130 protein-coding genes, 1 pseudogene, 2 riboswitches and 1 other annotated feature (3 of these 134 cut by a window edge) are annotated in these 114,326 nt (G+C 41.5%); of the genes and pseudogenes, 21 read left to right on the top strand and 110 right to left on the bottom strand.

Annotated elements, in window-relative coordinates:
- Window positions 1-18: the start of a tryptophan synthase subunit beta gene (gene trpB / locus QRN39_RS09885; RefSeq protein ID WP_226803633.1), read on the bottom strand. Its footprint begins 1,182 nt before the window's first position; the window shows 18 of its 1,200 coding nt (coding positions 1-18); its start codon is at window positions 16-18; its stop codon lies beyond the left edge, outside the window.
- A protein-coding gene (locus tag QRN39_RS09880; RefSeq protein WP_284907138.1) for a phosphoribosylanthranilate isomerase crosses the window boundary here: on the bottom strand, window positions 1-658 show its 5' portion. 2 nt of this gene lie to the left of the window's left edge; 658 of the gene's 660 nt are visible here — the first part of the coding sequence; the start codon lies at window positions 656-658; its stop codon straddles the left edge of the window (only 1 of its three bases is visible, at window position 1). Before QRN39_RS09880 ends, trpB begins: the two co-directional genes overlap by 20 nt.
- Window positions 659-663: 5 nt before the next feature.
- Window positions 664-1,416 (bottom strand): indole-3-glycerol phosphate synthase TrpC, encoded by a 753-nt coding sequence (trpC, locus tag QRN39_RS09875; protein ID WP_050943846.1) that lies wholly within the window; start codon window positions 1,414-1,416, stop codon window positions 664-666.
- Window positions 1,409-2,431 (bottom strand): anthranilate phosphoribosyltransferase, encoded by a 1,023-nt coding sequence (trpD, locus tag QRN39_RS09870; protein ID WP_003215742.1) that lies wholly within the window; start codon window positions 2,429-2,431, stop codon window positions 1,409-1,411. The genes trpC and trpD overlap by 8 nt, the downstream gene beginning before the upstream one ends.
- Window positions 2,403-3,950, bottom strand: coding sequence for an anthranilate synthase component I (gene trpE / locus QRN39_RS09865; RefSeq protein ID WP_137055037.1), 1,548 nt, complete (start codon window positions 3,948-3,950; stop codon window positions 2,403-2,405). The genes trpD and trpE overlap by 29 nt, the downstream gene beginning before the upstream one ends.
- 231 nt (window positions 3,951-4,181) lie before the next feature.
- Window positions 4,182-4,565 (bottom strand): chorismate mutase, encoded by a 384-nt coding sequence (aroH, locus tag QRN39_RS09860; RefSeq protein ID WP_144493435.1) that lies wholly within the window; start codon window positions 4,563-4,565, stop codon window positions 4,182-4,184.
- Window positions 4,562-5,653 (bottom strand): 3-dehydroquinate synthase, encoded by a 1,092-nt coding sequence (gene aroB / locus QRN39_RS09855; RefSeq protein WP_284907132.1) that lies wholly within the window; start codon window positions 5,651-5,653, stop codon window positions 4,562-4,564. Before aroB ends, aroH begins: the two co-directional genes overlap by 4 nt.
- Complete coding sequence (gene aroC, locus QRN39_RS09850; RefSeq protein WP_050943842.1) at window positions 5,653-6,825, bottom strand: chorismate synthase; 1,173 nt, start codon at window positions 6,823-6,825, stop codon at window positions 5,653-5,655. Before aroC ends, aroB begins: the two co-directional genes overlap by 1 nt.
- Window positions 6,826-6,898: 73 nt before the next feature.
- Entirely contained in the window at window positions 6,899-7,678 is a 780-nt protein-coding gene (locus QRN39_RS09845) for a CheR family methyltransferase (RefSeq protein ID WP_050943841.1), read from the bottom strand.
- Window positions 7,679-7,822: 144 nt separating this feature from the next.
- The gene (gene ndk, locus QRN39_RS09840) at window positions 7,823-8,269 is read right to left on the bottom strand and encodes a nucleoside-diphosphate kinase (RefSeq protein WP_003216015.1); all 447 of its coding nucleotides are present in this window, start codon (window positions 8,267-8,269) and stop codon (window positions 7,823-7,825) included.
- Window positions 8,270-8,399: 130 nt separating this feature from the next.
- On the bottom strand, window positions 8,400-9,362 hold the full coding sequence (hepT, locus tag QRN39_RS09835) for a heptaprenyl diphosphate synthase component II (RefSeq protein ID WP_003215649.1): 963 nt from the start codon (window positions 9,360-9,362) through the stop codon (window positions 8,400-8,402).
- A gap of 24 nt (window positions 9,363-9,386) precedes the next feature.
- Complete coding sequence (locus QRN39_RS09830; RefSeq protein ID WP_003215527.1) at window positions 9,387-10,091, bottom strand: demethylmenaquinone methyltransferase; 705 nt, start codon at window positions 10,089-10,091, stop codon at window positions 9,387-9,389.
- Window positions 10,092-10,094: 3 nt separating this feature from the next.
- Window positions 10,095-10,862, bottom strand: a complete 768-nt coding sequence (locus tag QRN39_RS09825; RefSeq protein WP_003215666.1) for a heptaprenyl diphosphate synthase component 1 — start codon at window positions 10,860-10,862, stop codon at window positions 10,095-10,097.
- 114 nt (window positions 10,863-10,976) lie between these two features.
- Window positions 10,977-11,207, bottom strand: a complete 231-nt coding sequence (gene mtrB, locus QRN39_RS09820; RefSeq protein ID WP_003216082.1) for a trp RNA-binding attenuation protein MtrB — start codon at window positions 11,205-11,207, stop codon at window positions 10,977-10,979.
- A 28-nt stretch (window positions 11,208-11,235) separates the two neighbouring features.
- Complete coding sequence (gene folE / locus QRN39_RS09815; RefSeq protein ID WP_003215789.1) at window positions 11,236-11,805, bottom strand: GTP cyclohydrolase I FolE; 570 nt, start codon at window positions 11,803-11,805, stop codon at window positions 11,236-11,238.
- 190 nt (window positions 11,806-11,995) lie between these two features.
- Window positions 11,996-12,274 carry a non-specific DNA-binding protein Hbs gene (hbs, locus tag QRN39_RS09810; RefSeq protein WP_003215863.1) on the bottom strand — a complete coding sequence of 93 codons (279 nt, stop codon included), beginning with the start codon at window positions 12,272-12,274 and terminating at the stop codon, window positions 11,996-11,998.
- 374 nt (window positions 12,275-12,648) lie between these two features.
- Window positions 12,649-14,127: a stage IV sporulation protein A gene (gene spoIVA, locus QRN39_RS09805; RefSeq protein WP_003215616.1), complete on the bottom strand. Its 1,479-nt coding sequence runs from the start codon at window positions 14,125-14,127 to the stop codon at window positions 12,649-12,651.
- Between the two features lie 205 nt (window positions 14,128-14,332).
- Complete coding sequence (locus QRN39_RS09800) at window positions 14,333-15,058, bottom strand: hypothetical protein (protein WP_003215852.1); 726 nt, start codon at window positions 15,056-15,058, stop codon at window positions 14,333-14,335.
- Window positions 15,059-15,076: 18 nt separating this feature from the next.
- Window positions 15,077-15,280 carry a DUF2768 domain-containing protein gene (locus QRN39_RS09795; protein WP_034318888.1) on the bottom strand — a complete coding sequence of 68 codons (204 nt, stop codon included), beginning with the start codon at window positions 15,278-15,280 and terminating at the stop codon, window positions 15,077-15,079.
- 266 nt (window positions 15,281-15,546) lie between these two features.
- Window positions 15,547-16,584 carry an NAD(P)H-dependent glycerol-3-phosphate dehydrogenase gene (locus tag QRN39_RS09790; RefSeq protein ID WP_253622465.1) on the bottom strand — a complete coding sequence of 346 codons (1,038 nt, stop codon included), beginning with the start codon at window positions 16,582-16,584 and terminating at the stop codon, window positions 15,547-15,549.
- 14 nt (window positions 16,585-16,598) lie between these two features.
- On the bottom strand, window positions 16,599-17,909 hold the full coding sequence (gene der / locus QRN39_RS09785) for a ribosome biogenesis GTPase Der (RefSeq protein WP_003215663.1): 1,311 nt from the start codon (window positions 17,907-17,909) through the stop codon (window positions 16,599-16,601).
- 159 nt (window positions 17,910-18,068) lie between these two features.
- Window positions 18,069-18,263 carry a capping complex subunit for YIEGIA gene (locus tag QRN39_RS09780; RefSeq protein WP_003215794.1) on the bottom strand — a complete coding sequence of 65 codons (195 nt, stop codon included), beginning with the start codon at window positions 18,261-18,263 and terminating at the stop codon, window positions 18,069-18,071.
- A 6-nt stretch (window positions 18,264-18,269) separates the two neighbouring features.
- Complete coding sequence (locus tag QRN39_RS09775; protein WP_003215905.1) at window positions 18,270-19,154, bottom strand: YIEGIA family protein; 885 nt, start codon at window positions 19,152-19,154, stop codon at window positions 18,270-18,272.
- Window positions 19,151-19,744, bottom strand: a complete 594-nt coding sequence (locus QRN39_RS18475) for a YphA family membrane protein (protein WP_438824834.1) — start codon at window positions 19,742-19,744, stop codon at window positions 19,151-19,153. The genes QRN39_RS09775 and QRN39_RS18475 overlap by 4 nt, the downstream gene beginning before the upstream one ends.
- 129 nt (window positions 19,745-19,873) lie before the next feature.
- Between QRN39_RS18475 and QRN39_RS09765 the strand changes: the two genes are divergently transcribed.
- Complete coding sequence (locus QRN39_RS09765; protein WP_003215762.1) at window positions 19,874-20,005, top strand: YpzI family protein; 132 nt, start codon at window positions 19,874-19,876, stop codon at window positions 20,003-20,005.
- Between the two features lie 53 nt (window positions 20,006-20,058).
- On the opposite strand, the gene fni is transcribed toward QRN39_RS09765, so the two are convergent.
- The 17 genes from fni to QRN39_RS09680 all read right to left on the bottom strand — a co-directional run bounded on the left by fni (window position 20,059) and on the right by QRN39_RS09680 (window position 36,086).
- On the bottom strand, window positions 20,059-21,126 hold the full coding sequence (fni, locus tag QRN39_RS09760; protein ID WP_284907116.1) for a type 2 isopentenyl-diphosphate Delta-isomerase: 1,068 nt from the start codon (window positions 21,124-21,126) through the stop codon (window positions 20,059-20,061).
- A gap of 14 nt (window positions 21,127-21,140) precedes the next feature.
- Window positions 21,141-22,292: a 30S ribosomal protein S1 gene (rpsA, locus tag QRN39_RS09755; RefSeq protein ID WP_003215529.1), complete on the bottom strand. Its 1,152-nt coding sequence runs from the start codon at window positions 22,290-22,292 to the stop codon at window positions 21,141-21,143.
- A gap of 223 nt (window positions 22,293-22,515) precedes the next feature.
- Window positions 22,516-23,193, bottom strand: a complete 678-nt coding sequence (cmk, locus tag QRN39_RS09750) for a (d)CMP kinase (protein ID WP_003216003.1) — start codon at window positions 23,191-23,193, stop codon at window positions 22,516-22,518.
- Window positions 23,194-23,264: 71 nt separating this feature from the next.
- Entirely contained in the window at window positions 23,265-23,447 is a 183-nt protein-coding gene (locus QRN39_RS09745) for a DUF5359 family protein (protein WP_003215744.1), read from the bottom strand.
- 63 nt (window positions 23,448-23,510) lie between these two features.
- On the bottom strand, window positions 23,511-24,158 hold the full coding sequence (locus QRN39_RS09740) for a flagellar brake protein (RefSeq protein WP_268458326.1): 648 nt from the start codon (window positions 24,156-24,158) through the stop codon (window positions 23,511-23,513).
- A gap of 102 nt (window positions 24,159-24,260) precedes the next feature.
- Entirely contained in the window at window positions 24,261-25,610 is a 1,350-nt protein-coding gene (gene ypeB, locus QRN39_RS09735) for a germination protein YpeB (RefSeq protein ID WP_003215550.1), read from the bottom strand.
- A 16-nt stretch (window positions 25,611-25,626) separates the two neighbouring features.
- Complete coding sequence (sleB, locus tag QRN39_RS09730; RefSeq protein ID WP_106028756.1) at window positions 25,627-26,538, bottom strand: spore cortex-lytic enzyme; 912 nt, start codon at window positions 26,536-26,538, stop codon at window positions 25,627-25,629.
- Window positions 26,539-26,665: 127 nt separating this feature from the next.
- Window positions 26,666-27,328 carry a glutamic-type intramembrane protease PrsW gene (gene prsW / locus QRN39_RS09725; protein ID WP_003215795.1) on the bottom strand — a complete coding sequence of 221 codons (663 nt, stop codon included), beginning with the start codon at window positions 27,326-27,328 and terminating at the stop codon, window positions 26,666-26,668.
- A 155-nt stretch (window positions 27,329-27,483) separates the two neighbouring features.
- Window positions 27,484-28,455: a YpdA family putative bacillithiol disulfide reductase gene (locus QRN39_RS09720; protein ID WP_003215846.1), complete on the bottom strand. Its 972-nt coding sequence runs from the start codon at window positions 28,453-28,455 to the stop codon at window positions 27,484-27,486.
- A gap of 123 nt (window positions 28,456-28,578) precedes the next feature.
- Window positions 28,579-29,853: a Glu/Leu/Phe/Val family dehydrogenase gene (locus QRN39_RS09715; RefSeq protein ID WP_012010406.1), complete on the bottom strand. Its 1,275-nt coding sequence runs from the start codon at window positions 29,851-29,853 to the stop codon at window positions 28,579-28,581.
- A 195-nt stretch (window positions 29,854-30,048) separates the two neighbouring features.
- Window positions 30,049-30,630 (bottom strand): genetic competence negative regulator, encoded by a 582-nt coding sequence (locus tag QRN39_RS09710; protein WP_003215601.1) that lies wholly within the window; start codon window positions 30,628-30,630, stop codon window positions 30,049-30,051.
- 165 nt (window positions 30,631-30,795) lie between these two features.
- Window positions 30,796-31,584 carry a metallophosphoesterase gene (locus QRN39_RS09705; protein ID WP_050943977.1) on the bottom strand — a complete coding sequence of 263 codons (789 nt, stop codon included), beginning with the start codon at window positions 31,582-31,584 and terminating at the stop codon, window positions 30,796-30,798.
- Between the two features lie 87 nt (window positions 31,585-31,671).
- A complete protein-coding gene (locus tag QRN39_RS09700) occupies window positions 31,672-32,124 on the bottom strand; it encodes a DUF2663 family protein (RefSeq protein WP_106065512.1) in 453 nt (150 codons plus the stop codon).
- A gap of 64 nt (window positions 32,125-32,188) precedes the next feature.
- The gene (locus tag QRN39_RS09695; protein ID WP_034620417.1) at window positions 32,189-32,950 is read right to left on the bottom strand and encodes a LysM peptidoglycan-binding domain-containing protein; all 762 of its coding nucleotides are present in this window, start codon (window positions 32,948-32,950) and stop codon (window positions 32,189-32,191) included.
- On the bottom strand, window positions 32,895-33,536 hold the full coding sequence (locus QRN39_RS09690) for a CPBP family intramembrane glutamic endopeptidase (protein WP_137055032.1): 642 nt from the start codon (window positions 33,534-33,536) through the stop codon (window positions 32,895-32,897). Before QRN39_RS09690 ends, QRN39_RS09695 begins: the two co-directional genes overlap by 56 nt.
- The gene (locus QRN39_RS09685) at window positions 33,533-35,041 is read right to left on the bottom strand and encodes a RecQ family ATP-dependent DNA helicase (RefSeq protein WP_106028752.1); all 1,509 of its coding nucleotides are present in this window, start codon (window positions 35,039-35,041) and stop codon (window positions 33,533-33,535) included. Before QRN39_RS09685 ends, QRN39_RS09690 begins: the two co-directional genes overlap by 4 nt.
- Window positions 35,034-36,086 carry a YpbB family protein gene (locus QRN39_RS09680; RefSeq protein WP_212045947.1) on the bottom strand — a complete coding sequence of 351 codons (1,053 nt, stop codon included), beginning with the start codon at window positions 36,084-36,086 and terminating at the stop codon, window positions 35,034-35,036. Before QRN39_RS09680 ends, QRN39_RS09685 begins: the two co-directional genes overlap by 8 nt.
- A 267-nt stretch (window positions 36,087-36,353) precedes the next feature.
- Here QRN39_RS09680 and QRN39_RS09675 point away from each other — a divergent pair, with 267 nt between their 5' ends.
- Window positions 36,354-36,602, top strand: coding sequence for a ferredoxin (locus QRN39_RS09675; protein WP_003215700.1), 249 nt, complete (start codon window positions 36,354-36,356; stop codon window positions 36,600-36,602).
- Between the two features lie 34 nt (window positions 36,603-36,636).
- Here QRN39_RS09675 and QRN39_RS09670 read toward each other — a convergent pair whose 3' ends face one another.
- Window positions 36,637-37,218: an ECF transporter S component gene (locus tag QRN39_RS09670; protein WP_012010414.1), complete on the bottom strand. Its 582-nt coding sequence runs from the start codon at window positions 37,216-37,218 to the stop codon at window positions 36,637-36,639.
- 144 nt (window positions 37,219-37,362) lie between these two features.
- Window positions 37,363-37,494: riboswitch (FMN riboswitch) on the bottom strand.
- A 287-nt stretch (window positions 37,495-37,781) separates the two neighbouring features.
- Here QRN39_RS09670 and serA point away from each other — a divergent pair.
- Entirely contained in the window at window positions 37,782-39,356 is a 1,575-nt protein-coding gene (serA, locus tag QRN39_RS09665) for a phosphoglycerate dehydrogenase (RefSeq protein WP_012010415.1), read from the top strand.
- Between the two features lie 35 nt (window positions 39,357-39,391).
- Here serA and QRN39_RS09660 read toward each other — a convergent pair whose 3' ends face one another.
- The 15 genes from QRN39_RS09660 to QRN39_RS09590 all read right to left on the bottom strand — a co-directional run bounded on the left by QRN39_RS09660 (window position 39,392) and on the right by QRN39_RS09590 (window position 53,207).
- Entirely contained in the window at window positions 39,392-40,036 is a 645-nt protein-coding gene (locus QRN39_RS09660; protein ID WP_284907096.1) for a M23 family metallopeptidase, read from the bottom strand.
- Window positions 40,037-40,136: 100 nt separating this feature from the next.
- Window positions 40,137-41,246, bottom strand: coding sequence for a sigma X negative regulator (locus tag QRN39_RS09655; protein ID WP_212045946.1), 1,110 nt, complete (start codon window positions 41,244-41,246; stop codon window positions 40,137-40,139).
- Window positions 41,158-41,766, bottom strand: a complete 609-nt coding sequence (gene sigX / locus QRN39_RS09650) for an RNA polymerase sigma factor SigX (protein ID WP_003215976.1) — start codon at window positions 41,764-41,766, stop codon at window positions 41,158-41,160. Before sigX ends, QRN39_RS09655 begins: the two co-directional genes overlap by 89 nt.
- A 201-nt stretch (window positions 41,767-41,967) precedes the next feature.
- Window positions 41,968-43,749 (bottom strand): ATP-binding protein, encoded by a 1,782-nt coding sequence (locus QRN39_RS09645; protein ID WP_003216141.1) that lies wholly within the window; start codon window positions 43,747-43,749, stop codon window positions 41,968-41,970.
- Window positions 43,746-44,468 carry a response regulator transcription factor gene (locus tag QRN39_RS09640; RefSeq protein ID WP_003215596.1) on the bottom strand — a complete coding sequence of 241 codons (723 nt, stop codon included), beginning with the start codon at window positions 44,466-44,468 and terminating at the stop codon, window positions 43,746-43,748. Before QRN39_RS09640 ends, QRN39_RS09645 begins: the two co-directional genes overlap by 4 nt.
- A gap of 87 nt (window positions 44,469-44,555) precedes the next feature.
- Complete coding sequence (ccsB, locus tag QRN39_RS09635) at window positions 44,556-45,734, bottom strand: c-type cytochrome biogenesis protein CcsB (RefSeq protein ID WP_050943828.1); 1,179 nt, start codon at window positions 45,732-45,734, stop codon at window positions 44,556-44,558.
- Complete coding sequence (gene resB, locus QRN39_RS09630) at window positions 45,718-47,397, bottom strand: cytochrome c biogenesis protein ResB (RefSeq protein WP_003215850.1); 1,680 nt, start codon at window positions 47,395-47,397, stop codon at window positions 45,718-45,720. Before resB ends, ccsB begins: the two co-directional genes overlap by 17 nt.
- A 1-nt stretch (window position 47,398) precedes the next feature.
- On the bottom strand, window positions 47,399-47,929 hold the full coding sequence (gene resA, locus QRN39_RS09625; RefSeq protein ID WP_284907089.1) for a thiol-disulfide oxidoreductase ResA: 531 nt from the start codon (window positions 47,927-47,929) through the stop codon (window positions 47,399-47,401).
- A gap of 90 nt (window positions 47,930-48,019) precedes the next feature.
- The gene (rluB, locus tag QRN39_RS09620) at window positions 48,020-48,754 is read right to left on the bottom strand and encodes a 23S rRNA pseudouridine(2605) synthase RluB (RefSeq protein ID WP_034620508.1); all 735 of its coding nucleotides are present in this window, start codon (window positions 48,752-48,754) and stop codon (window positions 48,020-48,022) included.
- A gap of 137 nt (window positions 48,755-48,891) precedes the next feature.
- Complete coding sequence (locus QRN39_RS09615) at window positions 48,892-49,428, bottom strand: spore maturation protein (RefSeq protein ID WP_003216139.1); 537 nt, start codon at window positions 49,426-49,428, stop codon at window positions 48,892-48,894.
- A 4-nt stretch (window positions 49,429-49,432) separates the two neighbouring features.
- Window positions 49,433-50,020, bottom strand: a complete 588-nt coding sequence (locus QRN39_RS09610) for a nucleoside recognition domain-containing protein (RefSeq protein ID WP_003215919.1) — start codon at window positions 50,018-50,020, stop codon at window positions 49,433-49,435.
- Window positions 50,008-51,159, bottom strand: coding sequence for a D-alanyl-D-alanine carboxypeptidase family protein (locus tag QRN39_RS09605; RefSeq protein WP_106028747.1), 1,152 nt, complete (start codon window positions 51,157-51,159; stop codon window positions 50,008-50,010). The genes QRN39_RS09610 and QRN39_RS09605 overlap by 13 nt, the downstream gene beginning before the upstream one ends.
- A gap of 113 nt (window positions 51,160-51,272) precedes the next feature.
- Window positions 51,273-51,752 (bottom strand): YpuI family protein, encoded by a 480-nt coding sequence (locus QRN39_RS09600; protein ID WP_003215803.1) that lies wholly within the window; start codon window positions 51,750-51,752, stop codon window positions 51,273-51,275.
- Window positions 51,753-51,865: 113 nt separating this feature from the next.
- Complete coding sequence (gene scpB / locus QRN39_RS09595; protein ID WP_034661126.1) at window positions 51,866-52,459, bottom strand: SMC-Scp complex subunit ScpB; 594 nt, start codon at window positions 52,457-52,459, stop codon at window positions 51,866-51,868.
- Window positions 52,449-53,207 (bottom strand): segregation/condensation protein A, encoded by a 759-nt coding sequence (locus QRN39_RS09590; protein WP_050943826.1) that lies wholly within the window; start codon window positions 53,205-53,207, stop codon window positions 52,449-52,451. Before QRN39_RS09590 ends, scpB begins: the two co-directional genes overlap by 11 nt.
- A 208-nt stretch (window positions 53,208-53,415) precedes the next feature.
- Here QRN39_RS09590 and QRN39_RS09585 point away from each other — a divergent pair, with 208 nt between their 5' ends.
- Both QRN39_RS09585 and QRN39_RS09580 read left to right on the top strand, forming a co-directional pair.
- Entirely contained in the window at window positions 53,416-53,508 is a 93-nt protein-coding gene (locus QRN39_RS09585) for a YjcZ family sporulation protein (protein ID WP_012010430.1), read from the top strand.
- An 87-nt stretch (window positions 53,509-53,595) separates the two neighbouring features.
- Window positions 53,596-54,120 (top strand): DUF309 domain-containing protein, encoded by a 525-nt coding sequence (locus tag QRN39_RS09580; RefSeq protein ID WP_212045943.1) that lies wholly within the window; start codon window positions 53,596-53,598, stop codon window positions 54,118-54,120.
- A 24-nt stretch (window positions 54,121-54,144) separates the two neighbouring features.
- Here the strand turns inward: QRN39_RS09580 and QRN39_RS09575 are convergent, their stop codons facing one another.
- From QRN39_RS09575 to QRN39_RS09545, 7 genes and pseudogenes are all read right to left on the bottom strand, one after another.
- Entirely contained in the window at window positions 54,145-54,498 is a 354-nt protein-coding gene (locus QRN39_RS09575) for a GNAT family N-acetyltransferase (RefSeq protein WP_106028745.1), read from the bottom strand.
- Window positions 54,499-54,611: 113 nt separating this feature from the next.
- Window positions 54,612-55,076, bottom strand: coding sequence for a 6,7-dimethyl-8-ribityllumazine synthase (ribH, locus tag QRN39_RS09570; protein WP_012010433.1), 465 nt, complete (start codon window positions 55,074-55,076; stop codon window positions 54,612-54,614).
- Window positions 55,077-55,124: 48 nt separating this feature from the next.
- Window positions 55,125-55,730, bottom strand: a pseudogene (ribB, locus tag QRN39_RS09565) (3,4-dihydroxy-2-butanone-4-phosphate synthase); the annotation flags it as partial.
- Between the two features lie 11 nt (window positions 55,731-55,741).
- Window positions 55,742-56,392, bottom strand: coding sequence for a riboflavin synthase (gene ribE / locus QRN39_RS09560; RefSeq protein WP_137055024.1), 651 nt, complete (start codon window positions 56,390-56,392; stop codon window positions 55,742-55,744).
- A 254-nt stretch (window positions 56,393-56,646) separates the two neighbouring features.
- A riboswitch (FMN riboswitch) is annotated at window positions 56,647-56,788 on the bottom strand.
- A 105-nt stretch (window positions 56,789-56,893) separates the two neighbouring features.
- Window positions 56,894-57,238: a hypothetical protein gene (locus QRN39_RS09555; RefSeq protein ID WP_003215701.1), complete on the bottom strand. Its 345-nt coding sequence runs from the start codon at window positions 57,236-57,238 to the stop codon at window positions 56,894-56,896.
- Window positions 57,239-57,462: 224 nt separating this feature from the next.
- Window positions 57,463-57,696, bottom strand: coding sequence for a DUF2164 domain-containing protein (locus tag QRN39_RS09550; protein ID WP_003215556.1), 234 nt, complete (start codon window positions 57,694-57,696; stop codon window positions 57,463-57,465).
- Between the two features lie 211 nt (window positions 57,697-57,907).
- Window positions 57,908-58,489: a TetR/AcrR family transcriptional regulator gene (locus QRN39_RS09545; RefSeq protein ID WP_284907078.1), complete on the bottom strand. Its 582-nt coding sequence runs from the start codon at window positions 58,487-58,489 to the stop codon at window positions 57,908-57,910.
- 250 nt (window positions 58,490-58,739) lie between these two features.
- Here QRN39_RS09545 and QRN39_RS09540 point away from each other — a divergent pair, with 250 nt between their 5' ends.
- Window positions 58,740-59,996, top strand: coding sequence for an MFS transporter (locus QRN39_RS09540; protein ID WP_284907076.1), 1,257 nt, complete (start codon window positions 58,740-58,742; stop codon window positions 59,994-59,996).
- Window positions 59,997-60,032: 36 nt separating this feature from the next.
- Here the strand turns inward: QRN39_RS09540 and QRN39_RS09535 are convergent, their stop codons facing one another.
- Window positions 60,033-60,470 (bottom strand): peptidylprolyl isomerase, encoded by a 438-nt coding sequence (locus tag QRN39_RS09535; protein ID WP_284907074.1) that lies wholly within the window; start codon window positions 60,468-60,470, stop codon window positions 60,033-60,035.
- A gap of 321 nt (window positions 60,471-60,791) precedes the next feature.
- Between QRN39_RS09535 and QRN39_RS09530 the strand changes: the two genes are divergently transcribed.
- Complete coding sequence (locus QRN39_RS09530) at window positions 60,792-61,676, top strand: DUF1002 domain-containing protein (protein ID WP_003215933.1); 885 nt, start codon at window positions 60,792-60,794, stop codon at window positions 61,674-61,676.
- A gap of 38 nt (window positions 61,677-61,714) precedes the next feature.
- Here the strand turns inward: QRN39_RS09530 and lysA are convergent, their stop codons facing one another.
- From lysA to QRN39_RS09415, 23 genes are all read right to left on the bottom strand, one after another.
- A complete protein-coding gene (gene lysA / locus QRN39_RS09525; protein ID WP_284907258.1) occupies window positions 61,715-63,040 on the bottom strand; it encodes a diaminopimelate decarboxylase in 1,326 nt (441 codons plus the stop codon).
- 116 nt (window positions 63,041-63,156) lie between these two features.
- The gene (locus QRN39_RS09520) at window positions 63,157-64,629 is read right to left on the bottom strand and encodes a spore germination protein (protein WP_050943818.1); all 1,473 of its coding nucleotides are present in this window, start codon (window positions 64,627-64,629) and stop codon (window positions 63,157-63,159) included.
- A complete protein-coding gene (gene spoVAEA, locus QRN39_RS09515) occupies window positions 64,583-65,191 on the bottom strand; it encodes a stage V sporulation protein SpoVABEA (protein WP_003216039.1) in 609 nt (202 codons plus the stop codon). Before spoVAEA ends, QRN39_RS09520 begins: the two co-directional genes overlap by 47 nt.
- Window positions 65,192-65,197: 6 nt before the next feature.
- A complete protein-coding gene (gene spoVAE, locus QRN39_RS09510) occupies window positions 65,198-65,548 on the bottom strand; it encodes a stage V sporulation protein AE (RefSeq protein ID WP_003215479.1) in 351 nt (116 codons plus the stop codon).
- A complete protein-coding gene (gene spoVAD / locus QRN39_RS09505; protein ID WP_003215736.1) occupies window positions 65,548-66,564 on the bottom strand; it encodes a stage V sporulation protein AD in 1,017 nt (338 codons plus the stop codon). Before spoVAD ends, spoVAE begins: the two co-directional genes overlap by 1 nt.
- A 12-nt stretch (window positions 66,565-66,576) precedes the next feature.
- Window positions 66,577-67,029 carry a stage V sporulation protein AC gene (gene spoVAC / locus QRN39_RS09500; protein WP_003215687.1) on the bottom strand — a complete coding sequence of 151 codons (453 nt, stop codon included), beginning with the start codon at window positions 67,027-67,029 and terminating at the stop codon, window positions 66,577-66,579.
- A gap of 19 nt (window positions 67,030-67,048) precedes the next feature.
- Entirely contained in the window at window positions 67,049-67,465 is a 417-nt protein-coding gene (locus tag QRN39_RS09495) for a stage V sporulation protein AB (protein WP_044141069.1), read from the bottom strand.
- Window positions 67,455-68,075 (bottom strand): stage V sporulation protein AA, encoded by a 621-nt coding sequence (locus QRN39_RS09490; RefSeq protein ID WP_034661143.1) that lies wholly within the window; start codon window positions 68,073-68,075, stop codon window positions 67,455-67,457. Before QRN39_RS09490 ends, QRN39_RS09495 begins: the two co-directional genes overlap by 11 nt.
- 114 nt (window positions 68,076-68,189) lie before the next feature.
- A complete protein-coding gene (gene sigF / locus QRN39_RS09485) occupies window positions 68,190-68,957 on the bottom strand; it encodes an RNA polymerase sporulation sigma factor SigF (protein ID WP_003215778.1) in 768 nt (255 codons plus the stop codon).
- A gap of 13 nt (window positions 68,958-68,970) precedes the next feature.
- Complete coding sequence (gene spoIIAB / locus QRN39_RS09480; RefSeq protein ID WP_012010447.1) at window positions 68,971-69,411, bottom strand: anti-sigma F factor; 441 nt, start codon at window positions 69,409-69,411, stop codon at window positions 68,971-68,973.
- The gene (gene spoIIAA / locus QRN39_RS09475) at window positions 69,408-69,761 is read right to left on the bottom strand and encodes an anti-sigma F factor antagonist (RefSeq protein WP_044141066.1); all 354 of its coding nucleotides are present in this window, start codon (window positions 69,759-69,761) and stop codon (window positions 69,408-69,410) included. The genes spoIIAB and spoIIAA overlap by 4 nt, the downstream gene beginning before the upstream one ends.
- A 163-nt stretch (window positions 69,762-69,924) precedes the next feature.
- Window positions 69,925-71,079, bottom strand: a complete 1,155-nt coding sequence (locus QRN39_RS09470) for a D-alanyl-D-alanine carboxypeptidase family protein (RefSeq protein WP_371475137.1) — start codon at window positions 71,077-71,079, stop codon at window positions 69,925-69,927.
- A gap of 157 nt (window positions 71,080-71,236) precedes the next feature.
- Window positions 71,237-72,049 carry a purine-nucleoside phosphorylase gene (locus QRN39_RS09465; RefSeq protein ID WP_003216045.1) on the bottom strand — a complete coding sequence of 271 codons (813 nt, stop codon included), beginning with the start codon at window positions 72,047-72,049 and terminating at the stop codon, window positions 71,237-71,239.
- A gap of 12 nt (window positions 72,050-72,061) precedes the next feature.
- Entirely contained in the window at window positions 72,062-73,246 is a 1,185-nt protein-coding gene (gene deoB / locus QRN39_RS09460; RefSeq protein WP_003215717.1) for a phosphopentomutase, read from the bottom strand.
- A gap of 151 nt (window positions 73,247-73,397) precedes the next feature.
- The gene (gene xerD, locus QRN39_RS09455) at window positions 73,398-74,288 is read right to left on the bottom strand and encodes a site-specific tyrosine recombinase XerD (protein WP_003215982.1); all 891 of its coding nucleotides are present in this window, start codon (window positions 74,286-74,288) and stop codon (window positions 73,398-73,400) included.
- Between the two features lie 6 nt (window positions 74,289-74,294).
- Window positions 74,295-74,522 carry a YqzK family protein gene (locus QRN39_RS09450; protein WP_003215798.1) on the bottom strand — a complete coding sequence of 76 codons (228 nt, stop codon included), beginning with the start codon at window positions 74,520-74,522 and terminating at the stop codon, window positions 74,295-74,297.
- A gap of 118 nt (window positions 74,523-74,640) precedes the next feature.
- Window positions 74,641-75,093, bottom strand: coding sequence for a ferric iron uptake transcriptional regulator (gene fur / locus QRN39_RS09445; protein ID WP_003215577.1), 453 nt, complete (start codon window positions 75,091-75,093; stop codon window positions 74,641-74,643).
- 118 nt (window positions 75,094-75,211) lie between these two features.
- Window positions 75,212-75,859 carry a stage II sporulation protein M gene (spoIIM, locus tag QRN39_RS09440; protein WP_034661156.1) on the bottom strand — a complete coding sequence of 216 codons (648 nt, stop codon included), beginning with the start codon at window positions 75,857-75,859 and terminating at the stop codon, window positions 75,212-75,214.
- A 116-nt stretch (window positions 75,860-75,975) separates the two neighbouring features.
- Complete coding sequence (locus QRN39_RS09435; protein WP_106028738.1) at window positions 75,976-77,106, bottom strand: S8 family peptidase; 1,131 nt, start codon at window positions 77,104-77,106, stop codon at window positions 75,976-75,978.
- A 109-nt stretch (window positions 77,107-77,215) separates the two neighbouring features.
- Window positions 77,216-77,437 (bottom strand): hypothetical protein, encoded by a 222-nt coding sequence (locus QRN39_RS09430; protein ID WP_003215884.1) that lies wholly within the window; start codon window positions 77,435-77,437, stop codon window positions 77,216-77,218.
- Between the two features lie 68 nt (window positions 77,438-77,505).
- Window positions 77,506-77,958: a GNAT family N-acetyltransferase gene (locus QRN39_RS09425; protein ID WP_137055019.1), complete on the bottom strand. Its 453-nt coding sequence runs from the start codon at window positions 77,956-77,958 to the stop codon at window positions 77,506-77,508.
- Window positions 77,945-79,126, bottom strand: a complete 1,182-nt coding sequence (locus QRN39_RS09420) for a TIGR00375 family protein (protein ID WP_284907056.1) — start codon at window positions 79,124-79,126, stop codon at window positions 77,945-77,947. Before QRN39_RS09420 ends, QRN39_RS09425 begins: the two co-directional genes overlap by 14 nt.
- Window positions 79,123-79,680: an NUDIX hydrolase gene (locus QRN39_RS09415; RefSeq protein WP_003215785.1), complete on the bottom strand. Its 558-nt coding sequence runs from the start codon at window positions 79,678-79,680 to the stop codon at window positions 79,123-79,125. Before QRN39_RS09415 ends, QRN39_RS09420 begins: the two co-directional genes overlap by 4 nt.
- A gap of 167 nt (window positions 79,681-79,847) precedes the next feature.
- On the opposite strand from QRN39_RS09415, the gene QRN39_RS09410 reads away from it, so the two are divergent.
- On the top strand, window positions 79,848-80,771 hold the full coding sequence (locus tag QRN39_RS09410) for an aldo/keto reductase (protein WP_034620399.1): 924 nt from the start codon (window positions 79,848-79,850) through the stop codon (window positions 80,769-80,771).
- Between the two features lie 80 nt (window positions 80,772-80,851).
- Here QRN39_RS09410 and QRN39_RS09405 read toward each other — a convergent pair whose 3' ends face one another.
- Window positions 80,852-81,367: an antimicrobial peptide LCI gene (locus QRN39_RS09405; RefSeq protein ID WP_240792659.1), complete on the bottom strand. Its 516-nt coding sequence runs from the start codon at window positions 81,365-81,367 to the stop codon at window positions 80,852-80,854.
- Window positions 81,330-81,551, bottom strand: coding sequence for a YqkE family protein (locus tag QRN39_RS09400; RefSeq protein ID WP_003215614.1), 222 nt, complete (start codon window positions 81,549-81,551; stop codon window positions 81,330-81,332). Before QRN39_RS09400 ends, QRN39_RS09405 begins: the two co-directional genes overlap by 38 nt.
- A 125-nt stretch (window positions 81,552-81,676) precedes the next feature.
- Between QRN39_RS09400 and QRN39_RS09395 the strand changes: the two genes are divergently transcribed.
- On the top strand, window positions 81,677-82,609 hold the full coding sequence (locus QRN39_RS09395) for an alpha/beta hydrolase (RefSeq protein WP_284907053.1): 933 nt from the start codon (window positions 81,677-81,679) through the stop codon (window positions 82,607-82,609).
- 26 nt (window positions 82,610-82,635) lie between these two features.
- Here the strand turns inward: QRN39_RS09395 and QRN39_RS09390 are convergent, their stop codons facing one another.
- From QRN39_RS09390 to QRN39_RS09380, 3 genes are all read right to left on the bottom strand, one after another.
- On the bottom strand, window positions 82,636-83,898 hold the full coding sequence (locus tag QRN39_RS09390; RefSeq protein ID WP_003215654.1) for a response regulator aspartate phosphatase: 1,263 nt from the start codon (window positions 83,896-83,898) through the stop codon (window positions 82,636-82,638).
- Window positions 83,899-84,203: 305 nt separating this feature from the next.
- Complete coding sequence (locus tag QRN39_RS09385) at window positions 84,204-84,443, bottom strand: YqkC family protein (protein WP_003215790.1); 240 nt, start codon at window positions 84,441-84,443, stop codon at window positions 84,204-84,206.
- A gap of 12 nt (window positions 84,444-84,455) precedes the next feature.
- On the bottom strand, window positions 84,456-84,782 hold the full coding sequence (locus QRN39_RS09380; protein WP_044141053.1) for an iron-sulfur cluster biosynthesis family protein: 327 nt from the start codon (window positions 84,780-84,782) through the stop codon (window positions 84,456-84,458).
- A 212-nt stretch (window positions 84,783-84,994) separates the two neighbouring features.
- Between QRN39_RS09380 and QRN39_RS09375 the strand changes: the two genes are divergently transcribed.
- Complete coding sequence (locus QRN39_RS09375) at window positions 84,995-85,702, top strand: expansin EXLX1 family cellulose-binding protein (RefSeq protein ID WP_284907047.1); 708 nt, start codon at window positions 84,995-84,997, stop codon at window positions 85,700-85,702.
- 17 nt (window positions 85,703-85,719) lie between these two features.
- On the opposite strand, the gene QRN39_RS09370 is transcribed toward QRN39_RS09375, so the two are convergent.
- Complete coding sequence (locus QRN39_RS09370) at window positions 85,720-86,694, bottom strand: GNAT family N-acetyltransferase (protein WP_284907045.1); 975 nt, start codon at window positions 86,692-86,694, stop codon at window positions 85,720-85,722.
- A complete protein-coding gene (locus tag QRN39_RS09365) occupies window positions 86,691-87,170 on the bottom strand; it encodes a GNAT family N-acetyltransferase (RefSeq protein WP_034620502.1) in 480 nt (159 codons plus the stop codon). The genes QRN39_RS09370 and QRN39_RS09365 overlap by 4 nt, the downstream gene beginning before the upstream one ends.
- Window positions 87,171-87,446: 276 nt before the next feature.
- Between QRN39_RS09365 and QRN39_RS09360 the strand changes: the two genes are divergently transcribed.
- From QRN39_RS09360 to QRN39_RS09345, 4 genes are all read left to right on the top strand, one after another.
- Complete coding sequence (locus tag QRN39_RS09360; protein ID WP_050943810.1) at window positions 87,447-87,896, top strand: YfmQ family protein; 450 nt, start codon at window positions 87,447-87,449, stop codon at window positions 87,894-87,896.
- Window positions 87,897-88,047: 151 nt separating this feature from the next.
- Window positions 88,048-89,280 carry a DNA polymerase IV gene (locus QRN39_RS09355; protein WP_050943809.1) on the top strand — a complete coding sequence of 411 codons (1,233 nt, stop codon included), beginning with the start codon at window positions 88,048-88,050 and terminating at the stop codon, window positions 89,278-89,280.
- Window positions 89,281-89,295: 15 nt separating this feature from the next.
- A complete protein-coding gene (locus QRN39_RS09350; RefSeq protein WP_268458366.1) occupies window positions 89,296-89,640 on the top strand; it encodes a YolD-like family protein in 345 nt (114 codons plus the stop codon).
- 188 nt (window positions 89,641-89,828) lie between these two features.
- Window positions 89,829-91,064, top strand: a complete 1,236-nt coding sequence (locus QRN39_RS09345) for an MDR family MFS transporter (RefSeq protein WP_003215590.1) — start codon at window positions 89,829-89,831, stop codon at window positions 91,062-91,064.
- A gap of 30 nt (window positions 91,065-91,094) precedes the next feature.
- Here QRN39_RS09345 and coaA read toward each other — a convergent pair whose 3' ends face one another.
- Window positions 91,095-92,054, bottom strand: a complete 960-nt coding sequence (coaA, locus tag QRN39_RS09340; protein ID WP_034620396.1) for a type I pantothenate kinase — start codon at window positions 92,052-92,054, stop codon at window positions 91,095-91,097.
- Window positions 92,055-92,241: 187 nt separating this feature from the next.
- On the opposite strand from coaA, the gene QRN39_RS09335 reads away from it, so the two are divergent.
- On the top strand, window positions 92,242-93,570 hold the full coding sequence (locus QRN39_RS09335; RefSeq protein ID WP_284907034.1) for a CoA-disulfide reductase: 1,329 nt from the start codon (window positions 92,242-92,244) through the stop codon (window positions 93,568-93,570).
- 67 nt (window positions 93,571-93,637) lie between these two features.
- Here QRN39_RS09335 and QRN39_RS09330 read toward each other — a convergent pair whose 3' ends face one another.
- Both QRN39_RS09330 and QRN39_RS09325 read right to left on the bottom strand, forming a co-directional pair.
- Window positions 93,638-94,414 (bottom strand): SDR family NAD(P)-dependent oxidoreductase, encoded by a 777-nt coding sequence (locus tag QRN39_RS09330; RefSeq protein WP_137055009.1) that lies wholly within the window; start codon window positions 94,412-94,414, stop codon window positions 93,638-93,640.
- A 12-nt stretch (window positions 94,415-94,426) separates the two neighbouring features.
- Window positions 94,427-95,377, bottom strand: a complete 951-nt coding sequence (locus tag QRN39_RS09325) for an MBL fold metallo-hydrolase (protein WP_137055008.1) — start codon at window positions 95,375-95,377, stop codon at window positions 94,427-94,429.
- Window positions 95,378-95,546: 169 nt separating this feature from the next.
- Window positions 95,547-95,758 (top strand) — a binding site (T-box leader).
- A 41-nt stretch (window positions 95,759-95,799) separates the two neighbouring features.
- Between QRN39_RS09325 and proC the strand changes: the two genes are divergently transcribed.
- Window positions 95,800-96,627 (top strand): pyrroline-5-carboxylate reductase, encoded by an 828-nt coding sequence (gene proC, locus QRN39_RS09320; RefSeq protein WP_137055007.1) that lies wholly within the window; start codon window positions 95,800-95,802, stop codon window positions 96,625-96,627.
- A 153-nt stretch (window positions 96,628-96,780) separates the two neighbouring features.
- Complete coding sequence (locus QRN39_RS09315) at window positions 96,781-97,053, top strand: antimicrobial peptide LCI (RefSeq protein WP_137055006.1); 273 nt, start codon at window positions 96,781-96,783, stop codon at window positions 97,051-97,053.
- 157 nt (window positions 97,054-97,210) lie between these two features.
- Here the strand turns inward: QRN39_RS09315 and QRN39_RS09310 are convergent, their stop codons facing one another.
- Window positions 97,211-98,824 (bottom strand): M20/M25/M40 family metallo-hydrolase, encoded by a 1,614-nt coding sequence (locus QRN39_RS09310; RefSeq protein WP_253622452.1) that lies wholly within the window; start codon window positions 98,822-98,824, stop codon window positions 97,211-97,213.
- Window positions 98,825-98,965: 141 nt separating this feature from the next.
- On the opposite strand from QRN39_RS09310, the gene namA reads away from it, so the two are divergent.
- Window positions 98,966-99,982 carry an NADPH dehydrogenase NamA gene (namA, locus tag QRN39_RS09305; RefSeq protein ID WP_284907029.1) on the top strand — a complete coding sequence of 339 codons (1,017 nt, stop codon included), beginning with the start codon at window positions 98,966-98,968 and terminating at the stop codon, window positions 99,980-99,982.
- A 119-nt stretch (window positions 99,983-100,101) separates the two neighbouring features.
- Window positions 100,102-100,866, top strand: coding sequence for an alpha/beta fold hydrolase (locus QRN39_RS09300; protein ID WP_284907026.1), 765 nt, complete (start codon window positions 100,102-100,104; stop codon window positions 100,864-100,866).
- Window positions 100,867-100,910: 44 nt separating this feature from the next.
- On the opposite strand, the gene QRN39_RS09295 is transcribed toward QRN39_RS09300, so the two are convergent.
- A complete protein-coding gene (locus QRN39_RS09295) occupies window positions 100,911-102,218 on the bottom strand; it encodes an aspartate aminotransferase type Ic (protein ID WP_050943801.1) in 1,308 nt (435 codons plus the stop codon).
- 139 nt (window positions 102,219-102,357) lie between these two features.
- Entirely contained in the window at window positions 102,358-103,287 is a 930-nt protein-coding gene (rnz, locus tag QRN39_RS09290; protein ID WP_113387123.1) for a ribonuclease Z, read from the bottom strand.
- Between the two features lie 221 nt (window positions 103,288-103,508).
- Between rnz and zwf the strand changes: the two genes are divergently transcribed.
- The gene (gene zwf / locus QRN39_RS09285) at window positions 103,509-104,984 is read left to right on the top strand and encodes a glucose-6-phosphate dehydrogenase (protein ID WP_003216112.1); all 1,476 of its coding nucleotides are present in this window, start codon (window positions 103,509-103,511) and stop codon (window positions 104,982-104,984) included.
- Window positions 104,985-105,030: 46 nt separating this feature from the next.
- On the opposite strand, the gene QRN39_RS09280 is transcribed toward zwf, so the two are convergent.
- From QRN39_RS09280 to QRN39_RS09240, 9 genes are all read right to left on the bottom strand, one after another.
- Complete coding sequence (locus tag QRN39_RS09280) at window positions 105,031-105,753, bottom strand: GntR family transcriptional regulator (RefSeq protein ID WP_137055001.1); 723 nt, start codon at window positions 105,751-105,753, stop codon at window positions 105,031-105,033.
- Window positions 105,754-105,906: 153 nt separating this feature from the next.
- Window positions 105,907-107,313, bottom strand: a complete 1,407-nt coding sequence (locus QRN39_RS09275) for a glycoside hydrolase family 1 protein (protein ID WP_284907023.1) — start codon at window positions 107,311-107,313, stop codon at window positions 105,907-105,909.
- Window positions 107,297-108,643, bottom strand: a complete 1,347-nt coding sequence (gene celB, locus QRN39_RS09270; protein ID WP_050943798.1) for a PTS cellobiose transporter subunit IIC — start codon at window positions 108,641-108,643, stop codon at window positions 107,297-107,299. The genes QRN39_RS09275 and celB overlap by 17 nt, the downstream gene beginning before the upstream one ends.
- A 25-nt stretch (window positions 108,644-108,668) precedes the next feature.
- The gene (locus QRN39_RS09265; protein WP_012010488.1) at window positions 108,669-109,001 is read right to left on the bottom strand and encodes a PTS sugar transporter subunit IIA; all 333 of its coding nucleotides are present in this window, start codon (window positions 108,999-109,001) and stop codon (window positions 108,669-108,671) included.
- A gap of 3 nt (window positions 109,002-109,004) precedes the next feature.
- Entirely contained in the window at window positions 109,005-109,316 is a 312-nt protein-coding gene (locus QRN39_RS09260; RefSeq protein WP_044141029.1) for a PTS sugar transporter subunit IIB, read from the bottom strand.
- Between the two features lie 144 nt (window positions 109,317-109,460).
- A complete protein-coding gene (locus QRN39_RS09255; RefSeq protein ID WP_003215568.1) occupies window positions 109,461-110,246 on the bottom strand; it encodes a glucose 1-dehydrogenase in 786 nt (261 codons plus the stop codon).
- A gap of 12 nt (window positions 110,247-110,258) precedes the next feature.
- On the bottom strand, window positions 110,259-111,107 hold the full coding sequence (locus QRN39_RS09250; RefSeq protein WP_170966017.1) for a GRP family sugar transporter: 849 nt from the start codon (window positions 111,105-111,107) through the stop codon (window positions 110,259-110,261).
- 119 nt (window positions 111,108-111,226) lie between these two features.
- Window positions 111,227-112,636: an NADP-dependent phosphogluconate dehydrogenase gene (gndA, locus tag QRN39_RS09245; RefSeq protein ID WP_284907021.1), complete on the bottom strand. Its 1,410-nt coding sequence runs from the start codon at window positions 112,634-112,636 to the stop codon at window positions 111,227-111,229.
- Between the two features lie 98 nt (window positions 112,637-112,734).
- Complete coding sequence (locus QRN39_RS09240) at window positions 112,735-113,991, bottom strand: DNA polymerase IV (RefSeq protein WP_137054998.1); 1,257 nt, start codon at window positions 113,989-113,991, stop codon at window positions 112,735-112,737.
- A gap of 97 nt (window positions 113,992-114,088) precedes the next feature.
- On the opposite strand from QRN39_RS09240, the gene QRN39_RS09235 reads away from it, so the two are divergent.
- On the top strand, window positions 114,089-114,326 hold the 5' portion of the coding sequence (locus QRN39_RS09235) for a hypothetical protein (RefSeq protein WP_003215677.1). The gene runs 44 nt beyond the window's last position; 238 of the gene's 282 nt are visible here — the first part of the coding sequence; it begins with the start codon at window positions 114,089-114,091; the stop codon falls past the right edge of the window.

The following is a 114,326-nucleotide window of genomic DNA, read 5'->3' as shown; positions in this document are numbered from 1 at the left end:
ATTTGGATATGCGTACATCGTTTAACATCCTTTCTTCGAGCGCTTTGATCTTAGCGCTGCTTTTCTTCCCGTTTTCTTCTATGCCGCTTGAAAGATCAATCGCTTTTGGGCTATAGGCAAGAAGCTCTGGCAGTGTTTCTGGTGTTATTCCGCCGGCAATGATGCATGCTTTCTCCAGTCGTTTTGCTTGCTGAATGTATACAGGTACCGCTTCCCATGTAAAAGCTGTGCCAGAACCGCCTCTCATCCCTTTTACTTTCGCATCAATGAGAAAACCATCGACAAACGGCGCAAATGCCGTCATCTGATCAAGTGTTTCTTTTATATCGGGATCGTGATGAAAGACTTTCCACACTACCGCCCCTGTTTGTTGTTTTATTTCTTTTGCATCCTCTCTTGTTTCATCTCCATGTAGCTGCACGATATCTAAAGGAATATGCTTTGTGATGTCACACACTTTTTGGATTTTTTCATTTACAAATACACCAGTAATCTTTTTCCTGCACTGCGAATCGGTGAGCCATTGTTTCACTTGATCTGGATCGACTTGCCTTTTACTTGGAGCAAAAATAAATCCGATCGCATCTGCTTGAGATTGCGCAATGCATTCTACATCTTCTAGTGAGACCGCCCCGCAATATTTTAAAAAAGGCTTCATCGTGGTCATTCTCCAAATAACGTCTGAACGGCTTTTTCTTGTGAGGGTTCTCTCATTAATGATTCACCTACAAGGACAGCACTCGCTCCATGTTTTTTGACAAAGGTCAGATCATCAAATGTTTGAATACCGCTTTCACTTACTAGCAAGACATCCTTTGGAACAAGTGGTGCAATCTCTTTTGTTTGCTCAACTGTTGTTTTAAATGTCTTTAAATTTCGGTTATTCACGCCAATGATTTCGGGGGTGAATAGGTTTAAGATATGTTCCAGTGTATCTGCTGCATGAACTTCGACAAGAATATCTAGTCCTTTTTCCTTCGCTTCAGCATAGAATTCATGCAGCTGTTGCGGTTCAAGTACTTCCCCAATTAATAAAATGGCATCTGCACCGATACGTCTTGACTCTTCTATTTGTATGGAATCGATGATAAAGTCTTTTCTTAAAATTGGACGTGCGACGTGTTCTTTAATTAAGGAAAGATACTCGTTCTTCCCTTGAAAAAATGGTTCATCTGTTAAGACTGATAAGCAATCAGCATTCGATTTTTCGTAGGCTTTTGCTGTTTGCAGAGGATCAAAATTTGGCTGAATGATTCCTTTGGAAGGAGATGCCTTTTTCACCTCAGCAATCAGCCCAATCGAGCGGTGAGGGTTCATGAGTGCTTCTTTAAATGATCGTCTTTCAAAGTGTCCATCCACAGGTAACTGCAACGTTTGGATATGTTCTTTTTTGCGTGCAATGATTTGATTAAGCATAGATCTCTTCCTCTTTCGTTTTTTGTTTTAAACGAGCCAATTGTTCTTTGGCTGCTCCGTTTTTAATCGTTTCTAATGCTTTTAATGTTCCTGCCATGAGGCTTTCTGACTTGCCCGCGACATATAAAGCCGCCCCGGCATTCAGAGCTGTAATATGAAGCGGCGCCCCTCCTGTTTGATGATTCAATATATTCTGAATCAATTTCGCACTCTCTTCCGGTGATTGGACCTGAATATCTGATAAGTATCCTTTTTCCAGTCCAAAGTCTTCTGGGTTTAGCGTATATTCTGTCATGGCACCTTTTTTGAGTTCAATCACATATGAATTGGCTGTAATCGTTAGTTCATCCAGCCCGTCTTCCCCGCATACAAACAGGACATGCTCTGGCTCTAATGGGGCAAGGGCTTCTGCCATTAATTTTGCCTTTTCCTTTGCATACACACCGATGATTTGCTTTTTGGCTTGCATCGGGTGGCAAAGCGGTCCTAATAGATTAAATACCGTCCGGAAGCCAAGCTGCTTGCGGACTGCTGCTACTTGTTTCATAGATGAATGGTACAGTGGTGCAAATAAAAAGCCCATGTTTTTCTCTTGTATTTGCCTTCTTGTTTCTTCTGGAGTGGATTGAATGTGAATCCCAAGACACTCTAGCACGTCGGCACTTCCGCTTTTTGAAGAGACTGAACGATTTCCGTGTTTTGCGATTTTAGCACCAGCGGCGGAAGCTACAATAGCAGCTGCAGTTGATATATTAAATGTGGAGAGTCCATCGCCTCCTGTGCCGCATGTGTCAACGACATCAAGCGATCTTTCCGCTGGTTCTGCTTTTTGCCGCATGGCCCTCACGAAGCCTGTCATTTCTTCAGCTGTTTCTCCTCTATGCGCTAAAATCGATAGACTTGCAGCGACTTCAGCATCTGTTAAAGAGCCGCTCATCATATCATGCATTAGTCTATGTGCTTCATTTTCTGATAGGAAGCCTCCGTTAACAAGAGCTGATAGTCGCTGATTCATCCTGCACACTCTCCTTTTCTGAAAAAATATGTTCAGCAAGCTGAATGGCCCTCAGAAGCGCTCCTGCCTTGTTACATGTCTCTTCCCATTCATTTTCTGGCACAGAATCTGCGACAATGCCAGCACCTGCTTGTATGGAAGCGATCTGATTTTTGACGCTCATGGTACGAATGGTAATACAAGAATCGATATTACCGTCGAACCCAATATAGGCAATACAGCCGCCATACGTTTCCCTTGGCTCAGGCTCCATTTCATTTAATAATTGCATCGCTCTTATTTTCGGTGCCCCTGTTAATGTGCCTGCTGGAAATGCGGACATGAGTGCATCAACTGGGTGTGTATCCTGCTTTAGCTTCCCTGTCACAATGGAGATGATGTGCATGACATGTGAAAAGTTCACAACTTTTGTAAAGGTCGGTACGGACACGCTGCCGTATTCTGCTACGCGGCCGACATCATTTCTGGCTAGATCTACTAACATGTAATGTTCTGCTTTTTCTTTCTCATCTTCTAGCAGCTCTCTTGCCAGTGCGGCGTCCTCTTCTTTTGTTGCTCCTCTTTTTCTAGTGCCTGCAATAGGATGAATTTCTAGGTGCCTATTTTTGGCATGAATTAATCGTTCTGGTGAGCTTCCGACTAAATCACGGTCTTTTAATTTCATAAAATACATGTATGGAGATGGATTCACAATGCGAAGCACACGGTATAATTCAAATGAACTCACTGACACTGGGATATCAAAGCGCTGTGAGAGTACGCCTTGAAAAATATCACCCGCTCGAATGTATTCTTTGATTTTTTCTACGTCCTTTAGAAATTGTGTTTTTTCATAGGTTGATGTCACATGTTCAAAGGACGGTGATTCGTTCATATTCCCTGATAAAATCAGTTCTTTCATATCGACCTTTGTATGGAGCTTGTGAATCATCTGTTCAAGCCGCTTTTGATTTTCTTTGTAAGCTCGTATTTTTTCGTCTTCTGTTTCATTTCCGGTTAGCTGGGTGTATTGGATAAAATGAACATGATTCGTTTCATGATCAAAGGCAATCATCGTTTGGCAGACAAATAGAGTACAATTGTCTGTCGTTGGTGCGCTTAGATGCGGTCTGACAGATGGTTCAATGCTTGGAATAAGATCGTAACTTAAGTACCCAACTGCCCCGCCTGTAAACGGGATGTCAACGTCTGGTGTCTTGATTTGATATTGCTCTTTCATCCAGTCTAATAAGTCTTTCAGTTCTTGCTTTTTCATGACCTCTTGCCCTGCCGCGTCACGTGCAATATATTCGTTTTGATCATCATGTAAGGTTAAAAAAGGATGTAATCCGATGAAGGAATATCTCGACCAGCTAGAAGACTCATCTTTGCTTTCTAGTAGATACACAATATCTGCCTTGAGTTTTTCGACAATTTGAATCGGTGAGAGCGTATCAACTGTAATGGTTTCAACAATCGGGATCGTTTTGTGGGACTCGCTGTCCCTTAAAAATCGGGTCAAATTTGATTGGGAATTCATAAGCACACTCCTTAAATGGGATTAAGGAGAATGAGGGGACATATAGAGGGTTTGTATGAGTATACGAAATAAGCCTAAAAGAGGGGTGCTCTTTTAGGCAGTATGATGAAATAGACGTATCGTATCTCTGCTCAACTCTACTCATCTCAACTACCCTAGTCTCATTCTCATCTTCTCTAAACTTGCAATGCCGTTTACACCTGTGTGTAAACTTCGGCTGTTCATATCGTATTATAATTCCTTGTTTTTTGTCAACTGTAAATCAGGGCGAAGCGTCACAGCTTCTTCCAAGTACACATGCTGCACATCTTCCTGCTTTGTGTCTGTTTGGACCGTCATTAAAACGCGAATACAATGCTTTAGACCGCCATGAATGTCCAGCTCCTGCATACAAGTAACAGGCACATACGTCCACCCTTCAAACTGACGAAGGGCTTTTGCCGGAAAAACGGAGTGAATATCTTGTGTAGCTGAAATTAAGATCTGCACGACACGTTCTGGATCTACTTGATTTCTTGAAATAATCGCTTCTAGCAGCTGTTTCGTTTTGTTTAACACTTCTGTTTCTGTATCTTCTGTCACAGTTGTAGCCCCACGTATCCCGCGAAACATCATAGACATCCCTCCTCCCGTTTCCATTCTTCGAGCCATTGATGCAGATCATCTTTTGTGAAAGACTGCAAGACAGCATCTCCAACCTGTTTTAATAAAACAAATTGAACGGTTCCACCTCTTGCCTTTTTATCACCAATCATCCGGTCAACAAATGTTTTCGTGGAAATATCTTGAGTGACTTGTACCGGAAATCCGAGTTCTTTCATCCACTCTTTTAGTTTCGTACGATTGAGACTGAGTCCCAGCTTCTTTTCGCTCACATATAGCGCAAACTGCATGCCGATTGCAATAGCATCTCCGTGCGTAATAACGCCGTATCCATACTCTGCTTCAATGGCATGCCCAAGTGTATGACCTAAATTCAAAAATGCACGCACGCCTTGTTCTCTTTCGTCTTTTTGAACAATCGACGTTTTGACCTTAATCCCTTGATACAGTATATGTGCCAGCTCGCTCTTTGAACATTCCGCCAAAGAACGAATAGACATCAGCTCTGATAAAAAGTCTTCACTTGAAATGAGGGCATGTTTGATGACCTCAGCAAAGCCTGACCTCATTTCAGTTTGAGATAGTGTCTCAAGCATGCTTGTATCATAGATCACGGCTTTCGGCTGATGAAAGGCACCAATTAAATTTTTACCGAGCGGGTGGTTAATCCCCGTTTTCCCGCCAACTGCACTGTCATGTGCCAGTAGTGTCGTCGGAACTTGAATAAAATCAATGCCTCTCATATAACTAGCAGCAACAAAGCCAGCCAAATCGCCAATTACGCCGCCTCCAAGCGCAATGATGCACGAGGAGCGATCCAGCTGAAACTGAATGGCCTTCGTATGAATATGCTCAAACTCAGCAAAAGATTTCGACTGCTCTCCGCTTGGCACAACCACTTTATGCACAGACCACTTCTGCTTAAGTAATCGAACCATTTCATCACCGTAAATGGCATCAACCGCTGTATCTGTCACGATTAAGAGCTTCGTATAGGAATGCCCCGTGGAAGTCATCAAGTCGACGATATTGCGTTTAATCCCATCACCGATGTATACAGGATAAGTGGCTGAAGACGTCTTAACTTCCAGTGTTTTCATTAAAATTCCCTCTGAAGCTGGCGCATTTTGTCAACATTTTCTTTAATGCGGTCAATTTGATCAAGGCCAAACTGCTCCACTACAGCATTGGCGATTTCCCAAGCCACGACTGCTTCTGCGACAACACTTGCGGCAGGAACAGCACAGCTGTCAGAACGCTCAATGCTTGCAGAGAAAGGTTCTTTTGTTTCAATGTCAACGCTTTGAAGCGGTTTGTAAAGCGTTGGGATTGGTTTCATGACCCCTCTTACGACAATTGGCATACCAGTTGACATTCCGCCTTCAAGACCACCTAAGCGATTTGTTTTTCTCGTATAGCCCTTTTCTTCATCCCAGATGATTTCATCATGGACCTCACTACCATTTTTAGAAGCCGCCTCGAAGCCGATACCAAATTCGACCCCTTTAAAAGCATTGATACTCAGAACAGCACCTGCAAGCTTGCTGTCTAATTTGCGGTCATAGTGAACATAGCTTCCGACTCCAACCGGCATTCCTTCAACGATGACTTCCACAATTCCGCCAATTGAATCACCGTTTTTCTTCGCTTCATCAATGGCATCCATCATTTTTTGACCTGCTTCACTGTCGTAGCAGCGAACAGGTGACTCTTCCGTTACCTTTTGCAAATCTTCAATTGATTCATATGCCGTTTGAGCTGCTTTCACTCCGCCAATTTCAAGAACGTGGCCAGCTACCTTGATTCCTAAATGAGCCAAGATTTGTTTAGCGACTGCGCCTGCTGCTACGCGCACGGTTGTCTCACGGGCTGATGAACGCTCTAATACGTTTCGCATATCACGATGTCCATATTTAATCGCACCATTTAAATCCGCATGTCCTGGTCTAGGGCGTGAAATTTGACGCTTCATTTCACTCTCTTCTTCTTCTGTGATCGGCTCTGCCCCCATCACTTTTGTCCAATGCTTCCAGTCGTTGTTTTCAACGACAAGTGCAATAGGAGAACCTAATGTTTTCCCGTGACGAACACCACTTAACACTTTCGCTTGGTCTTTTTCAATCTGCATTCTTCTGCCGCGGCCGTGACCTTTTTGTCTTCTAGCCAATTCATAGTTGATGTCATCCTGCTCTATGTAAAGTCCCGCTGGAACGCCTTCAATAATTGTGGTCAATTGTGGACCATGTGATTCACCTGCTGTTAAGTATCTCATGACTTGATCTCCCTTCATCGCATTAACGCTTTTAAGTAAAACTATGATAACACACTTACTACTAAAAAGTCAGCTACAACCCCTTCTTTTGATAAAAGAAAGTATCAGCTGATGTGAGTCCAAACTTTTCTGGATGAAAAATTTGTTCAGTTGAACCAACAAATAATACGCCATTTGGTTTTAAACTGCTGCTCATTTTCCTGTAAATCTCTTCTTTTGCCTCTTCTGTAAAGTAGATAAGGACATTTCGGCACACGATAAGATCAAGCTGTTTTTCATAAGGATCTGCTAAAAGGTTGTGTTTTTTAAATTGAATGTGCTTTCGCACCTCATCCTTCACAGTGTAAAATGATGAATCTTCTTTTGTGAAATATTTTTGCTTGATTTGATCTGGTACCTCTTGCAGTGATCGTTCATGATATTTTCCTTTTTGAGCTGATTGCAGCACTTTATCATCAATATCAGTTGCAATAATTTGGAAGTCCTTCACAAGCGGATGGCTTGATAGCAGCATTGAGAGTGTATACGGCTCCTCTCCTGTCGAACATGCTGCACTCCATATTTTTAGGGTCCCGCTGTTTTTCAAAAGCAGCGGAAGAATTTTTTGATCAAGCACTTCCCAGCGTTGATAGTTTCGGTAAAATTCTGACACATTGATCGTCATTCGATCCATCGTCTCGTCTAATAGTGCTCTATCCTTTTCAAGGGCAGACGCGAACGCTTCAAAATCTCTATATCCTTTTTTATCATATAGTGACGTTAATCTTCGTTTCATTTGTGCTTCTTTATATAAATTCAGATCCACCCCGGTTAGCTTTTTCCATTTTCCGACAAACACTTGATATTGATCCATCAAAGTCCTCTCCTGTCTCATCTATCTTTGTCCTAGTATAGCTGTTTTTATCGAAAATTTGTATCTTCTCATGCGAAATTTCGTGTAGAAATATTCATATAAAAAAGCCAAGGTGCTCATTTGATGAACACCTTGGCTTGAATTTTAATAAATCCAGCTTGAGATGGTTTGATCCCAGTTTGTGAGTTCTTCTTGTTTGAAGAATAAGTTGATTTCTCTTTCAGCACTTTCTGGTGAGTCTGAGCCATGGATAATGTTTTTTCCAACCGTCAATCCATAGTCTCCTCTTATTGTGCCCGGAAGCGCTTCCTTCGGGTTTGTTTTGCCGATAATCTGTCTTGTGACATCTACTACCTGCTCACCTTGCCATACCATTGCAAATACTGGTCCTGACGTAATAAAGTCAACCAATTCCCCGAAGAATGGTTTTTCTTTATGCTCTCCGTAATGTGTTTCTGCTACTTCTTTTGGAATGCTCATTAGTTTTGCACCAACAAGCTGAAGCCCTTTTTTTTCGAATCTTGACACAATTTCACCGATTAATTGTCTTTCCACACCATCAGGTTTGACCATAAGAAATGTTTTGTCCATATACGTTCTCCACCCCGTCGTTTATGTATGTATAGGCTTACATTGTTACAAAGTGATCGTATCATTTTTTTATATAATAATCAATTTTTGACAAAAAATTTCACAAAAAAACCAATCAACAATATGTTGATTAGAATTTTCGTTTTCCAATATATTTGGCAATGGAAGCGAGTGACGTTTTCGCTCGTCCTCGAGGAAGTTTGTCTAGCTGTTCGAATGCCTTTTTCAAATACATTTCACTCACTCGAATCGAGCGGTCGATCGCATCTGTTTGTTTGAGGTGTTCAATCACAGGTTTTAGCTGGGTTTCCGTTGTTTCACTATTAATCAGCTTTAATTGTCCTTCGAGTGTAGGATTCTTCAGTGCATATAAGACCGGGAGTGTGACATTTCCTTGTAAAAGGTCTCCTCCAACAGGCTTACCAAGCTCTTCTTCAGTTGATGTGAAATCAAGCACATCATCAATGATCTGATAGGACATCCCGACATAGTAGCCAAACCAGTAAAGGGCTTTATGTGTTTTCTCATCTGTACCTGCTGCTATCGCACCTAACTGACAGCTGCCTGCAATGAGCAAGGCTGTTTTTCGTTTGATTCTTCTTAAATATGTACGTAGGTTTTGATCCATATTGTATTTGTCTTTCACTTGCTCGATTTCACCAAGACAGAGCTCGACGACCATCTTTGACAAAATTTCATGCGCCATTGGGTGATTGATCTTTGTCATATACTCAAGAGATCTTGCAAACATATAATCTCCTGTGTACATGGCAATTCGATTGTCCCATTTTGCCTTAATCGTTGGCTTGCCTCTTCTCAGCTCTGCATCATCAATAACATCATCGTGAACGAGCGATGCCATATGAATGAGCTCAAGCGCAACGGCAACATATTTAATTTTATTAATGTCATAGTCGCCAAACATGCCTGAAAGGAGAACAAAAACGGGGCGGATTCGTTTTCCGCCCGCTTGCAGCAAATGAAGACCCGCTTCACTTAATAATGCATAATCAGAGCGAACTGTTTGTTCAAGCTCTTTTTCAATAATATCGATATCATGATTTAAAAAAGAGATCATTGCTTTTAGTTTCATTATTTTCACCCAAATATCGTTTATTCAAAGCTTCTTTCCGATATGTGTTGCTGCTACACCGCCTGTAAATGGATGATACGAGACATCAGACAGACCCGCCTCTTCGAAAAGAGCCGCCAGTTCTTTCATGCCAGGGAACGCTTTGGCTGATTCTTGAAGCCATGAATACTCCTGATAGCTTTTGGCAAACAGTTTACCAAAGAGCGGCATGATGTATTTGAAATAGACATAGTAGCCTTGTTTAAACCCAATCATTTCAGGTTGCGATGTCTCTAGACAGACAACCATTCCACCAGGCTTCACGACTCTTGTCATTTCTTTTAGCACTGTTAAGTAATCAGGGACGTTCCGTAGGCCAAAACCGATCGTGACATAATCAAATGTGTTGTCCTCAAAAGGAAGCTCCATCGCATTGCCGTGAAGCAATTCAATTTGATTATAGCCCCCAGTCTTCACCTTCGTTTCTCCAACACTCAGCATATTTTTACTAAAATCAAGGCCTTTGACTTCGCCTTTGTCTCCAACAGCATCAGCAAGCGCAATGGTCCAATCGGCTGTTCCGCAGCATACGTCTAATGCTTTGGCTCCTTTTTGAACATTCATCAGTTTCATTGTTTTATCGCGCCACTTTTTATGCTGCTTAAAGCTGATGACGGAGTTCATTTGATCATAGTTTTTATAAATTTTTTCAAATACACCGTGTACTCGCTGTTCTTTTGATTGCTGCATGACTTACCCTTCTTCCACTTTCTGATGATACGCAGGTTCATTTTTCATATGATCCAGGCGATTTAATAGCTCTTTTTGAACGACCGGAGATGAAACAAGATGCTCCTTGATGGATCGTTTGGCCTTTTCATAGCCTTCATTCTCAAAGTTGTCAAAACATGTATAGGCGTCCGTATAGCTATCGTTCAAAAAAAGTTTTAAATGTTTGTCATCTTCTGCTTGTTTCATGAAACGCTTATAAACAAGGAAACGACTTGCAATTTCATTCCAATGCGTTAATTGAAAATGCTCAGAAACCCTTTGGAATAACGCAGACTCAACCGTTGCTACACTTTTGTAAAAGTGCGCCGCATCTTGTATGGATCGATCATACAGTCTAATTTTATGTTCATTGATTTCTTTGATCGCCGTTGCGAGCGTGCGAATCATGTAGATGTCTTTCATGTCAGAGAGAAGAGAATAATAGAGACCGCTGAAATAGTCTCCTGCCAGGATCGTCAGCTGACGATTTTTGAATTCGTCTTGTTTGATCGCTGCAGCAGTTGTGACTTCATCATGGGTATCAAGGGCAATTTGCACAAGCATCGCCGTTAAAATATAATTTTCTTTTTTCTCTGCATCAATTTGAGCTTCATCAAACATTGCATGAAAAAGAAGGAGCTTATCTTCATCGATGAGTGGCGCACGTAAATGTTTCGCCAAATAAGGATGAGAAAGCTTTTTATTTAATTTTATATTTAGATTAGATAAAATTCCGTAGATGTCTTGCAAAGATATCACCCTTGTCCCAAAAATTACAGTTTCATATGTAGCCCTGCACATTGTATAGAGATTTATTATACCATATCAGCTCTCACTTTTATGCTATCAAGTGCACTCAAGTATTTATTTCTTTGCTTCGCTTTGAATTTCCCCGAAGCTTGTTTGAATGACAGCATCGCCTCTTACTTTGATCGCTGACGTATGCTCAGTAAATTGTGCAATGATGACTTCACCTTTATCGAGCTTTTCGGAATGGTGAAATCTTGTATCAGAGCCTCTAGTTAGGCCGATGACATTTACACCATTTTCATTGGCTTTAATCACTACAAAATCAGATGCTTTATTTTCACTCAATCTGTTCACCTTCCATCTATCTATTGAATTAGTCGTTTTTAATAAAGGAAAGTACTTCTGCTCTTGCCGCTGCATCATTTGCAAATGTACCGCGTACTGCTGAAGTCACTGTTTTTGCGCCTGGCTTTTTCACTCCGCGCATCGTCATACACATATGCTCTGCTTCAACGACAATCATCACGCCATGCGGATTGAGTGTTTCCACCATACTATCTGCAATGGTTGATGTGATGCGTTCCTGAAGCTGCGGGCGTTTGGCAACAGCCTCTACAGCTCTTGCAAGTTTGCTAAGTCCTGTCACTTTTCCGCCGCGCGGAATATAAGCGACATGCGCTTTTCCGTAAAAAGGGACAAGGTGGTGTTCACACATTGAATGGAAAGCAATATCTTTTACAAGAACGAGTTCTTCGTGGTCTTCACCAAAAATGGTTTTAAAATGTTCTTTTGGATCTTCATTTAATCCCGAGAACACTTCTTCATACATTTTTGCTACTCGTTTAGGGGTATCAAGAAGTCCTTCACGATCTGGATCTTCTCCGATGGCTTTTAATATATCGCGTACTGCGTGTTCGATTAGTTCTTTATTTATTTCACTCATGTATTATATCCTCCAAAGGCGATTACATTTCAATCAGATTCTAGCACACTTCAGATCCTAAAAGCAAAGGAGAGCGTTCTAAACGAACCTTTTGATTCAAAAGGAAAAGCCCCTTATGAAAGGGGCTTTTCTAGACCAGTGTGAAACTGTATATGTATAACTCCTGCAATAGGATCATTACACATAACGATTATTTACCTGCCACCGCGTCTTTAAGTGCTTTACCTGGTTTGAAAGCAGGTACTTTGCTTGCAGGGATTTCGATCTCTGCACCAGTTTGTGGGTTACGTCCTTTACGAGCTGAACGCTCACGTACTTCAAAGTTACCAAAACCGATAAGTTGGATTTTGTCACCATTTTTAAGTGCATCTAAAATTGTATCAAAAACAGAATCAACTGCTTTTGTCGCGTCTTTTTTAGATAACTCGCTTGCTTCAGCAACCGCGTTAATAAGTTCTGTCTTGTTCATGCCTTTCACCTCCTCCCAAAAATATGCATTCAGTAGATTGTTATCATTTCTTCACAATTCATCTTCTTTCTATACACTTTTTTCGAAAAAAAGAGCGTCTAGAAAGCGGTATACATGGCTTTTCATTAGAAAACAACTCTTTGAAGGAATGTTTGTCCAGCAAAGTGAAGATTTTCTGTAAGTAGATTAACACATATGAAATACCATATCAAGCATTTTAAAGGGAAGAATCCTTATTCGTCAAGGATTAAGGGCACTTTTACGAACGAATATTCCTAATTTCAGCCTGAATCTGACTAATCTTTATACAATTGTCTTTTTATGACTCATTCCTTACGCAAAAAAAGACCCCTGTCAATGAGAGGTCTCACATGCTATAGAATAATCGCGATCAAACCGCCTGATCCTTCGTTGATGATTCTTTCAAGTGTTTCTTTCAGTTTATATCTTGCATTTTCTGGCATCAGTGACAGCTTTGCTTGAATGCCTTCTCTGACAAGGGAGCTGAGTGAGCGCCCAAATATATCTGAATTCCAAATCGAAAGCGGATCATCTTCAAAGTCTTGCATTAAGTAGCGGACGAGCTCTTCACTTTGTTTCTCTGTTCCGATAATCGGTGCAAATTCACTTTCTACATCTACCTTAATCATATGAATAGATGGCGCAACCGCCTTTAGTCTTACGCCGAATCTCGAGCCCTGTCTAATGATTTCTGGCTCATCTAAACTCATATCTGACAAGGCCGGGGCCGCAATTCCGTATCCCGTCTGCTTCACCATTTTTAAGGCATCTGATACTTGATCATATTCTGTCTTCGCATGCGCAAAATCTTGCATGAGCTCTAGAAGATGGTCTTTCCCTCTAATTTCTACACCAACCACTTCTTTTAGAATATGATCATATAGATCATCTGGGGCGTACAGGTCAATCTCCGCAATCCCTTGACCCATTTCAATCCCTGCTAAGCCCGCTCTTTCAATAAAGTCAAATTCACTGAACTGGCCAACAACACGGTCAACATCTCTTAATCTTTTAATATCCTTTACGGTTTCCTTCACTGAGTCCTGATAGCTTTCTCTCAGCCAATGATCTTCTTTCAGCACCATGACCCAGCTTGGCAGGTTCACATTCACCTCTAGGACTGGGAATTCATATAATGCTTCACGAAGCACACTAAGGACGTCTTGCTCTCTCATACTTTCTACACTCATGGAAAGTACTGGAATATCATATTTTTGGCTCAGTTCCTGCCGCAGCGCTTCTGTTTCAGGATGATAGGGTCTCACAGAGTTGATCACCATAATAAACGGCTTTCCTACCTCTTTGAGTTCATCAATCACACGTTCTTCAGATTCAATATAATCATGTCTTGGAATTTCTCCAATAGAACCATCCGTTGTAATCACAACACCGATGGTTGAATGCTCTTGAATGACCTTGCGTGTGCCAATTTCCGCTGCTTCATGGAACGGAATTGGCTCTTCATACCACGGCGTGTTGATCATTCTTGGACCATTTTCATCTTCATACCCGCGCGCACCAGGGACTGTGTATCCTACACAATCGACAAGCCTGATGTTGACATCAAGACCGTCACTCACATGAATCGATGCCGCTTGATTCGGTACAAATTTTGGCTCAGTGGTCATAATGGTTTTTCCTGCTGCGCTTTGCGGCAATTCATCCTGTGCTCTTGCACGATCTGCCTCATTATTGATATTCGGGAGCACCACGAGCTCCATAAACTTTTTAATAAACGTAGATTTCCCTGTACGAACAGCGCCAACGACTCCTAAATATATATCGCCTCCTGTTCGTTCAGCGATATCCTTGAAAATATCGACTTTTTCCAAGTGATCCCCTCCCGGACTTGCTATCCTCGTTTTCAAATAAAATACTCTATTCTTCAATCAAACTTGCTTGAAAGGTGTCTGGACAATATATGTGTATGACGTTGTCCTATTTGAATATGACACCTTTTTTTGTTTTGAGAGTATGTTTAGCCATAAAAAAACCTTTCTCCTCATTTATATGCAGAGGAAAAAGGTTCATTCTTGTTTATGACGTCTTTTTTTCTAAAAAGTCAGGCTCACCTTTTTTGTTGATGGTATATGGGACAGAAAACGCGGGTACAAACGGGGTTTCCTGCCAATAGACATCTTGAATGTTTTCACCTGGTTTCAGCTTTCGTTTCGTATTCTTCAAAATATGAGCAAAATCACTGCGGTAATCCACATAGATTTCGCCATTTGATGAAATCAGTAATGGGAGGGAATTCCCTGTCACCGGGCTCATGACCGTAGGCGGCGATTTTAAGCCTAGCTTTTTTTCATTTAACGTATATAAATTGTTTGATACTACTTTGCCGTATGGCGGATATGTATGTTCATCTTGATATATCTTGATTCTAAGCCGTAATTCACTGATAGTTTGCGTCATTTTGACATCAAGCAGTTTCACAGTTGGGTTTTTTTCGACGTCTGTGAGGACATACATATATTCCCCTCCGCCTTCAAAGGATGTAGACGGTACATCGTGTAAATATCTTGGTGACAAGCGCTTAAAGTCGATGACGTACTTTTGATAAACCGGCGTGTCTGCTTCTTTCGTTTCAATCGGCAAAAGACCATTTGTTGCTTTTTGAAATTCCTCAATCGCTGTCTGAACGCTTTGCAGCTGCTCTTCGTACGGCACACGGTTTTCAGTTTTGCGATTTTCTGGATACAGACATCCTGTTAGTAAAATAAGTGCTAACAACGTGACACTGACTTTTGCTTTGATCATCACATTCTTCCTTTTTCTTTATTCATTGACCGGCCCGCTAAATACAACTAAAAACACAATGATACCTGATATCAGCATCAAGCTGTATGCGACGGTCGAGGCTGTTATTTTAAGAAACCGGCTCTTCAGCTTAAATCGACTGAAATAAATGGTTACTACAGCTAAAAACATGAGCCCCATTGAACCAAGTGCAAACCACATCTTGATTAAAGCAAAACTCATCGTGCCTGTCCCCCTTTAAAACGAACAAATTGTAAGCGTTTATATTTCATTCTAAACCAAAAATAAGGTAAATATCAATCATTTTTCCAATCATTCAGAAAAAAGCGCATAAAAAAACTGAAGCAAAGAGGGGGACTCCGCTTCAGTCATTAGGTCGACTATTTTTCCTCATTCTGTAGAGGCAAAGCTCTATTCAAACTTCATTGCTATGTTATGCAAGTCTTCCCCTTCTTGCATCCTCTACATGCCTAAGTTCAGTCTTCCATTTATTTTGTTTGGTTTTCAAACATGTTCACAAGGTCTTCCATTTCATGTGTTTTCACACGTGCCATCAATGATTCGACCGCATCGTCGACCTTTTTCCCTTCAAACAGGACGTGGTAAAGCGCCTCTGTGATCGGCATGCTGACCTTGTATTCTTTGGAGAGCTGATAAGCGCCTTTTGTTGTACGGACGCCTTCGACGACCATCCCCATTTTTTCAAGCACTTCTTCAAGCTTATACCCTTTACCAAGCAGATTTCCGCAGCGCCAGTTACGTGAATGAACACTTGTACATGTCACGATCAAATCTCCAACGCCCGTTAAACCGGCAAATGTCAGAGGATTCCCTCCCATTTTTGTACCGAGACGTGCGATTTCAGCGAGTCCTCTAGTGATGAGCGCCGCTTTTGCATTGTCACCATATCCAAGCCCGTCTGTGATCCCTGCTGCAAGAGCAATGATATTTTTCAGTGCGCCGCCAATTTCTACACCAATCACATCAGGGTTTGTATAAACTCTAAAGTTGTTGTTCATGAACAAATCTTGAACAAATTGAGCCGCTTCAATATTTTCTGATGAGACAGTGACAGTTGTCGGGTGACGCAAGCCTACTTCCTCGGCGTGGCTCGGTCCTGATAAGACGACAACAGCTTCTCTTTTCTCATCCGGGACTTCTTGTTCAATCATTTGAGATATTCTCAGAAGTGTATCTGGTTCAATTCCTTTACTTACATGGACAAACGGCACTTTCGACGTAATCAGCTCATTTGCCTGCTTCAACACTTCACGAATGGCCTTTGTTGGCACAGCGACAATAATAGAGTCTGTCCCCTCTAACGCCTGCTTCATGTCTGTCGTCGCCTGAATGGACGCAGGCAGTGCGACATTTGGCAAGTAATCATGATTTTCATGTTTCTCATTGATTTGGTCAATGAGCTCTTGTCTATGTCCCCACATGTGTACATCATGATGATTATCAGCTAATACAAGAGCAAGGGCTGTTCCCCAGCTTCCTGCTCCAAGTACTGAAATTTTCTTCATTCTGCTCACCCTTTTTATTTTCTCGCTCTCGCAAATATTTTAATCGGTGTTCCTTCAAAACCAAACGCATCTCGAATGCGATTTTCTAGGAAACGTTCATAAGAAAAGTGCATAAGCTCTGGATCGTTTACAAATACAACAAAGGACGGAGGCTTAATCGCCACCTGTGTCGCATAGTAAATTTTCAGGCGCTGTCCATTATGAGTCGGCGTTGGATTCATTGCTACTGCATCCATGATGATATCGTTCAAAATATTCGTTTGAACGCGCATCGCATGATTTTCACTAGCTGTAATAATGGACGGCATTAACGTATGAATTCTCTTTTTCGTGAGAGCAGACATAAACAAGACAGGAGCATAATCTAGGAATTGAAAATGCTCACGAATGTTTTGCTCAAATTCCTTCATCGTACGCTCATCTTTTTCAACAGCGTCCCATTTGTTCACAACGATCACAACGGCTTTACCAGCTTCGTGTGCATAGCCCGCAATACGTTTATCCTGCTCAATAATGCCTTCTTCACCGTCTAGAACAACAGCGACAACATCAGAACGATCAATGGCTTTTAATGCACGAAGCACACTGTATTTCTCTGTTGTTTCGTATACTTTTCCTTTTTTTCTCATACCTGCTGTATCAACAATGACAAAATCACGCTGATTATACGTAAACATCGTATCGACAGCATCTCTTGTTGTACCAGCGATGTTGCTGACAATGACGCGGTCTTCTCCGAGCATCGCATTCACTAAAGAAGATTTCCCTACATTCGGGCGACCGATTAAGCAGAACTGGACAACTTGTTCGTCATACTGCGTATCTGGTAAGTTCTTAAAGTGTTCTGCAACAGCATCAAGTAGATCACCAAGACCTAATCCGTGCGTTCCAGAAATCGGATATGGCTCGCCAAACCCTAGTGCATAAAAGTCATACACGTCACTTCTCATTTCAGGGTTGTCCAGTTTATTGACAGCAAGTACAACTGGCTTTTTCGTGCGATATAAAATTTTTGCGACTTCTTCATCCGCTGATGTCACACCATCTCGGCCATTCACCATAAAGATAATGACATCCGCTTCATCCATTGCAATTTCTGCTTGATGGCGAATTTGCGCTAAAAATGGCTCATCTCCAATATCAATTCCACCAGTATCTATTAAGTTAAAGTCATAATTTAACCATTCAGCAGAGCTATAAATACGATCTCTTGTTACACCAGGTGTGTCTTCTACAATCGATATTCTTTCGCCTGCGATTCGATTAAAAATTGTAGATTTTCCAACGTTGGGCCTTCCAACAATGGCTACGACAGGTTTACCCATAGTACCCTTCCTTTCAATCCAGCCGCGATTCAATATGTTCATCATCATGTTTCAACCGGGATTTAAAATTTTCATTCAGTTTTATGAAATAAACCCTTCAAACATGAAGGGTTCAACTTATATATTATATCAATTTTTAATCAGACCACAATGAATAACTTAAAAATGTTTGACAATCAAGTAAAGATCTTCTCCAATTCCGTGTGCAATTCCATCTAAAATGGCCTCTAAATTCATGGCGTACATGTCGAGTTCTTCTTTATTTTCACAGAAAAAAACGGCTGTTCCGCCCATGACCCGCTCTTTATTTGTTGTAGCCACAGCGAGTATAAATTGTTCAATGGTGTTCGCCATGCCCTATTACCTCACTTTCTTTTTTATGAACTCTGTCGGCATTCTGATGGCATTTTCTAAAATGGGTACTTCTTCTAATACACGGACAGCGAGATCTTCACGATACCATTGCGGTAAAATGAACACGCCAAGTGTGCCGTTATTCAAATCACGCTTTGCGAGCGGACAGAGTGATGGTTCACCAGAGTCGCGATACACACCAAGTACATTGGATAAATCAAATAAAATGGCTTGCCGCTGCCCAAGGTTGGCAATCGTTGTGGCTGCGTTGAAATTTTTCGGTGTCAAAATAAAGCCCATCCCATGCTCTAATATGAGCTTTTGCTTTTCGGGCAGTCCGATATTCATGATGTAAATATCGTTCACATAGAGCCCTGCCCCATCAAAGCGAAGCTCTCCTTTTTGTATGTTGACAATATCCTTTAATTGGCTGCCAGACATTAATAGCTTTGCCAAGAAAAAACAAAGAATACCGACCACTGTCCCAATAACGAGCGAGAAGAAAATACAGGCTGTGGTCGTAATCAGTGCCGTGAGAATCGCAATATAATTTCGGCTTTCAAAGGCAATGGCAATGCCTTCTATATATGTACTGCCTCTTGAGACTAGCTCATATGAATCCATTTGAGTTAACGTATTTCTTTCCATATTGCGGACATCTCGGAATTGCGTGGCCGCCAGCGTGAGAAAGGTAATCGCCGTAAATTCCTCCTGAATGAGTGCAGGCATAATGATCGCACCAAGCCCTGAAGCGATAAAACCAAGCGCAATGTGAATCACTTGTCCATGAATATACGTAGGGTATTGCCGGTAATCTGTTCTTAACATATAAAGCCTGGCCGCCATCCCAAAGATGACACCAATAATCACAGGAAACGTATAATCCGTCATGTTGATTTTGCAGCCCCTTTTACTGGTTTTCTTGATGAACGGGCGTTCAAGAGCTTTTCAAGCTGATCGACACCTAATAGGAAGATGGACCCTTGAACAACAAGGGACAGAAAAGAGAGATCTCCTATGACAATCGATGATGTCAGGCGGTGAATTGTGAGCGCATAAAGAGCTTCGCCAAGACATACAGCCATCATCCATAGGGTGACTCGTTCTGTGAAATGATGTCCATATGTCAAAGACATCAAGATCAGCAAGGCAAATACGACCCAATCCACTTTTATTAGCGTGAACCAAACCGGATCATATAATGCAAAAATCATAAAAAAGGCATATGCGCTCACCATAGAACCTAATTGTATGATTCTCATTATTTTATGCCCAGACCGGAATATAACGAAACCCGCACATGCATATAAAAAGGTCATCAAGTACCCCGCATTCAGGCTCATATCAAATATGGATATCATGAAATGACTACATATAATATGGACAAGGACAAAGACGCCTAGCACATTGCGCCATGAGCTTTTTTCCATAATAAATGTCACGATAATCCAAACGAACCATATGGACCAATAATAGTACAAAGCCTCCAACGTCTCATCACCTCAATTACATTATGGGAAAATCCCCAATTTTTAAACGTAAGAGATCGCTTTGGGCATTGTATGAAATAAACAAGAGGTGACACCCTAATGGTTGAGGAGGGATGTATGATGGGAAAAGATAGACAGGAAAAACGCTTAAAGGCATCAAAAAGAGTGGAATCTGACCGTGATCAATCCATTCATTATAAAGGGGCAACAGCATTAGAAGGTCCAGATAGTGCGCGAAAAAGAAATCAATAAAAAAAAGCATGTGATGACCACATGCCTTAGATGTTTAAGGGCTAAACTTGCTTTTAGTCCTTTTTCTTATTTGATCTTAAACTATAGTATGTTGTGTCGATGCCTCTTTCTTTGAGCCAATGACTCGTTTCACCTGAAATGACAAGTTGGGTTTGTCTCAGCTCTTCAATGGTCTTCACGCCAAGGACTGTCATCATCATCTTCACATCTTCTTGAAGATCTATGATATTCGCGATGAGACCGCTCTCCCCTCCGTCAGTCAGTGATTTTAATAAAAAGCCAGCTAGACCAGCAGCGGATGCGCCAAGTGCGATTGATTTTGTTACATCAAGGGCGTCTTGTATACCTCCCGAGGCTAAAATCGTTTGATCTGGAAAACTTGTATGTACTTCAGCAAGACTCGCTGCAGTTGGAATCCCCCATTGATCAAAATAATGAAGTGCTTTTTGGCGGCGAAGATTTTCGATCTTAGAAAAGTTCGTACCACCAAATCCGCCTACATCAACGGCCGCAACCCCAGCATGAAATAACTTTTTGGCCGTTTCCTTGCTCATGCCAAATCCAACTTCTTTTACGACAACAGGCACACCAACTGATTCATTGATGGCTGCGATGCGCTCAAGTGCCCCCCTGAAATCACGGTCTCCTTCAGGCATGACAATCTCTTGAATCACATTTAAATGAATCTGGAGCATATTGGCCTCCAGCATCTCAACGGCTTCCTTCGCTTGCTTCATCGTTGCCTCACTGCCTAGGTTCGCAAAGACAATTCCATCTGGATTCACTTTACGAACAACTTCATACGTACGTCTTTCTTCTTTATCTTTCAGTGCAGCCATTTGCGATCCAACTGCCACCGGAATATTGGTTTCCTTCGCTGCGATCGATAAAGAGCGATTAATCTCATAGGTCGATTTTCCGCCTCCGCCAGTCATTGCATTGATAAAAATTGGCGAACCGAAAGTCAGTCCGCCAATTGTTGAATGTGTATCAATTTGTGATGTTGCAAGATCTGGTAAACTGGCGTGAACGAAGGAAACATCTTTTAAACCTGTTGCTGCATGCTGTCCAGTGGACAAGGCATGTTCAATATGCTGCTTCTTTCTTTCTGCTCGCGTCAATTTTGATCACCAAATTATTTTAATTTATTGAGCTTATCTCCGATCAGGTCACCAAGCTGGAATCCACTTGTGTTTTCTTCTTTCGCCTGATATTGACGATAATTCTCTTCGATTTGTTTTTCAGGATTTTCTTCTAAATCACGGATGCTTAGTGAAATGCGTTCTTCATCTTCATTCACATCAAGCACTTTTACTTTCACAGTCTGCCCTTCTTCAAGGACTTCATGCGGCGTACCGATATGTTTATGAGAGATTTGAGAAATATGCACAAGTCCTTCGACGCCTGGCAGAATTTCAACAAATGCACCAAAGCTCACTAGACGTTGAACAGTTCCTTCAAGCACATCACCTTGTTTTACCTTTTCACCAATCTGGCTCCAAGGTCCTGGTAATGTTTCTTTAATAGATAGTGAGATACGTTCGTTATCACGATCAACAGCAAGTACTTTGACCTGGACTTCCTGGCCTTCTTCCACTACGTCAGATGGCTTTTCAACATGCGCATGGGATAGTTGAGAAATGTGAACCAATCCATCAATGCCGCCAATGTCTACAAATGCACCAAAATCAGTAAGGCGTTGCACTTTACCATCAATCACACTGCCTACTTCAAGTTTTTGCAAGAAGTCTTGCTTTTTGTCTAATTGCTCTTGCTCCACTACTGCACGGTGCGAGAGAATCACACGATTTTTTTCGCGGTCAAGTTCGACCACGACAAGTGAGAGTGTTTTACCTTTGTAGTCTGAAAAGTCCTCAACATAGTGCGCTTCTACAAGAGATGCAGGAATAAATCCACGCACACCAATGTCTACGACAAGACCACCTTTTACAACGTCTTTTACTTCAGCTTCAAATACTTCTTTTGTTTCAAACTTTTTCTCTAGGTCTTCCCAAGCGCGGTCTGCATCAACAGCACGTTTCGATAAAATCAAAGCATCGTCTTCGACTTTTGTTACTTTAAGCTCTAATTCGTCGCCATCTTTCACGACATCTGATGCTTTTTCAACGTGAAGACTTGATAATTCACTGATTGGGATGATCCCAGGTTGTTTCACATTGACGATATCTACATTGACATGCTTGTCCTCAACTTTAGAAACAATCCCTTTCACTACATCTCCAACCTCTGGTACCTGAACATCGATTTGATTCATTTCCTCTGTCATTTCGATAACCTCCTTGGTCCAAACCTACACAGCTTAGTTAAAACGACTGGGTGAATATGTGTCTTAAGCATGATGATTGCCAGCCGAGTATGTATTATAGAAACATTCAAATCAACAGAATTGCTTGAATGATCAATAAAAATAGTATTAGTATAAACTTCTAATAAAAGACCTTGTTTGTCAAGAGATAAACCTCTAACTTATAAAAGTTTTCTAAAATTTCTTACAGTTTCTCCACACGGTCTGCTGCATCTAAAATTTTACCTGCTACCTCTTGAATGGTAAGAGAAGTTGTGTCAATCTCAATGGCGTCATCCGCTTTCTTAAGCGGTGAAACTTCGCGCTCAGAGTCAAGCTTGTCACGTCTTGCAATCTCTTCGATCAGCTGATCGTAATTGACATCGTAGCCTTTTTTCTGATTCTCTTCAAAGCGGCGTTTTGCTCTTTCTTCTACAGATGCAAGCAAGAAAATTTTCACTTCGGCATCTGGAAGAACGTGAGTACCTATGTCTCTTCCGTCCATCACGACACCGCCTTTTTTACCAAGCTCTTGCTGCCTGCGGACCATTTCTTCCCGAACAGCTCTGTGCTTTGCGACAACCGATACTTGGTTGCTCACGCGGTCTGTGCGAATCTCTTCTGTCACATCGGTATTGTCTAGATGCACTTTTTGACCCTCGCCTGTTGAGACAAGTTCAATCACCGTTTTCTTTAGTAGTGCATCAAGCGCCTGCTCGTCTTCAAGATCTACACCATGGTGAAGTGCCGCAAGCGTAATCGCGCGGTACATGGCACCTGTATCGATATAAATATATGATTTTTTTGCTGCGACAATTTTTGCCACAGTGCTTTTTCCTGCTGCTGCAGGACCGTCAATTGCGATAGATAATTTCTTTTTCATAATACCTCTCCTTGATTGAATCTCCCTTATGAATTGTAACACGATCACCGGTCAAACGGGGGAATTTTCTATCAATCCTTCTGCTTAAACGTCTCGATCCAATCTTCAATGCTCATGTTATTTACACCCTCGTATTGCACGACTTTTGACAAAAATAGTTCTCCTTTTGTCAAATGAAGTGTGATCTGAACGGCTAATAATAAGACAAGCTGAATGAGCACCGCTTTAAATAGCCATCTTTCCATTGTTTTCATACAAAAAGCCTCCACGCTAGATTCTATTACCTCTAGTATGGAAGCTTTTAACATCCTTTATTCTTATGCTTTTTTCACACGTGTTAAAAGCTGCTGCTGGAAGCAGTACTTCATAATGTGCTGCTGCTGATCATTTGTGATCTCAGAAAACTCCATGATCGCTCTTGTTTTGCCAGTCTGCTCATCTTGATAAACTCGGCTCATCTCTGCAACCGCTTTAATTTTAACAGGCTCTTTCAGCGGAAGTTCAAACTCTGTGATCACTTCTCCGTATTCTTTCAATGAGACACCTTCAGGAACAGCAATTGCTAAGCCGCCAGCACTCATATTGACAATAAACGTGTCAAAGGATTCTTCACCCGTTTGCGTGATCGCGGTTTTGACCATTGTATCGACTCTCAGGTATTCTCTACGCTGAAGCCGAATCATTTCTTCTTTTGGCGGAATGGAAATGACGATCATCGGAATATCTTCTTTCCTCTTGCCGATGACTTCGCTTGTGCATTTGTATGGAATTTGATTTTCATCGAAAAAGAAAACGGTGATTTCTGTTTGCTGGTTTAAATAGATCGTGCGTCCCGTTTCTTTATCAGCTGGATAATTAATGCAAATATCATCGTTATTATTTTCCAAAACTTTCGATTTTGCAGTTTTCACTTCTTTGTTCTCATTGACATATTCAATTGTGATTGCATCCCCTATTTGTAACATTCCTCATCACTCTTTTCATCTGTGAAATCATATCCTCTCCTATATTAAACCATGTATAAAACAAAAGGAAAAGGCTTATTCGCCTTTTCCTCGTTTCCTTTTTTATAGGTCTTTATATATAGGTTCTGCGTTTTTTAGTTTATCTACTCGTTCTTCTTTTCCAGTATCCGCATTAATGAACATTCGGTACGTATCATTTTTTATCGTTCCTAGGAACTCATAGCATAAAACTTCCTCTGACATATCGTTTTGAACAATCGCTACATGAGTATCTTCGATTTTCACATGCTGATTGAGCGTTTTCTTCGCTTCTTTTTGCGAGATTTTAGGTGCTTTGATGTCTCTTGTTTTATGATTCGTTAAATAGTCTTTCGCTGAAAATCCAACCACTTCACCATCGTCTAGTGCGACCTTCATGCGTATACTATCTGGATACAGCAGTACATTTTTTTGAAGAGGTACATAGGTAAATACACCGATATTATCAAATTGTGCACTTTCATCTAAATGGAATGACTCTGCATCAAATCCTTGCTTCTTTAAGAAGCTGAGTGCTTTTTCTGATGCTTGGTTTAAACTGATTTTCTGTTTTTTCACGTCTCGATTTTGAAGAAGGTAGACTGGATGTCCTCCTTTTTCAGTCAAGTCTAAATAGAAATTCGCTTTACTATCAGGATCTGACATCGATAAGCTGTACACATCTCGATTGGTTTTGCTTCCGCTTTTTCTCACCTTAAAATGTTGATTATGATCAGGTGCGAATTGCTGGGCAATGCGTATCGCTTCTTTCTTTGAAATCTTTTTACCCTTTAAATGATTGTAGCCGCGTGTTTCTGCTTCTGTGGACACATTTGTCGGTCCGAGATCGACATCTGCAAATGCATCTGCATTTCTCTCGACTGTTTTCAACCCGTCAATGATGGTGTTATCATTTTTTCGGTCACCATCAGCAAGTGCCATTTCAACATCCATCCATTTTAAATTTTTATTGAGGACGAGGTGCTGCACTTGTCTCAGTTCGTTTTGGATATCAGATGCTTGCTGATATAAGGACGTAATGGTTTTGTGCGTATTTTTGTTTAATGGTTCATCTGATAAGGATTTAACTGATGATTTGTAGCTAAAGTCTCCGACATTCGCCAAAAATTCTTCCGTTTTGTTAAAAGGCATTAATGTGAGCGGAAGCTGACTCACATTGTTATGTGCTTCTGATGACATTCTCCATACATCTGCAAGTGCCGGTGAAATCGACGATTGGCTGTTCATCGCAAGCGTTGCCCCAAGTTTGTCGTGCAGCTGATCCACTTGGTACGTTAAATCGTGGAAGGCCCTCTGATAGTTGTTCTCTGCGTGCAGCAGCACTGCGTCTTTTTCTTGATGCTCTTTATAGCCCCAATAACCTGTTGAGATGACAGCAATTCCTAAAATGGCAATCAATATTCCTCTGATCATTTATTTACACCTCTTTCTATTCGCAGAAAATATGTTTCCCAATTCGTTTAATTTGTGGTCTTCCCCAAATCCATGGACTTGTTGCTGTATCAGGGTTAAAGTAATAGACGGCGCTCTCAGACGGGTCCCAGCCGTTAATGGCATCAAACACAGCCTTTTTTGCAGTGTCATTTGGTGACATATAAAATTGACCATCCGCCACAGCTGTAAACGCAAGCGGTTCAAAAATAACTCCTGCGATTGTATTTGGAAAAGTCGGGTTGTTCAAACGGTTTAAGATGACGGCAGCGATCGCCACCTGTCCTTCATACGGCTCGCCCCTTGCTTCACTATAAACCGCTTGTGATAAGAGCTGAATATCATTACTAGAAAAACCACCTGGCATGTTGGCTGCCGTTTGTTTCGGTGTTTGATTTGCTTGCTGATTGCCTGACTGTTTCGCAGACTTTCCAGGTGCTCCGCTTTGACTTTTTTGATTCTCTTTCGCACCTTGAGCAGTCTTTTTTTGTGAGCTTCTTTTCGCAGGAGCTTTTGTTTGCTGATCAAGAGGTTTCCCGCCATAATGGGTAAACTCATTCCCCTTTTGCAGCTGCTGCTGAACAAAGTCTTTATAGTATTTTGTCTTTTGAACTAATAGGCTTTTTGTTTGTTTACCTACAAGTCCGTCGACCTTCTTTACACCATATTGGCTTTGAAAGTTGCGAACGGCCCAGTACGTCCCCCAGCCATATACACCATCAATTTTGCCATTGTAAAAGCCATTGTATTGGAGCCGTGCTTGCAGCTCGACTACATCTTCTCCTGTCGCACCTCGCTGGATGACTTGACTGGTGAAGGCTTCACTTTTTTCAGTTGTCATCAGTGATGTTGCGAGTAGAACGATTGAGAAGATAAGGACGATTTGTTTCATGAAACGAGCTTTGTCCATATTTGATCCTCCTGTACTTTTGATGTTTGAATATATATTTCTTCCAATCCCTATTTTTATACATTCATCACAGGAGAGAAATGGATAAAAAGACAAAAAAACGCCCTATCAACTGATAAGACGTTTTCTACATTAAATTTTGCACCATTTTCACTGAACGAGCTTTTTTTGCTTTTCGCAGGCCAAACCACCATAAAAAAATCATGAATGGCAGCATGATATATCCCCAATTTTTCATTCCTAACAATATGAAATCATATAGGCCGTGAAAAAGCACAGGAAGCGTTAGAGAAAGGATCAGCCATTTGCGCTGCTCCTTTTTATCAGAGAAGCGGGCTTTGCCGATATAAAATCCCATCACAACACCGAATAAAGCATGACTTGAGACGGGTAATAAAGCACGGGTGAATGCATATTCAACCCCGTGACCGACCAAATAAAGAATATTTTCAAGTGTTGCGAAACCAAGTGAGACACTGGTTCCATATACAATTCCATCATAGTGTTCGTCAAATTGGGCATGCGCATAGACGCTGACCATTAAAATAAACCATTTTAAAGATTCCTCTAAGAAGCCCGACGTCACAAATGAAATCAAGATAGGGTTCGTTGCGATATGCTCCTCTTGAAGGACATATTGAATAAACATGGTTGGAAACACAAGTATAACACCTAGCATAAAAGATCTGATGACCATGTGTACCGGCTCATTGTCGTACTGATCTTTCAAATAAAAATAACTTAAAAGTGCGATGCCGGGAGCTAAACCTGCTGAGATGATTGCGATCATAACCAGACCTCTTTCCCTACATTATCCTTCATTATCGTACCATGATTTACCCTTTTTTTATATGACTCGAGCCCATTTTTATGAAAATATTCTTCTATATAATCCCATTTTATATCAAAAAGAACCGAATCCCTTGGAAGGATCCAGTTCTTTTTTTATGCGTTCATTCTTTTGTTAATTTCTTCTGCAATTAGCCCCCCATGAAATCTCCCGTTTTCAATGAAAATTTCATTGGCATTATTTCCAGCTGCAATCACTCCTGCGATGAAAATACCTTCTACGTTTGTCTCCATCGTCTGTTCATCAAATGCTGGGCGGCCTGATTCTTGATCAATTGTCACACCCATTTTTTCTAAGAAAGAATGATCTGGATGATAGCCTGTCATGGCAAAAACATAATCACTTTTCACTCGCTCCGTTTGCTCTTGCTGGTTTGTAAAAATCACTTCTTCTTCTGTAATTTCCTTCACCTGTGCTCCAAACTCCATTCGAATCGTTCCATTTCGCACAAGTGCTTCAAACTCTGGCAAAATCCAAGGTTTGATGCTAGATGAATATTCAGTTCCTCGATAAAGTACAGTGACTCTGCTTCCGCATTTCACAAGTTCTAGCGCAGCATCGACACTTGAGTTTTTCCCGCCGATCACCGTTACATCTTTATCAAAGTATGGGTGTCCTTCTTTAAAATAATGATACACATGTGGAAGGTCTTCCCCTTTGACATTCATATAGTTTGGATGGTCATAGTAGCCAGTAGCAATCACGACATAATCACATGAATAGTCGTCTTTTGATGTGCTCACGGTAAAATGGCCATCTTTTTTCGTCACAGCGGTTACTTTTTCAAAGGCATGCACACGCAGGTTTTTTCGTCTGACTACTTCTCGGTAATAAGAAAGCGCCTGGATACGAACTGGCTTGCGATTTTCAGTAATAAAAGCGACATCACCAATCTCAAGCTTTTCACTTGTACTGAAAAAGGTTTGATGTGTTGGGTAATGATAAATACTGTTAACGACATTCCCCTTTTCAATGACTAGTGCATCAATTCCGATTTGCTGGAATGCGATGGCAGCTGATAATCCGCAAGGGCCGCCTCCTATTATGATCGCTTTTTCTTGTTTCATTTGTTCCACTCCTGTCGTTTCAATGCAATAACAATTGCTAGCTGTTGATGATTTGTTCCCATTCCATAAAAAAATCTCCTATTTAAGGATAGGAGATTTTAAGGCGCGATGCAAATAAGCCGCTTAAATCCAGCCTCTGAATCGAGAAGCTTCAGCCATTTTACGTACGCCGACCATATATGCAGCAAGACGCATATCGATGCGGCGGTTTTGCGCCATTTCATAAATATTATTAAATGATTTCACCATCATATCTTCTAAACGAGTTTCGACTTCCTCTTCAGTCCAGTAGAACCCTTGGTTATTCTGCACCCATTCAAAGTAAGAAACCGTTACACCACCCGCACTCGCAAGTACGTCTGGGACAAGCAGTACTCCACGATCTGAAAGAATTTTTGTTCCTTCAAGTGTCGTTGGACCATTCGCTGCTTCTACGACAATTTTAGCTTTAATGTTTGCCGCATTATCTTCAGTGATTTGGTTCTCAATGGCTGCAGGTACTAAGATATCACAATCGAGCTCAAGCAGCTCTTGGTTTGTGATGGTATCGTTAAATAATTTAGTAACGGTTCCAAAGCTGTCACGTCTGTCAAGCAAGTAGTCAATATCAAGACCATCTTCATCGTATAACCCGCCGTAAGCATCTGAAATCCCTACGATTTTCGCTCCAGCATCATACATGAATTTAGCCAAGTAGCTTCCTGCATTTCCGAATCCCTGTACGACAACACGTGCCCCGCTAATGTCAATTCCTTTTTTCTTCGCCGCTTCTTTGATGCAGATCGTCACACCTTTTGCTGTTGCAGTATCACGTCCGTGTGATCCTCCAAGAACAATTGGTTTTCCGGTAATAAATCCTGGCGAGTTAAATTCATCCATTCTAGAATATTCGTCCATCATCCATGCCATAATTTGAGAGTTTGTAAACACATCTGGAGCTGGTACATCTTTTGTTGGACCAACGATTTGACTGATTGCGCGAACATAGCCGCGGCTTAGTTTTTCAAGCTCTCTAAATGACATTTCTCTTGGATCACAGATAATACCGCCTTTTCCTCCGCCATAAGGAAGATCCACAATACCACATTTTAAACTCATCCAAATTGAAAGCGCTTTTACTTCTTTTTCAGTAACGTTCGGGTGGAAACGAATACCGCCTTTTGTCGGTCCAACAGCATCATTGTGCTGCGCGCGGTAACCAGTGAAAATTTTCACTGATCCATCATCCATTCGTACTGGAATTTTCACAGTTAATAGACGAATTGGCTCCTTCAGCAATTCATACACTTCTTGCGGATACCCTAATTTGTCTAGCGCTTTATGTATGACGGTTTGAGTTGACTTTAAAACATCTAGCTTATCTTCTGCGTTATGAGCGGCGTTTTGATCGGCTGCCATTAAAATAAACCCCCTAGAAATCTTTCATGATCTACTGCTCCCTTTCAAGCAATAGTATACACCTTCGTACTGGTAAAGCAAAGGTAAAAAACGTTTTTTATTAAAATAAAATATCAGCGTTTATAAATATAAAAAGGATATAAAAAAATACTGTTGTTTCATCACAACAGTATTAAATATAATAGAAAAAAGTGATTAAAAATACATTTGAATCGTTTTCACTGCATCATCTTGCATGATCACTTTTCCGTATTCTTTTAGCCGATGAATCGTTAATGTCGTAGGTGAACCGAACTCCGCTAAAATGGAAATGACGGTATCAGCTGATAGTTCTTCAAAATCATCTAGGCTGAGAAAATATTGACCTTCATAATGGTAAACTGTACCCCCTAAAAGTCCAATACGACTTAAACTATGGGACAGTTGAATCACATCTTCAAACGAGGCAAATTGATAGAGCACATGATGACTCTCGTCGAGCTTGACTTGCATCTCAATGTAATCTTCATCAAACTCATCATCATCAGCATCATCCTGCTGACTCTTTGTGACAATGACGACCATCCCCTGCGCCTGAAGTGAAAATACTTCAACAGCAATCGGTCCACTCGCTTCAAAACCGAGCTCCTGATTCGCTTCGTTCATCATGTCTTTAAACAGCTGATGGACTTTGAACGAATCTTTCCAAAGGTCTTCTTTCGTAAGACCCCGGTCTGTCAGGTCATCTAGTGTGAGAAAAATTTTGATTTTATTATAATTCAGACGCTCCAGTCGCATAACGTTCCCTCCTGCCTCTTCTAAACACACATCATACTGTAGTATATGAGATGATGAGTCATAGGTTCTTAATTTTGTATTCAGTTTACACTGTGTCAAGACGGAAGACAAGCATGAAGCTATGCTTACGGTGACTTTTATGGAAAATATTGAGGGCGCAGCCAGTCATCGCGTTTTTACAGGCATTAAATAGATCAGATGCGTTTCCGGTTCTGCCCCGAGACGCATTGGAATCTTTGTTGTTCCATAGCCATTACTAATGAGAAAAAATGCGCCTTTGACCTGACCTGTTCTTCCTTTTTCATACGGACCAAATTTCCCAATTCGAATCTGACCTCCATGTGTATGACCGCTCAAAACAAGGTCGATCCCCTCATCTTCACTCATTAAATGATGTACATCTGGGTTGTGTGATAAGAGAATATTTACGTCATCTTTCACAAACTCAGGTCGTATCGCTTCATAATCCGCCTTTTCAAGCCGAATATCATCGATGCCTCCAATTTTAATTGACTGGCCTTCGAAATCCCACACAGCTGTTTCATTTTGCAGGGTCGTCACATCGTAAGCATGAAGAATCTCTTTAAGCTTTTGCTGGTGCAGCTCGTGATCATTATTTCCCCAAACAAAATAAACGGGCGCAATTCTTGATAAACGTTTCACATTTTCTTCAATTCTGGCGTAGGGTACACCTTTTTCTGCTAAGTCCCCGCCTATCATAATGACATCCGGTTTTTCTTGTGTGACCTCAGCTAATAATGAGTCACTAATCAGCCGCCGGTGTGTATCAGAAATAAAGAAAATCACTGCTGGTCGATCTGATTGAAGTGCTTCTATTGTAAAGTAATGCTTTTTGATGTTGTTTTGTTTTGCCGTTTTCACCATTTTTGCCGTTACACACACACCTGTTGTAACAGCCGCAATGGCGGCAGTAAATCCGATGGCATATTTCATCATAAATGGCTCCCTTGCATATGTGTCGTTCATAAGACGCTTGAATGAAAAAAGACGTTTCAACTATTAAAACGTCTTTTTACACATTTATTTACTTTCATAATAGAGATTAATGTCATATTGCTGCTGCATATAGTGAAAAACCGCTTCACGCTCTTTCCACTGGTCTGATTGCGGCCATAAGTCTGTGCTTTTTTGTATAATCTCACATCTAAGGCGATGATATTCATCCTCAGCCTTTTCTTCTTTTTTCTTATAATAATAAGATGCATAAAAAGCAAACACCTCAGCCATTATCCAAAATAGAAAGACCTCATGACTGAGCAGCGTTGCAATCATCGCTTCCGGCTGAAGCGAGCCTCCCTTATTTGCCGTTATCACAAAATAAAACAAAAGAATCGCCAGTGACAAAAGGGCTGTCCATTGCCACCTTCTACACTGCTTGGCAAAGCCCTCATATTTGTGCTTTCTTTTGATCAACGTTTCCATCATTTTCTGTGTCGGCTGATCCATATAGCGGCTGATTGCGTGCAAAGTCATCACATACACCCTGTCCCTTTTTTCTACATATGTATGTGCTTTTTCATTCGTTCATGTCAGGTAATTAGTTTTCCAATGGAATATTGAGTACTTGACCACTGTATACACTGTTCCCATTTAAATGATTGTAGGCTTTTATTTTCTCTTCACCTGATCGGCTTTTGTAATATTTCATCGAGATTCGATACAGGTTTTCCTCTGGGCCAACAGTGTGCTGGACGACACGAACTGGCTTTTCTTCCTGCTTCTTTTTCTCTTCGACTTCTTTTCGTTTTTTCTCTTCTTGCTGTTTTTGGAGGGCTAGCTGCTGCTGCTCACGCTTTTTCGCAGCTGCGGCTTTTTCACGCTCTTCTTTCTCTTTAGCAGCTTTTTCTTTTTTCTTTTGCTCTGCTTTTTCTTTTGATCGCTGCTTTTCTTTTTCTTCATCTTTCTTTTTCTTCTCTTCATCAGACGCATCCGCTTTATCAGCTTTTGCGTCATTTTTTGTTTCGGCTAGTGCTGACGGAACTGGGTCTGTGTCAGCACTTGAGGTTTTATCAATGTATACACCCTGATTGTTATTATCGTTGATTTCCTTTGAAGTGTAGTAGATCAATAGAAAGAAAACAGTGATGACGATGATAGGAAAGATAATAGCCAATGTCGTAAACAAAGGATTGCGCACTTTTTTCGTACGCTGCTTCTTATATTCATGAAAGTCTTCTCGTGTAGGAAAGTGAGAGTCATCAGAAGGATGTACTTTTTCTTCAAGAATTTCCTCTACATTGTCGTCATGGTTGTTTGTGAGCTGCTCCTTCTTTCTCTGCATTCTCGACATTTCTTCCATGTTCATCCCTCCCCTTATATTTCAAACGAATTTGACAAGCAAAGACTAAGTCAATGACAAAATGTGTCATGACAGGAACAAATAAATTCCCCGTCCACTCGTATAAAAGTCCTAAAAAAATACTAATGGAAACCACGAGGATAAACAAGAGTATTTTTGATAAATAGCGAAAGTGAAGAAGCGCAAACACGATGCTGGCAATCTCAAGTCCAAATTGCTGTTGAACAATTCCGCGAAATAGTATTTCCTCTGAAAAGGCAATGAGAAGTGCTAACCAAACAATATGCGGAATGCTTCGGTTTTTGAACATCTTTTCATTTAAACCGCCATCATCATACATATGAGCAGGAAACACCTTCATGACAATTGCATCTATAATAATGACGAGCAATGCACCGCCAATTCCATATGTTAGAATGCGCATATCATGAATCTGCCAAAGGGCTGTAAAATCCGTCCATTGATCGAACATAAATATGCCTAGTAAAAAAGAAACGATAAGCATGAGCAGCTGCGTGAAATACAGCTGTTCTACGACTTGTCGATCGGTTAATTTTTCAATGATTCGGCGATGTTGTTCAATCAATGCTGCGCCTCTTTTGTCAGATGAAACATACGATCCAGCACAGTCTTCCAGTGTTTCATTTCATTCAGCTCCAATGATTGTTCTTTTTTTTCATAATCAGACAGGTTCAGTCCGCAAGAAGAGCAGCAATGCTTAGAGGACGCGCGCTCTGTTTGATCAAGCTGTTCGTGAAAGTATGATAACAGAGATTGTCTAAAGCAGTCATGATCCATGATCCGCTCTTTAAATTGCCACACTTTTTTTAGCTTTTCTGTTTGTCTGTCCTGCAATATTTCTTTTAGATTCATCAGAATTGCCGGGCGCTGTTCGGACTCATGCATCATGTAATAGTGCGTCAGCATTCTTGCACGCGTCTCCTGAAGCCCTGTTTCCATCAATCGTTCACGTAATTTTTTTTCATCATTTGTCTGCATTTGAGTCAGTTGTGATAAGTAGAAATCAATTTCTGGTTCGTCAAATCCTTCTGTTTGGATCAAGTGTAGCTGAATATCTGCATCCTCTTCTGTATATAAAAGAATGCTCACACTGTTTTTCCCGTCCCTTCCCGCTCTTCCAATCTCTTGCATAAATGCTTCAATCGATTGCGGAGGGCTCATATGAATGACAAACCGGATATTTGCTTTATCGATTCCCATGCCAAAAGCACTCGTACAGCAAATGAGATCAAGCTGACCGCTGATAAATTGCTGCTGAATGAGCATACGATCTCCTGCGTCCATTCCGCCATGATAAAACTCAACACGCTGATTGGTTTTTTGTTTCATACAGAGAGCAAGCTCTTCTGTCATTTGCCGGGTTGGGCAATAAATAATGCCTGGTCCTTGCAAAAAATCCGCAAGCTCAATGGCCCGTTTCTCTTTTGCTTCTTTCGATTCGTGCACTTCTTTGACTAAGGCAATGTTCGGGCGGTTGACGGAATGAATATGAAAGTCTGGATGCTGCAACCTTAGCGTTTGCACAGTATCTTTTAGCGTTTGTTTCGTTGCTGTGGCTGTAAGAGCTAAAGCCACAGGATGACCTAACGCTTCTCTCCATTCTCCAAGCTTCGAATATTCAGGACGGAAATCATGCCCCCATTCTGATATACAATGCGCTTCATCGACGACAAACAGACCAATACGCATCGATTTGAGCTGTTCAAGCAGCACTTCTGACATTAATGCCTCAGGTGCGACGAATAGAAATTTATATGATGGCAAATGCCGAATGATATGTCGCCTCTCCTGAAAAGACAATGTGCTATTAAGCGCCGCCACTCGTTTTTCTCCGCGCATTTTCATTCGTTCGACTTGGTCCTCCATAAGCGATAAAAGCGGCGAAATAATGAGAACCAGCCCGTCTGTCATATAACCGGGAATTTGATAGCAAAGTGACTTTCCTCCACCAGTAGGCAGCATGGCAACCGTATCTTTTTGATGCAGTACACTTCGAATAATGTCCTCTTGACCTGCTTTAAATGTATCGTGGCCAAAGTATCGCATGAGCGTCTGATGAAGCTTATCCATTTGCTTTCACCATCCTTGTCAGTGCCAATCGTATTTGAAAATAAGTAAATGGATGCTCGAGTTTTTCTTTAATCAGCTTCATTTTATTTGTTTGCAGTTCTCTGGCTACAGCAAGGATCTCCCGCTGCTCTTTTATACTCACATAGGGATCTATTGAAAAGCTTGGCTCATGTATCGACAGCTCCACGATATGATCTTCAATCGTTGCCTTTTTTAATGAACGAATGTGAGCAATTTGTTCAATATCAAATCCTTTTTGGACAAGCTCAAGTGTTTTGTGAGTAGAAGTTGTTAACACGCGTTTAAATTCAAGGTCACCTACGAGCTTCTGCAAAGTCGGCGCCTCACCTTTTTGGGCAGATTGAATAAAATAATGGAGTACATTCCAAAAAAGCAAGTACACATACCACACATCTTCTTTCATCCACTCCGCCATTTGCTGATACGTACGCCCGATTCGTTCATGTGAGGTCAATGAGTAAACAAAAATCAGTGCCTCTTGATCACTTAGGTTCATTAGGAGTTTTTCTAGTTCATGATGCAGCTCTTCTGAAAGCTTGCTTTTCTGCTGATGCTGTTTCAAAAAAGATTTCGTCCAGCTTTGAACTGAGACATCTCTTTGTATTGGAACATATTGATGTGATCCAGCCATATGGTGAGAAAGCACTTGTACAAGTAAAGAGAGCCTCATCCATAGCATCTTTGCTTTATCGTGGTATTTGGCACCATGAAAATAAGCAGGCATCGGTTTTTCAGAGAAATGCTGGTGTAGCATTTGCTGCCCTGCTTCAGTGATACTCAGTGTCTCATCGTTTTTTCTAATATAGTGCTTCTCTTCAAGCTTTAAAGCAGAACGATTCAGCTGATCCCTCGTAAACCCCGGGTAACAGCCGAAGTACCTGGAAAGCTCAAACAAGCTGGCATCCTGTATGGTTTGAGATGATTTTTTTCCTTTAAAAAGATGGTAGACAGCACTAATGGAGCGTTCGCCGTTCAATTTATATACGCTGTCCATTAACATGACATCCAAATAATGAAGAGTCATTCATCAAAGCACCTGTCTTCCTGACAAAATTCGAATATTTTCTCCCTTTATTTTAACAGATTTCATACAAGAAGAAATGTTTAAACTCAATTTATGGGGGAAAGTTATGAACAAACCCTTATGTGATAAGCATTCTCAATCACTTTACAGTTGAAATGTGAATTTAAAATCATTACAATAAGGTTTGAGGAAATTGTTTTTTATCGGTGAAACTAAAAAGGTTAAACCATGTGTTCCATCGAACTATTTGGGAGGTATTTTTTTAACATGGCAAAATATACAATTGTAGACAAAGACACATGTATTGCTTGCGGCGCATGCGGTGCAGCTGCTCCAGACATTTATGATTATGATGATGAAGGCATTGCATTTGTTACGCTTGACGACAACCAAGGGACTGTAGAAGTTCCAGAAGTACTTGAAGAAGATATGCTTGATGCATTTGAAGGATGTCCAACTGACTCAATCAAAGTTGCGGACGAATCTTTCGAGGGTGACCCACTTAAGCATGAATAGTATAAAAGCCCCTTATGCAGGGGCTTTTTTTATATTAACTATTTTGAAGTCGGCGTTTATTTTCAAACCATGGACGCATTTTCACAAAAATGAAGCTAAATACGATGGTAATGATGATTCCTTTAATAAAGTTAAAAGGTAAAATCCCTGCTGTAATGGTCGTCTTGAGCGCATGATCTGATAGTTCAGGTGCGTTTAAAAACCATGTGTAAGCTGGTAGGAATAAGAAGTAATTTAAAATGCTCATCATCACAGTCATAAGTAATGTACCCATGATCATTGACCAAGCCATTCCTTTTGCTGATTTAATTTTTTTGAACATAAAGGCGACTGGTAAGATGAATAGTGTGCCTGCAATGAAGTTCGCGACTTGCCCAACTGGAACGCCGGACATACTGCCTTGAATGAGATAATGCAGAACATTTTTTAATGCCTCAACGGCAATTCCTGCACCTGGCCCATAAATTAAAATCGCAATAATCGCTGGGATATCGCTGAAATCAATTTTCAAATACGCTGGAAGCCCTGGGAAAGGGAAATCCAATAAGATTAACACGAACGAAATACTGCTAAGCATACTGGTGACGACTAAACGTTTTACTTTACTTTGATTCAATATTCTCTCTCCTTTTCGATCAAATCTTTCGAAAAGAGGATTGTTCAATTTCAGCCACAAAAAAACCGCTCATGAAAACAGGAGCGGGGAATTTAGGCTAGACAAATAAACGTGTGAAAAACCAAGTTTTCAACGTTTACGAACCTCCATCTTCTCCCATCCAGACTATACTGTCGGCTTCGGAATCACACCGAATCCTGCCAAAAAAGGCTCGCGGGCTTAGAGACTATGCTCATCACCGCCGGTAGGGAATTGCACCCTGCCCCGAAGATTGATCATTATTCAATTCGACATCATTATATATGATATATGAGCATTTGTACAGATAAAAATCCTGAGCAATTTCATCAGTTTTAAGAAATCGCAAAAAACTTAAAAATTATAATGACAAATACGAAAAAATTGGTTATCTTTTGTTTAAAGGTGTCCATTCTTTATAAAGACACTAAGAAATGTTCGTGTTTTCTTTTTCGCTTTACTGCTTTAATTTGATTGACACAGCGAAAAGGAATATGGTAAATTATCAGATATTTATGACGTTTATTTTAGGAGGAAATCTTACGATGTTTCGAGTATTAGTCTCAGATAAGATGAGCAATGATGGTCTTTTACCACTTTTAGAATCAGATTTTGTTGAAATTGTCCAAAAAAATGTAACAGAAGCAGAAGATGAATTACACACATTTGATGCCTTACTTGTCAGAAGTGCGACGAAAGTGACCAAAGAGCTTTATGAAAAAATGACTTCATTAAAAATTGTCGGCCGTGCCGGTGTGGGAGTAGACAATATTGATATTGATGAAGCAACCAAGCATGGCGTCATTGTGATCAATGCACCAAACGGTAATACGATCTCCACAGCTGAGCATACATTTGCGATGATCTCTTCACTCATGCGTCATATTCCACAAGCCAACATTTCTGTGAAATCAAAAGAATGGAACAGAGGTGCCTATGTTGGTGCAGAGCTTTATGGAAAATCTCTTGGGATTGTTGGACTTGGCAGAATCGGAAGCGAAATTGCCCAGCGTGCAAGAGCATTTGGCATGACAGTCAACGTATTTGACCCGTTTCTGACAAAGGAACGCGCAGAAAAAATCGGTGTCAATGCCAAGTCACTTGATGAAGTACTCGAAGTATCAGATATCATCACTGTACATACCCCGTTAACAAAAGAAACAAGAGGACTTCTCAATAAAGAAACAATTGCAAAAACGAAAAAAGGCGTTCGCCTAGTGAACTGTGCACGCGGTGGTATTATTGACGAGCGTGACCTTCTTGAAGCGCTTGAAAGCGGCCATGTTGCAGGAGCTGCACTCGATGTATTTGAGGTAGAACCTCCTACTGATAATCCGCTTGTAGACCATCCGCTCGTCATTGCGACTCCGCATCTTGGCGCATCGACGAAGGAAGCACAATTAAATGTAGCGGCGCAAGTATCTGAAGAAGTACTTCAATTTGCAAAAGGACTCCCTGTTATGTCATCTATTAACCTACCAGCGATGACAAAAGACGAGTTCAAAAAAATTCAGCCTTATCATCAGTTTGCAGGAAAGCTCGGACGTCTTGTCTCTCAATCAATGAGAGAACCTGTAAAAGAAGTAGGCATCTCTTACGAAGGCTCTATTTCAAAACTCGAAACATCCTTTATTACAAAAAGTCTTCTGTCAGGCTTTTTAAAAGAGCGTGTTGATTCGACTGTAAATGAAGTCAATGCTGGAATGGTGGCAAAAGAACGCGGCATTAGCTTTAGTGAAAAGATTTCTTCCAGTGAATCTGGTTACGAAAACAGCATTTCTATTGAAGTCAAAGGCGACCTTTCAACCTTTACTCTAAAAGCAACCTATATCCCGCATTTAGGAGAACGCGTTGTTTCCATTAATGGATTTAATATTGATTTTTATCCAGATGGACACCTTGTCTACATCCAGCATACTGATGCACCTGGTGTAATTGGAAAGGTTGGACAAATTTTAGGCGACCATGATGTCAACATTGCGACAATGCAGGTAGGACGTAAAGAAAAAGGCGGCGAAGCCATCATGATGCTTTCTTTCGATAAGCATCTTGAGGACGAAATTGTCAAAGAATTAACTGAAGTGCACGATATACTTTCTGTCCGTCTGATCGACCTATAAAAAATCATGATAAACCTCATGCACATGCATGAGGTTTATTTTTTTGAAACCATTAAACGATCTCCCGTTCGGATGAGATGAGTGGTCAGCTCATTGATCTGTTTCAATTGTTCCACAGTCATCTCATGCGCCTTTGCAATCGACCAAAGGGTATCTCCTTGTTTAATGAGATATGTATTGTTCTCTTGTCCGTTTACATGTAGAGCAGGCTCTTGGAAGCGATCCATTGCAATGATTATGAGTGGATCTACCGCATCTTCTTTGCTGACTGACCAATGCCCCCTGTGCACCTCAAAATGCAAATGAGTGCCTCTAGACGCCCCTGTGTTGCCGATAATGCCGATCGGCTGTCCTGCTTCTATATGGTCACCCTTTTTAACAAAACGCTCGTGTAAATGTGCATAGACGGTTTCATATCCATTTGGATGCTGGATAAACACAACCTCGCCATATGTAGCAGATACATACGAACGCGAGACCTCACCTTCACTTGCAGCAAAGATGGATTCTCCTTCTGGCGCAGCTATATCTAATCCCATGTGCGAGCCGCCTCTTGTCCCAAACAAATCTGTGACTTCTCCTTTTATCGGCTCCACCCATTCGCTTGTTTCCTGTGCATGAGCAACAGGTGAAAAGATCATCAAAAAACAGCTGGCACATATGAAGCAATACCTTTTCATTAGTGACTCCCCTTCTTTGAGGTTCTTTTTATGACAGCTTAGTATACAGCAAGGAAGCTATTTTCTATACATCAAAAAAGAACGCAATTTCTTGCGTCCTTTAACGGTCTTTTATGACAACTGGATTCGGCAGAGCCGGCACCTCTATCGGTTCTTCTAATTCATACGGACCAACTTGATCTGTTCCCGCCTGTTGAATGGTGACCTCTGTAAAACCAAAATCTTTCGCTGAGAGCAGCAGACCTTCAATGAGTAAAATATGATCATTTGAGTCCGATAATTGCGCTGATGCTCCAAACGTAATGGTCACATGTTTTCCTTTAGACGTCACTTCTTTAATCGGTTCGTCTTTAATTAATGGATCAAGTCCTGCATCGCTTGTACGCTTCATAGCTTCTACCGCATCTTCATACGATGAATAATGCGTTTTTGAAGGCACCAAAAAAGTCCCGCTCTTATTCTCTAAAACATAATAAGCGTGCTTTGTTTGTTTTTCAATTGATATTGTTCCAACGCTTCCATTTGCTCCTAGTTGAAGGTGAGAACCTTTGGCTGTCTTGACTTGCACCTGCTCATATTTGCTCCATTTTAGCGTTTCTTTTACCATATCTTTAAACCTGCTGGCTTCTTTTAACGTATCAAGGGACAAATCACTTTTTAATTGAAAAACAAGTGTATCTCCTTTTTCACGAAGGTCCACCATATCCATATAAGATTGAAGAGGCTTTGTCATTTCAGGCAGCTGCACCTGTTCATATGTGTTCACCATATCCTGCAAATGATCATACTCATCCTCTTTTTCAATGCTAATCGGAACCACTTGAGAGGTCGATTCATCTATGTATGCTATGGTCATAAACTTTTGCTGCTGCTTACGAGACACAACGTGTGAGGGGCCATTAGTCTGTTTGACCGCCTCTAATGTGGCGTTTACCTGACTTTTGTCAGCACTTGAGTCCATTTTCATTTGCTGATGATGATCTTGAGCAGCCGGCTGAAATAAATGAGGAGAAATTAAAAACGCCATAAATAAAACCACAACGGTTGCGACCGCTGGACCGATCCATTTGGCACTTTTCTTTTTCTGCCCGCTTGCCATCAGCATCTGCTGGTATATCTGCTTAGATGAACGGTTGTCCTCCACCTTTGGAAGCTGACTTAGTAACACCTTGATTCGTTCTTCGCTCCAATCGGACCTGTTCGTTTTCATTCACTAGCTCCTCCTTCAAAAGCTCCATATGTTTTCGGAGCACTTTCAGGCCTCGGTGCTGCGTTGTTTTGACTTTGCTTTCCGAGAACTTTAGCGCCTTTGCCGTCTCCATGATTGAGTAGCCCTGGATAAATCTTAAAATGATGACAGCTCGTTGATCAATCGTGCACTGATCAAGTGCGGCATAGATTTCTTTTACATTTTCATCCTGTACAGCTAGTTCGTCTGGGAGCAAGTCTGGGTCCTTTACATCCTGCTTATCCCAATCAAACGTGCCGAGTACCCGTTGTCTAATGGTTTGCTGTTTGCGAAACCAATCAATTGCCACATGCCTCGCAATTGAAAACAGCCATGTTTTCTCGCTGCTTCTTCCTTCAAAAGTTTTATATGAGTGAAGTACCCGGATGTAAACCTCCTGAACGAGATCCTCTGCCTGATTTTTATCTTTAACCATATAAAATAAAAACTGGTACAAATCTTGATGGTACGAATCATATATTTTTTGAAAGGTTTCATGCATAGGAAACCCCTCCGTTCACTTATTTTTGTCGAGTGACTCTTAAAAAACGTTACATTACAACTTTATGACAAATATATTACAAGTTCGACAATTTGGGAAGGGCTTTTTGTTTAACTTCTCCTTAAAAATATGAAAATAAAAAAACACTTCTTTTTCTTTCGAAAAGAAGTGTTTCTCATGTAACAAGATTCTTCGTCAGGATTAGACGAGTTCCTGCTTTTTTCTCGGAATATAAAAGGTAAAGTGTGTACCAGTACCCGCTTTGCTATGTGCATGAATGGAGCCTTGATGTGCTTCTACGATATTCTTCACAATCGCAAGACCAAGTCCAGTACCAGAACGCCCTCTTGTTCTTGCCTTATCCGCTTTATAGAATCGTTCGAAAATAAATGGCAAATCCTCTTCCGGGATTCCGCTTCCTGAATCTTTCACATCCATTTTCAAACCGCTTTCCACCGATTGAACCGAGAAGTGAACCTCTCCGCCTTCTGGTGTATGACGAATGGCGTTATCAATAAGATTCGTAAACACCTGCTCAATTTTATCCGGATCGAGTACAAAGTACGGTTCATCCACTTGAATGTCATATGTGAGATCAACTTGCTTTTCTTTTGCTATACCAAGAAACTTGCGGTAAATCTTCTCGGTCAGCTCTTCTGTATCTGTTGATTCAAGATTCAGTGTAATATGGCCAGCTTCCATTCTCGCTAGGTCTAGAAGATCGTTCACAAGACGTCCCATTCGAAGTGATTCGTCGTAAATAATTTGCGCAATCTCTTTCTTTTCCTCTTCTGAGCCAGCAATATCATCTACAATTGCCTCACTATATCCTTGCAGCATAGCAATTGGAGTACGAAGTTCATGACTGACATTGGCAATGAAGTCTTTTCTCAGCTTATCAAGTCTTCGTTCCTCTGTCATATCACGAAGGACCGCAACTGCTCCCCTAACGTCCTGCTGATTATAAAGCGGAGACATGAGAAGAACCCAAGTACGTCCTTGCAGTGTGACTTCAATCATTTGCTCTTTTTCCGTGCTGACGGCTGTATGAAACAATTCTCGCGCTTCTGGAGGCAGTTCATCTCCATCTTTGATCTTCATATTTTGCTCGTAATACCATGCCTGCAAGAATCGTTCTGCAGGAGGATTCGTCATGAGGATCGTTCCATCAATATTGATGGTGATGACACCATCAGCCATACTGCTTAAAATATTGGACAAATGCTCTTTTTCTTGATTTAAAGCTGTGATATGAAATTTAAGCTGCTTGCCCATTTGGTTAAAGGCGATGGCCAGTTCTCCAATTTCGTCTTGCGTTAATATAGGAATCTTTGTATCAAATTTCCCTTTCGCCAGATCCTGCGCTCCCTCTTTCATCTTTCTAAGAGGATAGGTGACACGTGTTGATAAGAAGAACGCGAAAATAGTGGTCAGAACAATGGCAATTCCGGCTGCTAGGAAGATATAACGCGTCGTATGTTTTGTTGTTTGCTCTACCGCAAGTAATGATTGAGAAAGAAAGACCATGCCTTTTTTTCCGTTTGCCTCAAATGGAACACCGACAACAATTCGTTCATCCTTATGATTGCCTGCATTTGGTTCTGCACGTTTACTGATTTTTTTACGATCTTTTAGTGCTTGATTCAAATCACCGTCTGCTTCAATTTGTTTCTTTGTAATCGCAGGAAGCTTCCCGTCTTTTTCAGACGAATACCACTCTAGCCCGTCCTCTTGGATAATCGCAATACTCGTCAATTTGTCAGCAAGCTCTGATGTAATCGACCTTGCGAGTGATTGATCGTCATGGCTTTCTAAAATGACCGCCACTTTATTTGCCATTTGCGTTAAATCTGACTTTGCTTCTTCTACATGGTAATTTTCAATGAACTCTAAAAGAAGCACGGTTAAAATAGATAAAACGATGAGGACGAGGAAGAGAATGGTTAACCATAGCTTTCCAACGACACTTTTCCACAGTTTCATTCAGCGCCGACCTCAAATTTGTACCCGACACCCCATACCGTCACGATTTTTTTCGCAGCTTCTGGTGACACTTTATTCAGCTTTTCGCGAAGTCGTTTGACGTGGGTATCGACTGTTCTCAAGTCTCCAAAGAATTCATACTGCCATACTTCTTTTAACAGCTTCTCTCTGTCATAAACCTTATCCGGTGTTTTCGCAAGGAAATATAAAAGCTCATATTCCTTCGGCGTGAGACTGACTTCTTTGCCATCAGCTGTCACTCTATGCGCGTCGTGATCAATTGAAAGATGAGAAAACACAAGGACGTCTTTTGTTGTTGTCCCAGTATTGAGATAAGACGTTTGAGAAGATCTTCTGAGCAATGCTTTCACACGTAAAACAACTTCACGCGGGCTAAAAGGTTTGACGATGTAGTCATCCGTACCTGCTTCAAACCCTTGCACGCGGTTGGCTTCTTCTCCTTTTGCCGTCAGCATAATGATTGGGGTCGCTTTTTTGTCTCGAATTTGATTACACACCTCGATCCCATCTGTACCAGGCATCATTAAATCGAGCAAAATGAGGTCATAATCTGTTTGGAGTCCTTTTTGAATGGCCTCATCTCCATTTTCAGCTTCATCGATTTCATAATTTTCACGCTCTAAATACATTTTTAAAAGGCGGCGAATTCTTGCCTCATCATCTACGACTAATATTTTCGTTTGAGTTGTGTGTTCCATTAGACAATCCTCCTGCTTTCTCCGTTGTTACATTCATTTTAACAAAAAGCCGAATCGATTCATAAAAAGTTGGCCTTTTTCATGTGATTACGCGTAAGAATGAAGCCCTGCAATCACAAGATTGACAAAGATGAGATTAAACATAATGATGGCGAATCCGATGACAGCTAACCAAGCGGACTTTTCGCCATGCCAGCCCCTGGATAAGCGAAGATGAAGGTAGGCTGCATAAAAGAGAAACGTAATTAATGCCCATACTTCCTTCGGGTCCCAGCCCCAGAACCGAGTCCATGCAATTTGCGCCCAGATCATTGCAAAAATGAGCCCGCCTAACGCAAATACAGGGAAACCAATGGAAACAGCTCTGTATCCAATTTCATCGACTAAATCTAGGTTCACCTGTTTCACGAGCGGTTGAAGCAGAGCACTCAGTCGTTTGCGAATGATCAAGCGAATCAGTCCATACAAAATCAGCCCCGTGCCGAATGACCATAACACCGTATTGACCTTTCTTCCTGAAAAAACAGGCGGCAAATCAACAAACGGTTCCAAACGATCTTGCGTCACAAGCTCTCCTTTATGAGGTCCAACTAGAGCTGGCAGCTCATAGACCATCACACTTTCCTCTTTATTTTTATCGACCCAATTAAATTTCGCTTCGTATCCTGTCATTCTAAAGATGGACGTGACTGCGATAAATGCAAGTGTCACAACAATCATAAACATGACAAGCTCTAAACCAAATGTCTTCTTACCTGGTTTTGTTTGATCGACATGCTTTAATAAGAAGATGACACCTGCCACAAAGCTGATCGCTAAAATAGCTTGCCCTAGTGCTGCTGTTGTCACGTGAATATAAAGCCAATTACTTTGTAATGAAGGAATTAGCGGTGATATATCAGATGGGAACATACTTGCATAGGCAATAATCAATAAAGCGATTGGAAGTGTAAATAAACCAAGTACCGACACTTGATACACAAAATATAAAATGATGAATGCGAGCACAAGCATCATGCCAAAAGCCGTTGTGAATTCAAACAAATTACTGACTGGTGCATGACCAGACGCCATCCACCTTGAAATAAAGTAGCCAAATTGACTTAAAAAACCGATGATGGTGAGAGTAATACCGATAAGTGCCGCCTTATTTCTGCGCGGTCCATCAACTTTCTTTTTTCCTTTAATGGCACCACCAAAAAAAGGAACTGCCGCTAAATACAATAGAAAAGCTGCAAATAACAGGTTTTCACTGACTGCTGCCATCTAATCCTTCCCCCTTGCTTTTGCTGATACTTGTTGTATCAGGCAGTTCTTTTTGATCAACTGGCTGTTTGATGCCACTGTCACTTAGGATCACGCCAAGATCAGACTTTAAGCCAAACCAGTTTTTGTTTGTGTGTCCTGCCACGAATACTTTTCCATCCTTTGCAGACAGCCAAATTCTTCTATGCTGCCAATACATCCCCTGCACGACACCAATCATGAAGATGATCCCGCCTACGATGAGCACCCCAAGAGTTAAATCTTTTCTCACCGTCAATCCCGTGACGTTTTTCGTTTCCACTCGATCAAACTTCATTTTATATAGGTTATTATCAGAGCCCTCTACTGTCTCTTGAATCGCCACAAAGCTTTTTTCACCTTTAGGCTTTTCAGGAGAAACCATTTCAAACACGAAAGCAGGATTATTCGGATTCCTTGTTTTCGTACTCGGCGTTCCATCATCGTCAAAATAAAAATCAGGGAGATAGCTCATCACTTTGACTTTGTAACCGCTACCAAGATCATATTCTGACTTAGGCTCCAGCAGATTAATCTTCACTGTTCCGAAAGATTTTTCTGTATCTTTACGAATCAGCTGAAAGACCATTTGATCGAGTTCATTTTGTTTAAAATCCACTTGATATAATGAGAAATGATCAAACTTGAGCGGTTCGTTCACTTTGATATCGTGTTCTGATACCTGCTTCAGCTTGGGCTTTTCACCAAACACAACTTCCCCTTCACGTTTGTATAAAGTGGCATCGGTTTTATAACTTTTCACTACTTGACCGTCGCCAGCTCTTTCAATCGCATTCTCAAACACTTCTTTTTCATTTCCAGTTTCATAGCGGTCAATTGAAAACGCATTATTTTTCAAAAAATATTGACCATCTGTGCCTGGAATTGGGGCAGTTTCACCCTCTCTAACCCACAGCGTTTCATCCACATACATGCCTGGGACAAACCGGAGCATTGATCCAATGAGAAAGATGATTAATCCAATGTGATTGACGTAAGGGCCCCAGCGTGAAAAGCGGCCTTTTTCCGCTAAAATATGTCCGTTTTCTTCTCGCACGCGGTAACGCTTTTGTTTCATTGCTTTCTTGATGCCTTCATATGTATGCTGATCTAACGTTTTGTCTGTCTCACTGAACAGACGCTGTCTTCTCATAAAGCCTTCTTTTTTAATAACCCCTTGGTTTTTAAGTGCTCGATAAAGAGGAATAACCCGGTCGAGACTGCAAATGACAAGGGAGATTCCGATGGATGCAACTAAAGCTAAAAACCACCAAGAATTATAAAGATCATGGAATCCAAGTGTGTAATACAGCTTGCCAAACGACCCATATTGCTCTTCATAATAGGTGGAAGCAGATGCACCTGGCGGAATAAATCGCTCCTGCGGAAAAATCGTTCCTAATGAGGAAGCAAGCAGTGTGATGACAATCAGCCACACACCCACCTTAACGGAAGAAAAAAAGTTCCATACTTTATCAACAATCGTTTTGTTGTATGTTTGCGAGCGTCTCGCACTGCCGTCATATCTCATATCAAGCAGCTTTGAAGAGTTTTTCTCTTTAGCCGCAATAGGATTTCCGCAGGATTCACATAAAACAGTACCGATTGGATTAATATGTCCACACTCGCATTTTACCTCTTTCATTCTATGACCCCTTTGGTTTAATCAAATTCATATAATCATAGACATTACGTTCTGTCATGGTTCCCTTTATGACTTTGATTACCTTGCCTTCAGGATTAACTAGAAGCGTGGTTGGTAGTTGTCCTATATCATATGCCTCTGTTACTTGACGATCCTTGTCCATGGCAACAGGAAAATTCACGCCATAAGATCCCATAAAATTTTTCACGGCAATATTGGATTCTGCAACATTGACTGCAACAATTTCCACACCGCGATCCTTGAACACTTCATATTGATTTGCCATGTAAGGGAATTCTTGTTTACATGGACCACACCAGGTCCCCCAAAAATTAAGAAAGACACCTTTGCCTTTTAAGTCCTTTAATTCAATCCGTTCCCCATCCACAGATTGAAGGACAAAGTTTGGCGCAATAGATCCTTCTTTGACCCGATCCTGTTTGGCAAATACTGAGTTATACATGGTATAACATAGTGCAGCAAGCATCACGAGGAGAATGCCCGTCCGTATGAAAAACCGTCTTTTTTTCATTTGAAGTACCCCTTCCCCATAGACATTCAGGTAAATTATAGCATTCTCCTTCTTTTGATGCTTCTTCATTTTTTGAAGTTTATGTGAAAATTAAAAAGCGCTTTTCCCGTGATCTGCAATTGCTCTCAGGCGCTTTACTTCATGCGGTGTTAATTCTCTGCGGTCTCCTGGTCTCATGCCTTCAATATGAAGGAACGCATATTGCTCTCTTTTTAGCTTTAACACATCATGACCGATCGCTTCAAACATGCGGCGCACTTGTCTATTTCTGCCTTCATGAATGGTTAATTGAACGATAGATGTCTGCTTTCGTTTATCGATAGAAAGCATCTTGGCACGAGCACGTGCAGTCTTTTTATGATCTAACATAATCCCTTTTTCTAGCTTTCTAAGCAATTCCTTTGATGGGATGCCTTTTAGCTTCGCTGCATATGTTTTATCAATTTCGTATTTCGGATGCATGAGCTTATGGGCAAATTCCCCGTCATTTGTAATTAAAATCAAACCGCTCGTATCATAATCTAAGCGGCCGATTGGATAAAGGCGCTGCGGGACGTCATCAAAGAAATCTGTGACAACCTTACGTCCTTTATCATCCTCGGCAGCTGAAATGACGCCGCGCGGTTTATAAAGCATAAAGTAAACCGGTTCTTCTCTTTCAAGCTTTAATCCGTTGACTTCAATTTTATCTGAAGAGCCCACTTTTACTCCGAGCTCTGTCACTGTTTGACCATTAACGGTAACTCGTCCTTCTTTAATTAATTCTTCTGCCTTTCGTCTAGAAGCGACGCCGGCATGTGCAATTACTTTCTGTAAACGTTCCATTTTGTCTTTCACCTCATGTACTATCTTACTTGCTTGACTTAAAACAAACAAGCATTCGTGGAAAAATAAGCGATTCGTCTGTTTAATTTCAGCTAAAAAGCAATTTTCCATCCATTGAAAGACAAAAAAGCGCCTCATTAGGCGCCGCTAAATAACAAACTGACGATGATGACAGATGCAATGATGCCAATGAGGTCCGCTAACAGACCTACTTTCAGCGCATCTCCCATTTTTTTTATACCGACTGCCCCAAAATAGACCGTTAAAATGTAGAGAGTGGTATCAGTTGACCCTTGCATGACAGCTGCGAGCTGTCCGATAAAAGAATCTGGTCCATATGTCGCAATGAGGTCTGATGTCATCCCGAGTGCAGCTGTGCCAGATATTGGACGAATAAACGCAAGCGGCACTACTTCTGCCGGGAAGCCGATCGCTGTAAACACGGGTTTTAACAGTCCCATGACAAAATCAAGCGCACCAGACGCGCGGAATATCGTAATGGCCACGAGCATGCCGACTAAATAAGGAATGATTGAAAAGGCAATTTGAATACCTTCTTTCCCGCCCTCGACAAATGTTTCATAGGTCGGTACCTTTTTAATGGTTCCCGCAATTAAAATTCCTGCGATGATCAGTGGGATCAAAGCAAGTGACAGCCAGTTAATAAATGACACGAGATCACCCCCGCCTGCTTCTGCGATAGTGGAAATAGCGATCAATGAGAATGGCACCAATGCCTGAAATGAGTGTCGCCAAAATGGTTGGCCCTACAATGTCTGTTGGCTGATCTGCACCATAGGTCATTCTAATTGCAATGACGGTTGTTGGCACGAGTGTGATAGAGGATGTGTTGACCGCTAAAAATGTAATCATGGACCGGCTTGCTTCATTTTTCCCGCCGTTTAATGCTTTCATCTGCTCCATTGCCTTAATCCCAAGCGGTGTAGCGGCATTCCCGAGACCAAAGAAATTCGCCATCAGATTGGACAAAATATATCCCATCGCAGGATGGTTAGGCGGAATATCCGGAAATAGCTTTGAAATAAAGGGACGGCACAATTTACTAAAGAAATGTAACAAGCCTGCCTCTTCTGCAATCTTCATCAGCCCGAGCCAAAAAACGAGGACACTAATCAGACCAATTGAAATGGTCACTGCTTCCTTTGATCCCTTAAATACAGCTTCGTTTACTTCCTCCATCGTTCCGTTGAACATCGCGTACACAAGACCGATGACAGTGAGGAATACCCAAATTAGATTGACCATGAAGATCCGCCTATAGATGTCTGAAAGACAGACTTAAACATTTCTTGGAAGCTTTTTTGAGGCATTCGATTTCGTTTATTTTCATAAAAAATCGGTACTTGCTCGATCACCTGTCCATCTAATAAAAACGTCATTTTCCCTACAACATCAGGGATGGCCTCGGCGTTTTTTTTCCACTTCTTTTGAGGAGTAAGCATTTCCGTTTCAATTTCTACTAGCTTTTTCTCATCTTCATTTAAAAAATAGTCCACATCACGTTTGATAAATGCTTTTTTTTCGTAAAAGGTTCCTTTTAATGAAGCGAGTCTTCCTTTTTCAGCAAGTACGTACGTTTTATAATGATCAAATGCATATTCAAACATAGAGATATGATCCTTCCAATCATCTGGCGCATTAATGGTCACAGCGATCAGTGCCGCATCCCCTTTGGCAGCTGTAGAGACAAGTGTGCGTTTTGCAAGCTTCGTATATCCCGTTTTCCCACCAGTTGAATATTTGTATAATCCGGTGACCAGCTTGTTTTTATTTTTCCAATAGCCTTCCATCGTTTTTGCTTTATAGAAAGTCGTGCCTGCAATTTTTTGATATTGTTTATGCTCCATGGCGTATTTTGTTAAGATAGCCATGTCATAGGCTGATGAATAATGATGTTTATGATCATCGAGTCCATGCGGATTTTGAAAATTCGTATTCTCCATTCCTAGTTCAGATGCTTTTTGATTCATCATAAAAATAAATCCTTCTAAGCTGCCGCCCACATGCTCTGCAATGGCAACAGCTGCATCATTTCCAGAACGCAGCATAAGCCCGTATGTCAAGTCTTCTAGGCTCACCTTTTGCCCTTCTTTTAAATAAATCGATGAGCCCTCTGCTTGAATCGCGCGCTTTGATACTTTGACGGTGTCTTTCATTTTTCCTGATTCAATGGCTAATACTGCCGTCATAATTTTCGTAATACTGGCGATTCTTCTTTTTTCATGCTCGTCCTTTCCAAATAGGACTCTGCCTGACTGTCCATCTATTAAAATGGCGCTTCTTGCACTCACCGATAATGACATATCTGCTTTGGCATGTGAGGAAAAGGGCAGTAAGAGTGTAAATAGAAGAAGGACTGCTGTTCCAATTTTTAAATAGGGCATGTTCATTCACGTCCTTGTCCGTTTTGTACAAGTGTATGCGCGGCTGAAAAAGTTATGATGCCTCGTCCATAAAAAAAAGCGTCTCTATATGTAGAGACGCTCCTTCCTCTTGCTTATACCATTTTCATTTGCTGATGAGATGTCGTATATTCTAGCTCTTCTCTCATCGCTAAAAAATCTTTTTCTAATGAAGAAAATAATCGTTTGATCTCAGCGGATACTTCATGGTGGAAAACAATGCTGCTCTTTCCTGTATATGCGGAACGGCTGTCTTCATACCATGTATCCTTTTTCGGCGTGAAAAACTCTTCAATACATTGATGATAAATACGGTGAAGCGTCTGCTGCGCGGCTTGCTGCGGGAATGTCTGCTGCTGGCTGATTTTCCTGCAAACTGCCGCTGCATCCTCGCTGTACACTGCAAGCTTCCGTAATGTATTCAATATGTCACAATAATAGGCTTCCGCTTCAGGGTTTAATCGTTTCATACTTGATAAGGTAGCTTCGTTCAGAAAACCATTCATTTCAGTTGCAACCTTTGATAAAAAGACGCCTGCTTGATCAACTTGAGCCTTTACATTCATATGTGCCATTTGTTTTGTGTTTACCTTCCCCTCATGGCTTTATGACCATTTTATCTGACATCAATAGATGTTAGACCTAAAATCTTTTTTATATTTTATCATACATTTTTCATTCTTTTGAACTATTTTATCTCTTCAAATGTTTGATTGAAGTTTTCAAAAAATAGATCAGCTTCTTCTTGTACACCATCTGCTTCCACATTCTCTGGAAGTGGCGGTAATTCATCCAATGCCTTTAAGCCAAACTGCTCTAAAAAGGTAGGTGTTGTCCCATAAAGAATTGCTCGCCCAGGGCCATCGGCACGTCCAACTTCACAGAGCAGCGCTTTGGCTACTAAACTATGAAGCACCCGCTCTGATTTGACTCCTCTGATTTCTTCTACCTCACTGCGTGTGATCGGCTGTTTATAAGAAACGATTGCGAGTACTTCAAGCGCTGCCTGAGACAAACCTTTGGATGGGGTCTCGACTAATTTTTTCAAATAAATGCTGTATTCCTTTTTCGTCAGCAGCATATATGAATCTGCATATTCAATGAGCTCAATTCCTCGTTCTTGTTTTTGATACTCTTCCTTTACGGCAGACATCATATCGAGTAACGCTGCCTCTTCTACTTCAAGAACAGACATGAGCTGTTTTTTTGTTAAGCCTTCGTCACCTGCTGCATAAAGCAGCGCTTCTATGATGGCTTTCCAATTCACGATATCAAGCGTCATGAATCGTTTCACTCCCTATAATATAAATGTCTTCAAAGTTTCCTTCCTGCTCTAACATGATTTGATGACCTTTCATCAATTCAAGAACAGCAAGAAACGTCACGACAAGGTGCTCCTTTTGATCATGTTGAAATAGAGTCATGAAATTGGTCCGCTTTTTCGTTTTTCTTAAATGGTTCATAATCTCATTCATTTTGTCTTCAATCGGGATTTCTTGTCTTGTAATCCTAGATGGTGCTGGTTTCGTTATTTTCTTTCGGTTCAATACCTTTTGGAACGCACCTAACATATCATACACCGTGACATGCAGGTTTGTGTCCTTCGCTTCCGATTCTTTTGCAAATTCGCTTAAATCACTCGGAGGTTTTGTAAAGGCATTTTGCCTTTCTTCCTCGCGTTCCTTTAGTTCTTGTGCTGCATCTTTATACTTTCGGTATTCAATCAGTTTGCCAATCAGCTCTTCTCGAGGGTCCTCTTCCTCTTCAAGCAGGTCTTCATCAAATAGCTCTTCCTCTTGTTTCGGAAGGAGCATTCTGCTTTTAATACTCAGGAGGGTTGCAGCCATCACCAAATATTCACTTGCCACATCAAGTTCAAGCTCCCTCATGGTATGGACATATAATAAATACTGCTCCGTAATTTTAGCAACGGGAATATCATAAATATCAATTTCCAACCGGTTGATTAAATGTAAAAGTAAGTCCAATGGACCTTCAAACGAATCTATTTTCACCTGATATTCCAGCATTTTTTCTCACCATTTCTACTGTCTTCTAAGTACCGTTTCACCGGCTAACCTTTAGTATAAGACAGGATAAAGCTCTCGTCCAATATAATTTCGACCATGATGTCCTAGGCAAAATAAGAAAAACAGTGGTTTCGCCCATACCACTTAGGGCATTTATACATAGAATACCATTGTAAACAGAACTGATGAAAAAGGAGGCCGTATCATTATGGGAGATGGCTATAACTTTGGCGGAGGTTTCGCGCTTATTGTCGTGCTTTTCATCTTGCTGATCATCGTTGGCGCGGCTTGGGTTTATTAAAGAAACAGAGCGTCCTTTCACGAAGGGCGCTCTTTCTTCTTTTCTTTTCAATATGTTAGACTGAGAGTGGAAAAGGAGATGACCACTGTGTATCCTGAAGCGTACGTGGCTTTTTTACATGAATTTCATACGACAAGAGATTATTTTGAGTGTCATGAAATTCTTGAGGAATATTGGAAGGAAGACCCGCCTGAGCAGCGCAAAGAATATTGGGTTGGCTTCATTCAGCTTGCCGTTGCTTTGTATCATCAAAGACGGGGAAATGGAAAAGGTGCAAAACGGCTCATTTCAAATAGCCTCCACTTGCTGGAAGCAAACCGGCCCGTATTATCGAACCTCGGTCTGGATGATGAGGCGTTTCTCAAACTTCTGAGAACGCTGAAGAAGAAAATGGCTGAAGACATGCCCTACGAAAGTGTGATGCTCCCGATTAAAGATGAAGCGCTCCTGTCTCTATGCCAAGAAATGGCTCAAAAAGACGGACTGATCTTTGGCCAGGAGAGCAACTTATCCCACACATTTTTGATCGAAAAACATAGACTGCGTGACCGGACAGATGTATTGCTTGAACGAAAAAAGCAAATCGAACGTAAAAAAAGCAGAGGACTGTAGCCTCTGCTTTTACATGTGTGATATTTAATTTGTTTCGCTGTGACACCTATGAAAGAAGCCTTGCGTTAATTCATTTGGAATGAGTGTTTTGGTTTTGAATACCTCTTCCACGGCTAAAACCATTTCCTTGCCGATTCCTTGATCTCGATGGGATGGATTCACACTAATATGCTCGATTTGTACTTGGTCGTCTGTTTTCAACACACCAATAGCACCTACGATATCCTCGCCATCTTTCCAAAGGAACAGCTGCCGATTTTCATCCATTTCATATGACTTCATCGTCTGCTGAAGCTGTTTGACGTCTTTCTCACCCGGCATGAAGGAGAGTAGCCCCATGGCAATTTTTTCAAAAGACCTCTTATAACGAATTAACATATATACCCCTCAATATTCAAATTATCCTTATGTCCAGCAAATGTCTCACGAATCATTTGCTCATCACACATTATAAACATTTTTATACCGTTTTTAAACTCTTTTTCACTAAATTAACGAAAGGTACGGTTGAGATTCGCCATTTCAATGGCAGCTGCAGCCGATTCGCTGCCTTTATTTCCAGCTTTTGTACCGGCTCTTTCGATAGCTTGTTCAATGGATTCTGTTGTTAGTACACCAAAGATAATCGGTACCCCTGTTGACATGGCACTTTGAGCAATTCCTTTAGCGGCTTCATTACAAACATAATCGTAGTGAGTTGTTGCGCCCCTGATTACAGTTCCAAGTGTAATGACAGCATCATATTTCTCTGTTTCAGCTAGTTTTTTTGCCATGTACGGAATTTCAAAAGCACCCGGTACCCACACGACATCAATATCGTCACCGTTTGCTCCGTGTCTGAGCAATGTATCTTCTGCTCCGTCAAGCAGTTTACTTGTAATAAAATCATTAAATCTCGCGACGACAATTGCAAATTTTAATCCTTCTGCTACTACATGCCCTTGTATTGTATTCATATGTTGATCATCCTTTTTTGTGATTTTTTATTTTGTTTCGATAGCTGCTGTTTCTTTATTATTTAAATAGGTTTGCAATGCTTCTATTGTCAGCATCTTTAAACCGTGCTGTTTTTGGATTTCTTTTAGTTCTGGAACACGCGCCATTGAGCCATCTACATTCATGATTTCACAAATGACACCCGCTGGCTCTGAACCTGCCAGTTTCGCAAGTTCTACCGCCGCCTCTGTATGACCTGGTCTTTCTAGTACGCCGCCTTCTTTTGCAATGAGCGGAAATACATGACCTGGGCGGGCAAATTCTTCTGGAGTTGCGTCTTTATTTAACATGGCAAGCATGGTCGTAGAGCGCTCAAAAGCACTAATACCAGTCGTCGTTGTCACATGATCGATGCTCACTGTAAAAGCTGTATGGTGTGCATCTGTATTTTGTTCTACCATTGGATGCAGGTTCAGGTGTTTGGCAATCGACGCATGGACCGGTGTACAAATGAGACCTCTTCCATGTAAAGCCATAAAGTTAATCACTTCAGGCGTGGCATGCTCAGCAAGTGCCACAAAATCTCCTTCGTTTTCTCTGTCTTCATCATCCACTACGATAATGATTTCTCCTTCTTTCAGAGCGTTTACTGCTTCTTCTACTAAATGATACATACAATCGCCTCCTAGAATCCGTGCTCTTTTAAAAATGATGGGGTCAATCGGGATGGCTGCTTTTCACCTTGTTCTTTTGTTAAAAAGCGATAGATGTATTTACCGATCATGTCACACTCTATATTCACGATCTCTCCCATAGATTTAGTCGGGAAAATAGTTCCTTCAAGCGTATGAGGAATAATAGAGACTGTGACGTGTGAATCTTGCAAATCGAAAATGGTTAAGCTGACACCATCTATTGCGATCGAACCCTTTTGCGTGAGCATATCTGTGAGGGTCTTGTCCATCTCTAAATCATAGTAAATGGCATTACTTTTCTTTTCTATTCGGGTAATGACTGCCGTCCCGTCAACATGGCCTGAGACAAAATGACCTCCGAATCGTCCATTCGAGGACATGGCCCGCTCTAAATTCACTGGACTGCCTGATGTCAGTTGATCCAGTGATGTCGCTTTGACCGTTTCTGGCATCACATCTGCTGCGAACTGTGCTTTTGTAAAGCTTGTGACTGTAAGACATACACCATTGATCGCAATACTGTCTCCGAGGTGAACATCTTCTAGCACACGGCTGCACTGAATGACAATTTCTATGGCATCTGCTGACTTTTTGCTTAATGACTGAACTGCACCTACTTCTTCAATTATCCCCGTAAACATGTGATCCTCCCTTTCTTTTCATTTGTATTTCTCACTTTTTAAAAAAGCGATGTTAGGGACATGTGATCGATTGAGCACCTTCGTCGCTTTTTATGGTCCATACAAGGTAGATGAGGGATCACCTAATAAACACTGCATGCCGGTCTATTCACTACATGAACATACAGAAAGCCCCGGAAAAAATTCCGGGGCTTTGGCTTTTTTGCATCAGAAATAAAACTATGATCGACAAATATTTTTCGTTCATAGCTTTCTTTATCCTTCTCCCATCCAGACTTTCACTGTCGGCTTCAGCTTTTCACTGAATCAACCGTTAATAAATTAACGGGTCACGGGCTGTAAAGCATTTGCTTTATTACCGTCGGTCGGGATTTTCACCCTGCCCCGAAGGATACAATCGATATTTAGCTGTCCTTAGGGGCTATTATAGCGATCCTTGTTGTCAAATGCAACAATCAAGATTTCTCACAAAAAAAGCCTCCTTATAGGAAAGGAGACTTGTTAATTAACGACTTTTACTACTTTTATAAGACCATCTATTCTCTTTTCATTACTAAAGTAGGCTTTAATACGATCACCTTTCTTCAAGTCGGCCACATCATCTTCGAACTTCTTTCCACTAAAAATGATTTTTGTGCCGTTTTTTGCTTGACCGTAATATTCATCTCCGTCAATTTTCGTAATGGTATATTCATAGATGGTATAATCTTTATCATTATTTGTTAAGCTTTCACCAATGGCTGTTGGCACATCTTCAATTTTCATGCCATTCATGTATAAATAACCTGCGCCTAAACAAAGCAGTAAAACAAATAAGATGGCCATTTTTAATTTAATTTTCCCCATATTTAGAACCTCCATCATCTGCACTTCGCCTATTTGTATGTTTTATTCCTTCTTTTGATGAAATAAAACCAAAAAAGCTGTTTTCCATTAATGGTTACTTATATAACGATTGAGATGGACCTTTGGTTCCACCTTTTCATCATTACATATGATACGAATATGCGTTCTTTATTAAGGGGGTCTCTTTCCTCTTTATCAGTTAGCAAGGCGCACATTATTGATGATCATCTTTTTTCGAGTGCAAATAAATCTTCCTCTAACAATTGCGATCTCTGAACAGCGATGTTCCGGCTGTCACGAACCCCTTGATTATAATAGTAGCTTCCAAGGTTTTTTGTGATAAATTCTAGTATATTGATGGCTGCTAATTCACCAATTTCTTCTTCTCGTTCTTCGGCAAAGTAACGCTGAATGGCAATCATCATTTGATTTTTTTCTTCTTTTGTTAATGGTTTCAAATTATCTCCTGCTTTCTTTCAGCATGACCACGCTTTTTAGATTTGTACTGACAATGTGGCGACACCCACAAATACGAATGTTTGTTCTCTTATCATATCACAAAATCGAATTTTGTCCACCACTGTGTCCTAAAAGAAAAAGCGTATTTTGATATTTAGTTCAAAATACGCTATCACTCTTATTGAAGGAGGATACCATAGCATGTTGTCATTATTTTAATATGGAAAGTATCGTCGCTACAGAATGATCTACAAATGAACGTTCTGGACGAGATTTCATGAGGACGGTCAGTCCTATGAAAGAAACGACCAGTGTTTGTGCTAAAGCTTTCGCATTCAGGCTACTTTTGAGCTCACTCGAGCGAATACCTTGAACAATTCTTTCTTCGAAAATGACGGAAAGATACATCTGATGCTCTCTTGTCAGAATTTCAAATTTCTCTTCGTGTGGCGCAAGTTCCACTATTGTATTGATGCAAAAACACCCTTTACTCGGACCATCTCTATATTCCTCTTCTACTAAATCTGCAAATAATGTATGAAATGCTTCCTTGACAGAAAGATTGTTTTGAAGTTTTGTTCGAATATGGGCAGCATGCTGCTTTGTGTATTTGCGTAATGCGGCCTCAAATAATTCCTCTTTATCTCCAAACGCTGAGTATAAACTTGGCCGCTGTATTCCCATTTTTTCAGTCAAATCGCTTAATGTAGTGGCCCTATACCCCTTTTCCCAAAAAAGCACCATTGCCTCATCCAACGCTTTTTCCTTGTCAAATTCCCGTTGTCGAACCATCAGCAATTCCTCATTTCAACATTAAAATTTCTTCACAAAGTCAGGTATCTATTTTTTGATATTATTGTCTATTTGATTACCAGTCGGTACATTATAATTTTATTTTATCGACGTATGATTGTCAAATTTCCTTCCTCTTTCAAGATGAAAGTATTGACTTTAAAATGTTTTGTTGGTTATCCTTAACAGGAATTATAATATACCGATCAGTATATTATACTTTTTAGTACAAAAGGAGACGACGACATGCATGGTGAAAGAAAAAATCATTTCCATAGAACATCTTGATTTGGAAACGGCTCATTTACAAAACAAACCGAAGCAAGCGATGACTCGCTATATGGCTCTGCTTTTTGCGTCAGCCTGCGGGATGGCAGTTGCAAACATATACTTTGCACAACCGTTATTAGACTCCCTCGCATCCGAGTTTGGCATCACCTATTCATCCATTGGCATTGTCATTACGATTACTCAGCTTTGTTATGCACTAGGACTGCTACTGATCGTACCACTTGGTGACCTGTTCAATCAAAGGCGGCTCATCATGGCTCAGATGCTAGTATCCGTGTTATCTCTGATTCTAGTCGGCATCGCCCCTACTGCCACCGTCCTGTTTATAGGGCTGGCTTCCGTCGGCATGCTTGCTGTGGTCACTCAGGTACTCGTAGCGTTCGCAGCGACATGGGCTGCTCCTGAAGAACGAGGCCGTATCGTGGGCTTGGTTCAAAGTGGCATTGTGATTGGTATTCTTCTCGCACGAACGTTTGCTGGTGTACTAACCGATCTCGCCGGCTGGAGGTCAGTCTATCTCGTGTCTGCCGTTATGATGCTCATCATAACCTCCGTGTTATACCGGTATCTCCCGCGGGCTGATAGCGAGAGAGCGTCAATATCCTATATGAAGCTGCTTGCTTCAATGTTTACATTGTTCAGACAAGAACAAATTCTGCGCATCCGAGGCATACTGGGTTTTCTGATCTTTATCGTGTTTGGTACGTTGTGGACTTCGCTCGTGCTGCCTCTCAGCAGCTCGCCACACAATCTTTCACATACGGCGATCGGTGCATTTGGTCTTGCTGGAGTTGCCGGAGCATTAGGCGCTACTCGGGCTGGAAGCCTTGCTGATCGAGGCTTAGGACAATTAACAACTTGTATAGCCCTTGTCCTATTATTCGTTTCATGGTTTTTTATCTTTTTCACTGAATATTCACTCATTTTATTAATCATCGGTATTATTATTCTTGACCTATCTGTGCAGGCCGTACATGTGACCAACCAAAGTATGATTTTCACAGTGCTGCCTGAGGCGAGAAGCCGGCTCACTGCTGCTTATATGATTTTTTACTCCATCGGCAGTGCGACTGGTTCCATTGCTTCCACTAGCATATACGCAAACAATGGCTGGAGCGGAGTATGTTTATTTGGCGCCTCTGTTAGCGCTATTGCCCTTTTTTATTGGTTCATCACCTACCGCCTCACGGAACAAATAACCGTAAAATCAGATTGATAATAAAAAAACACCGCGTTTAAGCGGTGTTTTGGATTAAGCATCGAAAACTTCGACTTTTTCCATTCCTTGGCCTTGTTCCATATCTAGAACAGCCTCGATACCAGATGTTACTTTGCCAAAAACAGTGTGAACACCGTTTAAGTGCGGCTGCGGGTCATGGACGATAAAGAATTGGCTGCCGCCCGTGTCTTTACCAGCATGCGCCATTGATAATGAACCTCTTTCGTGTTGATGTGGATTCCCTTCTGTTTCACATTTAATTGTGTAACCAGGACCGCCTGTTCCATTACCGTTTGGATCGCCACCTTGGCTTACGAAGCCTGGGATGACGCGGTGGAATTTCAATCCATCGTAGAAGCCTTCATTCGCTAATTTTTCAAAGTTTGCTACTGTACCTGGAGCAGCCTCTGGGTATAGTTCAAACTCAAGTTTCTTACCATTCGTTAGTTGTATGTATCCTTTTTTTTCCATTTTTCACATTCTCCTTTCAGGTTAAACAACGCTCATTATAGCACATTTTCGGTCATGTTAAACATCCCCAGCTCTTTGATTGTGATTTACCTCTTTTCTTAGGATTGATACAATAGAAGAGCTTGATCCTTTTTTCCTATTAAATTGATGACAGAATGAGCAACAGGGCTTTATTTATTGGAAAAGGAAAACATCTTAAAAAGAAAATTGAAACGTCGAATCGATTTGTTACGTCTATATGATGGAGTACATTTCTTTACGTGTACTCAAAAGATGAGTTTCTCTTGAAAGAGGAACCCTTTCGACTTGAAGGAGGTCAACATGTTTAAAAAATCAATGCTTAGTATGATGGCAGCGCTCCTTTTCCTCATTGGTGCGCCAAAAGTCAGCTTAGCGGATGCAGCTGTCGGCGATGTCATCGTCACACTTGGGCAAGACTTAACTCCGGCTGATCGCCAAAAGGTGCTTGACGAGTTGAATCCACCTGAAAATGCGACAAAAATTGAAGTAACCAATAAAGAAGAGCATGAATATTTAGGAAAGTATATCCCCCGTTCTTCTATCGGGACGAGAGCATTATCATCTTCATCTATCACCATTGAAAAATCAGGTACTGGTCTGACTGTGGATACACATAACATCAAGACCATTACAGATGAGATGTATTTAAATGCTTTAATGACAGCCGGTGTCAAGGATGCTAAGGTTGTTGTGACTGCACCGTTTGAAGTTTCTGGGACAGCCGCACTGACAGGTTTATTAAAAGCCTATGAAGTGTCTAGCGACAAAGCCATTCCAGAAGATGTGAAGCAGGTAGCAAACGAAGAGCTTGTGACAACGTCTAAATTGGGTGACTCCATCGGGAAAGACAATGCTTCTGCCCTTATTGCAAAAATCAAGGATGACATTGCGAAAAATGGTGTCCCTAAAACAACAAAAGAAGTAGAAGAAAAAGTGGATCAGGCTGCTTCTGATTTAAACTTAAATCTAACGCAAGATCAAAAGGATCAGCTTATTTCTCTATTCGATAAAATGAAGAACATCAATATCGATTGGAACCAGGTAGGATCTCAAATCGATAAAGCAAAAGACAAGATTACGAAATTTATAGAATCAGATGAAGGGAAAAACCTACTTCAAAAGATTTGGGATTTCTTTGTCTCCATTTGGAACGCGATCGTCTCTGTATTTACTGGAGGAAAATAAGTCATTATAAAAAGCTGCCTGATGTACAGGCAGCTTTTTTACGTAGATGATTTCACTTTTGATTGATAAGGTAAATCAAGTTTGACAATGTCCGCATATGTTTCACGTTCAACCACAAGCTGCGCTTCCCCGTCTTCTACAAATACAACAGCCGGGCGCGGGATGCGGTTATAGTTATTTGACATACTGTAGCCGTAAGCTCCGGTACAAAAGACAGCTAATAAATCTCCTTGTGATAACTCTGGCAGATCGATATCCCAAATAAGCATATCTCCGCTTTCACAGCATTTCCCTGCAATAGAAACTGTTTGATTGTGCGATTGGCTCATTTTGTTGGCACTTGCTGCTTCATATTTCGCTTGATATAATGCTGGACGAATGTTGTCACTCATTCCCCCATCTACCGCAACATAATCGCGAATGCCAGGTACGTGTTTTGATGAGCCGATCGTATAAAGCGTTGTCCCAGCATCTCCAACAAGAGAGCGGCCTGGCTCAATCCAAATCTCCGGCATATCAAACTCATAGCGTGTCACGTTCTCTTTTACAGCTTGGATAATTTTCTCGACGTATTCTGTCGCAGGAAGTGGTTCATCTTCTTCTGTATAACGGATGCCAAAGCCGCCGCCTAAGTTTAACACGGTCGAAATAAAACCAAATGATTCTCTCCATTCAGCCAGCTTCAAAAAGATCTTGTCTGCTGCAAGGACAAAACCAGCTGTATCAAATATTTGTGATCCGATATGGCAATGAACGCCTAAAAGTTCGATCACTTCTGATCCAAGCACTTGTTTCACCGCTTCATCCGCTTGTCCATTGTGAAGGTCAAAGCCAAATTTGGAATCCTCTTGGCCTGTTGTAATGTAATCATGCGTATGCGCTTCGACACCTGGTGTGATACGGAGCAGCACTTTCACCTGTTTTGACAGCTCTTGACCAAGCACTTCAATGAGCTTCATTTCGTAGAAATTATCTACAACGATACAGCCGATCTCGTGCTCTAACGCCATTTTTAATTCATCTCTACTTTTATTGTTGCCATGGAAATGAATTTTTTCTACCGGAAACCCAGCGCAAATGGCTGTGTGAAGCTCCCCGCCTGATACGACATCAAGAGATAATCCTTCTTCCTTGGCAAGCTGAAACATCGCGATGGAGGAAAATGCTTTACTCGCATATGCTACCTGCGCTTTTAACTCTTCTTCTATAAATGCTTTTTGAAAGCTTTTTGCACGCTCCCGTATTAAAGCCACATCATATACATAAAGTGGTGTCCCATACGTTTCAGCTAAAGAAACGGCATCAACACCACCAATTTCTAAATGACCGAGTTCATTTTGTCTGCAAGTGCCGTGTAAATACAATGTCATTCCCTCTTTCTCCGCCTCGGCTGAAAAAAGACAGCTGCGTGAGCTGCCTTTTTGCCGTTTCTCAAAGTTAAAAATACAATATCACAATCTTCAGCCACTTTCAATGAGCGTTAAGAATTTGGCGGAATTTTTGATCTGTTTTGAGGGTGAACAATGCTTGGCCTTACTTTTGAGCCAGGAACAGACGTCCGAATCAGCACTTGCCACAAAGCCTTCCCGTTAAAAGGAAGAAATGGCCACATATAAGGCGTCTGCAATGAACGAATGGATGTTAAGTAGATGAGTAACAACGTAAAACCAATGATGAGTCCATTCAGCTTAAAGATCGCCACGAGCGCTAATATGATGAGTCGTACAATCTTATTGGCGACACTCAGCTCATAGCTTGGGGTTGTAAATGTACCGATTGCCGCTAGTGAGACGTATAAGATGACCTCTGGTGTAAATAAACCGACATCAATGGCAATTTGCCCAATTAAAACAGCCGCAATCAGCCCCATGGCGGTCGACAATGCAGTTGGCGTATGAATTGCAGCCATCCTTAAAAATTCCACCCCAAAATCAGCTAGAAATACTTGTAAAATCACTGGAATATGAGACGGTTTGTTAAAGCCAATATAGCTTAAATTATCTGGCAGAAGACTTGGTTCAAGGATAAACAGAAACCAAATTGGTAAAAGAAACGTTGAACATAAAATGCCTAAAAAGCGTACCCATCTTAGGAACGTACCAACTGCAGGTGCTTGGCGGTATTCTTCTGCATGTTGAACGTGGTGAAAAATGGTGGTTGGCGTAATGATGACACTAGGAGATGTATCCGTAATAATGATGACATGCCCTTCTAGTATATGGTTAGCGGCGACATCTGGACGCTCGGTGTAACGTACAAGGGGAAAGGGATTGTATCCTTGTTTAATAATGAATTCTTCAATCGTTTTATCAGACATCGTCAGCCCATCGACTTTGATTCCTGACACTTCTTTCTCTATGATATCGACAAGATCTGGGTCCGCAATATCTTCAATGTAGCAAACACATACATCCGCTTTCGAACGTTCGCCTACTTTGAGCATTTTGTATCTCAGTTTTTCATCTCGCACCCGTCTTCGTATAAGTGCTGTATTGACAATAATGTTTTCAACAAAACCGTCTCTTGCGCCCCGGACAACCTTTTCTGTATCCGGCTCCTCTGGCATTCTGCCAGGATAGCTTCTGACATCAATGATAAATGCGTAGTTTTCACCTTCAACTACAACTGCCACAAGGCCCGACAGCACTTGGTCTACCGCTTCATCAAGTGTTTCAACCTTTGAGACCTGCTGATTGACAAGACGATTCTCAATCACACGGGCCATGTCATCTGATTCAGGTTCATTGTCATTGATTTCAACTAGCTCTTTTAATAAGTAGATGACATACTGTGTATCACACAGTCCATTTACATAGTAAAGTTGGATTTCCTGATCGTGTATATAAATTTTCCGCACGCCAAGGTCAAAGCTGAGACCCATTCCGACATTTTCTTTAAAGTAATCTTCATTTTTCTTCGGATCTCGGTACACGTTTACCTTGTCTTTCTTCATGGAAACCACTCCTTTCTAAAATTAATTCAACTGCTTTCATTGTGATCGGAGATCCTTTGCTCAGATCATCTTTCCGTCCCATTTTGCCAATATCTCCAATTCCAACAACAAACGGCAGATCGAGCGAGTCAAGACAATACACGGTATCTCCGCTCATTTTATGAGGTTCCATCTCGGGAAGACCATGCTTGTCGACACCGTATTCTGTCAGTTCACCCTCCCGGTCAATGGAAACATGAACCTTTGTCCATTCAGCTTGATGCGTTTTGGATGCAACGGCGATCGCCCCAATGACTTCAATTTCAGGATGACGCGCCACATGCTTCATCGCTATCTCCCCTGTTCCTTCACCTGTCAGGCCAGAATCATCAAACATGACAAACACTGGATCATTCGGCGTTTTTAAAATCATCTGCACAAGTTCAGGTCCTGTTCGTTTGCTTGGATTTCCTTTTGAGCTGGAAATACATCGCCCACCGACATTTTTAGCAGCAAGCTCAATGGTTTTGGCAGCATATATATCTCCGTCTGTCACTAAAATGACTTTTCGTCTTTGCCCCATATTAGGTTATCCTTTCGGTTTAAAGATAAGAGCGATAATAAATGAGAATAGAATCGCAGCTGAAATCCCAGCAGAGGTTAATTCAAAAATACCGATCCCGATTCCGATGAACCCGTGTACATCTGCCTGATGCATCGCTCCATGAAGCAAGCTATGACCAAAGCTGACGATTGGTACGGTTGCGCCCGCACCCGCAAATTCAATAAATTTATCATAAATACCGAATCCGTCTAAGATGGTGCCCGCCACAACAAAAGTGGTCATGACATGTGCAGGCGTAAGTTTGAGTATGTCTAGTAAAAGCTGGCCAATGACGCAAATAAGTCCGCCTGCAACAAAAGCGATAAGATAATCCATTAGCTCTCTCCTCCTGCACGCTCAAATACGACACCGTGCGCAATGGTTGGAATGGTCTCTTTTTGCTGGACCATCATTGGACTTAGAAGCGCTCCGGTTGCCACAACGAGTACTCTTTGCAGATTTCCTGCTTTCATTTCTTGAAAAATGTGACTAAATGTCACAACAGCTGAACAAGCACAGCCGCTCCCACCAGCGAATACATTTTGATCGGGTGTATAGATGATTAAACCGCAATCATCATGCTTTCTCCCAAGCTGAATGCCTTCTTCCTTCAGAAGATCCTTTAAGATTGGTGAACCAATACCAGATAAATCACCTGTTAAAATCAGATCGTAATCGTCCACCGTTCTTCCGAGGTCTTCTAAATGCTGCTTGATGGTATCTGCCGCTGCCGGAGCCATGGCCGATCCCATGTCAAATGGATCTGTAATTCCAAGATCCATCACCCTGCCTACTGTAGCGCTTGTAATTTGAATTGGAGAGGTCTCCTGGCTAATAATAACGGCTCCGCTCCCAGTGACGGTACTTGTGGCTGTATCTGGCTTTTGTCCGCCGTATTCTGTTGGATTACGAAATTGGCGTTCTGCCGTTGCATTATGACTGCTTGTCGCTGCAATGGCTCTATTGGCAAAACCGCCATCAATGAGTGCTGACGCAATGGCGACCGATTCCATTGAGGTTGAGCATGCCCCAAACAAACATAGAAACGGGATTTTTAGTTCTCTCGCCACATAGTTTGCTGTGACGTTTTGATTAAGTAAATCTCCTGCCAGCAATAGATCAATATCGCTTTTTTGCAAATTTGCTTTTGATAAAGCACTGGATATCGCATCTTCCATCAGTTTTCTTTCAGCCATTTCCCAGTTCTTTTGATCACAATGCATTTCGTCATACGTTTTATCAATTAAATGACCAATCGGTCCTTCTTTTTCTTTCGGCCCTGCAGCTGTTCCCTCTGCATTGACGTAAAGCTTATGCTCAAAAACCCAAGATTGTTTACCTGTTAGTTTCACGTTTCATTCCTCCTACGAAAACATCTTTTCCAAGACGTATCGAATGATCCCTACGACATATGCCGAGACGACACCAAATACAATGACGTTCCCAGCGAGCTTAAACATATTTGTGGCAACCCCTAAAACAAGCCCTTCACTTCTATGCTCAAGGGCAGCACTTGTCATACTGTTTGCAAATCCTGTCACCGGAACAGCCGATCCCGCTCCGGCAAACTGGCCGATTCTATCGTAAATACCGATACCAGTTAATATAGAAGAAATTAAAATGAGGGTCGCCACTGTTGGGTTCCCTGCTGTTTTTTCATTAAAATCAAAAAAGTGAATATAGAAATGTTGCAGCCCCTCGCCTATGGCACAGATCAATCCACCAACAAGAAAAGCCTTGATGCAGTTGAGGACATAAGGAGGTTTAGGCTGATACGTTTTCACCTTAGATGGATAGTTCTCTTTTAAACTCGACACGGTTGTTCCCTCCAAATTTTTAAATATAAATCAGCCAATGGAATAGTGAACCAAATACTTTGCCTAAGACAATGGCCATGAGAAGCAAAACAATTTTCCCGTCCATTCCAATTCTTTTCGTTAATATAGGAAGTACATTTAATACTTCAGTCAGCGCAGCTGCAAGCATGCCGACGAAAATGCCTGCTAAAAGACCGATTGGGAGCGCCAGCCATTTGGATAAATGCAAATGCACCTCGCTCAAGGTTGCCCAGCCGCCAACGACCGCCCCGGTGATGACAGCTGCCTCGTATCCTTGTATGAAGCGCTGCGTTTTCGTTAATTGCATTAAACGAGGGATGATGCCAAGCACTGTGAGAAATGCCACAAACCCTGCTCCTACCGTTAAACCGCCGCCAAGTCCAACTAACGCGACAAAAAGCCACTTACCGATCATGGATATCTTTCATTGTCTCTTTATTTTCTTTAAGGGCGACATAATGATCGAGATCGAGCTGATATTTAAACATCTCCACTTCGAGCGGGCTTGGTTCTTCATTTAAACGCTTTTTAAATACATGATTGAAAAATAAAATCATGCCAAAGCCTAGTCCGAAGCTATATGGAATTTGCAATAAATAAGGATGCTCAACCGTTTTTCCTGTGATCATTTCATATAGGCGGATATGAACGAGCCGCATACTGACATCCTCGTGGAAATTCATAATGGCAAGCGCCGCTCCGACAAATAATAGGAGCCACACGAACACAAATAAAACGGGAGAAAGCTGGCGTTTGCCTGTATCAATTTCAACAATGGCTTCAGCGCCTCCGACGGTTTGAATGTCGATGTCTGGCCATGTTTTTTTGATCGTTTTGACCACATGCATGATATCAAGAACGGCGATGTGACGATCCTTTTTACTGACATGATATATCGGCATCTTGCTAAGCTTTTGTACAGCAAACTCATCACCAGTGATTTGGGCGATATCTTCTAAATAAATGAGCTGATCATTACCGGTCTTAATGCGATGGCGCAGCCGAAGAAAGATTTGTCCGTCCATCCAAGTCACTTCCTATACGATGGGTTAAAAATAGTATGTGGTGAAAAATGGTTCTCATACCGAGAGAACTTGATTTACCGGTAATTACCACACAAAAAAAGCCAGCCGAATTGGCTAGCTCTCTTTTTGATCCATTTGCATTTGGATTTGTTTTAAAATTTTCTTTTCGAGCCGCGAGACTTGTACTTGTGAAATGCCGAGTCTCTCCGCTACCTCAGATTGTGTTTGGTCTTTATAATATCTTAAGTACACAATGAGTTTTTCTCGTTCTTCTAATTCTTTGATCGCTTCTTTCAGCGCGATTTTATCAAACCATCTTTCTTCTGAATGATCGGCAATTTGATCAAGTAATGTAATCGGATCCCCGTCATTTTCATACACCGTTTCATGAATCGACGACGGCGTTCGGACCGCTTCTTGGGCGAGGACGACATCCTCTGGTGTGATATCAAGATATTCGGCTATTTCCTGAACGGTCGGCATTCTTCCGTGAGACTTAGACAATTCATCTCTTGCCCGCCGGATTTTATTTCCGAGTTCCTTTAGTGACCGGCTGACTTTGACTGTTCCATCATCCCGAATGAATCGCTGGATTTCACCAATAATCATTGGAACAGCATAGGTCGAAAACTTCACATCATATGACAAATCAAATTTATCAACAGATTTTAGCAGTCCAATACAGCCAATTTGAAACAAATCATCTGGTTCATATCCTCTATTTAAAAAGCGCTGAACAACGGACCAAACAAGACGCATGTTTTTTTCTACGAGGAGGTCTCTTGCTTGCTGATCACCGTCTTGGCTTTTTTTGATGAGCTCTTTGACTTCATCATTTGACAGCTGGGCTTTTTTTGCTTGCTTTTTTACCTCCACATCCATATGAGCAGCTCCTTTAATTACAAAGCGCTTTGCTTTTTGATAGATGCTTTGTTAAACGGATGGTTGTGCCCATTTCTGGAGATGAGTCTATCATGACATCATCCATAAAATTCTCCATAATGGTAAAGCCCATTCCAGAGCGTTCTAAGTCTGGTTTTGTCGTGAAAAGCGGCTGTCTTGCTTCCTCAAGATCTGTAATGCCCATCCCTTCGTCACGGATGGTGAGGTACACAACATGGTCATCAAGTGTGACTTCGATATGCACCTTGCCATCTGGATTCCCATCATAGCCATGGATAATGGAGTTTGTCACCGCCTCTGACACAACGGTTTTGATTTCTGTTAATTCATCTAATGTCGGATCAAGCTGGGCGATAAACGCCGCGACTGTCACCCTCGCAAAGGATTCATTTTGACTTAAAGCAGAGAAGGTCAGGTTCATTTCATTCCTCATGATGCCACCCCCAATGTTTGCAATGCCGTTTGCTCTGAAGGCTCCATACGGATGATTTTAAATAAGCCAGACATATCAAATAACCGGTTCACTGCTGGCGAAATAGCACAGACGACCATTTCTCCGCCAAGCTGTTTAATTTCTTTATATCTTCCTAAAATCACTCCGAGACCTGAGCTGTCCATAAACGTTAAATCAGCCAAATTCAGCACAATGTGGCGAATGTCCTCTGTTTCCAAATAATTCGTCACCTTTTGCCTCAATGTTTCTGCGGAGTGATGATCGAGCTCTCCTGTTAATCGAATGCAAAGTACGCTCTCTTTTACTTGAAAATGAATATCAAGGCTCATCTTTTTATTCCTCCTTGCTCTAATTTTCGGATAAAGATTGTTTCTCTTTTTTATCAAGTAAATCCTTCACCATGACAAAACTAGTGACCATTCGTCACATTTAGATGTTCTTTTCTTCTTCCTCATAGCAAAAAGACTGCCTGTTTCAGCAGTCTTTCACATTTTATTTCCATTTCACAAATTCAGCCATCGCTCGTTTGAAGAATGTCCAAACGCCCGCTTTTTCCATTCCTTCTTTGGCTTGTACAGGGCTTTCATGCAGCACTTTTCCGTCTTTTTTCAAGACAATGGTTCCAAGTTCCGTTCCTTTTGAGAATGGAGCCGTAACATCCTGAGACAATTTGATTTCTTTTTTAATCTGATCCACATTTTCGCCTTTTTTCGTTAAAAGGGAGATTGGTTCAGAGGTGACAAGCTGAATTTTTTTCTTTGTCCCTTTGCTTACCTTGATTTCAGCTACATCTTGTCCTCGTTTGTAAAGTGGGTGTGTGGTGTATTGACTAAATGCATAGTCTAACATTTTGACCACTTGAGCGTTTCTGTCTTTCGGTGTACTTGCGCCGAAGACAACTGCAATGACGCGCATGTTTCCTTTTTTAGCGGTTGCGGTCAAACAGTATTTGGCTTCGCCTGTAAAACCTGTTTTCAACCCATCGACACCTGGATAAAATTTAATCAATCGGTTCGTATTCACAAGCCAGAATTTTTTATCGGTGTTTTGACGGAGATAGTCTTCGTAGACCCCTGTGAATTTGGTGATTTGTTCATATTTCAACAGCTCTTTTGCCATTTTTGCCATATCATGAGCTGAACTGTAATGGTCTTTTTCAGGAAGTCCTGTTGGGTTTTGAAAGACCGTAGAGGTGAGGCCGAGTTCTTTTGCCTTTTTGTTCATTTGCTCCACAAACTGTTCTTCAGATCCTGCAATATGCTCTGCCATGGCAACTGAAGCATCATTTCCAGACGCAATCGCAATGCCTTTCAGCATTTCTTTCACGGTCATTTCTTCTCCAGGTTCAAGGAAGATTTGTGACCCTCCCATTGAAGCTGCATAGTCGCTTGTTCTTACCTTGTCAGTCATTTTCAGCTTTCCTTGATCAATGGCTTCCATGATGAGAAGCATCGTCATGATTTTGGTCATACTTGCGGGTGCCAGCTTTTCATCGCTGTTTTTGTTGTAAAGCACTTTTCCCGTGTCACGTTCTATTAAGATGGCTGATTTGGCTTCGTGCACCAATTCTGATGTTTGTTTTTCTTCTGGTTTTTCAATCTTTTCTTTTGCTATCGCTGATGGTGAAACCATTGAGATAAGGATCATTAAAATAAACAATGCACATATATGACGTTTCAAGTGGCAGACCTCCATTATCGTAATCCTTTCTATTTTTTCCTCATCGAGGCTGTTTTATTCAGAGATCGTATGATTGCCATAAAAAAAGCCTTCTGTCGATAAACAGAAGGCTTCTTAAAACATGCTATGAGAGTTGTTTGACAATGTCTTTTACTAAATCAAGGAAACTCGCTTTCACTTTTTCGGTTACTTCAATGACTTCATCATGAGACAGCGGCTGATCTAAAATACCTGATGCCGCATTAGAAATGCATGAAATACCTAGCACTTTGATTCCTGCATGACGCGCAACAATCACCTCTGGAACCGTCGACATGCCTACAGCATCTGCGCCAAGTGTTCTAAGGAAACGAACTTCAGCCGGTGTTTCATATGAAGGACCTGTCATCCCTGCATAAACACCCTGCTGTACAGATATGCCTAACCGCTGAGCTGTTTCTTCTGCAAGTGCCAGCAAATCTTTATCGTATGGGGCAGACATATCAGGGAAACGAACGCCTTGACTGTCATTTGGACCAATTAATGGATTGGTCCCCATCATATTGATATGATCTGTAATCAGCATGAGATCGCCTGGATGGAATGAAGTATTCACACCGCCGGCTGCATTTGTCACGATGCATGTCTCAATGCCAATTTCTTTCATCACACGGACTGGAAACGTCACTTGCTTCATATCATATCCTTCATAGAAGTGAAAACGTCCTTGCATCGCACATACGACAGTGCCTTTCAGCGTCCCGATGACGAGCTGTCCTGCATGACCCTCTACTGTTGAAATAGGGAATCCAGGAATATCTTCATATTTCAATTTGATTGGATTTTCAATCTCATCTGCTAAAATGCCAAGCCCTGAACCTAAGATCAATCCAACTGTTGGTACGTATGTCGATGCTTGTTTAATGTATGCCGCCGCTTCTGAAAACTGTGCTCCCACGAGATTTCCCCCCTATTTGAGTTTAGATAAAAAGCTTGTGCCGTATTTTGGCATCGTTGTCTTGAAATTGTCTGCGACCGTTGCTCCAAGATCAGCAAAGGTTTTTGGAGTTGGCAGTTCATTTGCTCCTTGATGCTTTTTGCTGTAAGCAATGAGCGGAACGTATTCTCTTGTATGATCTGTTCCGTGATGAACCGGGTCATTTCCATGATCTGCTGTAATGACAAGAAGATCATCCTCTTTTAACAGATCAAACACTTCAGGAAGACGGGCGTCAAATTCCTCTAGTGCTTTTCCGTAACCCTCTGGATCTCTTCTATGTCCGTAAAGGGCGTCAAAATCAACAAGGTTTAAAAAGCTGAGTCCCGTAAAGTCTGTTTTAAGTGTATCAACCAGCTTGTCCATTCCGTCCATGTTCGATTTTGTTCTGAGAGAAGAGGTGATTCCTTCTCCATCATAAATATCAGAGATTTTGCCAATCGCAATCACATCAAGCCCATCATCTTTCAGCTCATTCATCACTGTTCGGTCAAATGGTTTTAAAGCATAGTCATGACGGTTCGGTGTTCTGACAAATGCGCCAGGCTCCCCGACAAATGGACGGGCGATAATACGGCCAACCATATATTTTTCATCTAATGTGAGCTCACGTGCAATTTCACAAATGCGATAAAGTTCATCTAATGGCACCACTTCTTCGTGCGCAGCAATTTGCAGCACAGAATCCGCAGATGTATAAACGATTAGATCGCCTGTTTTCATGTGCTCTTCGCCAAGCTCGTCTAAAATTTCAGTACCAGACGCAGGTTTATTTCCAATAATGCCTCTGCCTGTTTTTTCTTTTAGTTCATTTAGTAGTTCATCTGGGAATCCGTCTGGAAAAACTCTAAACGGTGTGTCTATGTAAAGACCCATGATTTCCCAGTGTCCAGTCATTGTATCTTTCCCATTTGATGCCTCTTGCATTTTTCCATAATACGCAAGTGGTTTCTCATCCGCTGGAATTCCTTTGATTTCTTTAATATGACTCAGCCCAAGCTTCGCCATATTTGGCATATGAAGCCCGTTCATTTTTTCAGCAATATGTCCTAGTGTATCTGCACCTACATCATTAAATTCAGCAGCATCAGGTGCTTCCCCAATTCCTACTGAATCCATTACGACGAGGAAAATGCGTTTATACTGATAATCAGGCATTAAAAAGCGCCTCCTTCAATATTCTTGTCTTTTAACCTTTCAAAAAGAGAGGTCTGACATCTCAAGTATAAACCGTTTACAAGCCGGTTGACAACCATAAACGGTGCAAACATGAAAAAGCATGACACACGTTTACCGTGTCATGCTTTACTTATGCCCTTGGATGGAATTTGTGATACACATCTTTCAGTCTTGTTTTCGTCACATGTGTATAAATTTGTGTTGTCGAGATATCGGCATGCCCGAGCATCTCCTGCACAGCTCTTAGATCTGCACCGTTTTCAAGCAGATGCGTGGCAAATGAATGCCTGAGTGTATGGGGTGTGAGTTCCTTTTGAATCCCTGCTTCGAGAGCTCTTTTTTTCAGATTCTTCCAGAAACCTTGCCGCGACATTTTTTTCCCGTGATGATTGAGAAATAAGGCATCTGCCGGCTGTTTTTTTAACAGCTTGCTTCTTCCCTTTTCGAGATATTCTTCAATCGCACTTGCAGCTGCTTCACCAATTGGCACAATCCGCTCTTTTCTTCCTTTACCGAAACAACGGATAAAGCCCATTGTGAGGTGAACATCGGCAAGGGTCAGATCCAGCATTTCACTGACGCGAATGCCTGTTGCATATAAGAGCTCGAGCATCGCTTTGTCACGGTAGTCAAATGGAGTGTGCTGATTTGGTGTATCAAGCAGCTTTTCAACTTCCCCTAGTGAGAGAACTTTCGGTAATTTCCGCTCTGTTTTTTGCGTTTCAATGTTCCATGACGGATCATCTGTTGTCACTTTTTCCCGGAGCAGAAATTGGTGGAAGGACCGGATCGAGGAGAGATGCCGCACTGACGTTTTGCTCGATTTCCCTTCCTCTTTTAGCTTTTTTAAATAATGAATGATATGCAGGCGTGTGACATCTTTTATATCCGTCAGTTGCTCATGTGTCATTAAAAAAGACAAGTAGTTCTGTAAATCTCGTTTATAAGAAACAATGGTATTTTCAGAGAGTCCTCTCTCTACTGTCATAAAATGAATAAAGTCGGATAATTGATCGTTCAATGATTTCTACTCCCCGTTTTGATAAAAATAAATCAATCGGTCTTGCCAGTTGTCTTGATTCGGCTGATCCATTTCCATCACTTTAATTGCTGCACCCTCTGGTTTATCATAACGATGGTAGCTTTCATATTCTGAATTTATCCATATCATAGCATAATAGAACAGGACGGTAAAACCAGTGAACAAGATAAATACCTTCATCACTTCACCTGTTGTTTTGAGCCATTTTCGCATGATTCTCATGTCCTTTCTCGAGCTTCTCATTACTTCAGCATATGCCAGGTGGGACAAGGAATATACAGCGAAAATGCAAAAAACCTCTTCATCTTAAATGAAAAGGTTCCAATTCGGATTATTTGCCGGATTCATCATCATGACACCGGTGGCAAATACCATGGAATGTCAATCTATGATCCTTAATTTTAAATTTCCAGTCACGTTCAATAATCTCTTCAACGTCTTCTAATAAATCATCTTCTATCTCATCGACTGTCCCGCATTCCATGCAGACAAGATGATGATGGAAGTGAGCGGCTCCTTCTTTGCGAAGATCATATCGCGAAACGCCGTCTCCAAAGTTAATTTTATCAACAACTTTCAGTTCAGTTAGCAATTCTAACGTTCGATAAACAGTAGCAAGACCAATTTCAGGAGACTTCTCTTTTACGAGGAGGTATACATCTTCTGCACTTAAATGGTCTTCTTCATTCTCAAGCAGTACTCTTACTGTTGCTTCACGCTGTGGCGTGAGCTTATAGCTGGAAGAATGAAGCTGTTTCTTAATTCGATCAATCCGATTTTCCATTGACTTTCCCTCCTACGCCACATTACTTGATCATTATATCAAATGATGTGCTGGGAGCCAACTATAATCATTTTAAATTGATAAATAAATTGATTATTATTTAATAACAATTATAAAATTATGAGAAAAGAACACCTGCCAGCTTTTTCATGAGCATGAAGGAGACGTACGATTCAAAAAAGGACGAAAGTGCAGCAAGTGCTAAAATCATCAGTAGAACAGATGCATACCGGGCGAACCACTGCACAGGTGCTTGACTGATGGTTTTTTTCATAAACAGCTGCCCAATGAGACGGATGGAAAACGCAATCGCACATGTCCCAATCACTAAATAGGCTGGAATAAGTAATATGTTTTGCGGAAGAACCGATACGAACGAAAGGAAAAAACCACTCAGCCCCATTTGATTTACTAGAAAACCAACTGTAAACCCAACGACAATTCCCTTTAAAAAGATCATGAGAAAGATGAGCGGCAGGCCAATGATAGATATCCCTAGTATCCACATAAGACCTAAATATTTCATATGATGCAAAAAGCTTTGCAAAAACATTTCTTTTGATTCTGCTGCTTTCTCATTTGTCAGCTGACCAAAAAATTGATTTAAATAATAGAATAAATCCTCTTTCTGACTAATTGTCATACTATTGACGATGATGGCCCCAAATATCACGCCCATTAAAAAGAGTACAGAGACAAACAAATAAATCGATAGATGGTCTTTTACGTGCTGAAGAAGATGTTCCTTCCAAGACTTTTTCCGCATGCGTCTTCCTCCCAAATAGTAAAGGTTACTAGATTCTATGAGAGAGATTACGAAACATGACAGTTTTATTGAAAGAAAAAAGAGAAAGCAGCCTAAACACTGCTCTCTCTTCTCATTTATCGTGCCGCTTTTTGTACGTTCACAAGCCCGGCACCATAGTAAAAAGGATCTCCAAGCTGTGTAGCCGTTTTTGAAAGTCTCTCGCGCACTTCATCGTTTGTCAGATTCGGATGTTTTGATAGAATGACAGCCGCAGCTCCTGCTACATGCGGTGATGCCATGGATGTCCCGCTCTTGTAGCCATATTCATTATGAGGAATGGTACTGAGCGTTGAAACGCCTGGTGCTGAAACTTCCACTTCTTCGCCTACAGATGAATCAAAAGCTCTTTGTTTTCTTTGGTCAACAGAAGCAACCGCTATCACTGAGCTGTATTTAGCTGGATAGTCAACCGTGTTGAGAGAGCCATAACTTCCTGCATTCCCAGCAGAAGCCACAATGAGAATACCCTTGTCATATGCTCGATCTACCGCTTCTTTCAGCGCTTCAGATTCACTTGCTCCTCCCATACTAATATTGATGACATCTATGTCATTCTCAATGGCCCATTCAATTCCTTTAATGATCCAGCTATAGTAGCCATCACCATTTTCATCTGCCACCTTGACCGCATAGATTGAAGCTTTTGGCGCAACACCAACGACACCTACCTTATTATCTAACGCTGCAATTGTGCCCGCCACATGCGTCCCGTGTTCATGCGGGTCAACAAGCGGATCTGACTCTGTTGGAACAAAGCTGACTCCCCCGGTGACATGTAGATCTTCATGTTTGCCATCAATGCCGCTGTCAAGAACGGCTACTTTGACATTTTGTCCAGCGTATCCCCGTTTATGTACCTTTTGTGCTTTGATGCTTTTGATGCCATATGGGATCGTTTGACCGCTTGTTTTTGCCTTTTGGTCCTCCTCAATGAAGGTCACTTCTTTTGCCTGATTTAGTTTCTTTTTCGATGCCTCATTCAAGGAAACTTTCATCATATCTATCTGCTCTATCGATTCTTTTACATGTCCACCAGCTTCTTCAACAAGCTGTTTTTGTGTATGATCTTGAACGGAAGAAGAAAAGCCGATCATGTACTCTTTTTTCGCTTGCTCCTTTGCAGAAATATGTGAGGCGCCGAACGTGACCGATGCCAGCATCATACTTGCCATACAAAGCCCTGCTCCAATTGACTTGATGTTCACAATACTCACTCTCCCTTTCATCTTTTTGTCATTTAACTACATTTTTAGACAAAAAGAAACGACCGTTTGTCCTATTTTTTAAATTTTTTCCATTTATTTGAACTGGTTGTCACAAAAAAGCAAAATAAAAATGCTTATGATCCTCTTGATAGTGATCATAAGCATTCCTTCTTTTATGTTTTTTCATCATGTGCTGCAAGGCTTCTTGTTTTGTTTTTGTTTTTCTTTCATGTGTACTAAAGTGCGGCATGTTTCCTCTCGACAGTTCCGGGTTTCGGCTGTGCTGCCTTTCAATATGTTCTCGTTTTTTCTTTGCATTGCTTTTTCCCATTTGGCAAAACCCCTTTCGTTGACGTTATGATACACGATGTGACATAAAAAAGATAGACGTATACACGCCTATCTTTCTGTTTTCACCATATCAAGATGGGGAATTCCATCTTCATCATAACAATCTGAAACGGCCTTAAAACCAAAGGATTCGTAAAACGACTTCAGGTAGGCCTGCGCCTGAATTTTGACACTTGCTTCACCTAATTCACTCAGCTTTTCCAAAGCCTTGCTAAGTAGCATTTTTCCATAGCCTTTTTTTCGACCTGCCTCTGTCACAAGAACGCGGCCAATGGACGCCTCTTCGTACATGATTCCGCTTTGAAAAATTCGGCAATAGGCCACAATCGTGCCGTTCTCTTTTGCCATCAGATGAAGCGCTTCTTGGTCCCGGTGATCAATTTCAGGGTAAGGGCATGTTTGTTCAACAACAAACACATTGACTCTTTCCATTAAAATCAGGTAAAGATCCTCTTTTGTCAATTGTTCAAACGTTTCACATGTCCAGTTAACTTGATTCATGATTGATATCCACCTTACCGTATACTCCGCCCCCGCCAGCGATCAGTTCGACTTCACCTTTTCTTGCTTTGATGATGTAATTGGCTGTTTTTTCTGGCAGGACAGCTTTTAGTTCTTGTTCTGTTGCTTGATGAAGGATATTCATCTCTGTGTGAAACACGGCTTTTAGCTTCTCCAGCGTTTTGGCTCCAACACCCGGAATAAATTGAAGCGGAAGCTGATGAACATAAGGAGGTCTTGTTCCATTGTCACTTTCTTGGTCAGCAAGCTCCTTTAAACGCTCACTCACTCCTTTTGTCATCCGTGTATGTCCGCATGCGTGGCACTTTTCTTGATCTAGCGCGCGAGGTCTTACTCCGCACTTCTCGCAGGTTGTATGATAGTACTTCCCAAGACGCGGGGCGAGCCCATAATTTCCTATGATGGCTCTCCCCTCTTTCCCTTCAAGGGCTAGTTTGAATTCGGCAAAAGAGGCATGGTCCATGCGGATTTTTGTATATTCTCGCGCGATTTTCCCTAAAGAATGAGCGTCTGAATTCGTTAAAAATGGATAACGGTTCAGTTCGCTTAACTGGGACGCCATTGACGTATCGCAGCTAAGTCCTAGTTCAACAGCATCAATGAGGTCCGGATCGAATACTTCCGTTAAAGACGTGCTGACTCCTTTGCCAAATAAGCTTTTATGAGGGGTGAAAATATGAGCAGGAATAAATAAGCCTCCTAGCTCCTTGACCTTATGCTGAAGTGTTTTCCCATCCACATAGAGGCGCTGTGAACTCAAATGCACATTTTTCATATGTAGCGCGAGCCATGCGGAGAACTCAGTCATTTTGCGCAGTGTGGGCATAAATGCAAGCACGTGAATTGGACCTTTTGATTGGTTATCGTTAATTTCTAATTCACTGCCTAAAAGCAGCACGGTCTGTTCAAATGATAGACCGCCATCACTTAGTTCAGTGTACTTGCCTTCTTCTACACCCTCTATTAATTCTTCTAGGACTTCTGGAGATTGTGCATCAATCACACCAATCATCCCCATCCCTTTACTTTGCGTTGCTTCAATGAGAATTTGGTCAATTGTCAGTGACCTTGCACCTGTAATTTTAACAGCTCTGCCTGTTCTTGTTCTGCCGATATGAATATGGATGTCTGCAAAAAACTCCCTCATTTTGTTGACTTAAGTACCTCTTGCAGTTGTAAGTACTGTATGGCATAGGCTGTTTTTGCATCATAAATATGCTGCTTTTCAATGAGGTGCAAGGCTTCTTCTAATGAAACTTCCATCACTTCAACAAATTCATCTTCATCCAGCTCTCTTTTTTCTTCAAGCTGAACTAGCTGATCTGCAAGATACATGTGGACGATTTCATCTGCAAAACCTGGTGATGTATAAAAGGCTGTCAGCTTTTGAAGCTTCTGAGTGGTGTATCCTGTTTCTTCTTCTAATTCTCGTAGTGCTGTATGTGCCGGCTCTTCCCCTGGCTCTAATTTACCAGCCGGAATTTCAACGATGGCTCTCTCTAGTGCTTTACGGTATTGCTTGACCAAGATGATTTTATTTTCGTCTGTCCGAGCAATGACGGCTACTGCACCAGGATGTTTGATGATTTCGCGTTTGCCTTGTTTTCCATTTGGCAATTGTACATCTTCAAGAACCAAATCAATGATTTTTCCGTTGTATAATTCTTTAGTCGATAATGTTTTTTCTTCAAAGTCCTTCAATTTTGTCAGCTCCTCGTTCTACTTTCACTTTTTACTTCATTCATTTTAACATAGATGATTTAAGAGAAGCGAAATGCGGACGCTTGCTTCAATGCGCCACTTGAAGTCACCTAGCTTGAATTCCAGATTTTTTTCACTTAATGTGAAGGAATAGGAGTGTGATGGAATTGAAAAAAAGACGAATTGGTACAACGGATCTTTTGGTGAGCGAAGCGGCTCTAGGATGTATGTCCCTAGGAACAGAAAAAGGAAAAGCGCTCTCTTTATTAGATGAAGCCATTGATCTTGGAATTAATTATTTGGATACAGCCGATTTATATGATTTTGGGACAAATGAGGAAATTGTCGGGGAAGCGATTAAAAACAGGCGGCAAGATTTAATTTTGGCCACAAAAGGCGGCAACCGCTTTGAAAAAGGCAAATCTGGCTGGGACTGGGACCCTTCAAAGGCATACATAAAAGAAGCCGTAAAACAAAGCCTCAAGCGGCTGCAAACAGATTATATTGATTTATACCAACTGCACGGAGGCACGATCGATGACCCTATCGATGAGACGATTGAGGCTTTTGAAGAATTAGTGGAAGAAGGCGTTATTCGCTATTATGGCATCTCTTCTATCCGTCCAAACGTCATTAAAGAATACGCCAAAAAATCAAACATCGTCAGCGTCATGATGCAATATAGTTTACTCGACCGCCGTCCAGAGGAATGGTTCTCTCTTCTTGAAGAACAAGGCATTAGTGTTGTGGCAAGAGGACCTTTAGCAAAAGGGCTTTTAACCGAAAAACCACTTTCACAAGCAAGTGCAGCGATTCAAAAAAACGGATATCTTCAATATTCATTTGACGAGCTACAGCAGATCATTCCTTCTTTAAAGAAAGTCGCTTATGACCTATCACTCACAGAGCTCTCCATTCAATATTTGCTTCAGCATTCTGCGGTCAGTTCCGTTGTATTTGGCGCAAGCTCGGTGGAACAATTAAAAGAAAATGCGGCAGCGGCCAATGCACGTTCTTTAAGTGACCAAGAAGTAAAAGCATTGACTTACTATACAAAACCATCTGTGTACGAGGCGCACCGGTTTAAATGAGATAAAAAGAGATCATCTGATGTGATCTCTTTTTCATATTCGACAGGCAAAAGCAAGGAGGGGCTAAAGGCCCCGTTGTCTTATCTTGCACTTTCGTAATATGCATAATTTCCAGATTTGCCTTTAAGATAAAATGTCGTACCAAAACGACTGAAACTATTTGCAAAAGAACCATTATCCGAATACATACATAATCGATTACTTGCGCCTTTAAAAGGAGTTACAGAACAATCTACAATTGAAGTAGCCTTTGTACGCAAATCTGCATTCGTTAAATCATTTGTAGCAAGAGCTTGTCCCGAAACAGGTAAAAGCAATCCTAAAGATAAAGCGACTCCAGCCATTGTTTTTCTCATTTTCATGTAAATCATCTCCGTTCCCAAATATTGTAATACACCTTCATTATAAGTAGTACGACCTTCTATCAAAAGGGTCTTAAATACTATATTTGTTATAAAAAGGGATTTAAATGAAGGAGGAATCGAAGGAACCGGAAGCACTTGCGTGTTGATCAACCTCAATGATGACATAAAAAAAGAAGCATCAGTGCTCCCTTTTTTAGCTTTTATATTTTCTCCAGTCCAAATGACTTTCATCTAGCAGCTCGGAGAAGCTTTTGTTTTTTTCTTTTTCTTTCTGCTGCCGAAGGAGGTCTTGTCGTTTTTGTTCTTCTCTTTTTTCTGTCTCGGCGGCCAGATTCTGCTTCATTTGAAGAAGCTGCTGTTTGAGATTTTCGTTTATGCCGTCCTTTAATTTCGCTTGATCATTGTTCTTTTTCATTGTGCCTCTCTCCTTTTGCCTCTAAGTGTATCATCCGTTTTATTTCCTGAGCAAGAGTCACGCCAATCTCCCAACATGTGGTATGATCGTCATAGGAAAAACCTCGGAAAGGAAGAATCAGCTAGATGAAAAAATGGATCGCTATACTTGCCTTCATATTATGTCCGCTCGTTGCAATTGGCATTTTTTTCACCAACAAAATGATGTATATTCGAAAATTAACAGATGAAGAGCTCATCAAACGAGAATCAGATGAAGAGCATTATCATCATGAAGAGTTTCAACAGCTTAACAAAGAGAAAGTGTGTATTCCTTCAGCATTTGGTTATGAGCTTCATGGCTATTTTGTGCCGCATCCGCATTCTCATACAACACGCACCATTGTACTTTGTCATGGCGTCACAGTCAGTTTAATAAATTCCGTTAAGTATATGAAATTATTCCAAAAGCTTGGATGGAATGTGATGCTTTATGATCATAGACGACATGGAATGAGTGGCGGGAAAACCACGAGTTATGGATACTACGAAAAAGAAGATTTAGCGAAGGTCGTGAAGTGGCTTAGACAAAAACTTGGGGAAAATGCCATTATCGGTATACATGGAGAATCTATGGGGGCAGTCACGACTTTGTTATATGCCGCAAAGCCGGAAGCAAGCGCCAATTTTTACATAGCTGACTGTCCTTTTGCTTCTTTTGAGGATCAGCTTCTCTATCGATTAAAAACAGATTTTCGTCTTTCAGGTCAATGGATTCTTCCACTAAGTGATCAAGTGTTAAAATGGCGGGATGGATACAGCATTCGGCAAGTGTCACCGCTGGATGTGATCGATCAGGTGAGAGAACCTGTGCTTTTTATCCATAGTCTTCATGATGACTATATTCCATGCGAGCAGAGTCAGCAGCTATATGCTCGAAAAAAAGGTGATAAACAACTATTTATAGCGCCGCACGGGGCACACGCGATGTCTTTTAGTGAAAATAAAGAAGCTTACGAACAAGAAGTTCAAGTATTCCTTCAACCATTTGAATCAAATGAAGATAAAAGAGGAGAATGAACAGTGGTTCGTCTCCTCTTTTTGAGCTAACTTATGCGATAGTCACTACTGTTGTATGGTGTCTGCCCGCCAGTTCCATATGACTCTCTTCCGATTGCTGCTGACTCATGACCGATAATCCTGCAGTTGCTGCCAATAAAAGAACTATCAAACTCGTTTTCATATAAATGACCCCCATTTTGAATTTTTGATATGGCTTGAATCTTCCGTTCGTAAAACCGTGTCGATGCTTCATACAGTCCAAGCTCATTGTAATAATGAGCCGCATCAAGTGCCAATTCCTCAATGTCTGGGTATAAGCGCTTGTCCTCGAGCAGGTCTAATGTATCGTCTATGATCGTTATTTCTGCATCAACGTATAATGCTTTTAAGAACTGAAATTTGCAGATGTAAATTTCATCTTCTAATTCACAGGCTTTCATAATACCTTTTTGATAGAGGGTTAACGACTCTTCTATTTGTTTTTGTTTAAACAGGATTTGGGTGAGCATAAATAGTGGGTCTAGAGAGCGATTAAGATGGGTTAAATTCTCCTTTTCAAACACTTCAAGAGAGTCTTTCAGATAACGGCTTGCTTCCGCAAGATCGTTCATTTGGTAATAACAGTTACCTAAGTTGAAAAGGGCCGAACCTATGACTCGAGGGTTTCCAATCGATCGTGCTCGATTTAGAGCATTTTTAAAGTAGGGCAATGCATGTTCATAGCATTTCAAATCATCATAGTTTGCACCGATGACAAATTCACAGTGGATGATTCTCAGCGTGTACGTTCTGTAGGCAGAGTACGTATTTAACGCTTGCAAGGCATAGTGCATCGAAAAGTGGGTTTGTTTCATGTGGTAGTATATTTCAGCTAATTTAAAGTAAAATTCTGCTCTTTCTATATCATCTGATATGAGATTGAGCTTTTTTTCTGCTGAACGGTAATAGGCAATGGCACTTAAATAGTTTTGCTGTTCAAACTCAAACATTCCTGTGAAAAAATGAACATAGTATTCAAGCATGTCCGTTAATTTCGTTTGCGAATGTTCGATCGTTTCTAGCAGGTTTTTAATTTCTTCATCATTTGAGGCTTTCTTTGCCGGTTCAAAATATTCAAGCATCACCTTATGGCGAAAATCCATCAGCTGGTAAAACAGCAACAAGTTTTGATCTTGCTCCATCTCCAGAATTTCCTGCTCGATCTCGGCCTTCAGCTTCTCTGCTTTCATGACATGAAATCCGCAAATCTGCCTATACCATTCGTTTATTTTAATTCCAACCTGAGGCGATGACAGCTTGAGCTTCAATTCACTTTAGCACCTCCCTTCTCATATACGATACATGTTGTATTCTATCATATTTCCTCGAATGGAAGAAATATGAAATGTCATTTTTCGCAAAGTTTTCGGTATCCCGCAATAACCGCTTCCATTGCCTATTTTTCGGCATTTAAATCCACGATTTTTTCATGTCTATTTTTCTCATTTTGTCGAATTGGTTGTTATAAAACAGTTTTTTTTGCGTTGCAAAAGATCATTTTTCAGATTAGACGTTCCCAGTTGTTTAATGAGATGATGACGGCACGAAAAAACCCTTTTGTCAAAAAGGGCTTTTATAATACATCTGTTACCTGTTCCATATTCTCTTTGATCCAATTGACAGCTAATTCGAGCGTTGGGAATTCTTCCGTTTCAAATGTGACTTCATCCTGAAGAAGCCATACATCCTTTTTCACCGAATCCATTCCACCTATTGACCAGTGCAAAAGGGTATAGGGATGATTGTTATTTAAAAACGACACCCATGTTTTATTTTGTGCCGTGTTTTGTATCACTCTAAGCTTCTGATCCACTACGTTTCCACCTTACTTTACAAGTATGCCCATTCTTGGACTGAGTATTTGCTGAGGACTTTTCAGCATCAATGTATTGGCTTTTTCATTAAAATCGATGGTCATTTCCTCATCAAAAAATACCTTCTGTGCAATGTGTATATATAGTTTTAAATGTTGACTATTATTAAGTTGTTCCCATTCACCTGTTCTTTCACTTGTTAACCAAAGCATTGGTACGCCACTCACTGCACAGCCACAACCTTCTGAATCGTAGCGAAGCAGTAATTCCTTAGTTTCGTTTCCTGTTTGCTGTTTTTCTATATATGTTTTAGCCTGTTCTGTGATGTGAATATACATGGCGAACATCCTTTTTAAATTGATGCTTACATTGTAACACATAAAACACCATAAAACATGACACACGACTAAATCCGAAAGTCATATTCTTTGAAATACACGCTCTTCTCACTATGATTATATCTATCTATTGGCTCTTTTTGCTTCTTGTTTTTTAGAATTATACTTATGACGCTACCAATTTTAAAAGAATAAACAGGAGGTTTTAGATCGTGAAAAAAAGATTATCTCTCTGCTTCATCGGGGCACTGATATTGATGTTGAGTTTCGCTGTGCCAAACATGAAAGCGGCATCTGTCCTTGATGAAGTACGAGAAAGCTATGCGACTTATACGGGATCTGGTTACTCAGGGGGCGCCGCATTATTAGATCCTATTCCATCTGACATGAAAATTACGGCTTTAAATCCCCATGACTATAACTATAAAGGGATAAATGCGGCACTTGCAGGGGCTTACCTTGAAGTAAAGGGTCCAAAAGGAAAAACCGTTGTGTATGTAACCGATAAATATCCAGAAGGAGCGAAAGGAGCTCTTGATCTTTCTCATAATGCCTTTGCCAAAATCGGCAATATGGTAGATGGGAAAATCCCAATTAGTTGGAAAATTATAAAAGCACCGATTAGCGGAAATGTAGTTTACAGAATAAAAGAAGGTAGCAGTAAGTGGTGGGCTGCGATTCAAGTGCGCAATCATAAATATCCGATTATGAAAATGGAATATTACAAAGATGGACAATGGGTGAACATGGAAAAGACAGACTACAACCATTTCCTTGGATTTAATATGGGGTCTAAATCTCTTCCTGTTCGAATCACAGATATCCGTGGGGTCATCGTAAAGGATAAATTACCCGCTCTTCCATCTACTGCTGCTTCACAGGCCTATACTGTAAAAGGCAATGTTCAGCTTCCTAATTAACGAGGAAAAGAGGTAGCTTATTTAAGAGCTTCCTCTCCTCCTTCTCTATCCCAGCGATATGCCTCATTTTCTATTACTTTTATGATTTCATTCTTTCCTGCCATATAGCTTTGTATATCTTCCCGATACTGATTTGCTAATTGTTCCTTGACAGACGCATACGCTACAGCTCGTTCTGGATGGGCCCTTAAGTAATCTCGAAACAATAAATGCCTTTTCACATCAGGATGATTTCTCTCATAAATATGGACATGATGCGTACGATTCAAGCCACCCTTTTGAAAAAAACGTCTCCCTTTTATGCCATTTTCACCGAGCGCTTGATATCCAAGATGTTCAAAGCTCTCTCTTTTTCTATCGATCTCTTTTATATGACTTACTTCTATTAAGATATCAATAATGGGTTTGGCAACAAGTCCTTCAACTGACGTACTACCAATATGATGTCCTTCTATCCAGCTCTTTTGAATGATTTGCTTGAGTCGCTGCTTTTCTTGATGGAATTCTTCATGCCATTCTTTTTTGAATTCGACAACCTCAACCTTTCGCCTCGGTGTCCATTTCATTTTTGATAAGGTGAGCTCTTTTGCAACATGAATCACATTTGTTTCAACAAATCCTAACTTTTCGTATAGCCTTTTTGCAGGGGTGTTTTTTTGCCCAGTGGTCAGTTCTATAGGGACATTTTTCTCCATAATTGTAGACATAAGTCTTGTTCCAATACCCTGCTTTAGCGCTTTGGGATGCACAGCCAATCGACTAATGATCAAATAATCTTTCTGCTCTTCATAAGAGGCAACACCTAGTAAGATTCCCTTTTGCTCAAAACCAATAAATTGCTCTTTTGCTTTCATTACATCTTGAAAGGTCTCTTTTAATGGCGGAAGATCGGCATAGCCAATTTGTTCAGCTTCTTGTTGGTATGCAGCTAGTTGAATATGTAAGATCTGCTTTGCTACATCTCCTATTGTTTGATCTAAATTGACAATCATGACATCGCCTCTAACTTTTTCACAAATAAAACACGGTCTTCATTTATTCCTTCATATTCTGAAAACACGGAGATTCCTTCTACAGTTTTATCCCCTTTTTCAATTTGAAAGCCCAATTTTGCATGATAGGCAATTGATACTTTATTTACAGGTGCTGTTACCACTTTAATGGTTGTTCTTCCTTCCTGTTTTGCCACATCATAAAAGGCTTGATACAGCATTTTTCCGATCTTTAATTTCCGGTGATCTGGATGTACCCCAACAAAGTGAATATACGCTTCATCTGAACGAGATTGCGATAAAAAACCGACTAAAAAGCCAATCAGTTCACCTTTTTCAACGACGACAAAACTTGTTTGCTGAAAATGTTCAAAAAATAGCTTCGGCAATGTTGCGCGCAAATCTTTACCTCCCCACCAGCTTTGGATGACGGATGTGACGGCGTAAAAATCTGACGGCTTCACTTGACGTATCATGATGACCTCGCCCCTTTTCATTTTTGGCTTACCGCTCTCTTTTTTTACAAAAAACTGTTGTTTCAATAGTCTACCTGTCCGATTAATTGTTTGTAAAGATTACGTGGCAGCCTTTTTCCTTTCAGCTTTGTTGATTTCGTTCTTTCGCCGTCATCTCCTTGTAAATCTTCACACTTATTTCAAAAAGTTCACTTTTTGTGCGAAAGTTTCATTCTTTTGGTATGTTAAGATGGTTCATATAGGAAATGTAACAAATGTTTATTGGAGATGATGATATTGGTTTGGATTGTTACTTCACTTGTTGTGTTTAGTCTTTTAAAGCTTCTTGTCACTTCGCTGCCTTCTGGTGTTGTGGAACGCCTTTTTAGTCGTTATGCAGTGCATGCAAAAGTAACAAGTGATCAAACAACGATCATGTTTGAAGATCGTCCGCTCAATGATCAACAAACATCTGAAATTATTCAACATTTTAATGATGCGATCTTTATTGAACGCTATTATATTTATCCTGGTGATGAAGAGCGCTTTCTTCATCCGCAGGAAGGGCCGGCGCCTCTTACCATGCAAACAAAGCTTGGCAAGCATGATGTGACCCTTTATCTGTATCATTACGATGACCACGTGGATGTGGTGCGGCAGTTTACACATAAGCCTAAGAAAAAACTGATGGCCTATCGTTTGCGTTCTGAGCCGCTCCAAACATCCCACAACTTGGCACATGCTTAAAATATATTGCATCAAATGAGACGAAGTGTCTTCCACTTCGTCTTTTTTTTGTATGGATTTATACTCTTTTCTTTGAATGATTTACCAGTATCAATTTCGCCTCCTGACGGTTAAAATAGAAACAGAACATACGTTCTAAGAGGTGAAAATAATGAATGAACGAGCCATTCTGCTTGTGGATATGCAATCGTTTTATGCGTCAGTCGAAAAAGTGGAGGCTCCCCACTTGAAGGATGTGCCGCTCATCGTCTCTGGAGATCCTGAGCGGCGGAGCGGAGTCGTACTTGCCGCCTGCCCGCTCGCTAAAAAACGGGGCGTCCAAAATGCATCCAGATTATGGGAAGCACAGGAGAAATGCCCTGAAGCTGTCGTCGTACGCCCTCGTATGCAGCGCTATCTTGATATCTCTGTCATGATCACAGAGCTGCTTGAACAATACACAGATCTTGTCGAACCATATTCAATTGATGAACAATTTCTCGATATTACAGGCAGCCTGACACTACTCGGTTCTCCCCGTGAGATCGCTCAAAATATACAAACAACCATTATGAACCAGACGGGTATTTACGCACGTGTTGGCATCGGTCCTAATAAAGTGCTCGCTAAAATGGCCTGTGACCATTTTGCTAAAAAAAACACATCTGGCATCTATGAACTTCGCGCAGACAGTGTTGCGGCTGATTTATGGCCGCTTCCGATTGGAAAATTATTTGGCGTTGGTAAACGAATGGAGCGCCATTTAAAACGAATGGGTATCAGTACCATTGGGACGCTTGCTGCTTATCCGTTAGACCGGCTTAAAAAACGCTGGGGAATCAACGGAGAGCTTTTGCAGCGAACAGCTTTAGGGCATGATCCCTCTCCGGTCACCGTTCACACACATAATGAGCAAAAAGCGGTGGGACATCACATGACTCTCCCCCATGATTATGCGTCTTTTGAGGATATCAAAGTCGCTCTTCTTGAATTGAGCGAAGAGGTGGCAAGACGTGCACGCTTTAAGCATTATCTTGGGCAAACAGTGTCTGTTGGCGTGAGAGGCGCTGATTTTTCTCACCCGACCGGATTTCATAGACAAATCAAGCTTCATTCACCTACACAGTACGGGACAGATATTGCAGAGGCAGCCATTCAGCTATGCCAGCAGCACTGGGATGGTCAGCCCATTCGCAGTGTCGGTATTACTCTCTCACAGCTGCAGTCTGACAGCCAGTATCAGCTAACTTTATTTGATCATCATGTTCAAAAAGACAAACTCAGCAAAGTATTTGATGCGATCCACATAAAGTATGGACCTGCTGCCCTGCTGCACGCTTCGTCACTGACAAGCGCAGGGCAGGCGTATCACCGCGCCGAAAAAATTGGCGGACATTACAAATAACGGAGGCGAACAGCCATGAATCCCAATAAATTAACACCTGGATACAACCTCATGTGGGAATCAAGCCGAATGATGCTTCCAGAGCACCGGGAGCAGCTGCTTGCTCAAAAACGGCAGAAAAAAAAATACACCCCTCCCCCGCTGAGCACCGATCAACTGGAAGAAATGAATTTTTTGATCACACAGTCGATTACTGAGGATCAAGCGATTTGCGTGACATATGCCGCAGCAGGTAGAAAAGAGCAGTTTTGGGGCTGGGTCAAAGTCATTCATTATGAAACGCAGCGCATAAAAATCGTCAATGATGAAGATGTTCTCAACCTGTCCTTGCAGCAAATCGTCGCGATCGACCTTGATTAAATGGGGTCAAATGACCGCGCGAATCAGTGGCATAAAAGCACCGGCAGAAAAAAGCACGCGTCTCCAAATACGAGCCAATCAAACTCCTCTGCCATATGGCGGATGTCCCCTCCATCAAATTGTGTATTTAATTTGCACAATTTTTCATGTATGATTGGAACATCTTACAAACTCAGGGGAGAAACAGCATGAAAAATAACTTACGTACGCTACATCCGCTTAGTTGGACGATCATCATCGGCACCATATTTGGCCGAATGGCGACGTCCATGAGCATTCCTTTTTTGGCCGTTTATTTAACACAAGTCAAAGGCGCCTCAGCTTCTTCTGCTGGATTAATCATTGCCGTTAGCTCTCTGATTGGGATCGTTGCGAGTTTTTACGGTGGATATATTTCTGATCGTATCGGAAGAAAAAAGGTCATGCTTCTATCAATCTTCGGTTGGACACTTGTCTTTGTTGGCTTTGCATTTGCAGATGCCATTTGGGTCTTCTTTATCATGAACGCTTTAAACGGACTGTGCCGGGCACTGTTTGAACCAACATCTAAAGCGCTCTTATCTGATGTCACCCCGTCAAGTATTCGGTTGTTTGTGTTTAATTTACGATATACAGCCATTAACATAGGGGTCATCTTCGGTCCGCTGCTTGGCTTATATCTCGGGTCATCGAAAACAACCTTTCCATTTCTCGTCGCTGCCTTCATTTATTTGTTATACGGATTAACGCTGGCTTGGCAATTTCAGAAACATCCAGTTGCTGCTCCAGAAAACACGAAACAAATTGGGGTCAAAAAAGCCCTTTCCATTATCCAAAAAGATACGGTCTTTAGCATTATCCTCATCGGCGTTACCTTATGTTCGTTCGGGTATTCGCATTTGAGCTCAACGCTGCCTCAATATTTATCCGCTTCGCCTATGATTGAGGATGGTCCGAAACTGTTTGGATACCTTTTATCTTTAAATGCAGTTGTTGTCATTGTCGTACAATATCCGCTCATCATGATCGCCAAACGCTACTCCACCATTTTGTCGCTCACCACTGGGAATATTCTTCTTGCGGGCAGTTTGTTTGCCATTGCTTTTTCACAGAGTCTCGGCATGCTTGCTTTCATCATTGTCGTGTTTACAATTGGGGAGGTTCTGCTGTTTGCGATGATGGATCTATTTGTAGACAATGTGGCAAAGCCAGAAGTAAAGGGGTCGTACTTTGGCGCGATGGGATTTTCTCAGCTCGGCAGCGTCATCGGACCATTTGTCGGCGGACTATGCATTGACTATTTTGGCGCAGCCCATCCCTTCTCCATTTTTTCAGTCTTGTCGATCATCACCATCGCAGGTGTTCCGTTCCTACTCATTGGATACTACCGCCTGAAAAAGCGATCCGCAGCTGCCATCGCTGTGAAAGTCAGTGGAGATCATTAAAAAAACCGCTCACGTTTGAGCGGTTTTTCTTTATACTCGGCGGATAGCAATCTCTTCCACCTTATGCTGATCACCTTTTTTCAAAATGAGATCAGCTCGATATTTTGTCGGTAAAATATTTTGATATAAATTAGGGCGATTGACGGTATTCCAAATTGTGCTTGCCATGTGATCTGCCTCTTCATCCGTCAAATCTTTGTATTGATGAAAGAAGGATTCAGGATCTTGGAAAGCTGTTTCCCTCAGCAAACGGAACCGTTCTTTATACCATGATTGAATTTGCGTTTCCGCAGCATCTACATAAATCGAAAAATCAAAGAAATCTGATACAAACACACGCGGTTCATCCTTCAGATCATCCAGCGCTGGGGATTGCAGCACATTGATTCCTTCAATAATAACAATATCGGCATCCTCCACCGTTTCATACACACCATCAAGCCGGTCATAGGTCAGATGCGAATATACCGGGGCATGCACAGTTTGTTTCCCTGATTTTAATTCGTTTAAAAAAGACAACAAGGCTTTGACATCGTAGCTTTCTGGGAAGCCTTTCTTTTCCATGAGTCCTCGATCCTTTAATTCTTTTTGAGGATACAAAAAGCCATCTGTTGTCACAAGACTCACTTTCAGTCCATCTCCAAGCCTCGATAAAAGCGTTTCGATGATACGGGCCGTTGTGCTTTTCCCGACAGCCACACTTCCAGCAATCCCAATGAGAAAAGGAATTTTCGCATGATGCGGGTAGTTTAAAAAGGCATTCACATGCTGATTTTTTTGTTTTTCTGCAAAGACATGCAATGTCAGAAAACGAATAAGTGGTATGTAAATATCCTGAACTTCTTCAAGCGATAAATAGTCATTTAATCCTTGAAGTGCTCTTGCTTCCTCTTCTGAAACAGATACCGGCATATATTCTCCAAGAGCAGACCAAGCCTCTCTTGTATGACGTGTATATAAAGTATTAAAATCTAGTCGCGTGTCACTCAAAGTCTTTCCCACCAATCTTCACTAAACTCGTAACCAAAAAGACGATAATCCGATTGTAGCTTAAAATGAAGGCGCTGTCTTTATTTTTCCACTAAAGTTTGCTTCTTTTGCGAAAAAAAGCATTAAAAAAAGGAAAATGAGGGTAAATAAGAGTATTCAGTTCGATAGATAGAAGGGAGCACACCAAATGAAATATGTGATAATTGGCGGAGATGCAGCAGGAATGAGCTGTGCTATGCAAATATATCGAGAGGATCCAGATGCACATATTGTCGCTTTTGAAAAAGGAGAGATTTTCTCATATGGACAGTGCGGCCTCCCCTACTTGATCGGCGGTCTCATTGATCACCACAACAAGCTGATTGCACGCAGCGCTGAAACATTTCGCGACAAATACGGAATTGATGCTAGATGCTTACACGAAGTGACCTCCATTGATCCAAAGCAAAAAACGGTGTCAGGTCATCATACGAAAACAAAAGAACCCTTTACCGAAAGCTATGACCGCCTCTTAATTGCGACAGGAGCAAGCCCTGTTAAACTGGATTTAAACAATCAGCCGCTAGAAGGCGTACACGTATTAAAAACCATTCCGCATGCGCTGTCCATTTTAGACCACTTAAAACAAGATATCACACATGTCACGATCATTGGCGGTGGATATATCGGCTTAGAGATGGCTGAAAATTTAAAAGCGCTGGGAAAAAAGGTACATATCATTCAGCGGGGTTCAACACTTGGTCCGGGCTTTGACCCCGATATGGCAAAGCACCTGAAAGAAGAGGCGGGTGCCCAAGGCATTCACGTGACACTCGGGGAAACCGTGCAGACATTAGAGGGCGAATCACATGTCACAGCTGTTCAAACAGACAAACAAACCATAAAAACAGATATGGTCATCATGGCCATCGGCGTCACCCCGCAAACATCCTTTTTAGACAAAACAGAAATCAAACGGCTTTCAAATGGCGCCATTGTTGTAAATGAATACATGCAAACCAATGTAAAAGACATCTATGCTGCCGGGGATTGCGCAGCCACTTATCACCGCATCAAACAATCACTCGATTATATTCCGCTCGGTACAACGGCGAATAAACAAGGAAGAATCGCTGGTTTTCATATGACGGGAACAAACCGGGCGTTTCAAGGCGTGACTGGAACTGCCGTCATGAAATTTATGAGCATGACAGCGGGACGAACGGGCTTATCTGAAAAGGAAGCACAAGCAGCTGATATTCCTTTTTCCACCATCACCATTGACAGTACGGATCACGCTGGATATTATCCAGATGCGCAGAAAATGAAAATCAAACTGATTTACAGAAGTGATGACTACACCTTGCTCGGTGCCCAAATCATCGGAAGAAACGGTGTAGATAAACGGATCGATGTGATGGCAACTGCTCTTTACCAACAGCTAACCATGACAGATCTTGAAGATTTAGATATTAGCTATGCACCGCCTTTTAACAGTGTGTGGGACCCGCTTCAGCAAGCAGCAAGGCGGAGATAAAAAGACGGTCACAATGGCAGCTTACTTCAAAAAAAAAGAAACCAGTTCACAACCGGTTTCTTTTTTGTTATTTTTTCATCATCGCTTTGCGTGCTACTTTTTCAAATAAAAATGGGAATAATTGATACAATTTACTGCCAGCGTTCATCCATCCAGGCAGATTAATCTCTCTTTTTTTCGTCATCATAGCGGATACGACCTTCCCAGCCACCTTGTCCGCACTAAGCATCATGAATTCCACATTCTTCACATATTCACCGCTGCGATCGGCGATGGTAAAGAAGTCAGTGGCAATCGGGCCTGGATTCACTGTGGTGACGTGAATGCCGATGTCTGACAGCTCCATTCTGAGGCTGTTTGAAAAGCCAAGGACGGCATGCTTGGATGCGGAATAAATGGCTGATTTCGGGGTGGCAATCTTTCCTGCCTGAGAGGCAATATTGATAATATGTCCATGTCCTCTTTGTTTCATCTCTGGAATGACCTTTTTCGTGCAAGCGATTAAACCAAACACGTTTACTTCAAACATCGACACCATTTCCTCAATGGACGCATCTTCAACGAGATCGAACGCACCGAAACCGGCATTGTTAACCAAAATATCAACAGCCCCCACTTCTTCATATGCGCGATCAATGTCCTCAAGGTGACTGACATCTAGCTCCACGATGTGACACACTCCGCCAGCACTCATAATCTTTTCTTTTACACCCGTCAGCTTTTCAATTCGTCTTGCTGAAATCATGATCTCTGCGCCTTCTTCTGCTGCCAAATACGCCATTTTTTCACCAATGCCACCAGATGCGCCAGTAATCCATATTCTCTTTCCTGTTAATCGCCCCATGCGTTTCACTCCTTAGTTTGCCCTGTAGTAGAGAATTCCATCTTTTTGCACTTCTTCAATTTGTCCAGCCTCTAAGAGGACATCAAGCTGCCCTACTGTCTCTGACATCGTTAAAAACAAGGCCTCTTCATACAGCACTGGAAATAGCTTGCGGCAAAGATGAAAGGCAGTCATTTCTTTTCGTTTAAGCAGCTGATACATCGTATTTGCCCGCTTTTCTTGTTTCTTAAATCTTTCTTCGATCAATTCATGATGAGACGTGATGAGCTGCCCGTGTCCTGGATAAATCGTCTTGATCGGCAGATGAAGTAATCGATTGAGTGATGCTTTATATTGAAGCAGCGATTTTTGGCGCTCCTCCCCTTCATACGGCGCTTCCATTAACGGGTTTGAAGAAATAGTCGTCAAAAGTAGGTCTCCACCAATGAAGTGGCCCGTTGTTTCATCTAGAAAGGAAAGATGAGATTGTGCATGTCCCGGTGTTTCCATCACAAAGAAGTGTTCATGCCCTTTCAATCGATCGCCTTCTTTGATGACGTCATCTACATGTGCAGTACAAGAATATGTATAAGATTGCTTCACGATTCTTTCACACTCACCTCGGCGAAGCGGCACACCTAACTGCTGAAAAAATCGTTCCATAAAAGCAATTTGACGCTCTTTAAACACAGGGTCCTGGCTAATATACGGCTCATTTAACTCATGTCCGATCACACGGACATGAGGTTTCATCAAATTTAAAAGACCGACATGATCTGCATGATGATGGGTCAACACCACTTGATCAATATCGTCAATTGATAAACGATGCTCATGTAATTGCGTGACAAAGGCGTGCTCCGCCTCTTCTGTCATCGGCCCGCAGTCCACTAAGGTCACAGCTTCTCCTTTTAAAATATATGCATGTACATCCCCAACAGCAAAAGGGGTCGGGATAGATAATTGAATGATGTCTTCTTTCACTTTTTTATGTCATCTCCTGCTTTTTGACTCATGATTCATTGTCACTTCGTCTTCTTTATTCATTGTATCCTGCAAAGGGCAGACTGTCATGCGGTTTAGGCGGTCAATTTTTTTATCTGTCCCTATTGACACAAACTTGTCCATCGTTGCATAATGAACAACAAATATAAAATGCGTGATGACAAGGATTAGTAAGCAAAATAATGATGCAAGAGAGTGAGGTCCACCGGCTGTAAGACCTCACCATCCTCTTATTTGCTGAACCTGCCCTTTGAGCTGTTAGGCAAACCTAAACGTTTCCCGCGTTAAGGGACTAGAGCTGAGTATGCATATTTGCATGCTAATTGAGGGTGGTACCGCGAAAAACCTTTCGTCCTTTTCAGGCGAGAGGTTTTTTTATTTTCTACAAGGAGGAGCGGCTTATGAGTAAAATTGGATTTATTGGTGCAGGCTCAATGGCAGAGTCGATGATGAAAGGTTTATTAAAAAGCGGCATCATGTCAAACGAAGATATTATTGTCACAAACAAAACGAATGAAAAACGTCTAGAAGAATTAAAGGTGCGTTATGGGGTCAAAACGGATTTCTCTCGTTCTTTTATTTATGAAGAAGCGGATATTCTCGTATTTGCTTTAAAACCGAAAGATGCTGAAAGCGGGATATCTGAAGTTCGGCCTCATTTACAAGGGCAGCTGATCATTTCGATTTTAGCAGGCATCTCAATTGAAACGATCCAACACTATGCTGGCGAGAAGACTGCGGTGGTTCGCGCGATGCCAAATACATCAGCCGCCATTCAGCAATCAGCAACAGGCATTTCTGTCAGTCAAGAAGTGACAGAGGATCAAAAGAATAAAGCAATCGAGCTGTTTGAAACGATCGGTCATGTGACGGTATTAGATGAATCACAGCTAAATGCTGTTACAGCTATTGCAGGAAGCGGTCCAGCCTTCATTTATCATTTGATTGAAGGAATGGAGCGAGGCGCTTCGGAACTTGGGATGGACCAAGCAACAGCGAAGCTGCTCATCTGCCAAATGATTGCAGGCGCCGCAAACATGCTTGAAAGCAGCGGTAAAGAACCTGCTGAACTGCGCAAAGAAATCACAAGTGAAGGCGGAACGACAGAAGCCGGCCTGAACACACTTGCTGCCTATCAATTTGAAGAAGCCGTTGTCGATTGTGTCAAAACCGCAACAAAACGTGCAGCAGAATTAAACGAAATGTTTTCAGCAAGCACGTATAAATGATAGAGAAAAGTACCTGTTTTGATGACAGGTGCTTTTTATTTTTATCTAATGAGTGATTTTTCACAAATAATTAACAAATATTAACAAGGAATATATTACCTAATATAGAATTACTTATATGTACCACAAAAATGAGGAAGAGGAGTGTTTTAAATGAAATTAGTTAAGGTTCTTACTGGATCCGCATTGTCACTCGCTTTACTTTTTTCCGCAGCACCTGCATTTGCTACAAGTGCACATTCTAACGCAGAGGATGTCCACGTTACAAGTGATTTTAAAGCTCAACTTTACACATGGGATATTACCAACAATACTGGTATTTTTGCCAATTCGTTCGAACAAGATGGGATTAAATGGTATCTAAAAGGCATCACTAAAAATTCTGATGGAACTTGGACAGCTCATTATGAGGGTAGACGAGTATAATCCTAATTGGGAGCCTATGGCTCCCTTTATCTATTTTAAAGTAATGAAACATTCTCCACCCTTCTTCTTCTCTCATTAACCTCCATTTACTCTACATTCCCCCCTCAAAAGCACATAAGTTTTCAAAGGCTCTAGAGGCCTCATACATAAACAATACTTACTTTTTCTCTAACAAAGCATGAATCGCTGATTCTAGTAATTCTGGCAAAATGCCGAATGAGAACGGGATGTGCAGCCGCTCTGTCCATTTGTGCGGGTCCTTTCCTAATGGGCCCACGTTAATAACTGGAACGTAAAGTGCTCCCTTTTCTCCTTCCGGTAAAGAATAGCCTTTCTGGTAAAGCGGCATATTGGTCGTGTAATGACCTACTTCCTGTTTTTCGAGCTGTAAGTAACTTAAATCAGATAATCCCGGGAAATATTTCACTTCTTCTATTTCAAGTCCATAACTCTTCTTTGCCTCTATTTGAATCCTCTTTAAGGTTGCTTGGATATGCGGATCTTCCGTTGAGGAAACCGCAGGATAAAATGGCGGACTATAAAATAGAACAATGAGCGGCCCTTCTTCCTTACAAAGCGTCGTCAGCTCAGAGACGATTTTGGTTGAAAAATCACGATCTCCAAGCTCACCTCGATTGGCGAACGCATAGTTCACAATGCGTTCAACCTCCTGTTTACCTGATCGTTCAGCAGCTTTTTGATACAGCTCATGATACGTGAGAACGGTAATCCTCGTATCAATCGGTGTAAAAGGTTTAAAGCGCTGAAATTCTGCTGTTTTTTGTTTAAGATCAGCTTCGATTTGGTCTGCTGCTTGTTTCGCCGTGTCATAAAGAAGTCCGTGCAGTTCTTCACTTGAACGATTCATCATCAGCACATTAAATAAAGAAACAGCTGTGTGAGGTGTTTGAACGGAATAGGCTTCTTTTAGATCTTTTTGCATTAAGTTGGTTGGGGGCGGCGTGACTTCACCATCTACTTCCTCACAATAATCACTATTCAGCTCTAACAGCCGATTTAATGCAGATACCATAAAATTCGCATTTAAGCCTGAGAACGGCTCTCCTACATGTGTTTCAATTCCTTTGCAGAAAAATCCGGCCAGCACCTTCCCTATACTGCCTGTATACATATAATAATGTTCATCACCTGGATACTTTTCAAACATAGGCTCACTGTTTAAGCACGCGGTATAGTCAAGGTCATGCTTTTCCTTAAGCTCCTTTAGTTTTGGAACAGCTTCAAGCATTCCTTGAGAATTCACTTCTTCATCCGGGACTGTGACGAGTAGGACATTTCCATCAAATGTCTCTGCCATCGCTCTTTCCAGCATGGACAGCTGTACCGTAAGACCTGCCTTCATATCCATGGCACCTCTTCCAAATAACCAGTCACCTGAAGCTAGATCTTCTCTTGCTCTTTTTGGGAGAAGCGCACTTTTTTGAGAAAATGATGCCATTAACTCTTCAGGCTTGCATGCCATGTTTTGAAATTCACCGTAATCTTCTGTATCGACGACATCGAAATGACTAAGCAGCAAAACGGTACGAGAAAGCGAACTGCGCTTTACAAGCGCCGTTAAATAATACCGGCCATCTTTCATCGGATGCAAAGCCAAATGATCAGGGTTCTGCTTGTAATAAGGCCGCTCCCTCAGTAAATAATATAAATATTCAGCTAACGCCACTTCCCCAGTTGTACCCGATATGCTTTCATACTGCATAAGAGCTGTGAGCAGTTCCTTTCGTTCACTCTCTGTTTGCCATTTCATCCGTTCTCCCCCTTTACTTTCTCTATTTTCTCCATTATACAAAAACGTGTATAAAAGCTATATTCTTTGAGCACCTTTTATGACGAAAGTTTGAATGGCTGTTATAATCGGCTATACAATTCTATGAGGAGGCGAAGGTATTTGGAAACAAAGCTCTTTTCACCTTGGACATTAAAAGGTGTTGCGCTGAAAAACCGCATCGTAATGTCCCCGATGTGTATGTATTCATCCTATGATCGTGATGGGAAATTACAGCCTTTCCACTTTACACATTATATTTCCCGTGCCCAAGGTCAAGCTGGCCTGATCATGGTGGAGGCAAGTGCCGTTTCCCCCGAGGGAAGAATTAGTGATCAAGACCTCGGGATTTGGAGTGATGAGCACATTGAAGGCTTCGCTTCATTAAACGAACAAATCAAAGCATACGGAACCAAGACAGCCATCCAGCTGGCTCATGCAGGACGTAAAGCTGAACTAGATGGTGACATCCTGGCACCATCTAGCCTTCCATTTGATGAACAGTCTAAAAGCCCTGCCCAGATGTCCGTCGATCAAATCAAAGATACCGTTCAGGCGTTTCAGGATGCAGCTGTCCGGGCAAAAAAAGCCGGCTTTGACATCATTGAAATTCATGGGGCGCATGGCTATTTGATTAATGAATTTCTTTCACCGCTGGCGAACCACCGAACAGATGATTATGGCGGTTCACCAGAGAACCGTTATCGTTTCTTAAAAGAAGTCGTCGATGCAGTCAATGAAGTATGGAACGGACCATTATTTGTCCGTGTGTCTGCCTCTGACTACACGACAAAAGGACTTGATATTGCCGATTACATTGGCATTGCTACATGGCTGAAGGAACAAGGTGTCGACTTAATTGATGTCAGCTCAGGCGCTGTCGTACAGGCAAAAATCAGCACATTCCCAGGCTACCAAGTGACCTTCGCAGAAAAAATCAAAGCAGGTGCCGGTATTCAAACAGGTGCTGTCGGTCTGATCACATCTGGTGTACAGGCAGAGGAGATTTTACGAAATCAGCGTGCAGACTTAATTTTTATAGGCAGAGAATTTTTACGGGATCCATACTTTCCAAAAACAGCTGCCCAAGAGCTTCGTACATCCATCGAAGGCCCGCGTCAATATGACCGCGCTTGGTAAAAATGCATAGGAAAAAGGTGTCTATTTTTTGAAATAGGCATCTTTTTTGTTTTTAAGAGAAACATATCTGCCTTTTGTGCCGTCTTTTAGCTAAAGAACCACTTAGAGGAGATGGAAGAATGAACTCGGCAATGATTGAAAGAATGTATCATATAGATGGACATCATTTTTATACAAAACATCGTCAGGGCAAAAGGCAAGCCACCATTATCTTTGAAGCAGGCTACGGCATTTCGGGTGATACGTGGTCGAATATGGCCCGTGATATTGATCCTGAGCTTGGGGTTTTCTTATATGATCGATTAGGAAATGGAAAAAGCAGTGACAGTAGTGAAGGAAGAACATTGCATGATCTTGCAGATGATTTAGATGCACTGCTAGAAGAAGCCAATATTCAGCCGCCCTTTCTCATTGTGGCTCACTCATTTGGCTCTCTTGTCAGCCGGTTATGGGCAAGCCGCAGAGGAGATGAGGTCATTGGCATGGTGCTGTTAGACCCGGCAAGTGAGGAGCAAGAACAGGTCATCCTGCCGCTTTTATCAAAGGAAGAACGCTCTTCATATATGGCGCAATTTACAGCAGAATGTACGCATGAGGACTTTCAGCAAATGCTCAGCACAATAAAAGAGGAACAAACCCATTATGGGATGATGCCGCTTCTTGTCATTTCATCAGGTAAGAGCCGATTGTTTCATCCAGCGCACGAGGCTTGGCTCAGACTTCATAAACGGATGCTGTCGTTGTCATCCCAAAGCGGATGGATTCAAGCGCAGAACAGCTCGCACTATATTCATCATGATGAACCGCATATTGTGCAGCTTGCAATCTATGATGTATGGTGCGCAGCCAAACAACCTGTTTCCTATTATCAAACAGCCAATTAAAAACAAAAACTCCTTGACTAGATCTACGTCAAGGAGTTTTTTCTTTATGCCGTTGGAGCTGACTGGCTTTTTTTAGACAGCAGCTTTTCAATGCTGACAAGCTGAACACATAATGTAAAGATGTCAATCGCTTGCTCTAGTTCTTCAAGTGATGGGAACGTTGGCGCAATGCGAATGTTACGATCAAGCGGGTCTTTTCCATAAGGATAAGTCGCGCCTGCACCTGTCATGGTCACACCAGCTTCTTTTGCCTTTTGCACAACAGCTTTTGCACAATGATCAAGCGTATTTAAACTAATAAAATATCCGCCATTTGGCTTGTGCCATTCTGCAATGTCCTTCCCGCCAAGTGTTTCATCAAGAATGGAAAGAACGAGGTCAAACTTTGGCTTAATGATCGCAGCATGTTTTCTCATATGTTCCTTCAAGCCTTCTGGATTCTTGAAGAAACGAAGGTGTCTTAATTGATTGATTTTGTCTGGTCCAATCGTTTGAATCGATAATTGTTTTTGAGTAAAGCTCACATTATCCGGGCTAGATGCCATGAGTGCAATACCTGAGCCTGGGAATGTAATTTTAGAAGTAGACGCAAACATAAACACACGATTTGGGTGCCCTGCTTCCTCTACTGCTTGAAAAATATCTTTTAACGTATCAGGCGTATCAGTTAGGTGATGAACTGCGTATGCATCATCCCAAAAAATGCGGAAGTCGTCTGCTTTTGTTTTCATCGAAGCAAGGCGGTCAACCACCTCATCTGAATACGTAATGCCATCTGGGTTGCTATATTTTGGTACACACCAAATGCCTTTAATCGCTTCATCCTCTGCGACCAATTTTTCGACCTGATCCATATCAGGTCCATCAGCTTTCATATCTACCGTGATCATCTCTATGTTAAATAGCTCACAAATGGAAAAGTGACGATCATATCCTGGGCTTGGTGCAAGGAATTTTACCTTTGGCAGCTTTCCCCAAGGTGTTTTGCTGTCATATACGCCGTGGGTCATGGCACGGGCAATGGTATCATGCATCATATTAAGGCTGGAATTACCGCCGATGATGATTTGTTCTGGTTTCAGATTGAGCACATCTGCAAAAAATGTCTTCGTTTCAGGAAGACCTGTCAAACCGCCATAGTTACGCACATCTGTGCCATCTTCAGCCGTCATCGCATCCTTTGATGTCACAACATCGAGCATGCCCATAGACAAATCGAGCTGTTTTGGTGAAGGTTTTCCTCTAGACATGTCTAAGTGTAAGTTTTTACTTTTATACGTTTCGTACTCATTTTGTAGTGCTGCATATAGGTCATTTAATTCTGCTTCACTTAACGCTGTAAAACCGCTCATCTTTGATTGTGCCTCCCGTATTCTTCATAGTTTCATTCGTCATTTGTTTTTTCTTCACCATTTTACCACTACCTGAAAAAGAGAGTCATTATAAATATCAAAAAAATCACACAACTTTTTTTGACGATTCATCCAATTTTTACAGGGTGCGGTCAATGGAAAAAGAAGAGAAATCCTGCGCAGCTTCTGTCAGCGGGAATATATCGCGGGCCTCTTTCAATAGTTGTTTTAGTGCCTCTTCTCCTTGGTAACGTGCACTAATATGGGTCAAAATTAATCTTTTTGCGCCTGCTTCCTGCGCTGTTTTCGCTGCTTGTTCTGTTGTGCTGTGATAATAATTGTAGGCTAGATCAGCATCTTCTTTACCGAATGTTGCTTCATGGACTAACACATCCGCATCCTTGGCAAGCCTTGTTATATTCTCGCATAAACGGGTATCTCCTGAAAATGCAACGATTCTCCCTTTTTTAGGGGGTTCCAAATAATCGGTTCCATCAATGATTCTTCCATCTTCGAGTGTCACGGTTTCCCCATTTTTTAACTTCTGATACAAAGGTCCAGGTTTTACACCGATTTCTTTTAGGTCTTCGGCTTTTAATGCACCTGGTACATCTTTTTCCACTACCCGATAGCCGTAAGCTGGAATACCGTGAGATACTCGTCTTGCTTCTACTTGAAAGGTATCATCTTCAAATACGATCCCTTCATCTATCTCTATAATATGCAGCGGATATGTCAAATGCGTTTGTGTAGCTGAAAGTGTTGCGCTCACAAACGCTTTGATGCCCTTAGGTCCATAGATCGTTAGTTCATCCTCTCCGCCTTGGAAGGATCTGCTGCCGAGCAGTCCTGGGAGACCGTATACATGATCACCATGCATATGAGTGATAAATATTTTCTCAATTTTTCTCGGTTTAATCGTTGTATGTAATATTTGATGCTGCGTCGCTTCTCCGCAATCAAAAAGCCACACTGCTTTTCTTTCTTCTAAAAGCTTTAGCGCAGTGCAAGTGACGTTTCTAGTTTTCGCAGGAATGCCTGCACCAGTTCCTAAAAAGAGCAGTTCCATTACTTTTCCTCCTAAAGCCGGTATACAATATCTTTATTCATATAGAATACATGAAGACAAGGTAAATGTGAATTCAGCGGAATTTTCGAAAAAAGTCAAACGAGAGCAGAAAAAGTCGAATCAAATGTTTGCTTTACGAACAATGAACCTTTAAAATAAAGAAAATGTACATACATTCTCGGTTTTTACAACAATGCTACGAATAAAGTGAGGTACTTTTCGTGAATACAGAAACTAACAATCCAAAAGCAGTCATTGTCATTTTTGGCGCAACAGGAGATCTTGCCAAACGCAAGCTCTACCCTTCTATACATAGACTTTATCATAGCGGAAAACTTGGCGATCAATTCGCCGTGGTCGGTGTTGGACGCCGTCCGTGGTCTCATGAGGATCTAAGAGCTGTGGTGAAAGAATCTGTTTCTTCTGATGATGCAGAAGCGAAAATAGAGGAATTCAGTTCACATTTTTATTATCACGACTTTGACGTATCAAGCCCTGCTTCCTATCAATCGCTTAACACACTTCTAGCAGGCCTTGAAGATACGTACAGTATCCCAAACAACCGGATGTTCTATTTAGCGATGGCACCGGAATTCTTCGGAACGATTGCAAAGTTCCTAAAAAGTGAAGGTGTATCAAAAACAACTGGCTGGTCAAGACTTGTCATCGAAAAACCATTTGGCCATGACTTGCCAAGTGCGAAAAAGTTAAATGAAGAAATTCGAGATGCATTCTCTGAAGATCAAATTTATCGTATTGACCACTATCTCGGTAAACAAATGGTTCAAAACATTGAGGTTATCCGTTTTGCAAATGCCATCTTTGAACCACTTTGGACAAACCGATATATCTCAAACATTCAAATTACATCTAGTGAATCATTAGGGGTTGAAGACCGGGCCCGCTATTACGAAAGTTCAGGTGCACTAAGAGACATGGTCCAAAACCATATGCTTCAAATGGTTGCACTTTTAGCAATGGAGCCGCCAATTAAGCTGAATACCGAGGAAATCCGCAGTGAAAAACGGAAAGCATTACGCGCTCTTCGTCCTTTCTCTAAAGATGAGGTCGATCAATTCTTTGTCCGCGGACAGTATGATGCTGGTACGGTTGATGGCGGCATGGTTCCTTCATATCTTGAAGAGCAAAATGTTGACCCGAACTCAAACACGGAAACATTCGTTGCAGGGAAGCTGCTCATTGATAACTTTAGATGGGCCGGCGTGCCATTTTACATTCGTACTGGAAAACGTTTAGAAAAGAAATCTACTCAAATTGTTGTTCAATTTAAAGACATTCCAATGAACCTGTACTATGGTAACGGAAATTCCATGCATCCAAACTTACTCGTCATTCACATTCAACCAGATGAAGGCATTACCCTTCACCTGAACGCTCGCAAGCTTGATGGCGGTACATTTGCAAAGCCGATTAAGCTCGACTACCAAACAAACTATAACGACATCATGAACACACCAGAAGCCTATGAAAAGCTGATTCATGACTGCTTGCTAGGCGATGCTACGAACTTTGCTCACTGGGATGAAGTGGCGCTTTCTTGGAACTTTGTGGATCCGATTTCTGAGAAATGGGCAGAAAACAAAACATTAAAACCAAATTATCCTGCTGGTTCTATGGGACCGAAAGAAGCCGATCAGCTTCTAGAAAAAGATGGGTATCATTGGTGGAATATATAAAATGATATAAAAAAGAGCAGTCTCCCTTGGGGGTTCTGCTCTTTTTTTAACGTCCTGTTTTCGTAAGTTCAACTGTTGAAAAGTCGAACTTATCATAGCGGTGATGACTAAAGGAGTACTCAAACGGCCGGCCTGTGTTTAAATAAGCAACCTGTTCGACCTCTAGCACAGGATCCGTTGGGTCACAGCCTAAATATTGCTGGTCAAGCTCGTCTGATTTAGCCGCTCTAATTTTCTTATGCGCTCCTGCCACTTTTAAATTCAAATCATTTGATATGTAGCCATAGATTGATCCCAATAGAACCTCTTCATCTATTCCCTTAATAAGATTGACGGGCATAAACGTTTTTTCTAATACGTATGGCTCCTCGTCCACAAGACGGAGACGGATGATGTCATAAATGGGTGTGGTGGAGTCTATGGATAGGTGGGCTGCCACCTCTTTGCTTGGAAAATGGACATCAAAGTGAATGATTTGAGTCGTGACGTTTTTATCCGCCATGACTTTTGTGAACCCTTTATTTTCATGTCCTGATACATTAATAGCCCCTTGATTGAGCGCTGCCTTCACAATAAATGTACCGTGACCTCTTTTTCTAAAGAGCAGACCTTCTGCTACGAGAAGATCGAGCGCACGCTTCATCGTCATTCGGCTGCATTGAAATTCAGCGGCAAGCGAGTTTTCATCTGGAATGGGTTGATCTTCTGGATAATATGCTGTTCCTATTCGTTTTCTGATTTCTTCTGAAATGAGTTCGTACTTTTTCATCTCACACCACCAACTGACTTGTTTTTTCATAGCTTCCTCTCATTCTACACTAAGCCTAGTGAGCTTAAAAGGTACCAGCCATTTTTGTTTCATCCACTTACCGTCACATAAGAAAAATACTTGCCCTTTTCAAGGAAAGAGCAAGTATCTTGATTAAAAACCGTTATTTTCTGATACCGATTGAAACCAGTATCCGCTTTTCTTAATTGTACGTTTTCCGTCTTCTTGAAGATCAACTGAGACAAATCCATAGCGATTCTTATAGGCATTCGACCATGACCAGTTATCCATAAACGTCCACAGATGATAGCCTTTTACATTACTTCCTTCTTGAATGGCTTGATGCACCCATTTAAGATGCTCAGAGATAAAGTCAATGCGGTAATCGTCATGAATCATTCCTTCTTCATCCTTAAACCGCTCTTCTCCCTCGACACCCATTCCATTTTCAGAAATAAAGCATTCAATATTATCATAGTCTGTTTGGACTTTTTTCAATATATCATAAATGCCTTTTTCATAGATTTCCCACCCGCGATACACATTCATTTTTCTTCCCGGCATGTCAAACGCATCAAAATAATGATTTGGCATAAATGGTGCATTTGGATGCGGCATATGCTCTTTCGCTTTCACTCTTCTTGGCTGATAATAGTTGATTCCAAGGAGGTCGACGGTATTCTCTCGAATGAGTTCAAGGTCTCCATCTTCCATACTCGGCATAAAGCCTTCTTTCTTTAAGACCTCTACTAGTTTCTCTGGGAAATGTCCCTTCACCGCAGGATCTAGGAAGGACCGGTTAAAGAAAGCATCCGCCATCTCAGCTGCTTCTACATCGCGCGGATTCTGGCTTCTCGGATAAGATGGGGTAAGGTTGAGGATGATGCCAATCTTACCGCCTTGCTGCAGGCTTTTATAAGCCGCAATCGCCTTTGCATTTGATAGAAGTTCATGATAACCGACCTGCACAGCCTTTTGGAAATCGACTTCGTTTGGATAATGGAAGCTATACATATACCCGCCCTCTACAGGCACGATCGGTTCATTATGGGTAAACCATTTTTTCACCCGGTCGCCAAATAATTGAAAGCACAATTCTGCATAGCTCACATAATCATCTACTACCTGTCTGTTGACCCAGCCGCCTTTTTCCTGCAGCGCCATTGGCATATCGAAATGGTACAGGTTCACAAACGGCTCAATATCATGTGCAATCAGTTCATTGATCACATCATTGTAAAAAGATACTGCTTCTTCATTGACCGCACCTGTCCCTTCAGGCAAAAGACGTGACCATGAAATGGACAACCGGAATGAATTGTGCCCAATTTCTTTCATCAGACGAATATCCTCTTTATATTTTCGGTAAAATTGAGATGTCACGTTCGGTCCTACGCCATCAAAAAAACGAGTCGGCTCTTGCTCAAACCAATGATCCCAAATATTCGGTCCTTTTCCATCACCAGGGACGCTGCCTTCTGTTTGCGTGGCAGAGGCAGAAGATCCCCACCAGAAACCTTCTGGGAATGTATATGATTGCTTGTTATTTTCCATCGACATGTATTGAGTCTCCTTCACCTTTGATGTTGGTTGTCTTCGTTTTTTCCGTTGTGGTTATTTTTTCATTTTTCACATTCATACGGTCAATAAACTTCAGGAACGGGAACCAAATGACAAACACGATCATCAGATTAAACAGCTGAAGCAGACCACCCGCCAGTGAATTGGTTGCCATTATTCCGCTTATAAAGATCGGAACGGTCCAGGGAATATTCACGCCAGTCGGCGGTGGTACAATGCCTGATGCCATCGCAAAATAAGAAATACATGTAATAACCATTGGCGCCAAAATCCATGGAATGAGAATAAGCGGGTTCATGACAATCGGTAAACCGAAGATAATCGGTTCATTGACGTTAAATAATCCTGGTCCTAGGCCGAGCTTTGCTACCTGTTTTAATTGCTTACTTTTCAGGAAAATTAAAATCGTAAACACAACAGCTAGCGTCATACCGGTTCCGCCCATGCCAACCGTATAAATTTCGATAAACTGCTTGCTGATGATATTTGGAACCTCACCAGTTTTTGTATAGCTCTCTAGGTTTTGAATGGACAACGTATTCCAAATGGGGTCCATGACAGAGTTGATAATAATTTGGCCGTGAAGCCCAAAGAACCAAAGAATTTGTATAAAGAAAACAGCGATCAAGGTCGGAATGATACCGCTTCCAAGTCCAACAAGCGGTGCCTGAATCGCATGATAAATCAGGTCATGCATATTTGTTTTGAAGCCTTGTGTAATGATGATATTGATCAGTAAAAAGGTTGTGAGTGTCAAAGTAGCCGGGATCAGTGCAGCAAAAGACTTAGCAACAGCTGGCGGAACCCCCTGCGGCATATTGATGACAAATTTCTTTTGGACAAAATAACGATAAATTTCAGCAGACAAAAAGCCTGTGATCATGCCAAGGAACATCCCCTTTGCTCCTAAACGATCGACTGGAATCACGCCTGCAATAGATGCACCGCCTTCTTGTTCTAGTAAAAATGGTGTCAGAAGTAGGAAAGAGGCTAAAGCAATCACTCCGCCAAATACTGCTTCCACATCATAGCTTTTCGATAAATAGTAGCCAATCCCAAATACAACAAACACACTCATAATGCTGATGGTCGCACTTGGCGCGATATTCAGTGCAGACTGGACGCCTTCCAGTGCGGTTTGACTCATGATTTTATCTAAAAATGGCAAATTCATTAGCACAACCATAATGGAACCAAAAATAGTAAGCGGGAACGCAAGCATAAAGGCATCCCGTAATACACCTAAATAGCGGTTGTTGTTCAGTCTCCCAGCAATTGGAACCAAAATAGCACTTATTTTATCAAACATTGGTTTCCCCCCTTGTTTACACCCTTTATTGTTTAAGTGATTGGAAAATCGGCAGGAGCTCTCCCACAAGCTCCTTGATCGTCATAGTCGACATTAAGTGGTCTTCGGCATGCATGAGCAATAAGGAGAAAGGCGTTTTCTCCCCGCCTGCCTCTTGCTGCACGAGTTGAAAATGGATGCCATGTGCATGACGTAAATCTTCTTCTGCTTCTTTCATAAGACCAAATGCCTCATCTTCTTGACCTTCTCGAAATTGTTTAAGAGATTGAAGCAATTTGCTGCGTGCATTACCGCTGTGTAAGATCAATTGAAAACTGACTTGTTCCTCCGTGAGCCCTTCAAGTGTTTTCTTTTCCATTCTTTACGATTCCTCCATCAATGTAACGGCTTGTTCATACGCTTTTTGTCCATCGGCAAGCCCGTACGCCTGCATATCGATGACCTCTACTGCAATCCCGTATTTTGTTGCTTCTTTTTGAAGATCCCCTTTTAAAAAGCTCATTTGCGGTCCAATTAACACAACATCCGCATTCGCCATTTCTTTTTTCGCTTGATCTTGCCCAACTGCCCAAATTTCTGCCTCGTCCCCTATTGAGTCGGCATGAGCCTTCATCTTTGTAACTAGTAAACTTGTAGACATTCCTGAACTGCATGCTAATAAAATACGTTTCATTTCTCTCACCCCATTGTTGTAATAAAAGCGCTTCCAGTTAATATTATATATTTTTATTTTTAAATGTCTAGACATTTAGATCTATTTGTCTGTATTTTATATAAAAAAAGAGCGTATGTGTGTGTACGCTCTTTGCCTTTCTTCTTATCCTTTTCCTGCTTGGAAGCCAGGATATTTTGTCATGCCGCCGTCCACATAGAGTGTCAAGCCTGTGACGTAGCTTGCCTCTTTTGACGCCAGCCAGACAGCACATGCTGCCACTTCTTCAGGCTTTCCAATATAACCAATGGGGATCAGCTCGATCACACCTTTTTTCAATGCGGGATCATCGAATTTTTCCGCATTGATCGGGGTATCGATGGCGCCTGGTGCAATACTGTTTACACGAATTTTTTTAGGGGCATATTCTAGTGCCAGTGTTTCTGTCAGCAGCTTGGCGCCTCCTTTACTTGCTGCATAATGCACGAAATGAGGCCAAGGGATTTGCTGGTGAACAGACGACATATTGATGATTGATCCTTCTATTCCGTGATCTGTCATATACTTCAGTGCATCGCGGCAGCCGAGAAACATACCTGTTAAATTGGTCGACATGACTTTGTTCCAATTATCTAGCGTCATTTCGGTAGAAGGCACTTCATTTTCAATGCCTGCGTTATTGATCATGACATCAAGACTGCCAAATGTATCAACGGCTTTATCAATCATCGCCTGCATATCCTCTTCCTTTGAGACATCTCCCTTGATTTTCACAGCCTGTCCGCCATTTTTTTGAATATCCGCAATGGTCTCATCTGGACTTTCTTGATCTGAGAAATAATTGATCACCACATTGGCTTTTTCTTGTCCAAACCGGCGCGCCATCGCTTGACCTATTCCTGTACCAGCTCCTGTAATCAGGACTGTTTTCCCTTCTAAATCTGGATACATTCGTTTACCCTCCTATTTTGTAAAACCTAGCAGCACGCCGCCTGCAATGATCATCAAGCAGCCTGCAATGACAAAGCTTGTTCTGGATGCTTTCTCTTTTAATAAGTAAATGCCGCCTAATGTCGAGATAACGATCCCTGTCTGCGACATCGAAAAACTTACGGCGACACCAATGAGCGGAATAGCCAAAAGAAGTCCGAGATTTCCTGTCGACCAAACAAGGCCGGCAATGATATTTCTAAACGTATATTTACTAAACGGGTGCTGCTTGAGACTAATCGCCAAGGATGAAAGCAGCATGCCGACCGATTGCGGAACGAGGGCAGACCAGCCATCAATATGAAACCATCTCAAAATAACAACATATCCGACATAGCCAACGGTTGAGATGAGCAGAATCATGATCCCTTTTTTGAAATTGCCTCCACCGTTCCCGCCGCCATTCTTTTTTTGACCGAGCGATGTCAGCACAACACCTGCAATAATCAGTAAAATGGCACAAGAACCAATGAGTATGACCGTCATCGTTTGCCATTCTTTGAAGACTATGACGCCAAATAAAGTAGTGCTCACAAGCTGCATGCCCGTTGATAAAGGAACCGCCTTCGAGACTCCGAGAAACGCAACACTTGAAAGCTGATTCATTTGTCCAATGCTCCAAAAGATGCCTGAAATGACAGAAACCGCAAAAATAAGCGGTGTCAGCTCTGGCATTTTGATAAAGAAGGCTGCAATTGAAAAGAGAAATGCGCCAAGCGTTATACCGAGGGTTTGCTGGTATGCATTCCCGCCAAGTTTGACACTGATGAGAACAATACTTCCCCAAAATATCGCTGGGAGAAGTGCATATAAAATGCCCACTTCGACCCCTACTTTCTTTTCTTTTTTACATAGCATCCCTCTTTTTCGCATTTTTAGCCGAAAAGATGCAAACACAAAAAAACCTTACCAAAGGGTAAGGTTTTTCAGTCGTTCTATATTTATTTCATCCATTCTGTATGGAAGATGCCTTCTTTATCTGTGCGCTCATACGTATGTGCACCGAAATAGTCACGCTGCGCTTGAATTAAGTTCGCTGGCAGGACGGCTGTGCGATAGCTATCGAAGTAAGCAAGTGCACTTGACAATGAAGGAACAGGAACTCCTTGCTCCACTGCAAGTGAAATGACTTTACGAAGAGATGATTGATAGCTTTGAGCAATATCCTTAAAGTAAGGATCAAGCAATAGGTTTTTCAGTTCTGGGTTACGGTCATATGCTTCTTTAATTTGTTGTAAGAAGGCTGCACGAATGATACATCCACCACGGAAGATCATTGCAATTTCACCATATTTTAAATCCCAGTTATACTCATCAGATGCTGCTTTCATTTGCGCAAAACCTTGTGCATATGAGCAAATTTTACTCATGAATAGGGCTTTTCTAACCGCTTCGATCAGCTCTTTTTTATTCTCTGCTGATTGCGCTGGCTTAGGACCTTCGATTAATTGGCTTGCTTCAACACGCTCATCTTTCATTGCTGAAATGTAGCGCGCGAAAACAGACTCAGTAATGATTGGAAGCGGAACACCTAGATCAAGAGAACTTTGGCTCGTCCATTTTCCAGTTCCTTTTTGCCCAGCTTTATCTAAGATGACATCCACAAGCGGCTGGTTTGTTTCTTCATCCACTTTTGTGAAAATATCAGCTGTAATTTCGATTAAATAGCTATCAAGCTCGCCTTTATTCCATTCTGAGAATACTTCATGAAGCTCCTCTGCTGACAATCCAGCCACATGCTTCAAGATAAAGTATGATTCAGAAATCAATTGCATGTCTCCGTACTCGATGCCGTTATGGACCATTTTGACATAATGTCCTGCTCCATCTGGGCCGATATACGTTGTACATGGCTCGCCATCTACTTTCGCAGAGATCGCTTCTAAAATTGGTTTCACTAGCTCATGCGCTTCTTTTTGACCGCCTGGCATGATCGATGGACCTTTTAGTGCACCTTCTTCACCGCCAGAAACACCTGTACCAATGAAGTGGATACCACTTTCCGCAAGCTCTTGATTACGTCTTTGCGTATCCTTGTAATATGTATTTCCACCATCAATTAAGATGTCACCTTTTTCTAGGTGAGGAAGTAATGATTGAATGGTTGCATCCGTTGCTGCACCAGCTTTTACCATTAAAAGAATTTTACGCGGTGTTTCAAGCGACTGAACAAATTCTTCGATGCTGTATGTGCCTACAACGTTTTTCCCTTTTGATTCATGAAGAAATTCTTCCGTTTTGCTGCTAGATCTGTTATAAACGGACACGGAGAACCCGCGGCTTTCAATATTAAGGGCAAGGTTTTTCCCCATAACGGCTAGTCCAACCACACCGATTTGTTGTTTTGACATAATTCTGACGTCCCTTCTAACACACTATATTGATTACTGCTGAAATGATGTACCCTTTGAAATTACCACAACACCACCTCTTTTATCAAGTTTTCAGGCTAGTCATTTCCTTTTTCGTCCTGAAAAAAGTCTTTATTAAAACTTGTTCCACTTGTTTTGCTCTCTTTTTCCTTGATGGTCATCCCTCTTTGAACGAGTGATTTTCCATACTTTTCTTTCAGTCCTTCTAAAACGGTTTGAAGAGGCTCTTCTTTTGCATCTTCTGTATAGGAAAATAAATCAAGCTGTTTAACGGCTGCTTTTCGTTCTACAAGGTCTGTCCCCGTCACACCTAAGAGTCTCACAGGCTGATCATTCCAATGTTTAAGGAATAACTGCCTTGCTGCCTCAAATAAGTCTTCCTTCCGATCGGTCGGATTCGTGAGGGTGACACTTCGCGTGATATTTTTCCAGCTTGCGTACCGAATCATGATGAGCAGCCGATTGGCCATCACTTCTTTTCTCCTTAACCTTGCACTCACAGATTGTGACAGCTTATCAATTAACGCGACAAGTTCATCTGGATCGTCAGAATCATGAGGAAGGGTTGACGAATTACCGACGGATTTAAATTCGTATATCCTTTCTGGGTCCACGATGCCGTCATGTTCACCATTCGCCTTTTGCTTTAATCTCGGTCCATTGATACCCAGTAATTCCTTTAGTGTATACTCATTTGCTTTCGCTAAGTCTTCAATGGTATGAATGCCAATCGTTTTCAATTTATCAGCCGTTTTTTGTCCAACTCCGTGCATGTCACCCGCTGGCAGCGGCCATAGCATTTGGGGTACATCTCGTTTACGCAAAATGGTGATGCCCATTGGTTTTTTCCAATTAGACGCCATTTTCGCTAAAAATTTATTCGGTGCAATGCCAATACTTGAAGGAAGCATGAGCTCCTCTACAAGCCTCGTTTGAATATCATGAGCCGTTTTCACCGCATGCTCGGCATATGGCGTATGCGTTAAATCAATATAGCCCTCGTCAATGGATACGGGTTCGACTAAATCGCTGTATTCTCTTAGTATCGTAAACATCTCTTGTGAGGAGCTTCGGTACCGGTCAAAGTTTGGTGTACGGACAATCAGCCCCGGACAAAGCCGCTTCGCTTCCCATAACGGCATCGGGGGCTTTACACCTAGCGCTCTTGCCTCGTAGCTGCACGTGACCACAATCCCTTTACGCTCTTTCGCATTTCCGCTAATGGCTAATGGTTTCCCTCTCAAAGAAGGATCATACGCCATCTCGACTGATGCATAAAAACTATTCATATCAATATGAAAAATGATTCGACCCTTCCTTTGAGAATCAGCCATTTGCCTGCCTCCTAAATCTATCGACTTGATGTTTGTTCCAATAGACATTTCATATGGTGTATAGTACACTGTGAGTAATGAAATGGATGTGATAATCATGATTATTGATACATTCAATGAAGTCTTTTTCCTTGTTGAATTCTTTACGATTATTCTTCCAGCGCTGACGGCCATCGGCATTGCTTTTTTATTAAAAGACTGCCGTATGAACGAACACCTCGGTGGACATCGTTTGGAAGAGTTGGACGCATCTTTATTGAATCGAACAGACTTTCTGTTTATCATATATGATCGCATTACAACTTGGATTAGTAAAGTCATTCGAATGAAACGAT

Source organism: Bacillus sp. lyk4-R2A-2 (genome assembly GCF_030209735.1).
Taxonomy (GTDB): domain Bacteria; phylum Bacillota; class Bacilli; order Bacillales; family Bacillaceae; genus Bacillus; species Bacillus pumilus.
Note: the sequence above shows the minus strand (reverse complement) of the source record. Positions and strands in the feature narration are given on the sequence as shown.

Excerpts from the sequence above, each read along its gene's own strand:
- QRN39_RS09280 (WP_137055001.1), bottom strand. The coding sequence starts at position 105,753 with ATGAAAAAGTACGAACTCATTTCAGAAGAAATCAGAAAACGAATAGGA.
- resB (WP_003215850.1), bottom strand. The coding sequence starts at position 47,397 with ATGAAAGAGGTAAAATGCGAGTGTGGACATATTAATCCAATCGGTACT.
- QRN39_RS09790 (WP_253622465.1), bottom strand. The coding sequence starts at position 16,584 with ATGAAGAAAATTTCAGTACTTGGAGCAGGAAGCTGGGGAACAGCCCTT.
- QRN39_RS09700 (WP_106065512.1), bottom strand. The coding sequence starts at position 32,124 with ATGACTTTGCACGCAATCAGCCGCTATATGGATCAGCCGACACAGAAA.
- QRN39_RS09470 (WP_371475137.1), bottom strand. The coding sequence starts at position 71,079 with ATGATCCTTATCTCAATGGTTTCACCATCAGCGATAGCAAAAGAAAAG.
- QRN39_RS09365 (WP_034620502.1), bottom strand. The coding sequence starts at position 87,170 with ATGATACGTCAAGTGAAGCCGTCAGATTTTTACGCCGTCACATCCGTC.
- QRN39_RS09315 (WP_137055006.1), top strand. The coding sequence starts at position 96,781 with ATGAAATTAGTTAAGGTTCTTACTGGATCCGCATTGTCACTCGCTTTA.
- QRN39_RS09400 (WP_003215614.1), bottom strand. The coding sequence starts at position 81,551 with ATGAAAAAGAACAATGATCAAGCGAAATTAAAGGACGGCATAAACGAA.
- QRN39_RS09610 (WP_003215919.1), bottom strand. The coding sequence starts at position 50,020 with ATGGTCAATCTAATTTGGGTATTCCTCACTGTCATCGGTCTTGTGTAC.
- QRN39_RS09640 (WP_003215596.1), bottom strand. The coding sequence starts at position 44,468 with ATGGAACACACAACTCAAACGAAAATATTAGTCGTAGATGATGAGGCA.
- rpsA (WP_003215529.1), bottom strand. The coding sequence starts at position 22,292 with ATGACAGAGGAAATGAATCAAATCGATGTTCAGGTACCAGAGGTTGGA.
- QRN39_RS09335 (WP_284907034.1), top strand. The coding sequence starts at position 92,242 with ATGAAATATGTGATAATTGGCGGAGATGCAGCAGGAATGAGCTGTGCT.
- ccsB (WP_050943828.1), bottom strand. The coding sequence starts at position 45,734 with ATGGCAGCAGTCAGTGAAAACCTGTTATTTGCAGCTTTTCTATTGTAT.
- ribH (WP_012010433.1), bottom strand. The coding sequence starts at position 55,076 with ATGAATACAATACAAGGGCATGTAGTAGCAGAAGGATTAAAATTTGCA.
- folE (WP_003215789.1), bottom strand. The coding sequence starts at position 11,805 with ATGAGTGAAATAAATAAAGAACTAATCGAACACGCAGTACGCGATATA.
- sleB (WP_106028756.1), bottom strand. The coding sequence starts at position 26,538 with ATGGACAAAGCTCGTTTCATGAAACAAATCGTCCTTATCTTCTCAATC.
- QRN39_RS09405 (WP_240792659.1), bottom strand. The coding sequence starts at position 81,367 with ATGAAAGTCATTTGGACTGGAGAAAATATAAAAGCTAAAAAAGGGAGC.
- proC (WP_137055007.1), top strand. The coding sequence starts at position 95,800 with ATGAGTAAAATTGGATTTATTGGTGCAGGCTCAATGGCAGAGTCGATG.
- QRN39_RS09715 (WP_012010406.1), bottom strand. The coding sequence starts at position 29,853 with ATGGCAGCCGATCAAAACGCCGCTCATAACGCAGAAGATAAGCTAGAT.
- QRN39_RS09265 (WP_012010488.1), bottom strand. The coding sequence starts at position 109,001 with ATGGAAAAGAAAACACTTGAAGGGCTCACGGAGGAACAAGTCAGTTTT.
- QRN39_RS09780 (WP_003215794.1), bottom strand. The coding sequence starts at position 18,263 with ATGGCGAACACCATTGAACAATTTATACTCGCTGTGGCTACAACAAAT.
- trpE (WP_137055037.1), bottom strand. The coding sequence starts at position 3,950 with ATGAATTCCCAATCAAATTTGACCCGATTTTTAAGGGACAGCGAGTCC.
- QRN39_RS09370 (WP_284907045.1), bottom strand. The coding sequence starts at position 86,694 with ATGATTGTCAATTTAGATCAAACAATAGGAGATGTAGCAAAGCAGATC.
- QRN39_RS09425 (WP_137055019.1), bottom strand. The coding sequence starts at position 77,958 with ATGAATCAAGTTAACTGGACATGTGAAACGTTTGAACAATTGACAAAA.
- QRN39_RS09740 (WP_268458326.1), bottom strand. The coding sequence starts at position 24,158 with ATGTTACAAATAGGGGATGCAATCACAATTGAATATGTCAATGAGAAC.
- QRN39_RS09695 (WP_034620417.1), bottom strand. The coding sequence starts at position 32,950 with ATGGAAGAAATGTCGAGAATGCAGAGAAAGAAGGAGCAGCTCACAAAC.
- aroC (WP_050943842.1), bottom strand. The coding sequence starts at position 6,825 with ATGAGATACTTAACAGCAGGTGAATCACATGGTCCACAATTGACCACA.
- QRN39_RS09680 (WP_212045947.1), bottom strand. The coding sequence starts at position 36,086 with ATGACTCTTCATTATTTGGATGTCATGTTAATGGACAGCGTATATAAA.
- trpC (WP_050943846.1), bottom strand. The coding sequence starts at position 1,416 with ATGCTTAATCAAATCATTGCACGCAAAAAAGAACATATCCAAACGTTG.
- QRN39_RS09490 (WP_034661143.1), bottom strand. The coding sequence starts at position 68,075 with ATGGACGGACAAATCTTTCTTCGGCTGCGCCATCGCATTAAGACCGGT.
- spoIIAA (WP_044141066.1), bottom strand. The coding sequence starts at position 69,761 with ATGAGCCTTGATATTCATTTTCAAGTAAAAGAGAGCGTACTTTGCATT.
- QRN39_RS09255 (WP_003215568.1), bottom strand. The coding sequence starts at position 110,246 with ATGTATCCAGATTTAGAAGGGAAAACAGTCCTGATTACAGGAGCTGGT.
- spoIIM (WP_034661156.1), bottom strand. The coding sequence starts at position 75,859 with ATGCGGAAAAAGTCTTGGAAGGAACATCTTCTTCAGCACGTAAAAGAC.
- QRN39_RS09330 (WP_137055009.1), bottom strand. The coding sequence starts at position 94,414 with ATGGGGCGATTAACAGGAAAGAGAATATGGATTACTGGCGCATCTGGT.
- sigX (WP_003215976.1), bottom strand. The coding sequence starts at position 41,766 with ATGCATGAAACCTTTCAAAAAATATATGATTCGTACCATCAAGATTTG.
- QRN39_RS09600 (WP_003215803.1), bottom strand. The coding sequence starts at position 51,752 with ATGGCACATATGAATGTAAAGGCTCAAGTTGATCAAGCAGGCGTCTTT.
- QRN39_RS09260 (WP_044141029.1), bottom strand. The coding sequence starts at position 109,316 with ATGAAACGTATTTTATTAGCATGCAGTTCAGGAATGTCTACAAGTTTA.
- ypeB (WP_003215550.1), bottom strand. The coding sequence starts at position 25,610 with ATGATCAGAGGAATATTGATTGCCATTTTAGGAATTGCTGTCATCTCA.
- QRN39_RS09530 (WP_003215933.1), top strand. The coding sequence starts at position 60,792 with ATGTTTAAAAAATCAATGCTTAGTATGATGGCAGCGCTCCTTTTCCTC.
- QRN39_RS09430 (WP_003215884.1), bottom strand. The coding sequence starts at position 77,437 with ATGGGAAAAAGCAATGCAAAGAAAAAACGAGAACATATTGAAAGGCAG.
- spoIIAB (WP_012010447.1), bottom strand. The coding sequence starts at position 69,411 with ATGAGGAATGAAATGAACCTGACCTTCTCTGCTTTAAGTCAAAATGAA.
- QRN39_RS09350 (WP_268458366.1), top strand. The coding sequence starts at position 89,296 with ATGAATCCCAATAAATTAACACCTGGATACAACCTCATGTGGGAATCA.
- QRN39_RS09705 (WP_050943977.1), bottom strand. The coding sequence starts at position 31,584 with ATGAAATATGCCATCGGATTTACTGCCGCCATTGCGGCTGTTACAACA.
- fur (WP_003215577.1), bottom strand. The coding sequence starts at position 75,093 with ATGGAAAATCGGATTGATCGAATTAAGAAACAGCTTCATTCTTCCAGC.
- QRN39_RS09590 (WP_050943826.1), bottom strand. The coding sequence starts at position 53,207 with ATGCTGGAATATCAGGTGAAAATAGATTCGTTTGAAGGTCCATTGGAC.
- serA (WP_012010415.1), top strand. The coding sequence starts at position 37,782 with ATGTTTCGAGTATTAGTCTCAGATAAGATGAGCAATGATGGTCTTTTA.
- QRN39_RS09845 (WP_050943841.1), bottom strand. The coding sequence starts at position 7,678 with ATGGATCAATATCAAGTGTTTGTCGGAAAATGGAAAAAGCTAACCGGG.
- rnz (WP_113387123.1), bottom strand. The coding sequence starts at position 103,287 with ATGGAACTGCTCTTTTTAGGAACTGGTGCAGGCATTCCTGCGAAAACT.
- QRN39_RS09720 (WP_003215846.1), bottom strand. The coding sequence starts at position 28,455 with ATGAAACAAGAAAAAGCGATCATAATAGGAGGCGGCCCTTGCGGATTA.
- prsW (WP_003215795.1), bottom strand. The coding sequence starts at position 27,328 with ATGATCGCAATCATCTCAGCAGGTTTAGCTCCCGGCATCGCACTTTTA.
- QRN39_RS09675 (WP_003215700.1), top strand. The coding sequence starts at position 36,354 with ATGGCAAAATATACAATTGTAGACAAAGACACATGTATTGCTTGCGGC.
- QRN39_RS09345 (WP_003215590.1), top strand. The coding sequence starts at position 89,829 with ATGAAAAATAACTTACGTACGCTACATCCGCTTAGTTGGACGATCATC.
- spoVAEA (WP_003216039.1), bottom strand. The coding sequence starts at position 65,191 with ATGGGGCAAAGACGAAAAGTCATTTTAGTGACAGACGGAGATATATAT.
- spoVAE (WP_003215479.1), bottom strand. The coding sequence starts at position 65,548 with ATGGATTATCTTATCGCTTTTGTTGCAGGCGGACTTATTTGCGTCATT.
- QRN39_RS09575 (WP_106028745.1), bottom strand. The coding sequence starts at position 54,498 with ATGTTAATTCGTTATAAGAGGTCTTTTGAAAAAATTGCCATGGGGCTA.
- resA (WP_284907089.1), bottom strand. The coding sequence starts at position 47,929 with ATGAAAAAAAGACGGTTTTTCATACGGACGGGCATTCTCCTCGTGATG.
- QRN39_RS09660 (WP_284907096.1), bottom strand. The coding sequence starts at position 40,036 with ATGAAAAGGTATTGCTTCATATGTGCCAGCTGTTTTTTGATGATCTTT.
- aroH (WP_144493435.1), bottom strand. The coding sequence starts at position 4,565 with ATGATGTTTCGCGGGATACGTGGGGCTACAACTGTGACAGAAGATACA.
- QRN39_RS09710 (WP_003215601.1), bottom strand. The coding sequence starts at position 30,630 with ATGCGACTGGAGCGTCTGAATTATAATAAAATCAAAATTTTTCTCACA.
- QRN39_RS09395 (WP_284907053.1), top strand. The coding sequence starts at position 81,677 with ATGAAAAAATGGATCGCTATACTTGCCTTCATATTATGTCCGCTCGTT.
- QRN39_RS09795 (WP_034318888.1), bottom strand. The coding sequence starts at position 15,280 with ATGAGTTTTGCTTTAATCAAGATGTGGTTTGCACTTGGTTCAATGGGG.
- deoB (WP_003215717.1), bottom strand. The coding sequence starts at position 73,246 with ATGCCTGATTATCAGTATAAACGCATTTTCCTCGTCGTAATGGATTCA.
- der (WP_003215663.1), bottom strand. The coding sequence starts at position 17,909 with ATGGGTAAACCTGTCGTAGCCATTGTTGGAAGGCCCAACGTTGGAAAA.
- QRN39_RS09355 (WP_050943809.1), top strand. The coding sequence starts at position 88,048 with ATGAATGAACGAGCCATTCTGCTTGTGGATATGCAATCGTTTTATGCG.
- QRN39_RS09535 (WP_284907074.1), bottom strand. The coding sequence starts at position 60,470 with ATGGAAAAAAAAGGATACATACAACTAACGAATGGTAAGAAACTTGAG.
- QRN39_RS09775 (WP_003215905.1), bottom strand. The coding sequence starts at position 19,154 with ATGACGGATTATACGTTTCCTGTGATTATTGGTGTCATCTTTGGGATG.
- aroB (WP_284907132.1), bottom strand. The coding sequence starts at position 5,653 with ATGAAAACACTGGAAGTTAAGACGTCTTCAGCCACTTATCCTGTATAC.
- QRN39_RS09765 (WP_003215762.1), top strand. The coding sequence starts at position 19,874 with ATGGGAAAAGATAGACAGGAAAAACGCTTAAAGGCATCAAAAAGAGTG.
- ndk (WP_003216015.1), bottom strand. The coding sequence starts at position 8,269 with ATGGACAAAACATTTCTTATGGTCAAACCTGATGGTGTGGAAAGACAA.
- QRN39_RS09655 (WP_212045946.1), bottom strand. The coding sequence starts at position 41,246 with ATGAAAACGAACAGGTCCGATTGGAGCGAAGAACGAATCAAGGTGTTA.
- QRN39_RS09645 (WP_003216141.1), bottom strand. The coding sequence starts at position 43,749 with ATGAAACTGTGGAAAAGTGTCGTTGGAAAGCTATGGTTAACCATTCTC.
- QRN39_RS09605 (WP_106028747.1), bottom strand. The coding sequence starts at position 51,159 with ATGCCCTATTTAAAAATTGGAACAGCAGTCCTTCTTCTATTTACACTC.
- scpB (WP_034661126.1), bottom strand. The coding sequence starts at position 52,459 with ATGACGCTTGATATCGTGAATTGGAAAGCCATCATAGAAGCGCTGCTT.
- QRN39_RS09295 (WP_050943801.1), bottom strand. The coding sequence starts at position 102,218 with ATGAGCGGTTTTACAGCGTTAAGTGAAGCAGAATTAAATGACCTATAT.
- QRN39_RS09555 (WP_003215701.1), bottom strand. The coding sequence starts at position 57,238 with ATGGGGAAAATTAAATTAAAAATGGCCATCTTATTTGTTTTACTGCTT.
- QRN39_RS09800 (WP_003215852.1), bottom strand. The coding sequence starts at position 15,058 with ATGATCAAAGCAAAAGTCAGTGTCACGTTGTTAGCACTTATTTTACTA.
- cmk (WP_003216003.1), bottom strand. The coding sequence starts at position 23,193 with ATGAAAAAGAAATTATCTATCGCAATTGACGGTCCTGCAGCAGCAGGA.
- QRN39_RS09495 (WP_044141069.1), bottom strand. The coding sequence starts at position 67,465 with ATGATCGGTAAGTGGCTTTTTGTCGCGTTAGTTGGACTTGGCGGCGGT.
- ribE (WP_137055024.1), bottom strand. The coding sequence starts at position 56,392 with ATGTTTACGGGGATAATTGAAGAAGTAGGTGCAGTTCAGTCATTAAGC.
- QRN39_RS09685 (WP_106028752.1), bottom strand. The coding sequence starts at position 35,041 with ATGGATAAGCTTCATCAGACGCTCATGCGATACTTTGGCCACGATACA.
- hbs (WP_003215863.1), bottom strand. The coding sequence starts at position 12,274 with ATGAACAAGACAGAACTTATTAACGCGGTTGCTGAAGCAAGCGAGTTA.
- QRN39_RS09240 (WP_137054998.1), bottom strand. The coding sequence starts at position 113,991 with ATGGCTGATTCTCAAAGGAAGGGTCGAATCATTTTTCATATTGATATG.
- QRN39_RS09745 (WP_003215744.1), bottom strand. The coding sequence starts at position 23,447 with ATGAAAACAATGGAAAGATGGCTATTTAAAGCGGTGCTCATTCAGCTT.
- QRN39_RS09545 (WP_284907078.1), bottom strand. The coding sequence starts at position 58,489 with ATGGTTCGACAACGGGAATTTGACAAGGAAAAAGCGTTGGATGAGGCA.
- rluB (WP_034620508.1), bottom strand. The coding sequence starts at position 48,754 with ATGGAACGTTTACAGAAAGTAATTGCACATGCCGGCGTCGCTTCTAGA.
- trpD (WP_003215742.1), bottom strand. The coding sequence starts at position 2,431 with ATGAATCAGCGACTATCAGCTCTTGTTAACGGAGGCTTCCTATCAGAA.
- QRN39_RS09540 (WP_284907076.1), top strand. The coding sequence starts at position 58,740 with ATGGTGAAAGAAAAAATCATTTCCATAGAACATCTTGATTTGGAAACG.
- gndA (WP_284907021.1), bottom strand. The coding sequence starts at position 112,636 with ATGTCAAAACAACAAATCGGTGTGGTTGGACTAGCCGTTATGGGGAAA.
- QRN39_RS09380 (WP_044141053.1), bottom strand. The coding sequence starts at position 84,782 with ATGTATATTCACATCACAGAACAGGCTAAAACATATATAGAAAAACAG.
- sigF (WP_003215778.1), bottom strand. The coding sequence starts at position 68,957 with ATGGATGTGGAGGTAAAAAAGCAAGCAAAAAAAGCCCAGCTGTCAAAT.
- celB (WP_050943798.1), bottom strand. The coding sequence starts at position 108,643 with ATGTTTGATAAAATAAGTGCTATTTTGGTTCCAATTGCTGGGAGACTG.
- QRN39_RS09830 (WP_003215527.1), bottom strand. The coding sequence starts at position 10,091 with ATGCAGCAATCAAAAGAACAGCGAGTACACGGTGTATTTGAAAAAATT.
- QRN39_RS09585 (WP_012010430.1), top strand. The coding sequence starts at position 53,416 with ATGGGAGATGGCTATAACTTTGGCGGAGGTTTCGCGCTTATTGTCGTG.
- QRN39_RS09300 (WP_284907026.1), top strand. The coding sequence starts at position 100,102 with ATGAACTCGGCAATGATTGAAAGAATGTATCATATAGATGGACATCAT.
- QRN39_RS09520 (WP_050943818.1), bottom strand. The coding sequence starts at position 64,629 with ATGAAGAAAGACAAGGTAAACGTGTACCGAGATCCGAAGAAAAATGAA.
- QRN39_RS09420 (WP_284907056.1), bottom strand. The coding sequence starts at position 79,126 with ATGAGGGAGTTTTTTGCAGACATCCATATTCATATCGGCAGAACAAGA.
- QRN39_RS09275 (WP_284907023.1), bottom strand. The coding sequence starts at position 107,313 with ATGTCGATGGAAAATAACAAGCAATCATATACATTCCCAGAAGGTTTC.
- hepT (WP_003215649.1), bottom strand. The coding sequence starts at position 9,362 with ATGAAACTAAAAGCAATGATCTCTTTTTTAAATCATGATATCGATATT.
- QRN39_RS09310 (WP_253622452.1), bottom strand. The coding sequence starts at position 98,824 with ATGAAATGGCAAACAGAGAGTGAACGAAAGGAACTGCTCACAGCTCTT.
- QRN39_RS09450 (WP_003215798.1), bottom strand. The coding sequence starts at position 74,522 with ATGCGAAAATGGCTCAAAACAACAGGTGAAGTGATGAAGGTATTTATC.